At 74.9% G+C, this 82,369-nt stretch carries 70 protein-coding genes; 33 read left to right on the forward strand and 37 right to left on the reverse strand.

The window, feature by feature from the left end; genetic code table 11:
- Window positions 1-355: 355 nt before the first annotated feature.
- Window positions 356-1,822, forward strand: a complete 1,467-nt coding sequence (gene mftF, locus D459_RS0124455) for a mycofactocin biosynthesis glycosyltransferase MftF (protein WP_026120729.1) — start codon at window positions 356-358, stop codon at window positions 1,820-1,822.
- 142 nt (window positions 1,823-1,964) lie between these two features.
- On the opposite strand, the gene mgrA is transcribed toward mftF, so the two are convergent.
- Together mgrA and D459_RS0124465 are read right to left on the reverse strand one after the other, a co-directional pair.
- A complete protein-coding gene (gene mgrA / locus D459_RS0124460; RefSeq protein ID WP_017595635.1) occupies window positions 1,965-3,044 on the reverse strand; it encodes an L-glyceraldehyde 3-phosphate reductase in 1,080 nt (359 codons plus the stop codon).
- 230 nt (window positions 3,045-3,274) lie between these two features.
- Window positions 3,275-5,335 carry a PhoX family protein gene (locus tag D459_RS0124465; RefSeq protein ID WP_017595636.1) on the reverse strand — a complete coding sequence of 687 codons (2,061 nt, stop codon included), beginning with the start codon at window positions 5,333-5,335 and terminating at the stop codon, window positions 3,275-3,277.
- Between the two features lie 691 nt (window positions 5,336-6,026).
- Here D459_RS0124465 and D459_RS32670 point away from each other — a divergent pair.
- Window positions 6,027-6,482, forward strand: a complete 456-nt coding sequence (locus D459_RS32670; RefSeq protein WP_017595637.1) for an ATP-binding protein — start codon at window positions 6,027-6,029, stop codon at window positions 6,480-6,482.
- Window positions 6,483-6,667: 185 nt separating this feature from the next.
- Here D459_RS32670 and D459_RS36255 read toward each other — a convergent pair whose 3' ends face one another.
- The 3 genes from D459_RS36255 to cmtR all read right to left on the reverse strand — a co-directional run bounded on the left by D459_RS36255 (window position 6,668) and on the right by cmtR (window position 11,075).
- On the reverse strand, window positions 6,668-6,841 hold the full coding sequence (locus D459_RS36255) for a hypothetical protein (RefSeq protein ID WP_017595638.1): 174 nt from the start codon (window positions 6,839-6,841) through the stop codon (window positions 6,668-6,670).
- A 185-nt stretch (window positions 6,842-7,026) separates the two neighbouring features.
- Entirely contained in the window at window positions 7,027-10,263 is a 3,237-nt protein-coding gene (locus D459_RS0124480; RefSeq protein WP_017595639.1) for an efflux RND transporter permease subunit, read from the reverse strand.
- A 464-nt stretch (window positions 10,264-10,727) separates the two neighbouring features.
- Window positions 10,728-11,075, reverse strand: a complete 348-nt coding sequence (gene cmtR / locus D459_RS0124485) for a Cd(II)/Pb(II)-sensing metalloregulatory transcriptional regulator CmtR (protein WP_017595640.1) — start codon at window positions 11,073-11,075, stop codon at window positions 10,728-10,730.
- Window positions 11,076-11,181: 106 nt separating this feature from the next.
- On the opposite strand from cmtR, the gene D459_RS0124490 reads away from it, so the two are divergent.
- The 6 genes from D459_RS0124490 (at window position 11,182) to D459_RS0124515 (ending at window position 17,411) form a co-directional block, all read left to right on the forward strand.
- A complete protein-coding gene (locus tag D459_RS0124490) occupies window positions 11,182-12,099 on the forward strand; it encodes a cation diffusion facilitator family transporter (protein WP_017595641.1) in 918 nt (305 codons plus the stop codon).
- Window positions 12,100-12,436: 337 nt separating this feature from the next.
- Complete coding sequence (gene nhaA / locus D459_RS0124495) at window positions 12,437-13,693, forward strand: Na+/H+ antiporter NhaA (protein WP_017595642.1); 1,257 nt, start codon at window positions 12,437-12,439, stop codon at window positions 13,691-13,693.
- 147 nt (window positions 13,694-13,840) lie between these two features.
- Window positions 13,841-15,253: a TrkH family potassium uptake protein gene (locus tag D459_RS0124500; protein ID WP_017595643.1), complete on the forward strand. Its 1,413-nt coding sequence runs from the start codon at window positions 13,841-13,843 to the stop codon at window positions 15,251-15,253.
- Window positions 15,254-15,302: 49 nt separating this feature from the next.
- Window positions 15,303-15,971, forward strand: coding sequence for a potassium channel family protein (locus D459_RS0124505; RefSeq protein ID WP_017595644.1), 669 nt, complete (start codon window positions 15,303-15,305; stop codon window positions 15,969-15,971).
- Window positions 15,972-16,036: 65 nt separating this feature from the next.
- Window positions 16,037-16,954, forward strand: a complete 918-nt coding sequence (locus D459_RS0124510) for a metal ABC transporter substrate-binding protein (RefSeq protein ID WP_017595645.1) — start codon at window positions 16,037-16,039, stop codon at window positions 16,952-16,954.
- Window positions 16,955-17,177: 223 nt separating this feature from the next.
- The gene (locus D459_RS0124515; RefSeq protein WP_017595646.1) at window positions 17,178-17,411 is read left to right on the forward strand and encodes a DUF397 domain-containing protein; all 234 of its coding nucleotides are present in this window, start codon (window positions 17,178-17,180) and stop codon (window positions 17,409-17,411) included.
- Between the two features lie 159 nt (window positions 17,412-17,570).
- Here D459_RS0124515 and D459_RS0124520 read toward each other — a convergent pair whose 3' ends face one another.
- The 4 genes from D459_RS0124520 to D459_RS0124535 form a co-directional block, all read right to left on the reverse strand.
- Window positions 17,571-18,440, reverse strand: coding sequence for a helix-turn-helix domain-containing protein (locus D459_RS0124520; protein ID WP_017595647.1), 870 nt, complete (start codon window positions 18,438-18,440; stop codon window positions 17,571-17,573).
- A gap of 219 nt (window positions 18,441-18,659) precedes the next feature.
- Window positions 18,660-19,253: an ATP-binding protein gene (locus D459_RS0124525; protein ID WP_017595648.1), complete on the reverse strand. Its 594-nt coding sequence runs from the start codon at window positions 19,251-19,253 to the stop codon at window positions 18,660-18,662.
- Window positions 19,254-19,574: 321 nt separating this feature from the next.
- Complete coding sequence (locus D459_RS0124530; RefSeq protein ID WP_017595649.1) at window positions 19,575-20,336, reverse strand: glycerophosphodiester phosphodiesterase; 762 nt, start codon at window positions 20,334-20,336, stop codon at window positions 19,575-19,577.
- A gap of 328 nt (window positions 20,337-20,664) precedes the next feature.
- The gene (locus tag D459_RS0124535) at window positions 20,665-21,417 is read right to left on the reverse strand and encodes an amidohydrolase family protein (RefSeq protein ID WP_017595650.1); all 753 of its coding nucleotides are present in this window, start codon (window positions 21,415-21,417) and stop codon (window positions 20,665-20,667) included.
- A 305-nt stretch (window positions 21,418-21,722) separates the two neighbouring features.
- Between D459_RS0124535 and fabG the strand changes: the two genes are divergently transcribed.
- From fabG to D459_RS0124555, 4 genes are all read left to right on the forward strand, one after another.
- On the forward strand, window positions 21,723-22,484 hold the full coding sequence (gene fabG / locus D459_RS0124540; RefSeq protein ID WP_017595651.1) for a 3-oxoacyl-ACP reductase FabG: 762 nt from the start codon (window positions 21,723-21,725) through the stop codon (window positions 22,482-22,484).
- Between the two features lie 44 nt (window positions 22,485-22,528).
- On the forward strand, window positions 22,529-23,734 hold the full coding sequence (locus D459_RS0124545; RefSeq protein ID WP_017595652.1) for an acyl-CoA dehydrogenase family protein: 1,206 nt from the start codon (window positions 22,529-22,531) through the stop codon (window positions 23,732-23,734).
- Complete coding sequence (locus D459_RS0124550) at window positions 23,731-24,837, forward strand: acyl-CoA dehydrogenase family protein (RefSeq protein WP_017595653.1); 1,107 nt, start codon at window positions 23,731-23,733, stop codon at window positions 24,835-24,837. Before D459_RS0124545 ends, D459_RS0124550 begins: the two co-directional genes overlap by 4 nt.
- 103 nt (window positions 24,838-24,940) lie before the next feature.
- Window positions 24,941-25,762 (forward strand): SAM-dependent methyltransferase, encoded by an 822-nt coding sequence (locus tag D459_RS0124555; protein ID WP_017595654.1) that lies wholly within the window; start codon window positions 24,941-24,943, stop codon window positions 25,760-25,762.
- Window positions 25,763-25,819: 57 nt separating this feature from the next.
- Here D459_RS0124555 and D459_RS0124560 read toward each other — a convergent pair whose 3' ends face one another.
- From D459_RS0124560 to D459_RS0124585, 6 genes are all read right to left on the reverse strand, one after another.
- Window positions 25,820-26,842 carry a threonine aldolase family protein gene (locus D459_RS0124560; protein ID WP_017595655.1) on the reverse strand — a complete coding sequence of 341 codons (1,023 nt, stop codon included), beginning with the start codon at window positions 26,840-26,842 and terminating at the stop codon, window positions 25,820-25,822.
- A 221-nt stretch (window positions 26,843-27,063) separates the two neighbouring features.
- Window positions 27,064-27,663: a CbiQ family ECF transporter T component gene (locus tag D459_RS0124565; RefSeq protein WP_017595656.1), complete on the reverse strand. Its 600-nt coding sequence runs from the start codon at window positions 27,661-27,663 to the stop codon at window positions 27,064-27,066.
- Window positions 27,660-28,379: an energy-coupling factor ABC transporter ATP-binding protein gene (locus D459_RS0124570; RefSeq protein WP_017595657.1), complete on the reverse strand. Its 720-nt coding sequence runs from the start codon at window positions 28,377-28,379 to the stop codon at window positions 27,660-27,662. Before D459_RS0124570 ends, D459_RS0124565 begins: the two co-directional genes overlap by 4 nt.
- A gap of 88 nt (window positions 28,380-28,467) precedes the next feature.
- A complete protein-coding gene (locus tag D459_RS32675; protein WP_017595658.1) occupies window positions 28,468-29,139 on the reverse strand; it encodes a biotin transporter BioY in 672 nt (223 codons plus the stop codon).
- A 338-nt stretch (window positions 29,140-29,477) separates the two neighbouring features.
- Entirely contained in the window at window positions 29,478-30,530 is a 1,053-nt protein-coding gene (locus D459_RS0124580) for a lactonase family protein (protein WP_017595659.1), read from the reverse strand.
- Between the two features lie 72 nt (window positions 30,531-30,602).
- A complete protein-coding gene (locus D459_RS0124585; protein WP_026120731.1) occupies window positions 30,603-31,634 on the reverse strand; it encodes an Lrp/AsnC family transcriptional regulator in 1,032 nt (343 codons plus the stop codon).
- Between the two features lie 195 nt (window positions 31,635-31,829).
- Here D459_RS0124585 and D459_RS0124590 point away from each other — a divergent pair, with 195 nt between their 5' ends.
- Complete coding sequence (locus D459_RS0124590) at window positions 31,830-33,395, forward strand: AbgT family transporter (protein ID WP_017595661.1); 1,566 nt, start codon at window positions 31,830-31,832, stop codon at window positions 33,393-33,395.
- 86 nt (window positions 33,396-33,481) lie between these two features.
- Window positions 33,482-34,645, forward strand: a complete 1,164-nt coding sequence (locus tag D459_RS0124595; protein WP_017595662.1) for a M20 family metallopeptidase — start codon at window positions 33,482-33,484, stop codon at window positions 34,643-34,645.
- 279 nt (window positions 34,646-34,924) lie between these two features.
- On the opposite strand, the gene hrpA is transcribed toward D459_RS0124595, so the two are convergent.
- A complete protein-coding gene (gene hrpA / locus D459_RS0124600) occupies window positions 34,925-38,875 on the reverse strand; it encodes an ATP-dependent RNA helicase HrpA (protein WP_017595663.1) in 3,951 nt (1,316 codons plus the stop codon).
- A 69-nt stretch (window positions 38,876-38,944) separates the two neighbouring features.
- On the reverse strand, window positions 38,945-39,343 hold the full coding sequence (dhaM, locus tag D459_RS0124605) for a dihydroxyacetone kinase phosphoryl donor subunit DhaM (protein WP_017595664.1): 399 nt from the start codon (window positions 39,341-39,343) through the stop codon (window positions 38,945-38,947).
- 130 nt (window positions 39,344-39,473) lie between these two features.
- On the opposite strand from dhaM, the gene dhaK reads away from it, so the two are divergent.
- Together dhaK and dhaL are read left to right on the forward strand one after the other, a co-directional pair.
- Entirely contained in the window at window positions 39,474-40,472 is a 999-nt protein-coding gene (gene dhaK / locus D459_RS0124610; protein ID WP_017595665.1) for a dihydroxyacetone kinase subunit DhaK, read from the forward strand.
- A 45-nt stretch (window positions 40,473-40,517) separates the two neighbouring features.
- Window positions 40,518-41,150, forward strand: a complete 633-nt coding sequence (gene dhaL, locus D459_RS0124615) for a dihydroxyacetone kinase subunit DhaL (RefSeq protein ID WP_017595666.1) — start codon at window positions 40,518-40,520, stop codon at window positions 41,148-41,150.
- A gap of 315 nt (window positions 41,151-41,465) precedes the next feature.
- Here the strand turns inward: dhaL and D459_RS0124620 are convergent, their stop codons facing one another.
- Entirely contained in the window at window positions 41,466-42,332 is an 867-nt protein-coding gene (locus D459_RS0124620) for an arylamine N-acetyltransferase family protein (RefSeq protein ID WP_017595667.1), read from the reverse strand.
- A 106-nt stretch (window positions 42,333-42,438) separates the two neighbouring features.
- Between D459_RS0124620 and D459_RS0124625 the strand changes: the two genes are divergently transcribed.
- A complete protein-coding gene (locus D459_RS0124625; RefSeq protein ID WP_017595668.1) occupies window positions 42,439-42,882 on the forward strand; it encodes a MarR family winged helix-turn-helix transcriptional regulator in 444 nt (147 codons plus the stop codon).
- A gap of 16 nt (window positions 42,883-42,898) precedes the next feature.
- Here D459_RS0124625 and D459_RS0124630 read toward each other — a convergent pair whose 3' ends face one another.
- Window positions 42,899-44,104, reverse strand: a complete 1,206-nt coding sequence (locus D459_RS0124630) for a DUF418 domain-containing protein (RefSeq protein WP_017595669.1) — start codon at window positions 44,102-44,104, stop codon at window positions 42,899-42,901.
- 97 nt (window positions 44,105-44,201) lie between these two features.
- On the opposite strand from D459_RS0124630, the gene D459_RS0124635 reads away from it, so the two are divergent.
- A complete protein-coding gene (locus D459_RS0124635; RefSeq protein WP_017595670.1) occupies window positions 44,202-44,861 on the forward strand; it encodes a TetR/AcrR family transcriptional regulator in 660 nt (219 codons plus the stop codon).
- A 102-nt stretch (window positions 44,862-44,963) separates the two neighbouring features.
- Here D459_RS0124635 and D459_RS0124640 read toward each other — a convergent pair whose 3' ends face one another.
- Window positions 44,964-45,986 (reverse strand): NADP-dependent oxidoreductase, encoded by a 1,023-nt coding sequence (locus D459_RS0124640; RefSeq protein WP_017595671.1) that lies wholly within the window; start codon window positions 45,984-45,986, stop codon window positions 44,964-44,966.
- Window positions 45,987-46,140: 154 nt separating this feature from the next.
- A complete protein-coding gene (locus tag D459_RS0124645; RefSeq protein ID WP_020380324.1) occupies window positions 46,141-47,166 on the reverse strand; it encodes an LCP family protein in 1,026 nt (341 codons plus the stop codon).
- Window positions 47,167-47,483: 317 nt separating this feature from the next.
- On the opposite strand from D459_RS0124645, the gene D459_RS0124650 reads away from it, so the two are divergent.
- The 3 genes from D459_RS0124650 (at window position 47,484) to D459_RS0124660 (ending at window position 52,538) form a co-directional block, all read left to right on the forward strand.
- Window positions 47,484-49,046 carry an MFS transporter gene (locus tag D459_RS0124650; protein WP_017595673.1) on the forward strand — a complete coding sequence of 521 codons (1,563 nt, stop codon included), beginning with the start codon at window positions 47,484-47,486 and terminating at the stop codon, window positions 49,044-49,046.
- Window positions 49,047-49,119: 73 nt separating this feature from the next.
- On the forward strand, window positions 49,120-51,681 hold the full coding sequence (locus tag D459_RS0124655) for a PEP/pyruvate-binding domain-containing protein (protein ID WP_017595674.1): 2,562 nt from the start codon (window positions 49,120-49,122) through the stop codon (window positions 51,679-51,681).
- Window positions 51,682-51,851: 170 nt separating this feature from the next.
- Entirely contained in the window at window positions 51,852-52,538 is a 687-nt protein-coding gene (locus D459_RS0124660) for a TetR/AcrR family transcriptional regulator (RefSeq protein WP_017595675.1), read from the forward strand.
- A gap of 21 nt (window positions 52,539-52,559) precedes the next feature.
- Here the strand turns inward: D459_RS0124660 and D459_RS32680 are convergent, their stop codons facing one another.
- From D459_RS32680 to D459_RS0124680, 4 genes are all read right to left on the reverse strand, one after another.
- The gene (locus D459_RS32680) at window positions 52,560-53,414 is read right to left on the reverse strand and encodes a polyphosphate polymerase domain-containing protein (RefSeq protein ID WP_017595676.1); all 855 of its coding nucleotides are present in this window, start codon (window positions 53,412-53,414) and stop codon (window positions 52,560-52,562) included.
- A complete protein-coding gene (locus D459_RS0124670; protein ID WP_017595677.1) occupies window positions 53,411-54,019 on the reverse strand; it encodes a DUF4956 domain-containing protein in 609 nt (202 codons plus the stop codon). The genes D459_RS32680 and D459_RS0124670 overlap by 4 nt, the downstream gene beginning before the upstream one ends.
- Before the next feature lie 122 nt (window positions 54,020-54,141).
- Complete coding sequence (locus tag D459_RS0124675) at window positions 54,142-54,822, reverse strand: TetR/AcrR family transcriptional regulator (protein ID WP_017595678.1); 681 nt, start codon at window positions 54,820-54,822, stop codon at window positions 54,142-54,144.
- Between the two features lie 54 nt (window positions 54,823-54,876).
- Window positions 54,877-55,464, reverse strand: coding sequence for a TetR/AcrR family transcriptional regulator (locus D459_RS0124680; RefSeq protein ID WP_017595679.1), 588 nt, complete (start codon window positions 55,462-55,464; stop codon window positions 54,877-54,879).
- A gap of 86 nt (window positions 55,465-55,550) precedes the next feature.
- Between D459_RS0124680 and D459_RS0124685 the strand changes: the two genes are divergently transcribed.
- Window positions 55,551-56,024, forward strand: coding sequence for a VOC family protein (locus D459_RS0124685; RefSeq protein ID WP_017595680.1), 474 nt, complete (start codon window positions 55,551-55,553; stop codon window positions 56,022-56,024).
- A gap of 50 nt (window positions 56,025-56,074) precedes the next feature.
- On the opposite strand, the gene D459_RS0124690 is transcribed toward D459_RS0124685, so the two are convergent.
- Window positions 56,075-57,121 (reverse strand): 5'/3'-nucleotidase SurE, encoded by a 1,047-nt coding sequence (locus tag D459_RS0124690; protein ID WP_017595681.1) that lies wholly within the window; start codon window positions 57,119-57,121, stop codon window positions 56,075-56,077.
- Between the two features lie 265 nt (window positions 57,122-57,386).
- Between D459_RS0124690 and D459_RS0124695 the strand changes: the two genes are divergently transcribed.
- Entirely contained in the window at window positions 57,387-59,408 is a 2,022-nt protein-coding gene (locus D459_RS0124695; protein WP_017595682.1) for an NADPH-dependent 2,4-dienoyl-CoA reductase, read from the forward strand.
- 106 nt (window positions 59,409-59,514) lie between these two features.
- Window positions 59,515-60,102 carry a PadR family transcriptional regulator gene (locus D459_RS0124700; RefSeq protein WP_026120733.1) on the forward strand — a complete coding sequence of 196 codons (588 nt, stop codon included), beginning with the start codon at window positions 59,515-59,517 and terminating at the stop codon, window positions 60,100-60,102.
- A 16-nt stretch (window positions 60,103-60,118) separates the two neighbouring features.
- Here D459_RS0124700 and D459_RS0124705 read toward each other — a convergent pair whose 3' ends face one another.
- From D459_RS0124705 to D459_RS0124725, 5 genes are all read right to left on the reverse strand, one after another.
- Window positions 60,119-60,745, reverse strand: a complete 627-nt coding sequence (locus tag D459_RS0124705) for an SRPBCC family protein (RefSeq protein ID WP_017595684.1) — start codon at window positions 60,743-60,745, stop codon at window positions 60,119-60,121.
- The gene (locus D459_RS0124710; protein ID WP_017595685.1) at window positions 60,742-61,104 is read right to left on the reverse strand and encodes an ArsR/SmtB family transcription factor; all 363 of its coding nucleotides are present in this window, start codon (window positions 61,102-61,104) and stop codon (window positions 60,742-60,744) included. The genes D459_RS0124705 and D459_RS0124710 overlap by 4 nt, the downstream gene beginning before the upstream one ends.
- A gap of 211 nt (window positions 61,105-61,315) precedes the next feature.
- Window positions 61,316-62,140, reverse strand: coding sequence for an aldo/keto reductase (locus tag D459_RS0124715; protein WP_017595686.1), 825 nt, complete (start codon window positions 62,138-62,140; stop codon window positions 61,316-61,318).
- Between the two features lie 90 nt (window positions 62,141-62,230).
- Window positions 62,231-63,244 (reverse strand): NADP-dependent oxidoreductase, encoded by a 1,014-nt coding sequence (locus tag D459_RS0124720; RefSeq protein WP_017595687.1) that lies wholly within the window; start codon window positions 63,242-63,244, stop codon window positions 62,231-62,233.
- Between the two features lie 63 nt (window positions 63,245-63,307).
- A complete protein-coding gene (locus D459_RS0124725) occupies window positions 63,308-63,889 on the reverse strand; it encodes a TetR/AcrR family transcriptional regulator (RefSeq protein WP_017595688.1) in 582 nt (193 codons plus the stop codon).
- A gap of 256 nt (window positions 63,890-64,145) precedes the next feature.
- On the opposite strand from D459_RS0124725, the gene D459_RS0124730 reads away from it, so the two are divergent.
- The 4 genes from D459_RS0124730 to D459_RS0124745 all read left to right on the forward strand — a co-directional run bounded on the left by D459_RS0124730 (window position 64,146) and on the right by D459_RS0124745 (window position 67,036).
- Window positions 64,146-64,904, forward strand: coding sequence for an IclR family transcriptional regulator (locus D459_RS0124730; protein WP_017595689.1), 759 nt, complete (start codon window positions 64,146-64,148; stop codon window positions 64,902-64,904).
- Window positions 64,905-65,042: 138 nt separating this feature from the next.
- Window positions 65,043-65,369, forward strand: a complete 327-nt coding sequence (locus D459_RS0124735) for a putative quinol monooxygenase (protein ID WP_017595690.1) — start codon at window positions 65,043-65,045, stop codon at window positions 65,367-65,369.
- A gap of 274 nt (window positions 65,370-65,643) precedes the next feature.
- Entirely contained in the window at window positions 65,644-66,282 is a 639-nt protein-coding gene (locus D459_RS0124740) for a DUF998 domain-containing protein (RefSeq protein WP_017595691.1), read from the forward strand.
- Window positions 66,266-67,036 (forward strand): alpha/beta fold hydrolase, encoded by a 771-nt coding sequence (locus tag D459_RS0124745; protein WP_026120735.1) that lies wholly within the window; start codon window positions 66,266-66,268, stop codon window positions 67,034-67,036. Before D459_RS0124740 ends, D459_RS0124745 begins: the two co-directional genes overlap by 17 nt.
- 128 nt (window positions 67,037-67,164) lie before the next feature.
- On the opposite strand, the gene lysX is transcribed toward D459_RS0124745, so the two are convergent.
- Window positions 67,165-70,413: a bifunctional lysylphosphatidylglycerol synthetase/lysine--tRNA ligase LysX gene (lysX, locus tag D459_RS0124750; RefSeq protein WP_017595693.1), complete on the reverse strand. Its 3,249-nt coding sequence runs from the start codon at window positions 70,411-70,413 to the stop codon at window positions 67,165-67,167.
- A 620-nt stretch (window positions 70,414-71,033) separates the two neighbouring features.
- On the opposite strand from lysX, the gene D459_RS0124755 reads away from it, so the two are divergent.
- Window positions 71,034-71,798 carry a CPBP family intramembrane glutamic endopeptidase gene (locus D459_RS0124755; RefSeq protein WP_017595694.1) on the forward strand — a complete coding sequence of 255 codons (765 nt, stop codon included), beginning with the start codon at window positions 71,034-71,036 and terminating at the stop codon, window positions 71,796-71,798.
- 1,553 nt (window positions 71,799-73,351) lie between these two features.
- Here the strand turns inward: D459_RS0124755 and D459_RS0124760 are convergent.
- From D459_RS0124760 to D459_RS0124775, 4 genes are all read right to left on the reverse strand, one after another.
- On the reverse strand, window positions 73,352-73,999 hold the full coding sequence (locus D459_RS0124760) for a class I SAM-dependent DNA methyltransferase (RefSeq protein ID WP_017595695.1): 648 nt from the start codon (window positions 73,997-73,999) through the stop codon (window positions 73,352-73,354).
- Window positions 74,000-74,103: 104 nt separating this feature from the next.
- Window positions 74,104-74,865 (reverse strand): class I SAM-dependent methyltransferase, encoded by a 762-nt coding sequence (locus tag D459_RS0124765; RefSeq protein WP_017595696.1) that lies wholly within the window; start codon window positions 74,863-74,865, stop codon window positions 74,104-74,106.
- Between the two features lie 140 nt (window positions 74,866-75,005).
- Window positions 75,006-75,698, reverse strand: coding sequence for a response regulator (locus tag D459_RS0124770; protein ID WP_017595697.1), 693 nt, complete (start codon window positions 75,696-75,698; stop codon window positions 75,006-75,008).
- Window positions 75,695-77,395: an ATP-binding protein gene (locus D459_RS0124775; protein ID WP_017595698.1), complete on the reverse strand. Its 1,701-nt coding sequence runs from the start codon at window positions 77,393-77,395 to the stop codon at window positions 75,695-75,697. The genes D459_RS0124770 and D459_RS0124775 overlap by 4 nt, the downstream gene beginning before the upstream one ends.
- A gap of 183 nt (window positions 77,396-77,578) precedes the next feature.
- On the opposite strand from D459_RS0124775, the gene D459_RS0124780 reads away from it, so the two are divergent.
- Genes D459_RS0124780 through D459_RS0124790 form a run of 3 tightly spaced genes read left to right on the forward strand, consistent with a single transcriptional unit; the run spans window position 77,579 to window position 80,795 of the window.
- On the forward strand, window positions 77,579-78,568 hold the full coding sequence (locus D459_RS0124780) for a Bug family tripartite tricarboxylate transporter substrate binding protein (protein ID WP_017595699.1): 990 nt from the start codon (window positions 77,579-77,581) through the stop codon (window positions 78,566-78,568).
- Window positions 78,568-79,248: a tripartite tricarboxylate transporter TctB family protein gene (locus tag D459_RS0124785; RefSeq protein ID WP_017595700.1), complete on the forward strand. Its 681-nt coding sequence runs from the start codon at window positions 78,568-78,570 to the stop codon at window positions 79,246-79,248. Before D459_RS0124780 ends, D459_RS0124785 begins: the two co-directional genes overlap by 1 nt.
- On the forward strand, window positions 79,248-80,795 hold the full coding sequence (locus D459_RS0124790; RefSeq protein WP_017595701.1) for a tripartite tricarboxylate transporter permease: 1,548 nt from the start codon (window positions 79,248-79,250) through the stop codon (window positions 80,793-80,795). Before D459_RS0124785 ends, D459_RS0124790 begins: the two co-directional genes overlap by 1 nt.
- A gap of 129 nt (window positions 80,796-80,924) precedes the next feature.
- On the opposite strand, the gene D459_RS0124795 is transcribed toward D459_RS0124790, so the two are convergent.
- The gene (locus D459_RS0124795; protein ID WP_017595702.1) at window positions 80,925-81,359 is read right to left on the reverse strand and encodes a nuclear transport factor 2 family protein; all 435 of its coding nucleotides are present in this window, start codon (window positions 81,357-81,359) and stop codon (window positions 80,925-80,927) included.
- A 259-nt stretch (window positions 81,360-81,618) separates the two neighbouring features.
- Between D459_RS0124795 and D459_RS36260 the strand changes: the two genes are divergently transcribed.
- Entirely contained in the window at window positions 81,619-82,218 is a 600-nt protein-coding gene (locus D459_RS36260; protein WP_017595703.1) for a hypothetical protein, read from the forward strand.
- Window positions 82,219-82,369: the final 151 nt, after the last annotated feature.

Raw genomic sequence — 82,369 nt, forward strand, 5'->3', positions numbered from 1 at the left:
CCGCGCCCCGGCCCTACCGCTGCCGTCGCCGCCTGCTTGAACCTTCGCTCCGCGAGGCGCCGCACCCGACCGACCGGCCGGTGCCCCTCCCCGCCTTCGCCGCCCGCTTGAACCCCCGCCCCGTGAGACGCCGCGCCCGGGCAACCGCCTCCGCCCCGCCCCCACCTGCGCCGTCGCCGCCCGTCTGAACCGCCACCCCGCGAGGCGCCGCGCCCGGACGGCCACCTCCGCCCCGTCTCTGCCTCTGTCATTGCCGTGCTCTGGAGGCCGCCTCCTCTCAGGGCCTCGTGGGCCTCCCGTGGTCCTCCTTGATCGGGAAGGGTGGGCGCACAGAGCCGAGTGGGAGGAGCGCGCCGTGGTGCGGGGAGGACACGGCCGGGGCGGGCGAGTGGCGGCCGCGCCCGCCGGCGGGCCGCTGCCGGAGGGGATGCGGGTACTGCTGGACGCCGGGGTGCGGACCGCACTGGGCAGACGGATGCTGATCGGCGGGGCGCCGGTCCGGGTGGTGCGGCTCTCCGCCGCCGGGGTGCGGGCGGTCGGCCGGTGGCGGGCCGGTACGGCACCTGCCGGCGCGGCGGAGCGGGCGCTGGCCCGCCGGCTGGTCGACGGAGGGCTGGCGCACCCGGTCCCGGATCCCGCCGCGCCGCCGCCCGGAGAGGTCTGCGTCGTCGTCCCGGTCCGGGACCGGACCCGGGCGCTGGCCCTGCTGCTCGCCGCGGTCCGGGCCGACCTGCCCGGGGTCGGCGTGCTGGTCGTGGACGACGCCTCCGCCGACCGCGCGGGCACCGCCCGGGTCGCGGCCGAGCACGGCGCCCGGCTGGTCCGCCGGGAGGCCTGCGGCGGACCGGCGGCCGCGCGCAACACCGGGCTGGCCGCCTGCCGGAGCCCGTTCGTCGCCTTCCTCGACTCCGACTGCGTCCCGGAGCCCGGCTGGCTGGGGCGGCTGCTCGGACACTTCGCCGACCCCCGGGTCGGCGCGGCCGCCCCGCGGATCCTCCCCGCCCGGGACCGGTCCGGCGGCGTGCTCGCCCGGTTCGAGGCCGCACGGTCGCCGCTGGACATGGGCCCGTCCCCGGCCCGGGCCGCCCCCGGAGGCCCCGTCCCCTACGTACCGTCCGCCGCGCTCGCGGTGCGCCGGTCGGCCTGCCCGGGCGGCTTCGACCCGGGCATGCCGGTGGGCGAGGACGTGGACCTGGTGTGGCGGCTGGCCGACGCCGGGTGGGCGGTGCGCTACGACCCGGCCGCGGCGGTCCGGCACGCGCACCGGACCCGGCTCGGTCCGCTGCTCCGGCGCCGGTTCGACTACGGCACCTCGGCCGGGCCGCTCGCGCTGCGGCACGGCGCTCGGGTGGCGCCGGCGGTGGTGTCGCCGTGGAGCGGGGCGGCCGTCGCGCTGGCCGCGGCCGGGCGCCCGGCCGGCGCCGCCGCGCTGCTCGCCGCCGCGACCGCGCTGCTGGTTCATAAGACGGGACGGGCGGGCCCTGCGGTCCCGGCGGCCGAGGCGGCCCGCCTGGTCGGCCTGGGCACGCTCGGCGCGGCCCGGTGGCTGGCCGCGTCGGTGGCCCGGACGTGGTGGCCGGCCGCGGTCCCCGCCGCGCTGGCCTCCCGCCGGGCGGCGGTCCTGCTGGCGGTGGCGGCGCTCGCCCCGCCGCTGGCCGAGTGGGCCGACCGCCGCCCGGAGCTGGACCCGCTCACCTGGACCGCGCTCTGCCTGGCCGCCGACGGCGCGTACGCGGCCGGCGTCTGGACGGGCGCGTACACCTCGCGCACCCCGGTCCCGCTGCTGCCGGTACTCTCCTCCGCCCGCTCCCGAGTGCACTGACCCGGAGCGGGCGGCGCTCCGCCGACCGGGACCGGGCCGGCCCCGGGAGCGGACCGCCGAAGCACCCCGCCGCCGCAGCCCTGACGGCCCCCGGGCCGACGCCACCGGGCCGACACCGCCGGACCGGCCGCGCGGGTCCGGATCAGCCGTCGCTGGAGCGTTTCCAGATGTTGACGCCGAGTTCCTTGGCGTGTGCGTCGATCTCGGAGAGTTCGTCGGCGGTGAGCTCGGGGCCGCGTACCGCGCCGAGGCTGTCCTCCAGCTGGGCGACGCTGCTGGCACCGATGAGGACCGAGGTCACCCGGGGGTCGCGCAGCGCCCACTGCAGGGCCAGCTGGGCCAGGGTCTGGCCGCGGGCCGCCGCGATGTCGTTGAGCGACCGGATGACCGCCAGGCCCTCCTCGTCGAGCCAGTCCGGGTTGAGCGACTTGCCCAGGCTGGCCCGGGAGCCCTCCGGGACGCCGCCGAGGTACTTGCCGGTGAGCATGCCCTGGGCCAGCGGGGAGAAGGCGATGCAGCCCATTCCCTCCCGCTCCAGCGTGTCGAGCAGCCCGGTGTCCTCGATCCACCGGTTCACCATCGAGTAGGACGGCTGGTGGATCAGGAGCGGGGTGCCCAGGCCGCGCATGATCGCGGCGGCCTCGGCCGTGCGCTCCGGGGAGTAGGAGGAGATCCCCGCGTACAGCGCCTTGCCCGAGCGGACCGCGGCGTCCAGCGCGCCCATGGTCTCTTCCAGCGGGGTGTCCGGGTCGTAGCGGTGGCTGTAGAAGATGTCCACGTGGTCCAGGCCCATCCGGCCCAGCGACTGGTCCAGGCTGGCCAGGAGGTACTTGCGGGAGCCGCCGCCGCTGCCGTAGGGGCCCGGCCACATCTGGTACCCGGCCTTGGTCGAGATGATCAGCTCGTCCCGGTAGGCCCGGAAGTCCTCGCGCAGGATCCGGCCGAAGTTGAGCTCGGCCGAGCCGGGCGGCGGGCCGTAGTTGTTGGCCAGGTCGAAGTGGGTCACCCCGAGGTCGAAGGCGCGGCGCAGCACGGCGCGCTGGGTCGACAGGGCGCGGTCGTCGCCGAAGTTGTGCCACAGCCCGAGCGAGACCGCCGGGAGGTCCAGGCCGCTGCGCCCGGTGCGGCGGTAGGGCATCCGCCCGTCGTAGCGTTCGGGGTCGGCGCGGTGGACCCCGGCGCTCGGGACGTCCAGCCGCGGAATGTCGGATTCTCGCACCATGGGCCCCATCATCCCACTTCCGTCCCGGGGGCTCCGGGGCGGGCGGGGGGGACGACGGGGCCCGATGCGACGGGGCCCGGTGCGGTGCGGCGCGCCTCGGAGCGCACGCCCTCGGGCCCGGCGGGGCGGCGCCCCGCGGGGCGGCGCCCGACGGGCGCGGGAGTGCGGGCCCTCCCGCGCCGCGCGGGTCGGCTCCCGCGAGTCGGCTCACGCGGATCGGCTCCCGCAGGTCAGCTGCCGATGTGCCGGCCCTTCTCGTGCCAGATGGAGACGACCGAGGGCCGGGGGAACCCGCCCCGGTCCGGCCAGGTGCTGGTGGGCTCCTCCACCGAGCCGTCCTCGCCCGGGTGCTGCGGGGCGATGAAGAGCGTCCTGTTGTCCTCGGTGATGAACGGGCCGCAGCACTCGGCCTGCACCGGGACGGTGGCGAAGGTCTTCAGCTCGCCCTTGTACTTGCCGTGCATCGGCACCGCGTGCAGCCCGTCGTTGATCCCCAGCGCGCCGGGCTGGCCGTCGGTGGAGATCCACAGGTTGCCCTGCCGGTCGAAGGTGAGGTTGTCCGGCGCCGAGATCGGCGCGACCTTCGACTTGTCGTAGCCGGCGAAGTAGGTGCTCGGGTCGGAGGGGTCGCCGCAGACCACCGGGACGTCCCAGGTGAACTCGGTGGCGCCGGCGTCGTTGCCGGCCTCGGTGATCTCCAGGATGTGGCCGTACTTGTTGGGGCCGCGCGGGTTGGGCTCGTCGGCCTGGCCGGGCTCGCGGGCGCTGTTGTTGGTCAGCGCGCAGTACACCTTGCCGGTGACCGGGTTGGGCTCGAAGTCCTCGGGCCGGTCCATCTTGGTGGCGCCGGCCTTGTCCCCCGCGATGCGGGTGTGCACCAGGACCTCCGCGACGGTCATCCCGTCGACGTAGCTCTCCTCCTCGGTGCAGAGCGGGATCCACTCGCCGACCCCGTCGAAGGCGCCGTCGGAGGGGAGCTTCCCGGAGCCGTCGAACTCCTCGGCGGGGCTGTTGCCGGTCAGCCGGCCGACGTACAGCGTCCCCGAGTCGAGCAGGGTGTCGTTGTGCCGGCGGGAGCCCTTCCGGTACCGGTTCTTGCTGACGAACTTGTAGATGTAGTCGAAGCGCTCGTCGTCGCCCATGTAGACGGCGACCCTGCCGTCCTCGGTGAGCCGGGTGTTGGCGCCCTCGTGCTTGATCCGGCCGAGCATGGTGCGCTTGCGCGGCTTGTACTCGGGGTCGGTCGGGTCGATCTCGACCACCCAGCCGAACCGGTTCGCCTCGGTGGGGTGCTTGGACAGGTCGAAGCGCTCGTCGACCCGGTCGAAGCGGCGGTTGCCCTCGCGGGTGTCGCCCGAGACGGCGATGCCGTACCGCTTCAGCGCGGCCTTGGCCTCCTCCGGGGCGCCCTCGCCGCCGACGAAGTACTGGTTGAAGTTCTCCTCGCAGGTGAGGATGGTGCCCCAGGGGGTCATCCCGCCGGCGCAGTTGTTCAGCATGCCGAGCACCTCGGTGCCCTCCGGGTCGGCCTCGGTGCGCACCAGCGCGTCGCCCGCGGCCGGACCGGCGATCCGCATCGGGGTGGTGGCGGTGATCCGGCGGTTGAACCGGCGCTTCCCCTTGGACGGCCGCCAGCCGCCCTTGTGCTCCCGGACGATCTCCACGATCGAGCCGCCGTGCGCGGCCATCGAGACCTTGATCAGCTCCGGGTCGATGTCGGCGCCGTCGGTGTAGCCGGCGAACATCAGGTTCTCGTTGGTGTACTCGTGGTTGACCCAGAGCAGGCCGCGGTCCCGGGAGAGCTCGCGGAAGGCCACGTAGTCGCAGTTGTAGCCGAACTGCTTCTCCTGCGCCTCGGCGGTCTGGTTCTCGAAGTCGAACTCCGGGGCGCCGGGGAGCACCGGGTCGCCCCACCGGATGACGACGTTGTGCTCGTACCCCTTGGGCACCCTGACGTCGTCGGAGGTGCTCGGCGGCAGGCTGTCGAACTTCAGCCGCGGGTTGCCCTTCCCCTTGCCGCCCTTGGCCGGGGCCGCGGCGGCCGCGGCCGGGGCGCCGAGCGCGCCCAGCCCCAGGGCGGCGGCGCCGGCGCCGACCGCACCGGTGCGCAGCGCGGCCCGGCGGGAGACCATTCGGCTGAACACGTCGCCGAAGTAGGGGTTGTCACTGGTGTTGGGGGCGTCGTGGAAGCAGGCGTAGCCGCAGCGGAAGCGGCAGGTGGCCGCCGTTCTTCCTCCGCCGACGGGGCCGGCCAGTGGAAGGCTGCGGCGGTGGGGCGCGGATCCGGGCACCGATGTCCTCCTGTTTTGCGCGGGGATCGTCACCCGGGTCCGCCGCCGGAGCGGCCGCCCCGGGCCGTCACGACCATGGCGAACACGGCGCTCCCGAGAGTTAACCCGCGGTGAACGCGCCGCCAACTCCCTGGCACGCGTTTCCCCTGCGACCATCTTCTCGATCACACTGTCCGCACAGCGTAGTGGCGTTCCACCGCAAAGTAACGGATGTCCCCACTCGACACCAGGGGGGCGAGCGGCCCTTGTTCGGGGGCGGCGTCCGCCCCGGTGTACGGGCGGCGCCGCTCCCGACGATCGGACGGCGCCCCCTCCCGGCTTGGGAGGGCACCGCTCCCGGCCACCCCTCCCGGTGCGGCGGCGGCCCCGCCCCGCCGCACCTCCCCCGATGCGGAGAAACCGCACGTCGGCGCGGTTCCACCGCACCTACCCGACCCCGCCGGATTCACCGGAGGTCAGCGAGCGTATTCTGTCCGTGGATTCGCGTCTCTCACGATTCGGGACCGCCCTTCCCCACCGGCGGCCCGCACCGACAAGTCCACACCGTCCCCCATGATCGAGCGGTCCTCGGCCGATCCCCTCGCGCCGTGACCCGCGCCCGGCATCGGACGCCGCCCGGCGAGGAACCGCTCGCGCTGCGCCCCGTGTCCGGGCAACGATCCACCCGTCCACCGATCGTCCGGCGAAGACCATGACAGAGCACACCCTCCCGCCCGATGTCCTGGGGGCACCGACCAGACGGAGATTCCCCGGTCTCGCCCACCAGGTCAAGCACGCACGGCGATTCGTCGAGCGGCTGCTCGCCGCCTCGCCCGAACTGACCACGGCGACCCTGCTCACCAGCGAGCTCGCCACCAACGCCGTCACCCACAGCGCCTCCGGCTCGCCCGGCGGGAAGTTCGAGGTGACCGTCTACCGCGGGCCCGGCCGGGCCCGGGTGGAGGTGCGCGACCTCGGCGGCTCCGAGCAGCCCCGCGCCCAGCACAACGACCCCTGCGACATCACCGAACACGGGCGCGGCCTCGACCTGGTCGAGGCGCTCGCCTCGGCCTGGGGCTCCGACGACCGCTCCGACGGGCTCGGCCGCATGGTCTGGTTCGAGCTCGCCTGGGACCCGGCCGACGAGGGCCCGGAACCGCTCCCCTGAGGGGCGGCGCGCCCGCTCCCCTCCGCCCGCTCCCGCCTCTGTGTTGATCTTGGACTTATCGACCGGTCCCGGTCCGCGGACCTGTACAGGCGAGCGCTCCTCGACCGGTCGATAAGTCCAAGATCAACACGGGGGTACCGGGGCCGGGCAGGCCCCCTGCCTCCGGTACCGTCCTGCGGGGTCCGCTATTCGCCCTCCTTCACGCCGTCGGCGTCCTCGGCTCCGCCGCTCTCCGGTGCGGGCGCCGGCAGCCGGTACTTCTCGTACAGCAGGCGCGCGTAGTCCTTGGCCTCCTGCGACGGTTCCTCGCCGAGTTCCTCTCGGACCAGGTCGTCCAGGTCCCTCTCCTTGCCATCCATAAAGTGCAGCTTGCCTTCCGCGGCACCGGATCACAAATCGGCGCGGCGGGCATATCGCGTGCTCAGAGGTGCTTTCTGCGGTCATTGGCGGCGCTTCCCCAGCGCACAGCGGTGCCGCGCGGGAAAACCCGCGCGGCACCGGGTGGGAAGTGATCCCCGCCCCGTTCACCGGGGCGGGGGCGGACTCAGTCGACCTCGGCCGGCGACTCCTCGCGCTCCCCGCGCTCCTCGTCCTTGGCGTGCCTGCCGGCGTGCTCCCGGCGGGCGTCGGCCAGCGCGGCCTCCCGCTTGGCGGCGCGCCGCTTGGCGCGGCGCTCCTTGCGGCCCTCCGCCATGGTGTAGAGCACCGGCACCAGGATCAGCGTGAGCAGCGTCGAGGTGAACAGGCCGCCGATGACCACCAGCGCCAGCGGCTGCGAGACGAACGCCCCGCCGCCGGTGATGCCCAGCGCCATCGGGGTCAGCGCGCCCATGGTGGCCAGCGCGGTCATCAGGATCGGGCGCAGCCGGTGCCGCGAGCCCTCCACGACCGCCTCGCGCAGCTCCATCCCCTGCGCCCGGTACTGGTTGACCAGGTCGATCAGGACGATGGCGTTGGTGACCACGACGCCGATCAGCATCAGCAGGCCGATCATCGCCGGCAGGCCCAGCGGCTGGCCGGTGAGCATCAGCAGGCCGAGCGAGCCGGTGGCCGCGAACGGGATCGACACCAGCAGGATGAACGGCTGGATCAGGCTCTTGAAGGTGGCCACCATGATCAGGTAGACGATGACCACCGCGGCCAGCATGGCCAGCCCGAGCTGCCCGAAGGCCTCGGTCTGGTCGGCGCTGACGCCGCCGATCTCGGCGCTCGCGCCCTCCGGCAGGTCCAGCCGGTCCAGCGCCTGGGTGAGCTCCGCGCTGACCTTGCCGAGGTCGTCGGCGGTCGGCGAGGCGGACACGGTCGCGCTGGTCACGCCGCCGGTGCGGTGCAGCTCCGGCGCCTGCATGACCTCTTCGACGTCGGCCACCTCGGACAGCTCGACGGTGCCGCCGGCCGGCGCGGCGATCTCCAGGTCCTCCAGCTCGGCCACGGTCTCCGGGCGGTCCTCCACCCGGACCACCATGTCCCGCTGCCGGTTCTCGACGGTGGCGGTGCCGACCGTCGCGCCCTGGAAGGCGTCGCTGACCGCCTGGCCGATCTGCCCCTCGGTGAGGCCCTCCTCGGCGGCGGCCTCGCCGTCGACCCGCACCTCCAGCGCGGGCATCTCGGCGGCGATGCTGTTCTGCACGTCGGCGGCGCCGTCAATGCCGGCGACGGCCTCCTCGACCTGGCCGGCGGCCTCCTTGAGGGTCTCCGGGTCGTCCGCGGTGACCTCGACCTCCAGCCCGGCGGTGCCGCCGGCGTCGGCCAGCGCCACCTCGGAGTCGGTGTCGATCTCGGTGAAGGCCTGGCGCAGCTTCTCCTTGTAGACCTCCTGGTCGCCCTCGGGGTCGGTGGTGATGGTGTACTGCGTGGCGCCGGCGCCGCCGCCCATCATCGCCGCCATCGGGTCGCCCCCGCCGACCGAGGCCTGGTAGGACTCGACCCAGGAGAGGCCTTCCAGCTTCTTCTCGACCTTCGCCGCCTCGGCGTCGGCCTCCTCCACCGAGGTGCCGACCGGCAGCTCCTGGGTGGCCTGGTAGGTGTTCTGCCCCTGGTCGCCGAGGAAGTTGGTCTTCAGCAGCGGGCTGAACGCCATCCCGACGGTGCCGATGAGCAGCACCAGCGACGCGGCCAGGGTGAGGAAGCGGTGCCGGGTCGCCCAGCGGATCACCGGCATGTAGGCGCGGGCGAGCGGCGCGTTGAGCTCGCGCCGGTTCTCCTCGGCGCGGACCCGCTCGGCCTCCTCCGGCGGGACCGGGCTGGTCTTCATGAACCAGTAGGCCAGCACCGGGATGATGGTCAGCGAGACCAGCAGCGAGACGGCCAGCGCCAGGCTGACGGTGACCGCGAACGGCCGGAACAGCTCGCCGACCATGCCGCCGACGAAGCCGACCGGAAGGAAGACCGCGATGGTGGTCAGCGTGGAGGAGGTGATCGCGACGGAGACCTCCTTGACGCCGGTGAAGACCGCGGTGAACTTGTCCTCGCCGTAGCCGAGGTGCCGCTTGATGTTCTCCAGCACCACGATGGAGTCGTCGACCACCCGGCCGATGGAGACCGTGATCGCGCCCAGGGTCAGGATGTTCAGGCTGTAGTCGAACACCTGCATGCCGATCATGGTGATCAGCAGGGACACCGGGATGGAGACCGCGGAGACCAGGGTGGAGCGGACCGACAGCAGGAAGACCAGGATGACGGCGACCGCGGCGATCAGGCCGAGCCCGCCCTCCTCCAGCATCGCGACGATGGAGTCGTTGATGTAGGGCGCCTGGTCGAACACGACGGTGATGTCGCCGTCCTCGCCGAGCATCGGCTTGAGGTCGTCCAGCTTCTCCTGGACCTCCTCGGAGATCTCGACGGTGTTGCCCTCGGGCGTCTTGGTGATCATCACGCCGAGGCTGGGGTCGCCGTCGGTCCGGGTGATGGTGGTGCTCTCGTCCTGGACCAGCTCGACGTCGGCGACCTCGGAGAGCCGGACCGGCTCCGGTGCGGCCGGGGCCGCCCCCGGGAGGCCGGCCGCGCCCGCGGCGCCGCCCTGGGCGCCCGCGGCGCCGGCGGGCATCAGCCAGATGTCCTCGACGTCCTCCAGCGACTCCAGCTTGCCGCCGGTGGTCACGGTGAGGGTGCGGCCGTCCTCGGTGATGTCGCCGCCCGGCGACATCACGCCGCTGGACTGCAGCGCGGTGGTGAGGTCGGCGGAGGTCAGCCCGGCGTCGGCCAGCTCGTCCTCGTCCGGGGTGATGGTGACCTTGGAGTCCACCACGCCGGTGAGCAGCGCGGCGCGCACCCCGTCGATCGATTCCAGCTCCGGGATGACCTGCTCGCGCAGCGGTTCGGCGAGCGCCTGGGCGTCGCCGTCACCGGCGCCGGCGGCGAGCATCACCACCGGCATGTCGTCCATGCTGAACGACTGCACGGTGGGGTCGACGTCGTCGGGCAGCGCGGCCTGCGCCTGGTCGACCGCCTTCTGCACGTCGCGCACCACGTCGTCGGTGCTGTCGCCGTAGTCGAACTCGGCGACCACCTGGGCGCTGCCGGTGGAGGAGGTGGAGCTGTAGGAGGTGATGCCGGCGACGCCCTTGACCGCCTGCTCCAGCGGCTCGGTCACCTCATCCTCGATGACCTGCGGCGACGCCCCCTGGTACTGGGCGCCGACCATGACCATCGGCAGCTCCATCGAGGGCATCAGCTCGCGCTTGGCCGATCCGGCCGCGATCACGCCGAAGACCAGCGCCGACAGCGTGATGAGCAGGATGAGCGCGCGGTTGCCCAGGGAGATCTTGGCGAGCCGGTTCACCGCGCGCCTCCGCTCCGGGTCGCGCCCGGTGCCGGGCGGTGGCCTGGGTGGTCGCCAAGGGGATTCTTGGCAGATGTGGACATCAGGGGCGTACTCCTCGAAGGAATGGATCGCGCTGCGGTCGGCGCCGCCGCTGAGGGCGGCGCGAAGTCGGTCCCCCCGCGAGCAGAGACGGGGCGCGGGGTCGTTACCGGGCACGCAAAACACACGATACTTCGCGTCTCACCGCGAGGGCAGACGAGTAGGCCCGAATTCAGGGTGCTGTCAGGGGTCTGTCAGTGGAATGTCAGGGCGGCCGCTAGCGGCCGCCGCGGAACGCGGCGGAGCAGCGGTGCGTCCGGGGCGGTGCCCGCACGGGGCCGCCCAGGGCCGCTCGGCGGGGGGCGGCGCCGCGGCACGGCGCGGTCCGGTGCGGCGCGGTGCGCCGGTCCGCGCGGCCGGGCCCGCCGGGACCGGGGGTCCGGTCAGCCGGCCGCGACCGGGGTGCTCTCCCCCGGCGGCACGTGCTCCTGGGCGACCCCCCAGACCACGCCGAGCAGGTCCTCCAGCGCGTGCGCGAGGGAGGCGTCGACCAGCTCGTAGCTGACCTGGCGGCCCTGCTGGCGGCCGTTGACCAGGCCGCATTCGCGCAGGCAGGCAAGGTGATTCGAAACATTCTGCCGGGTAAGACCCAACTGGTCCGCCAGCTTGGCCGGGTGGCCCGGCCCGTCCAGCAGGGCCAGCAGCAGCCGGCACCGCGTGGGGTCGGCGAGCGCCCGCCCGAGGCGCTGGATGGCGGACAGGCGCTGCTCCGAGGTCAACATGATAACCATTGTACATTGTTTGCTTTATAGACAGTCTTCGCTGTATAAACAGTGACGACTGAACTGTTCTCGTGCCGTTCCGCGCCGGCCGACGTCGTTTCCTCGGGAGGATTCCATGGGAGTCGGACATGGCCACGGCCACCCGCCGGCCACGGCGGGCGCCGCCTACCGCGGCAGACTGGCCGTCGTCCTCGGCCTGATGCTGGCCGTGGCGGTCGTCCAGGTCACCGGTGCCGCGTTCTCCGGCAGCCTGGCCCTGCTCGCCGACGCCGGGCACACCGTCACCGACTCCGCGGGCGTGATGCTCGCGCTGTTCGCGGTCTGGATCGCCGGGCGGCCGCCGAACCCGAAGCGCACCTTCGGCCTGCAGCGCGCCGAGGTGCTGGCCGCCGCGGCCAACGCGCTCCTGCTCTTCCTGCTGTGCGCGTTCATCGCCTACGAGGCGATCGAGCGGCTCACCGAGCCGCGGCACGTGGCCGGCCCCTGGGTGGTCGCGGTCGCCGCCTTCGGCCTGGCCGCCAACATCGTCGCGCTGCTCATCCTCCGCTCCGGCCAGCAGGAGAGCATCAACGTGCGCGGCGCCTACCTGGAGGTCCTCGGCGACGCACTGGCCTCGGTCGGGGTGATCATCGGCGGCGCCGTCATCTGGCTCACCGGCTGGTCCCAGGTGGACACCGCGGTCTCGCTGATCATCCTGGCGATCATCGTCCCGCGCGCCTGGGGACTGCTCCGCGAAGCGGTGCACGTCCTGCTGGAGGCCACCCCGCGCGGGGTGGACCTGGACGAGGTGCGCACGCACATCCTGCGCGAACCCGGCGTCATCGACGTGCACGACCTGCACGCCTGGACCATCACCTCGGGCGTTCCGGTGCTCTCCGCGCACGTCGTCGTCGAGGAGGGGCACCTGGAGCACAGCGGCCGGATGCTCGACCGGCTGCACGCCTGCCTGGACGGCCACTTCGACGTGGAGCACTCCACCCTCCAGCTGGAGCCGGCCGGCCACGCCGAACACGAGGGCGCCCGGCACCACTGAGCCCCGCCCCGCATGGTGGCCTCGGCGCCGCGGCCCTGCCGGAGCGCTCCGGCAGGGCCGCGGCGCCACGGTCGCCGTGCGCGTGGGGGGCTCCCGCCGGCGCGGTGGAGGTCCGATGGTCCGACCCCACCGATCCGGGAGTATCCTCGGACCCGCTGAACAGCGGCTGAGCTCGCATCCCGCGGTCCCCGGACCGGGATCCGGCGGTTCCGGCCCCGGCCTCCGCCGGGCCCGCGGAGGACCGTGGGACCCTGGGTTCCGTCGGGCGCCGCGGCGTGCCCGGCCACCGGTGCCCCGGCACCGGAACCGCCACCGGACCGTGCAGGGGGAGCGCTCCATGACCATCGAACGCCGCGGCCTGAGAGGCCTCGCGGACTGGCTCCGCGAGGACGTCGTCGCAGGATTCCTGCTGATCGCCGGGGCCGCGGTCGCGCTGGTGTGGGCCAACTCCCCGGCCGGCGCCGGCTACGAGGCGCTGCGCGGGTTCACCTTCGGCCCGGCCGCCCTGCACCTGGAGCTGTCCGTGCAGGCCTGGGCCTCCGACGCGCTGCTGGCGGTGTTCTTCTTCGTCGTCGGCAACGAGCTCAAGCAGGAGTTCGTCCACGGCGAACTGCGCAACCCCCGGCGCGCGGTGCTGCCGATCGTCGCCGCGCTGGCCGGCATGGCGGTGCCCGCCGTCATCTACACCCTGGTGAACCTGCACCGCCCGGAGGCCCTGCACGGCTGGGGCATCCCGATGGCCACCGACATCGCCTTCGCCGTCGCCATCCTCGCGGTGATCGGCCGCTACCTCCCGCCCGCGCTGCGCACCTTCCTGCTCACCCTGGCCATCGTGGACGACCTGGGCGCGATCGTGGTCATCGCGGTCTTCTACACCGACCACGTGTCGTTCGCCCCGCTGCTCGGCGCGATCGCGCTGCTCGCCGTCTTCGGCTACCTGCAGCGCGGCCGCGGGCTCGCCGCCCGGTTGAACGCCTCCGCGCTGCCCAACTGGGCGGTCTACCTCCCGCTGGCCGCGGCGACCTGGACGCTGCTGCACGCCAGCGGGGTGCACGCCACCATCGCGGGCGTCGCGATGGGCCTGCTGATGCGGACCGTCCCGCTCGACGGCGAGACGCAGAGCCCGTCCCACGCGGTGGAGCACGCCATCCGCCCGTGGAGCAACGCCGTGGTGCTGCCGGTGTTCGCGCTGATGTCGGCCGGCGTGGTGTTCACCGGCTTCGACACCATCCTCTCCGACAGCGCGGCGGTCGGCGTCATCCTCGGCCTGGTCGTCGGCAAGCTGGTCGGCATCTTCGGCGGCTCCTGGCTCACCACCAAGCTGACCTCGGCGGAGCTGAGCCCCTCGCTGCACTGGATCGACATCGCCGGGATGGCGCTGCTGGCCGGGATCGGCTTCACCGTCTCGCTGCTGATCACCGAGCTCTCCTTCACCGACCTGCAGATGGTGGAGGACGCCAAGTCCGGGGTGATCATCGCCTCGCTGCTGGCGACCGCGCTCTCCGCGGTCGTGCTCGGCATCCGCAGCGCCCACTACCGCAAGCACGGCCTGCCCGTCCGCGAACCCGAGCCGGGGACCGGGACCCCGGACTGACCCGCCCCCGGGCCGACACGGCCGCCGGAGCCGTGGCGGCCCGGGCGGGCACGCGGTTTCATGGTGGCGCGGAACCGCTCTCGACGCCCCTCCGTCGAACGCGGGCGGACAGCGGGGCGAGGACCAGGACGGAACGACGACGCGGACATGCAACGACGAACATCCGCCCTGCGCGGACTCCTCACCCGAGGCTCCCGGCGCCTGCGCCGCCCCCCGCAGAGCGCGCCCTCGCGCGGCCTGTGGCGGCGGCCGGCCAGCGTCTTCCTGCTGCTGATCATCATCGTCGACCTGATCGGCGCCGGCCTGCTGACCCTGCCCGCCGCGCACGCCGAGGGGCACGGGCTCGGCTTCACCGACGCGCTGTTCACCTCGACCTCGGCGCTCATGGTCTGCGGGCTGGCCGTGATCGACCTGGGCGCCGACCTCTCCCTGTTCGGCCAGGTCGTGGTGCTGGTGCTGATCCAGGTCGGCGGCATCGGCATCATGGCGCTGGCCTCGCTGCTCGGCGTCGCGGTGCTGCACCGGTTCGGCCTGCGGATGCGGCTCACCCTGCAGACCGAGACCCGGATCATGCAGGTGGGCGACGTGCGCGGCCTGGTCCGCCGGATCATCCTGGTCAGCCTGGCCTGCGAGGCGGTCGTCGCCCTGCTGCTCGCCCCGCGGCTCTGGCTGGTGCACGGCGAGGAGCTCCCGGACGCGCTGTACCTCGCGGTGTTCCACGCGATCTCGGCGTTCAACAACGCCGGCCTGGCGCTCTACCCGGACAGCCTGGTCCGGTTCGCCGCCGACCCGGTGATGCTGCCCGCGGTCGCGATCGCCTCCGTCATCGGCGGCCTGGGCTTCCCCGTGCTGCTGGAGCTCCGCCGGCACCTGCACCACCACCGCCGGTGGAGCCTGCACGCCAAGCTGACCCTCGTCACCACCGCGCTGCTCTACTTCGGCGGGGCGGCGGCGGTGACCCTGCTGGAGTGGACCAACCCCGCGACCCTGGGCGGGATGCCCTGGTGGCAGCGGGTGCTGGACGGCTCCTTCCACGGCGTGATGCCGCGCAGCGGCGGGTTCAACGTGGTCGACGTGGGCGCGATGAACGAGGCGACGCTGCTCGTCATCATGATGCTGATGTTCGTCGGCGGCGGCAGCGCGGGGACCGCCGGCGGCATCAAGGTGGCCACCCTGGCCGTCATCTTCCTCGTCGTCTGGGCGGAGATCCGCGGCCACCCCAACGTGCACGTGTTCGGCCGGAAGCTCGCCCCGGAGGTGATCCGCCAGTCGCTGAGCCTGCTCTTCCTCTCCATGACCGTGGTGGTGGCCTCCACCGTGCTGCTGCTCAGCACCACCCCCTTCGACCTGGTCCCGGTCATGTTCGAGGTCATCTCGGCCAGCGGCGTGGTGGGGCTGTCCACCGGGATCACCGCCGACCTCCCGGCCTGGGCGCACGTCCTGCTGACCGTGCTGATGCTGGCCGGCCGGGTCGGCCCGGTCACCTTCGCCGCCGCGCTGGCCCTGCGGGAGCGGACCCGGCGCTACGACTTCCCGGTCTCCCGCCCCATCATCGGTTAGAACAGCGCTCCGCCACCGCGCGGAGCCCGAAACCATAAGGAGTCCTCCGGTGCCCCGCAGCAAAACCGACGACAAGCGGGTCCTGGTCATCGGCCTGGGCCGGTTCGGCAGCTCACTCGCCCTGGAGCTGGTCGCGCACGGCTGGGAGGTGCTGGGCATGGACTCCAGCCCGCGCCTGGTCCAGACCTTCGCCGACTCGCTCACCCACACCGTCGTCGCCGACGCCACCGACGAGGAGGCCCTGCGCCAGGTCGACGCGCAGGACTTCAACCGGGCGGTGGTCGCCATCGGCACCCACCTGGAGGAGAGCATCCTGGCCACCTCGCTCCTGGTGGACATGGGCGTCCCGCACATCTGGGCGAAGGCGATCAGCCGCCGGCACGGCCGCATTCTGCAGCAGGTCGGCGCGCACCACGTGGTCCTGCCCGAGCACGACATGGGCGAGCGGGTGGCGCACCTGCTCTCCGGGCGGATGCTGGACTACGTCGAGATCGAGGAGGGCTTCGCGCTGGGCAAGACCCGGGCGCCCAACTCGCTCATCGGCAAGCGCCTCGGCGACACCCGGGTGCGGGCCCGGTACGGCATCACCGTGGTCAGCATCAAGCGGCACGGCGAGGAGTTCACCTACGCCACCGAGGACACAGTTCCGCAGAAGGGCGACGTGATCGTGGTCGCCGGGCGGACCTCGCACGTGGAGCGGTTCGCCGAGGTGAGCTGAGCTCCGGGGAATGCGGACGAACCGCACAAATTGACAACCGTTTTCATTTTCCCGATGATGGGTGCATGAGAACTGGGAAGTCGGTCAAGATCGCCGCGGCCTGCACCGCGGGCCTGCTGCTCGCCGCCGGGTGCGGCTCCGGGGACGGGGGCTCGGGGCAGGGCGGGGGCGGTCCGGCGATCGTCACCGGGGTCTACCCCCTGCAGTGGCTCGCCGAGCAGGTCTCCGGCGACCCGGGCTCGGTGAGCAACCTGACCGAGCCGGGCGCCGAGCCGCACGACCTGGAGCTGACCGGCCGGCAGACCGGCGAGGTCGCCGACGCCGACGTCGTCTTCTACGTCTCCGGCCTGCAGCCGGCGGTGGACGACGCGGTCGGCCAGGTCGGCGCCGAGGGCGCCCTGGACGTGGCCGACCTGGTCGACCTCCGCCCCGCCGCCGAGGAGGAGGAGCACGACCACGGCGAGCTCGACCCGCACATGTGGCTGGACACCGGGCTGATGGCGGAGGCCGCCGACGGCCTGGCCGACCGGCTCGCCGAGGTCGACCCGGACGGCGCCGAGGAGTACCGGGCCAACGCCGAGCGGGTCCGCACCGAGCTGGAGGAGATCGGCGCCGAGTACGACGAGGGCCTCGCCCGGTGCGACAGCCGCACCCTGGTGGTCAACCACGCCGCGTTCGGCTACCTGGCCGCCGCCCACGACCTGGAGCAGCTCAGCGTCTCCGGCATCGACCCCGAGTCCGAGCCCTCCCCGGCCCGCATCGCCGAGGTCGCCGACCTGGTCGAGGAGCACGACGTCACGACCGTGTTCACCGAGACCCTGGTGAGCCCCGCGGTGGCCGAGACCATCGCCGACGAGGCCGGCGCGGAGACCGCGGTGCTCGATCCGCTGGAGGGGATCACCGACGAGTCCCCCGGCGACGACTACCCCTCCGTGATGCGCGGCAACCTGGAGTCGCTCCGCGGCGGCCTCGGCTGCTCCTGACCCCCGCCCCGCCGCACCGGCGACGGGCCCCGCCACCCCGGCGGGGCCCTTTTTCGTGCAATCCCGCTCCCGTTCCTGCACGCACTTACAAGCCGCCTACTTCTGGAGAAAGCACCCCTCGCGCCGGATGCACGTGCGCTATCCTGATCAAAGTACGGTGCTAATGCACGTGCATAAGCACGTGAGGTAGCCGCACCCACCGGAAGAAGGAGGATCGCACCAGATGAGCGCTTACAACGGCATCGCCGCGTCCGAGCTGCACAACGTCGCCTGGCAGAAGAGCCGGCGGAGCAATTCGCGCGGTTCCTGCGTGGAGATGGCCAAGCTCCCCGACGGCTCGATCGCGATGCGCAACTCCCGTTTCCCCACCGGCCCGGCCCTGGTCTACACCCAGGCCGAGATCGACGCCCTGATCCTGGGCGCCAAGGACGGCGACTTCGACAACCTGCTCAGCTGAGAACCGGCTCCACGGAATAGACCGCCGCCCCGACCGGGGCGCGGAGGGCGCGGATCGGCTCTGCCGGGGGGAACGGGCCCATTGGGGGGACACCGCCCCGCCCCGCTGCACACCGGGGCGGGGTGTTCTGCTTTCCGGGCCGGACCGGCTGCGGCCGGCTCAGAACTCGTCGACCATCTCCTTGAGGAGGTTCTTGGTCTCCCCCGGAGGCCGGGCGATGACGCTCAGCTTCTCCATCGCCATCGTGTAGGCGTCGACCTCCTGGCGCTTGTCCAGGCAGAGCGAGCCGGTGAGGTGCTCCAGGTAGATGATGTCGGACAGCTCGAAGTCCGGGTAGCGCAGGATGGTGAACGACCCGGCCTCGGCCGCGTGCGCACCGGCGCTGAACGGGACGATCTGCAGGGTGATGTTGGGGTGGTCGCAGAGCTCGACCAGGCGCTCCATCTGCCGGCGCATCAGCTCGGCCCCGCCCACCGGGCGCCGGACGGCGGCCTCGTCGAGGATCGCCCAAAGCTTCACCTCCGGGTCGTCGAGCCGCTCCTGGCGCTGCATGCGCACCCGGACCCGGTCCTCGGTGGCCTGGTCCCGCAGGCCGACGCCGCCGGTGATCACGGCCTCGGCGTACTCCTGGGTCTGCAGCAGCCCGTGGATGAACTGCGCCTCGTAGACCCGGATCCTGCTGGCCGCCTCCTCCAGGCCGACGTAGACCTGGAACCAGTTGGGCAGCGCCTCGCCGTACTGCTGCCACCAGCCGGGCCTGTTGGTGTCCCGGGCCATCTGCGCCAGCGTCCGGATGAGCTCCTTGTCCTCCACCTTGTAGAGCAGGAGCAGGTCCTCGACGTCGCGGGACTTGAAGCCGACCCGGCCCAGCTCCATCCGGCTGATCTTGGACTCCGAGCCGCGGATGTGGTGGCCCGCCTCGCCCCGGGAGACGCCCGCCTTCTCGCGGTACTTGCGCAGCTCCGAACCGAGCAGCATCCTGCGGACGGTGGGCCCGGCGCCCTTCTTGATACGAGCGATGCCGCTCATGACCGCTGCCTCCCCACCCTTCGTCGGACGCTCCGGCCGACCCCTCCGTCGCGGCCGCCACCGGTGCGGTGGAACTCAGTCCTGCACCCACCCACGATAGCGCCGCCGCGGACGGCCGTTCAGGCGGCACGTCCGCGAGCAGGGGGCCCACCCCACCGTCGGCCGGGGGCCGCCCGCTCCGCTCGGACGGGACCGGGAGGCCGGTCCGCCCGGCGGCGGTCAACCGAACAGAGCCCAGACGTACTTGCCGCACGGAGGCGTGAGCACCACCCCCCAGCTGCGGGAAAAGCAGTCCACGAGGTGCAGGCCGCGGCCGGTCTCCAGCATGAGGTCGGGCTCGCGGGGGGCCGGGACCCGCTCGCCGGGGTCGTGCACGGCGCAGACGACCTCGCCATCGCGACGAAGCAGGCGAACCCGGATAACGTTCCCATATCCGTAGGAGAGCACGTTCACCGCGGCCCCGGACGGCAGCCCGTGCCGCAGCGCATTGGTGACGAGCTCGGAGAGGACCAGTTCGACGCCGCCGGCGGCCTCGGACAGCCCCCAGTCGCCGAGGAGCTCCGAGCCGAGCCGGCGGGCCGCCGCAGGGGCGCCCTGGTCCGCGGGCAGCTCGAAGAGCACGTCCTCGATCCGGCGCACCGGTGCGCCGTCGACCGGGACCGGGGCGCGCAGCGCCGACGTCCACCAGGCCCCGCGCCCGCCCCCCGGGGTGCGGGCCGCGGGGAGTGGCAGGGCCTCCCCGTCGTCGCCCGCCGCCCGGGCCCCCGCCGCCGCCCGCCCGCTCGGCGCGCCTTCGAGTGACGGTCCGCTCACCGCGATCCCCTCGCAGTCGTGTCGTTTCACGGCCCCTCTGTCGGGAGCCTGCCGAACACGCTCGGCACCTGCCGTCGAGGTGCTCCGCGCACGACCCATATGCACGTGCATCTTCCTCATGCACGCATCCTAGGACAGAAGCCCGCGCCATTCAGGAGATTGGCGTAGTTGCTCACATGCATTCCCGCTCGATGCAGAGAAGCGCCGCCTGAAACCGGTTCCCACCGGGGAGAACGCCCCGGTGGTCGCGGTGTCGCGGCCGCCCCGCCGAAGGGCTCCGGCCGGACCGCGGCGCCGAGAGCACCGCCCGGGCCGGGCCGCTCAGGCGGCGAGGGCGCGGTACACCGCCACCCGGTCCGGGTAGTCGGTGATGATGCCGTCGACGCCGTCCCGGACCAGCCGCCTGATCGCGCTGGGGTGGTTGGCGGTCCAGCCGAACATCCGCATCCCCTGGTCGTGCACGCGGCGCACGTAGGCGGCGGTGACCCTGAGGTGGTGCGGGTGGAGCTGCTGCACGTAGCGCGCGACGCGGCGCAGCCCGTACCGGCTGTAGGGGCGCCCCAGCGCGGCGGTGCGCAGGCCGGGGACCTCCTCGGCGAGCACCCGCAGCACCGACCAGTCGAAGCTCTGCAGGATGAGCCGGCCGCTCCGGCCCGCGCCGAGCCAGTACCGGTCGTCCCGGACCGCGGCGGCCAGGCGGGCGCCGGCCTCCGGGTCGCGCCGCTCCGCCTTCAGCTCCACCAGGGCGCCGATGCCGGTGGCGCGCAGCACGGCGAGCGCCTCGCCCAGGGTGGGCACCCGCTCCCCGGCGTAGTCGGGGCCGAACCAGGAGCCGGCGTCGAGCCGGCGGATCTCCTCCAGGGTGAAGTCGCGGACCCGCCAGGGGCGCCGGGCGGGGAACCGCCGGACCGCGTCGGTGGTGCGGACCAGGGTCGGGTCGTGCATGACGACGAGTTCACCGTCGGAGGTGGAGCGCACGTCGATCTCGGCCATGTCCGCACCCCGGCCCCGGGCGAGCGCCAGGGCGGCGAGGGTGTTCTCCGGCGCGTGGCCCGAGGCCCCCCGGTGCGCGACGACGATCACCGGTCCCACCCCTTCGCGGTTCCGGGCCGGCCGCTCCGACCGGCCCCGAAAAAACTCGTAGCGTAACGATACACCGCATTTGGCCGGATTTTCGCTACTTTCCGTATTGGCCAGCGCTCCCCACCCTCCGGGTGGTGCCAGCCCTACACCGCCGGTGGCGCCCCCACCCCCGGCGCCGGGCGGCGCGGGAAGGGCGCCATCATATCGCTGCGCACGGTGATCGAAACAGTGCGGAGGGTCCCGGATCCGGCGGGCGGCCGACGCCGGAGCGGGGGCCGCCGGGCGGCCGCGGCGGCCCGGCGTCACGCTGAGCCACCGCGCCGGGCGGTCAGGAGCGCGGGGCGGGCACCCCGTAGAAGTCGAGCGCGTTCCGGGAGAGCGCCCGCTCGGCCCGCTCGGGGCCGAGGGCATCGGTCAGCAGCTCGATGTCGGAGGGGTCGAAGGGGCGCGGCGCCCGGGTCGAGGGCAGGTCGGTGCCGAACATGAGCGCCCCGGGGTTGACCTCCGCGATGGCGCGCAGCGCGCGGGCCGGGTCGACGTCGCCGCGGCCGAAGCCGGTCGCCTTGACCCGTGCCCCGGAGCCGACCAGGTCGAGCAGGGCGGGCAGCCCCTCCGCGGACAGGCCGAGGTGGTCGACCGAGATCCGGGGCAGCGGGGCGATCACCGGCGCCAGCTCGGGCAGCCGCCGGGAGTCGAGGTAGAACTCGGCCGGCCAGCCGAGCAGGTCGGCGGCGCGCAGGCCGAGCTGGACCTGGGCGTCGATGTCCTCGGCCATGCCCCGGAACAGGTTGAACCGGAGCGCCCGCACCCCCGCCGCGTGCAGGTCGCGCAGGGCGGAGTCGGAGGTGTCCGCGGGGAGCTGGGCCACCCCCACGAACGACGGGCCCAGGTCGCGCAGGGCGGCGAGCAGGTGCGCCTGCCCGTGGCCCTGGAAGGAGGCGGCGACCACGGCCCCTCCGGTGACGCCCAGCCCTGCGGTGCGGGCCCGGTAGTCCTCGACCGTGAACGGCTCGGGCCGGAAGTCCTGGCCGCCGTCCAGGGGGAAGCGGGGGTCGATGATGTGCAGGTGGGCGTCGAACAACGCCTTGGCCTTTCGCGAGCGCGGATGCGGGGCGGCCCCCGGGAGGGCCGGCCCGCGGGCTCGGCGCACCTCCGGCCGTCGGGACCGCCGCCTCCACCGTAGCGCCCGAGGGGGCGATGCACCGAACCCGGCGGCCTCCGCCCCGCCCGGCCGGCGCCGCCCTCCCCCGCCCGGGACGGGGTTCCCGGTTTTCCCGCCCCCGACATACCACCTGGTCGGTCACGGCGGTTAGGATCGCCCCGATGTGTCCTGGACCACTCGTCCGCCGCACGTCGCTCAGGAGCACCCACAGCAGGAGGTAACCCATGGCTGAGACCCCGCGCCGCGTCGCGATCGTGACCGGCGGCGCCCGCGGCATCGGCGCCGCCACCGCCCGCCGGCTCGCCGCCGAGGGCCGCGCGGTCGGCGTCGTCGACCTCGCCGAGGCCGACGCGCAGAAGACCGCGGACGCCATCACCGCCGAGGGCGGCGAGGCCGTCGGCATCGGCGCCGACGTCTCCGACGCCGACCAGGTCGCCGCGGCCGTCGCCGCCGTCGCCGAGCGGCTCGGCCCGCCGGTGATCCTGGTCAACAACGCCGGCGTGATCCGGGACAACCTCCTGTTCAAGATGACCGAGGAGGACTGGGACACGGTGATGAACGTGCACCTGCGCGGCTCCTTCCTGATGAGCCGGGCGGCCCAGGGGCACATGACCAAGGAGGGCTTCGGCCGCATCGTCAACCTGTCCAGCAGCTCCGCGCAGGGCAACCGCGGGCAGGCCAACTACTCCGCGGCCAAGGCCGGCCTGCAGGGCTTCACCAAGACCCTCGCCATCGAGCTGGGCAAGTTCGGGGTGACCGCCAACGCGGTGGCGCCCGGCTTCATCGAGACCGAGATGACCAAGTCCACCGCCGAGCGGGTCGGCATGGAGTTCGAGGCGTTCAAGAAGGCCGCCGCCGACTCCATCCCGGTGCGCCGCACCGGCCGCCCCGAGGACATCGCCAACACCATCGCCTTCCTCACCGGCGAGGACGCCGGCTTCGTCTCCGGCCAGGTCATCTACGTGGCCGGCGGCCCGCTGGACTAGCCCGTCCCCCGCCCACCCCGAATCCGCGGTCTCACGGAGGTTCCATGACAACGGTCACCGACGGGGCGGCGCTGGACGCCGCCGAACTGCGGCGGCGGGTCGCCGGCTTCGTCGCCGAGCACGACCCGGCCGCCACGCCGCAGCAGGAGTTCCTGGCCGCGCGCTTCGACGCCGGCCTGGCCTGGGTGCACTTCCCGGAGGGGGCGGGCGGGCTGGGCGCCCCGCGCTCCCTGCAGCCGGTGGTGGACGAGGAGTTCGAGCGGCTCGGCGCCGCCCCGACGGGGCGCGAGGGCCTCGTCATCGGGCTGGGCATGGCCGCGCCGACCATCCTCGCCTTCGGCACCCCCGAGCAGCGCGAGCGGTTCCTCAAACCGCTCTACACCGGGGAGGAGGTCTGGTGCCAGCTGTTCAGCGAGCCGGGCGCCGGCTCCGACCTGGCCGCCCTGGGAACCCGCGCGGTGCCCGACGGCGACTCCTGGGTGGTCAACGGGCAGAAGGTGTGGACCTCGCTGGCGCACGAGGCGCGCTGGGGCATCCTGGTCACCCGGACCGACCCGGACGTGCCCAAGCACAAGGGCATGACCTACTTCATCTGCGACATGCACGCCGAGGGCGTCGAGGTGCGCCCGCTCCGCCAGATCACCGGCGAGGCCGAGTTCAACGAGGTCTACCTGACCGACGTGCGCATCCCCGACGCGCACCGGCTGGGCGCCGCCGGCGAGGGGTGGAAGGTCGCGCAGACCACGCTGATGAACGAGCGGGTGGCGATCGGCGGGCACGCCGACCCGCGCGAGGGCGGGCTGATCGGCGTGGTCGCCGACATCTGGCGGGACCGGCCCGAGCTGCGCACCCCCGGTTCGCACGACGCGCTGCTGCGGCTCTGGGTGGAGGCCGAGGCGGCCCGGCTCACCAAGGAGCGGCTCCGCCAGCAGCTGGCGATCGGCCAGCCCGGCCCGGAGGGGTCCGCCGCCAAGTACGCCTTCTCCCGGCTCAACCAGGAGATCTCCGGTCTGGAGGTGGAGCTCCTGGGCCAGGAGGGGCTGACCTACGACGACTGGACCTTCCGCCGCCCCGAAGGGGTGAACTTCACCAAGCGCGGCGCGGGCTTCCACTACCTGCGCAGCAAGGGCAACTCCATCGAGGGCGGGACCACGGAGATCCTGCGCAACATCATCGCCGAGCGCATCCTCGGGCTGCCGGGCGAGATCCGGGTGGACAAGGACGTCGCGTGGAAGGACCTGCCGAAGTGAGCGAAGCGGACCTGCTCTACACCGAGATCGAAGAGGAGCTGCGGGCCAGCGTGCGGGCGCTGCTCGCGGACCGGTGCCCGGCGGAGTCGGTGCTCGCCCGGGTGGAGACCGACGAGGTGGCCGACCTGGAGCTGGCCAAGGAGCTCGCCGGGCTGGGCGCGACCGGCCTGCCGGTCCCCGAGGAGCTCGGCGGCGCCGGGGCGTCCTGGCGGGAGGCCTCGGTCGTCGCCGAGGAGCTGGGCCGGGCCGCCGCCCCGGTGCCGTTCCTGGGCGGGGCGGTGCTGTCCGCCGCGGCGCTGCTGGAGGCCGGCGGAGCGGGCGGGGAGGTGCTCTCCGGGATCGCCGACGGGACGTCCATCGCGGCGCTGGCGGTCCCGCTGGGCACCCCGCCCGGCGCCGGGTACCCGTCGGCGGTGCGGGCCGAGGGCGGCCTGCTCACCGGCGCGGTCCCCGGGGTGGTCGACGCGCTCGCCGCCGACGTGCTGCTGGTGCCGGCCGCCGGCCCGGACGGCCCCGCCCTGTACCGGGTGGAGGCCGCCGACGCCGCGCGGACGGCCGTGGTCAGCCTGGACCTCACCCGGCCGCTGGCCGACCTCGCGCTGGACGGCGCGCCGGGGACCCTGCTCGCCTCCGGTGCCGACGCGGAGCGCGCGCTGCGCACCGCGCTGTCCACCGGCGCCGCCCTGCTCGCCGCCGAGCAGCTCGGCGTCGCCGAGTGGGCGCTGTCCACCACCGTCGACTACCTCAAGACCCGCACCCAGTTCGGCCGGCCGGTGGGCTCCTTCCAGGCGCTCAAGCACCGCCTGGCCGACCTGTGGGTCTCCGTCTCCCAGGCGCGCGCCGTGGTCCGGGCCGCCGCCTCCACCGCCGGCACCGGGGGCGCCGAGGCCGAGCTGAACGCCTCCCTGGCCCAGGCCTTCGTGTCCGGTGTCGCGGTGAAGGCCGCCGAGGAGGCCGTCCAGCTGCACGGCGGCATCGGCTTCACCTGGGAGCACCCGGCCCACCTCTACCTGAAGCGGGCCAAGAGCGACGCCATCGCCCTGGGCACCGCCGACCGGCACCGCCTGGCCCTGGCCGCCCTGGTGGACCTGGCCCCGGCCTGACCGCTCCGGCCGCGGCCGGTACCGGACCGGCCGCGGCCGCGCCGTCGGCCCGGGGCGGGGCAATAGGCTGGCACGGACCCGGACGTCCGACGCAGGAGAACCCATGACCGACGAACCGGCGCGCCCCGGCGCCCCCGCCCCGGCCGGGATCGACACCTCCGTCTCCCATGTCGCCCGGATCTGGAACTACTGGCTCGGCGGCCGGGACAACTACCCGGTCGACCGGCAGGTCGGCGACGAGATCCTGCGGATCCTGCCCGAGGTCGCCGACCTGGCCCGCGCCTCGCGGGCGTTCCTGATCCGCGCCGTCACCCACCTGGCCCGGGAGGCGGGGGCCCGGCAGTTCCTGGACATCGGCACCGGGCTGCCCACCGCGAACAACACCCACGAGATCGCCCAGGCCGCGGCCCCCGAGTCGCGGATCGTCTACGTCGACAACGACCCGCTGGTGCTGGTGCACGCCAACGCGCTGCTCACCGGCACCGCCGAGGGCGCCACCGCCTACATCGACGCGGACCTGCGCGACCCCGCGGCGATCCTGGAGAAGGCCGCGGAGACCCTGGACATGTCCCGGCCGGTGGTGCTGCTGCTGATGGGCATCGTCGAGTTCATCACCGACGACGCCGAGGCGCAGGCGGTCGTCGAGCACCTCACCGGCGCGCTGCCCTCCGGGAGCCACGTGGTGTTCTACGACGGCACCGCGGTGGTCCACCCCGAGCGCTCCGCCGAGGTCGCCGCCGCCTGGAACGCCACCGGCAACGCCCCGCTGGTGCTGCGCTCCCCCGAGCGGATGGCCGGGTTCTTCACCGGCCTGGAGCTCCTGGAGCCCGGCCTGGTCCCGCTGAACCGCTGGCGGCCCGGCCCGGTCGAGGTCGGAGCCGACCGCGACGTGGACGCCTACTGCGCCGTCGCCCGCGTCCCCTAGGCCTCCGGCGGGGAAAGGTCCTCCGCGGCGTCGCGGCCACCGCCCGGGGGGCGGGCCTCAGCCGTGCAGGGCTGCGGAGGCCTTGGCGATGCGGCCGACCGCGTCGTCGATCGCGGATTCGGGGACGTCCAGGTGGACCACCAGGCGGACGGTGTCCGGGCCGATCGGGACGCTGCCCACGCCGGCCGCGGCGAACGCCTCGGCGTACCGGCCGGCCTGCCCCTCGGGGGTGGTGAGCAGCGCCATGTTGGTGTGCGCCTCCGCGCTCAGCCCGGGCAGGGCGCCGATGCCGGCGGCGAGCCGGGCGGCGCGGGCGTGGTCCTCGGCCAGCCGGTCCAGGTGGTGGTCGAGCGCGTACAGGGCGCCGGCCGCGACGATGCCGGCCTGGCGCATGCCGCCGCCGAGGAGCTTGCGCGCCCGGCGGGCCCGGCGGATCGTCTCCGCGTCGGCGGCCAGGGCCGCGCCGACCGGCGCGCCGAGCCCCTTGGAGAAGCAGACGGTCACCGTGTCGGCGCCCTCGGCCGCCGCGGCGAGCGGGACGCCCAGGGCGGCGGCGGCGTTCCACAGCCGGGAGCCGTCCAGGTGCACCCGGAGCCCGTGCTCGCGGGCGAACCGGACGGTGCGGCGCTGCCCCTCCAGCGGCATGACCCGGCCGGTGAACGTGTTCTCCAGGGTGATCAGCGCGGGGCGGGCCCGGTGCACGTCGTCGGTGCCGGCGATCCAGGCGTCCAGCACGTCCTGCGGCGGGACGCTCTCCGGCCCGCCGAAGGTGCGCGGCAGCACCCGGGCCAGCACCGAGGTCCCGCCCTGCTCGTTGGCGACCACGTGGGACAGCTCGTGCGTCCAGACCTCGTCGCCGCTGCGCGCCGAGAGGTACACCGCGATCTGGTTGGCCATGTGCGCCGACGGGGTGTAGAGCGCGGCCTCCGCGCCCAGCAGCCCGGCCGTGCGCTCCTCCAGCGCGCGGACGGTGGGGTCCTCGCCGAAGACGTCGTCGCCGACCTCGGCCTCGGCCATGGCGCGCCGCATCCCCGGGGTGGGCCGCGTCATGGTGTCCGAGCGAAGATCGATGTCGGGCATGGAGTGCTCCCGTCGTTCCGCGGCCCGGCGCCCGCGCCCGGGCGCCCCTCCTGAAGATGCGCCCCCACCCTATTGGCGGCGGGGGCCGGGCCCGCGAGGCGGGGCGGCCGGAACGGGCGCCGCGAACCGCCGCCCGCCCGCTCCCCCGATGATCTTGACGTTGCGGGGGTATCAGAGCGCTCTGATACCCCCGCAACGTCAAGATCATCGCCCTGGGGCGACTAGTCGATGCCGCGTGCGGTCATCGCCTCGCCCATCGCCTCGGCGGAGCGGATCATCCCGACGATGACCGGGACCACCAGCAGGTGCGGGCGCCCGCGCAGGCCGCGGGCGATGTAGGCCTCCTTGGAGGCGCGCCAGGAGTCGGCGACCAGCGGCACGGACCGCACGGTCAGCGCGAGCACCAGGGCGATCCGGCGGGGGTCGGCGCCCAGCCGGCCCAGCGGCCGGGCCAGCCGCTCGAACAGCGCGAGCATCTCGGCGACCCGGGTGGTGAAGGTGACCAGGCCGGCCAGCAGGACCGCGGAGGTCATCAGCAGGCAGACCCGGAGCGCCGCCCGGCCGTCCCCGGCCAGCAGCTGGAACAGCCCGATCAGGGCGAGGAAGGGGATCAGCGGGCGGAGCAGGCCCAGGGCGCGGCGCAGCCCCAGCCCGGTGAGCGGGTACAGGGCCAGGGCGGCCAGGGACGCGGCCAGTCCGGCCCAGGGGTCGCGGACCGCGACCACCGCGGTGACCAGCACGAGCAGGGCGAGCAGTTTCAGGCCGGCCGGCGCCCGGTGCAGCACCGATCCGCCGGGCGCGTACAGGCCCAGGACGTTCACCGCCCGGCCTCCCCGCCGGCCGCCGGCTCCCCGGCCTCTGCGGCGCGCCGCTCCATCAGGGCGATGTAGTGCGCGGCGGCGGGCTCCGGCGCGCCGTCGAAGACGATCCGGCCGCCGTCCATCACCAGCACCCGGTCGAAGCCGGCGAGCGTGTCCAGCTGGTGGGTGAGGAGCACGACCTGCTGCGGCAGGGCGCGCAGGGTGCGCTCGACGACCTTGGTGTTGTGCAGGTCGAGCAGGGTGGTGGGCTCGTCGCAGACCAGGATCTCCGGCTCGGTGACCAGGACCGAGGCCAGGGCGAGCATCTGCTTCTGCCCGCCGGACAGCAGGTGCGCGGGGTGGTCGCGGTGGTCGGCGAGGCCGTGCCGGCGGAGGATCTCCTCGACCCGCCGCTCGGCGTCGCCGCCCCGGGCGCCGCGGATTCCGAGGGCGACGTCCTCGGCCACGGTGGGCATCAGGATCTGCGTGGCGGCGTCGGAGAAGACGAAGCCGACGCGGCGCCGGATCTCCTTGGCGTGCCGGCGGGTGTCCAGGCCGTCGAGGAGCACGCTGCCCGAGTCGGGCACGACCAGGCCGTTGAGGGTGCGCGCGAGGGTGGACTTGCCGGAGCCGTTCGCGCCGATCAGGCCGATGCGGTGCTCGGCGAGGTCGAGCGTGACGTCGCGGAGGACGGTGCGCCCGTCGTAGGCGTGCGTGACGTTGCGCAGCTGGAGCATGGGGTCGGGGACTCCTGGGGTCGGGGCCGTCCGGGCGGCCGGTCCTGCGCCGCCCGGGCGGCGGTGCCGGGTGCGGTCCGGGGCCGCGTCAGTCGGTCCCGTTCCGGGTCCCGGCGCCGTTCTCCTCGTTCCGCCCGGTGCGCCCGGCGTCCTCGCCCGCGGCGGGCGCCGCCTCGACCCGGCGGCCGGCCGGCGGCACCGGGTAGGCGCGGTGCACGGCCGCGGCGATCGCGGCGGCCAGCGCCGCCTTCACCAGGTCGCCGGGGAGGAAGACGCCGACCCCGAGCATGGTGGCGACCAGGGCGTCGCCGGTGTAGACCGCGGTCCAGGGCACCCCGAACAGGTAGACCACGCCGATGCCGCCGATGACGTTGAAGCAGAACCCGCCCCAGAACCGGTACTTGGCCATGAACAGGGTGGAGAGCAGGCCGATGACCAGCGCGCCGGCGACCCAGCCGAGCATGTAGCCGCCGGTGGGGCCGACGAACGGCTCGACGCCGCCGCGCCCGCCGGGCAGCAGCGGCAGGCCGGCCAGGACCAGCGCGAGGAAGGTGAGCACCGACAGGGTTCCGCGCTTGGCGCCGAGGATCGCGGGGGCGAGCATGACGCCGAGCGTCTGCAGCGTGATCGGGACCGGGCCGACGGGGATGGCCAGCGGCATGCTGAGCACGGCCAGCAGCGCGGCGAACACCGCGACCAGGGCGAGGTCCCGAGCGGTCAGGCCGCGGTGGCGGGCGGGGGCGGGAGAGGTGTCGGGCATGGCTCTTCCTGTCGTCGTGGTCGTGCAGGTCAGAGAGGAGATGCCCACCCATTGTCCGCTATGCCCCGTTCCCCGGTCGGCTGTGGGGTGGCACAGCTTTTCGGCCCCGTTCTTTGTCCGCCGCGGCCTCCGGCGACACGCCCCGGCCGCCTCCCGCCGGAGGCCGGAACCGCTGCTGGGAGGAGCCCGCCCGGCCGGCGGCCGCCGAGACCACCGGGACGGCCGAACGGGCGTCCGCGCGGCGGCCCCTCCGCCGCGCCCCGGGCCGCCCCGTCCGCGGGGCATCGCCTGCGGGGCGTCCCTCTCGCGGAGAAGGGGAGGAGGGCGCGGCGGCGGCCTCAGTCGGCGGCGGGGAGTACGCAGGCGGGGTCGGGGACCTCCAGTTCGGAGACGGGTGCCCCGGGGACTCCGGTCACCGGGTCCAGGGGGAGGGAGGTGAGCGTGCCGGAGTTCTGGTTGGCCGCGATCAGGTGGCCGTCGGCCAGGGCGAAGTGGCGGGGCCAGGCGCCGCCGGTCGGGGCGTCGGCGAGGTGGTGCAGGGACGCGCCGCCGTCCCGCACCGCGAAGGCGGCGACGGCGTCCGGGCCGCGGAGCGAGACGTAGAGCCGGTCGCCCACCGGGGAGAGCGCGATCTCGCCCGGGTAGGCGGTGCCTGCCGCGCCGGAGGCCGGAACGGAGGCCACCGGCCGGGCCCGGGCGGTCCGCGGGTCCCAGCGCAGCACGTGCACCCGGGCGTCCAGCTCGCCCGCGACGTAGATGTGGCCGGAGGGGTGCACGGCCATGTGCCGGGGGCCGGTGCCCGCCGGCAGCCGGGCGGCGGTTCCGGCCGGGCCCACCGGGTCGGCGCGGTCCGGGTCGAAGGGGTGGCAGCGCAGCTCGTCGGTGCCGAGGTCGGCGATGAGCAGGTGGCGGCCGCCGGGGGCGAGCGCGGTGCTGTGCGCGTGCGGGCCGGCCTGGCGGTCGGCGACCGGGCCGGACCCGGTGTGGGCGATCCGGGCGACCGCCTCCCCCGGGGCGGGGCCGTCCAGCGCGTGCACGCTGACCGAGCCGTCGGCGTAGTTGGCGGCGACTGCGTGCCGGCCCGCCGGGTGCACCAGCACGTGGCAGGGCGAGCCGCCGCCGGTCCCGGCCTGCCACAGCGGCCCGGCCGGGCCGCCCGCGCCGAGGGCGAAGCAGGCGATCCCGCCGTCGGCCCGCTCGGCGACCGCGAGCAGCCGGTTCCCGTCGGGGTGGAGCGCCAGGAAGGACGGGCCGACCGCGCCGATCGCGGCCCCTCCCCCGGTGAGCTCCCCGGTCCGGGTGTCCAGCCGCGCGGTGTACACGCCCGCGCCTCCGCCCTCCGGCTCGGACCCGGGGGTGTAGGTGCCGATCCACAGCGGCCGTTCGCTCATCGCAGACTCCTCACCTGGGGGCTCCCGACCGCTGCCGGGAGGCGGAAGCGGCGGCGGCCATCGGGGTCCCTTCTACACCGACGGCCGGGTCTCCGGGAAGGGCGGGCGGGCCTCTCCCAGCCGTCCGTCGCGGCGGTCGATCCAGTACCGGCGCAGGACGTCCAGCAGCACCGAGGATCGCACGTCGGCCGCGCCGGGCATGCGGGCGAGGTCCTCGGTGAGGAATCGCCCCAGGTCGTTCTCGTCGCGGAAGACCCCGTGGTGGATGACCGAGGCGGCGCCCGCCACCACCGACACGTAGCGCGCCGAGGGGTGCGCGGCCAGCCGCTCCGCGGTCCCGGCGATGGCCCCGGGGGCGAGGGTGAGCGAGAGGACCGCTTCCAGGTGCATGCCGAGGACCACCGGCTCCACTTCCACCCGGGGCCGGACGACCCCGCGCTCCAGCAGCGTCTGCACCAGCCGGTAGGCGGTGGACTGGCTGGTGCCGAGCTCGCGGGCGACGTCCCCGGAGCCCGCCCGGGCGTCGGCGTAGAGCAGCCGGGCCGCCGCGGTCTCCTCCGCGGACAGCGGGGCGGCGCCCTCCTCGACGTCCCCGGCCCCGCCCTCGGGCACGTGCAGCCGGTAGGGCTCCAGCGGGGCGAGCCGCTCGGCCGGCAGCCGGTCCAGCCGCCAGGCGTCCGCCCGGGTGACCGGCCGGAGCACCAGGTCGGACTGGGTGGAGCGGACGCCCTCCACCGAGGGGACGGTGCGGGTCAGCAGCTCGGCGACGTCGGCGCGGCCCGCGGGGTGGACCACGCAGTACACGTCGGCGCGGCCGGTGGCCACCGCGACGAGCTGGGTCTCCGGCCGGGCGGCGAGGCGGCGCGCCACGTCCGGGGCGGCCCCGGGGACGGTGTGCAGCCAGATGTGGCTGGGGGTGGTGGCCCCGGACATCAGCGTCCAGTCGAGCTGCCCGATGACGCGGAGCAGGCCGTCGGCCTGGAGCCGGTTCAGCCGCCTGCCGACGGTGCTGGGCGAGGAGCCGAGCACCTCGGCGAGCGCGCTGCTGGGAGCCCGCGGCGCGTACTGCAGGGCCGCGACCAGGTCCAGATCGCGCTCGTCCAGTTGCTCTTCTCGCACAGTCGGATCATAGCCACTATCGAGCTCGGCGAATCTGACTCGATCATGCATTTTCGCGTTGATTCTTGACAAGAACCTCCACCTGGCAGGACTCTGAGCGGAAGCGCCCGGCCCCCGTCCTCCCCCGTCCGCCGGGCCGCCCCGTCCCCCTTCCCGTCCTCCCGACCGAGGAGTCCGCCGATGGCCTCAGCCGGTGTCCGCCCGCAGCGGCGGCCGATGGCCGCACTGATGCGCGCCCTGCAGTTCATCGAGCGCGTCGGCAACAGGCTGCCGCACCCGTTCTGGCTGTTCACGATCATGGCCGTGCTGACCGTGCTGCTCAGCGCCGCGCTGAACGCACTGGGCGCCTCCGCGGTATCGCCCGCCGACGGCGAGACGGTCGAGGTGCGCAGCCTGCTCAGCGCCGAGGGCGCGCAGATGATGATCGGCGACGCGGTCGACAACTTCGCCTCGTTCCCGCCGCTCGCGCTGATCGTGGTGGTGATGCTGGGCGTCGCGGTCGCCGAGCGGGCCGGGCTGCTCAACGCCCTGCTCCGGGGCAGCGTCACCCGCGTCCCCCCGCAGCTGCTCACCTTCGCCCTCGCGCTCGCCGGGATCAGCGGGAGCATCGCCTCCGACGCGGCCTACGTCGTGCTCATCCCGCTGGGCGCCATGGTGTTCAAGGCCGCGGGGCGCAGCCCGATCCTCGGCCTGGTGGTGGCGTTCGGGTCCATCTCGGCCGGCTACGACGCCTCGCTGCTGATCACCCCGGTCGACGCGCTCTTCGCCGGCCTGGTCACCAGCGCCGCCCAGGTCATCGACCCGCAGTACACCGTCACCCCGGTCGCCAACTGGTACTTCTCCGCGGTGAGCGCGATCCTGCTGGCGCTGGTCGTCACCGCGGTCGCCGAGCTGCTGCTGTCCCGGCGCGCCGCGGCCATGGAGGCCGGCGGCTCCGGCGGCGCGGCCGGGGAGGACGAGGAGGAGGGCGGCCTGGACGCCATGCGGCTCTCCGCCGGGGAGCGGCGCGGCCTGCTCCACTGCGGCATCGTGCTGGCCGTCGTGGTCGCGGCGTTCGCCGCGGCCCTCGCGCCGGCCGGCTCGCCGCTGCGCGGCCCGGAGGGCGGGGTGATGGACTCCCCCGTCATCACCGGGCTCGCCTTCCTCATCGGCATCATGTTCATGGTGCTGGGCGCGGTGTTCGGGCGCGCCGCCGGCACCCTGACCGAGGCCCGGGAGATCCCGGAGGCGATGGCGCAGGGCGTGCGCGACCTGGCGCCGGTCATGGTGCTGTTCTTCGCCGCCTCCCAGTTCCTCGCCTACTTCGCCTGGACCGGGCTGGGCGAGGTGATCGCGATCAGGGGCGCCTCGGTGCTGGGCGACGCCGGCGTGCCCGTCCCGGTGCTGATCCTGGGCATGCTGGTGATCTGCTGCCTGCTGAACCTGATGATCACCAGCGGTTCGGCGATGCTCACCCTGGTCGCGCCGATCTTCGTGCCGATGTTCATGCTGCTGTCGATCCCCCCGGAGACCACCATGGCCGTCTACCGGGTGGCCGACTCGACCACCAACGTGATCAGCCCGATGAGCCCCTACTTCGCGATGGCGCTCGGCTTCCTGCAGCGGTACCGGCGCGACGCCGGGATCGGCACGCTGCTGTCGATGACGCTGCCGCTGTCGGTGTGCATGCTGATCGGCTGGACGCTGCTGCTCCTGGGCTGGTGGGCGCTGGGCGTCCCGCTCGGCCCCGGGGCGCCGGTGCGCTGACCGCCCCCTCCCCTCCCCCGATTCCCCTCCCCCGACCGGCGGTGCAGCCGGAGAACGACGCAACCGGAGAACGAGAAGGTGACGACGTGACCGAAGCCGCGGCCGGCCTCGCGGACCTGGCCGGGATCGCCCGGCGCGACCTGCCCGAGGTCCTGGCGGACCTGCGCCGGCTGGTCGAGCACGAGACGCCCAGCAACGACAAGGAGCTGCTCGACGCCGGCTTGGACGACATCGAGGCGTGGCTGGAGGAGCGGCTGGGCCCGCCCTCCGCCCGGATCCGGCACGGCGGCGGCGCCCACGGCGACGTGCTGGAGCTCGACCACCCCGGGGAGGGCCCGGGGACCGTGCTGCTGCTGTGCCACTACGACACGGTGTGGCCGCGCGGGACCATCCGGGAGTGGCCGGTCACCGTGGACGGCGACCGGTTCAGCGGGCCCGGCTGCTTCGACATGAAGGCCGGCATCGTGCAGGGCGTGTGGGCGCTGCGGGCGCTGCGCGAGCTCGGCCTGCCCGCGCCCCCGGTGCGCATCCTGCTCAACGGCGACGAGGAGATCGGCAGCCCGGCCTCCCGCCCGCACATCGAGCGGGCCGGCGCCGCGGCCGACCTGACCCTGGTGCTGGAGCCCAGCCGGGCCGGGAAGGTGAAGACCGGCCGCAAGGGCATGGGGCTGTTCGACGTGGCCGCGACCGGGATCGAGTCGCACGCCGGGCTGGACCCGGAGGCGGGGGCGAGCGCGGTGCACGCGCTGGCCGGGCTGGTCCCGCAGATCACCGCGCTGGCCGCGCCGGAGCGCGGCACCACGGTGAACGTGGGCCTGTTCTCCGGCGGCACCGCGCGCAACGTGGTCGCCGGCCGCGCCTCCTGCGAGGTGGACGTGCGGATCCAGGACCCGGCGGAGCAGGACCGCGTCGACGCCGGCCTGGCCGCGCTCGCCCCGGCCGACGGCCGGGTGAAGATCGAGGTCACCGGCGAGTGGAACCGCCCGCCGATGAACCCCGGGCCCCGGACCGAGCGGGTGTTCGAGCTGGCCGCGGGCGTGGCCCGGGACCTCGGCGGCGAGCTGGGCCAGATCTCTGTGGGCGGCGCCAGCGACGGCAACCTGGTCGCGGCGCTGGGCAGGCCGGTCCTGGACGGCCTCGGCGCCGCCGGCTCCGGCCCGCACTCCCGCGACGAGCACGTCCTGATCAGCGCCACCCCGTACCAGGTGGCCCTGGTCGCGGGCCTGCTGACCCGGTTCGCCGGGTCCTGACCGGCCGCCCCGGCCCAGGGCGCGGAGTGCCGGCGACGGGGCCACCGCCGGCGCTCCGCACCCGGTTCGGCCGGGTGCGGCGCCCGGCCGGGGCGGGGCGGGCCTCGCCTCCGCGCTCGGGACCGCCACCGGGAAGGGCACCGGGTGCGGGGGCGCCCCGCCGCCCCCGCGCGGCGGTCCCCGGGGCGCGCCCCTGCTCCGGAGCGCCGCCGGGGCGCCCGGAGGCCGGACCGGCCGGGGCGGGCCCCGGCCTTCGCGGTCCCCGGCCGTCCGCCCCGGTCAGTCCTTGAGGGCCTGGATCGCCTTCTGGATGCGCTTCTCCGAGACCGGGTAGGCGGTGCCGAGCTGCTGGGCGAAGAGGCTCACCCGGAACTCCTCCAGCATCCAGCGGAGCTCGCGGGCGTCGGGGTCCTCGGCGCGGCCGGCGGGCAGGGAGCCGACGGCCCGCTGCACCGCCTGCCGCATCTGCTCGGCCTTGGCCATGCCGACCTGGTCCCGGCGCGGGTTCTCGGCGAGCTTGGACAGCCGGTACTCCACCGCGCGCAGGTAGCGGTGCAGGTGCGGCAGCCGGTCCAGGCCGGCGTCGGCGACGAAGCCCGGCCGGATCAGCCCGGCGACCTGGTTCTGCGCGTCGTTGAGCGAGGGCAGCACCGCCATGCTGGTGGTGCCCTTCATCTTCTTGGCCGTCTTGTGCGACTCGGCGAGGATCCGGGCCGTCCAGCGGACCACCTCGTCCAGGACGTCGCCCAGCTCGGCGCGGACGTACTCGCGCAGCGCCGCGAACGCGTCCGGGTCCCACACCCCGGGCCACTCCCCGCCCTCGGGGGTGTTCCGGGCGGCCCACCGCGCGGTCAGCGCGTCGACGGCGCAGTCCGCGCAGTCGTCGAAGAGCTTGTCCACGCCGCCGTGCGGGTTGTGCCCCAGGGCCAGCTTGGCCTGGTTGTCCAGCCCTCTGCGGATCACCGCGGCCGGTGAGGGGACGGTCAGCCGCAGCAGCCGGCGCAGTCCGCGCCGCATCGAGGCGCGCTGCTCGGCCTCGGTGTCGTAGATCCGGATCGCGACGCTGTCGCCCTCGTCCACCAGCGCCGGGTAGCCCTTGACGGTCGGCCCGGCGGACTTGCGCTCGAAGGTGCGCTGCAGCGGACCGAAGTCCCACTGCGTCAGGCCCTTCTTCTCGATGCCCTTGGCCTCGGCGGAGATGGCCTTCTGCAGCCGGGGTTTGAGTTCGCCGCGCAGCGCGGACAGGTCCTTGCCCTCGGCCAGCCGGCGGCCGGATTTGTCCACCGCCCGGTAGGTGATGCGCAGGTGGTCGGGGATCCGCTCGACGTCGAAGTCGTCCGGGGTGATCCGCTCGCCGCTCATCCGGCTCAGCTCGGCGGCCAGCACCTCGGTGAGCGGGGTGCCGTCGTCGGCGGGGAGCCGGCCGAGCACCTCGGCGGCGTGGTCGGGCACCGGGACGAAGTTGCGCCGCAGCGGCTTGGGCAGCGACCGGATCAGCGCGGTCACCAGGTCCTTGCGCAGGCCGGGGATCTGCCGGTCGAAGCCCTCGTCGCCGACCTGGTTGAGCACCTCCAGCGGGATGTGCACGGTCACCCCGTCGGCCTCGGTGCCCGGCTCGAACTGGTAGGTGAGCGGGAAGCTGAACTCGCCCTGCGACCAGGCGTCCGGGTAGTCCTCCTCGCTGACCTCCTCGGCGCCGTCGTTGATCAGCATGGACTTGGAGAAGTCCAGCAGGTCCGGGTCGGCGCGGCGGGCCTTCTTCCACCAGGCGTCGAAGTGCGCGGCCGACACCGCCTCGGCGCCGACCCGCTCGTCGTAGAAGGCGAACAGCGCCTCGTCGTCGACGAGGATGTCCCGGCGGCGGGCCCGGTGCTCCAGGTCCTCCACCTCCTCCAGCAGGCGCCGGTTGGAGTGGAAGAACTTGTGGTGGGTGTCCCAGTCGCCCTCGACCAGGGCGTGCCGGATGAACAGCTCCCGGGAGAGCGCCGGGTCGACCTTGGCGTAGCCGGTCTTGCGCTGGGCCACGATCGGCACCCCGTACAGGGTGACCCGCTCGTAGGCCATCACCGCGCCGCGCTTCTTCTCCCAGTGCGGTTCGCTGTAGGTCCGCTTGACCAGGTGGCCGGCGAGCTCCTCGGCCCACTCCGGCTCGATCCGGGCGCACATCCGCCCCCACAGCCGCGACGTCTCCACCAGCTCGGCGGCCATCACGTAGCGCGGCTGCTTCTTGAACAGCGCCGAACCGGGGAAGATCCCGAAGCGGGCGCCGCGGCCGCCCAGGTACTCGTGCTTCTCCGGGTCCTTCAGGCCGACGTGCGACAGCAGCCCGGACAGCAGCGCCGCGTGCACGTTCGCCGGGTCGGGGGCGGCGGTGTTCAGCGTGATGCCCATGCCCTTGGCCACCTGCTTGAGCTGGCCGTAGATGTCCTGCCACTCGCGCACCCGCAGGTAGTTGAGGAACTCGGTGCGGCACAGCTTGCGGAACTGGTTGCCGGAGAGCGCCTTCTGCTGCTCCTTCAGGTAGGACCAGAGGTTGAGGTAGGCGAGGAAGTCCGATTCCTTCTCGGCGAACCGGGCGTGCTTGGCCTGCGCGGCCTGCTGGGCGTCGGCCGGGCGCTCGCGCGGGTCCTGGATCGACAGCGCCGCGGCGATGATCATCACCTCGCGGACGCAGCCGCGCCGCTCGGCCTCCAGCACCATCCGGCCGAGCCGCGGGTCGACCGGGAGCTCGGCCAGCCGGCGCCCGGTCTCGGTGAGCCGCTTGCGCGGGTCGGCCTCATCCGGGTCGAGCGCGCCCAGCTCGTGCAGCAGGTGCACGCCGTCCTTGATCTGCCGGTGGTCGGGCCCCTCCACGAACGGGAAGGCGGCGACGTCGCCCAGGCCCAGCGAGGCCATCTGCAGGATGACCGAGGCCAGGTTGGTGCGGAGGATCTCGGGGTCGGTGAACTCCGGGCGGGAGAGGAAGTCCTCCTCGGAGTAGAGCCGGATGCAGATGCCCTCGGCGACCCGGCCGCAGCGGCCCTTGCGCTGGTTGGCCGAGGCCTGCGAGACCGCCTCGATGGGCAGCCGCTGCACCTTGGTGCGGTGGCTGTACCGGGAGATGCGGGCGGTGCCGGGGTCGATGACGTAGCGGATGCCGGGGACGGTCAGCGACGTCTCGGCGACGTTGGTGGCCAGCACGATGCGCCGGCCCCGGTGCGGCTGGAAGACCCGGTGCTGCTCGGCCGAGGAGAGCCGGGCGTACAGCGGCAGCACCTCGGTGTCGGGCAGCCGCATCTTGCCCAGCGCCTCGGCGGTGTCCCGGATCTCCCGCTCGCCGCTGAGGAAGACGAGGATGTCGCCGGGGCCCTCGCCGCGCAGCTCGTCCACCGCGTCGCAGACGGCCTGCACCTGGTCGCGCTGGTCGGCCCGGTCGTCGTCCGGGTCGCCGTCGCCCTCGATCGGGCGGTAGCGGACCTCCACCGGGTAGGTGCGGCCGGACACCTCCACGATGGGGGCGTCGCCGAAGTGCCGGGAGAACCGCTCGGGGTCGATGGTGGCCGAGGTGATGACGAGCTTGAGCTCGGGGCGCTTGGGCAGCAGCCGTTTGAGGTAGCCGAGCAGGAAGTCGATGTTGAGGCTGCGCTCGTGCGCCTCGTCGATGATGATCGTGTCGTAGTTGCGCAGCATCCGGTCGCGCTGGATCTCGGCCAGCAGGATGCCGTCGGTCATCACCTTGACCAGCGTCTCGTCGGAGGACTGGTCGGTGAACCGGACCTTGTAGCCGACCGTCTCGCCGATGCCGCCGCCCAGCTCCTCGGCGATCCGCTCGGCGACGGTGCGCGCGGCGATCCGGCGCGGCTGGGTGTGGCCGATGGTGCCGAGCACGCCCCGCCCCAGTTCGAGGCAGATCTTGGGCAGCTGGGTGGTCTTGCCGGACCCGGTCTCGCCGGCGACGATCACCACCTGGTTGTCCCGGATCGCCTCGGCGATGTCGTCCTTGCGCCCGCTGACCGGCAGCTCGGGCGGGTAGGACGGCTCGGGGAGCGCGGCCCTGCGCTGCTCCACCCGCAGTTCGGCGAGGTCGATGTCGGAGGAGATCCGGGCGGCGGTCTTCGCCCGCTTGCCGGCGTCGCGGATCTTCTGCAGTCCGTCGATACGGCGGCGCATCCGGTGGCGGTCGGCGATGGTGAGGTCGGCGAGCCGGCCGCGGAGGTCGGAGAGCGAGATGTCCGAGGGCGAGGTCAACATATCGGACCCTAGGATATGGGCCCCTGGCAAGGGGTTTTTCCGGTTCGGCCCGGCGCCGCCGGTACGGGCTCAGGCCTGGAACTTCGGCACGGTGTAGGCCTCGCGCGCGGCCGAGACCACCGCCTCCAGCGCGGCACCGGTCGCGGCCAGCACCCCGGCGGCCACCGCGCCCTCGACGAACGGCGCGTCGACCAGGACCGCCCCCTCCCCCGGCTCGTCCTCCAGCACCAGCCGGGCGGTGAGCACCGCGCTGCCGATGTCGGGGATCACCACCACCCCGGCCCCCCGGTCGGCGCGGGCGACCGCCTCGGCGACCAGGTCCGGGGAGGTGCCGAGGCCGCCGTCGGGGCCGCCGCCGGCGACGACCACCGATCCGGGCCTGGCCCCGAGCTGCTCCAGCAGCTCGGCCACGCCCTCGGCGAGTTTGGCGCTGTGCGAGACGAGAACGATACCGACGGTGGCGTCCATGGAGGCTTACGCTAGCCGACAGAGCGCGCCGGCGTCAGCGGCGCGTCCCCGGCGTTTCGCCCGGGGCCGCCGCGCCGGTGCAGCGCGACCCGAACCACCGCCGACCCGCGGACGACCAGGGAGACCCAGCGTGAAGAAGTTCCTCAACACCCCGGACGGATACCTCTCCGATGCGCTGGCGGGCTTCGCGGCCGCCCATCCCGACCTGCGGGTGGACATCGAGACCTCAGTCGTGTCGCGCGCCGGGGGGCCGGTGCGGGGCAAGGTGGGGCTGGTCTCCGGCGGCGGCTCCGGGCACGAGCCGCTGCACGCCGGGTTCGTCGGCGACGGCATGCTGGACGCCGCCTGCCCGGGCGAAGTGTTCACCTCCCCGACACCGGACCGCTTCCTCGGCGGGCTGGAGGCCGCCGACGGCGGCGAGGGCGTCGTGCTGGTGGTCAAGAACTACACCGGCGACGTGATGAACGCGCAGATGGCCGCCGAAATGGCCGAGGACGGCGGGCTGCGCGTGCGGCAGGTGCTGGTGGACGACGACGTCGCGGTGGAGGACTCCACGTTCACCGCGGGGCGGCGCGGCACCGGCGCCACGGTGCTGGTGGAGAAGATCGCCGGGGCGGCGGCGGTGCGCGGCGACGACCTGGACGCGGTGGCCGAGATCGGCCGGCGGGTCAACGCCGCGTCCCGCTCGTTCGCGGTCGCCCTCACCTCCGGGACCGTGCCGTCGGCCGGGCGCCCCGGGTTCGACCTGCCGGAGGACGAGATCGAGGTGGGCGTGGGCATCCACGGCGAGCCCGGCCGCCGCCGGGAGAAGCTCCGCCCGGCCCGGGAGCTGGTGGGCGAGATGCTCGGCGCGATCCTGGGCGACCGCCCGCTGTCCGCCGGGAGCGAGACGATCGTCCTGGTCAACGGCCTGGGCGGGACCCCGCTGAGCGAGCTCTACCTGGTCTTCGGCGAAGTGGCGAAGGAGTTCGGCAAGCGGGACCTGGCCGTCGCGCGCAGCCTGGTCGGCGACTACGTCACCAGCCTGGACATGGCGGGCTGCTCGATCACGGTCTGCGAGGCCGAGCCGGACCTCCTGGAGCTGTGGGACGCCCCGGTGAACACCCCGGCCCTGCGCTGGGGCGTCTAGCAGGACCGCGGCAGAACGGCAGGACCAGAGGAGGAGCAGCAGGACATGGACGCTTTCACCGCCGGGCAGGCCACCGCCTGGATCGGCACCGCCGCGAAGGCGGTCGCGGAGGACAAGGAACGCCTCACCGAGCTGGACGCCGCGATCGGCGACGGCGACCACGGCGCCAACATGGACCGGGGCCTGGGCGCCGCGCGCGAGGCCCTCGCCGCGCTGGACGCCGCCGGGCCCGGCGAGGTCCTGACCAAGACCGGGATGACGCTGATCTCCAAGGTGGGCGGGGCCTCCGGGCCGCTGTACGGCTCCTTCTTCCGGACCACCGGGAAGAACCTGGAGGGCGCCGAACCCGGCCTGGCCGAGCTGGCCGCCGCCCTCCGCGCCGGCCTGGAGGCGGTACAGCGGATGGGCGCCGCCCAGCCCGGCGACAAGACGATGGTCGACGCGCTCTCCCCCGCCGTCGCCGCCCTGGAGCAGGCCGCGGAGAAGGGCGCGGCGCTCGCCGAGGCCGCCCGGGACGCCGCCGACGCGGCCTACGACGGGGCCCAGGCGACCATCCCCCTGCAGGCCCGCAAGGGCAGGGCCTCCTACCTGGGCGAACGCAGCATCGGCCACGAGGACCCGGGGGCGGCCTCCGCAGTGCTCATCTTCCGCTCCTTCGCGGAGGCCACCGCGACCTGATCAGGAGCCCCGCCCGAACCGGCGCCAGGCGAAGTTGCGCGAACCGGCCTCCCCGCCAGAAAGAACCCCAGGTCAGAGAGAGTGCTCCCCGCGCGTGCGGGGATGGTCCCGGGGCGGCGTCCACCTGCGCCCACGGGTTGTCGTGCTCCCCGCGCGTGCGGGGATGGTCCCCCGAAGAGTACGTTTCCGGGATCCTGGAGAAGGTGCTCCCCGCGCGTGCGGGGATGGTCCCGAGGGCGAGGCCCGCACCCACCTGGCCGTGCTGTGCTCCCCGCGCGTGCGGGGGTGACCTCTCGGTCGGTCCGCCGTGTCCGGTCAGTCCTCTTCGGTGAAACCCGCCGCAGCCTTCGCGACCGCTTCGGCGTCGTCTCGGGTGAGGGTGATGCCGAAGACGTCGCGGATCGCCTCGGGGACCTCCTCCGGGGCGAGGTCGCGGCGGTCGACGGTGCCGTCGGGGTGCTCCTCGGTGAGGGCGGTGTCCGTCAGGCGGCGGCGGACCGACGCCTCGGTGTGCTGGACCATCAGCCGGCCGGTGAACGGGGAGCGGGGCGAGGTGGACAGGTAGTGGCTGAGGATCGCGTAGTCGCCGCGGTAGCGCGGGTCCTCGGTGAAGCCGTAGAGCTCGTCCCAGGTGTCGCCGGTGCGGGAGGACAGGGCCCAGACGCCGTCGCCCTCGTCGGTGAGGCGGTAGGTCCACTCGTCCTGGGCGGCCTCGGTCTCCGGGGCGCGCAGCGGGACCGGGTAGAGCGGGCCGCCGCCTCCGAAGCCGGTGTCGGCGAGCACGGCGCCCGAGGGCGTCTCGACGGTGAGCGCCATGTGGGTGGCGGGGCGCAGGCCGCCGCCGACCCGGACCCGGGCGGCGTGCCCGGTCGCCTGCAGGCCGATCCGCTCCAGCGCCGCGGCGAGCAGCAGGCCGTGCTCGTAGCAGTAGCCGCCGCGTCCGCGGCGGACCATCTTGTCCTGGAGCGCTTCGACGTCCAGCGGGATCTCCCGGCCCAGCAGCACGTCGATGTTCTCGAACGGGATCGCGGCGCTGTGCGCGCGGTGCACCGCCGTCAGGGTCTCCGCGTCGGGCGCCACCGGGCCGCGGTGGCCGATCCGCTCCAGGTAGGCGTCGAGGTCCAGGGCGTCGCCGCCCCAGCCCCGGGCGGGGTCGGCGGCGCTGCGGGCTCGCGAGGGCATGGCACTGCTCCTACCATTAGCCGGACAACGATCTGCACGGAAACATTAGTCGGCTAACGAAAAAGCCGTCAACCGGACGTTGCGAACAGACCGATGAGGAGGGCGGATGCAGGACCGGCTACGCGCCTGGGAGGACGACTTCGTCCCGTCGTTCTGGTCCGCGAAGAACGCGATGCTGCAGGCCGCCGGGGTCGCGTTCGAGCGGCACGGCGTGCGGGAGGGGCAGCAGTTCGTGCTGATGTGCCTGTGGCGGGAGGACGGCCTCTCCCCCGGCGAGATCGCCCGCCGGCTCTCCCTGGCCACCCCCACCGTCACCCGGACGGTCACCCGGATGGAGACGTCCGGCCTGGTCGAGCGGCACCCGCACCCCACCGACGCCCGCCTGGTCAGCGTCCGGCTCACCGAGCGCGGCCAAGGCCTGCGCGCCGCCCTGGACGCCGAGATGAACGCCCTCTCCGAGCGGGCGCTGCGCGGGTTCGGCGAAGAGGAGCGGCGCGCCTTCACCCGGATGCTCGACGCCCTCACCGCCAACCTGCGCGCGGAGCGGTGAGGGCGCCGGGCCCCGGTCAGCCGGCCCGGGCCCCCTCGGCGGGGGCGGGCGCCGGGCGCCCGTAGGTCATCCGGCGGAGGAACCACTCGGCGGGCCCCTGCTTGAAGCCGGCCCTGCGCATCAGGTCGGACAGGACCACCGTGGCCAGCCAGACCGCCACGCCCAGGCCGACCGCCTGCGCGTCGGTGAGCGACCCGGCGACGCCCAGCATGTACGGCGGGATCAGCACCGCCCAGGCCACCGACTGGAGCAGGTAGGAGGTCATCGACCGCTGCCCGGTGGCGGCGAGCGCGGTGACCACCGGGCCGCGCCGGTCGCCCAGCCGGATCGCGATGAGCGCGATGAGCGCCGCGTATCCGAATCCGCCCGCGTACCCGGCCAGCAGGTGCACCCAGAAGATCCCGGACGCGGCCATCGGAGCGACGGACCAGACCTCGATGTTCACCAGCGCCTGCGGGAGGCCGCCGAGCACCGCCGCGCCGATCCCGAAGAGCGCGGTCCTGCGCAACAGGGCGCGGTGCCGCTCGGGCTCCTCCAGCAGGCGGCGGCGGGCGGCCCAGACGCCCACCATGAACGGGAAGACCGAGATGGAGATCATCAGCGGCCAGAAGAACGGGAGCGTCAGCAGGCGCATCGCCATGTCGCTCAGCGGGGTCGCCTCGCCGGCCTGGGCCTCGCCCTGCGCGGCGCCGAACGCCGCGTTCTCGACCAGGGCGTAGAGCAGGCTGCCGGCGGCCATCCAGGCGAAGGCGTGGGCGAGCAGCCGCTTGTCGGTGAAGCGCAGGACCCCGGCGAACAGCAGCGCGATGAGCCCGTAGACGGAGATGACGTCGCCGAAGAAGAGCAGCGCGGTGTGGGCGACGCCGATCGCCACCAGCCAGCGCCCGCGCCGCCGCAGCAGCCGGCGGACCCACGGCCACTCCCGCCCCTCCGCGGTGCGGCGGAGGTGGATCTGGGCGAGGCCGTAGCCGAAGAGCGCGGCGAACATCGGGTAGCCGCGGTTCTCCGCGAACAGCGCCATGAAGGCGGTGGTCGCGACGTCCAGCGGACCGTCCAGGGCGTACCCCTCGCCGGTCATGGCCAGGCGGAACATGTGCGCGTGCACGGTGGCGATGACCAGCAGCATGAAGCCGCGGGCCAGGTCGGGGGCGAGCGAGCGGCGCGCCGCGGGCAGTGCGGCGGGCCCGGGCGGCGCGGCGCGGGCCGCGGTTTCGTCGGTCATGGATCCGTCCTCGAAGGAGAGCGAGAATTAGATACGATGCCGTATCCAATACGGAGACTATAAGATACGGGACCGTATCTAAGGAAGCGAGATCCGTGTGACCGACCGGAAGCGGACGGCGGAGGGGGACCGCGGGGGCGCCGAGGGGGCCGGGCCGCGCGCCAAGCGGCGGCGCGGGGAGGAGCTGATCGCCGCGATCCACCGGGCCGCGATGGAGGAGACCGCCGAGCACGGCATGGGGCGGCTGACCATGGAGGGGATCGCGCGCCGGGCCGGCACCGCGAAGACCTCGCTCTACCGGCGCTGGTCCTCCCCGGAGGACATCGTGCTCGAGGCGCTGTACCGGGTCTATCCGATGGAGGAGCCCTCCCCCGGCGCCGACGACCTGCGCGGCGACCTGATCGCCTCGCTCACCCTGATGCGCGACGCGCTGATGGACTCGCTGCACGGCAAGGTGATGGGCGCCCTGCTGGACGAGTCGACCCGCCGCCCCGAGCTGCACGAGCGCCTGTACCGGGAGGTGTTCGACGCGCGCGGCGGCCGGTTCACCCGCACGGTCCTGCTGCACTACGCCGAGCACGGCCGGATCGACCCGGCCCGGCTCACCCCGGTGGTCTTCGACATCGGCGAGGCGCTGCTGCTCAAGTACGGCGTGGACAGCTTCGGCATCCCCGATGACGACTACATCGCCGCCATCGTGGACCAGGCGATCCTGCCGGCGGTGGGGCACGCCCCCGAGGGGCCCCCGGCCGGCTGAGCGGGCGGGGCACGCCTCCGCGCACGCGCGCGGGGGCGGCCCGGCCCTCCGGCCGCGACCGCCCCCGCCTGCGCCCCGGGCCGCCTCCCCGGGCGGCCGCGTTCAGACGCGGACCAGCATCTTCCCGGTGTTGGCGCCGTCCATCATGCCGAGGAAGGCCTCCAGGGTGTTCTCCACTCCGTCCACCACGGTCTCGTCGTAGACCAGCCGCCCGTCGGCCAGCCAGGCGCCGGCCTCCTGGGCGAAGTCGCGCATCCGGTGGGTGTGGAAGCCGACGGTGAACCCGCGCAGGGTGAGGCCCTTCTTGATCACCTCGAAGAGGTTGCGCGGCGCGGGCTGCGGGTGCTCGCTGTTGTAGCCGGAGATCATCCCGCAGATCGCGGCGCGGCCGTCCCGGTTGAACGAGGCCAGCGCCGCCTCCAGGTGCTCGCCGCCCACGTTGTCGAAGTAGACGTCGATGCCGTCCGGGGCGGCCTTCGCCAGCTGCCCGGCCACGTCGCCCTGCTTGTAGTCGAAGGCCGCGTCGTAGCCGTATTTGGCCGTGAGCAGGTCGACCTTGGCCGGGCCGCCGGCCGAGCCGATGACCCGGGCGGCGCCCTTCAGCCGGGCGATCTGGCCGACCACTCCGCCCACCGCGCCGGCGGCGCCGGAGACGAAGACGGTGTCGCCCTCCTTGAACCCGGCGATGTCGAGCAGCCCGACGTAGGCGGTCAGCCCGGTCATGCCCAGGACGTGCAGGTAGGCCGATTCCGGGACGCCGGGGGCCTGCGGGGCCCGGCGGAACGCCGAGGCCGGCGCCTGGGCCAGGTCCCGCCAGGCGAGGTTGTGCAGCACCGTGTCGCCCACGGCCAGCTCGTCCGAGCGGGAGGCGACCACCTCGCCGATCGCGCCGCCCTCCATCGCGCGGTAGAGCTCGAAGGGCGGGATGTAGGACTCGGCGTCGTCCATCCGGCCCCGCATGTAGGGGTCGACGGACAGGTAGTGGTTGCGCACCCGGACCTCGCCCTCTTCGAGCGGGCGCAGGTCGCGCTCGACGAAGCGGAAGTCCTCGGGGGCGGGCCGGCCGACCGGGCGGGAGATGAGCTGCCACTCGCGTGCGGTCGCGATGTCGTTCTGCGCGGTCATGCGTCTTCCTTCTCTCGGCGTCCCCGCGGCGGGCCGGGCCCGCCGCCCTCACCTGGAACAGGAACCGACCGAGTGGTCTGCAGCTTCCCGAACGCGGCTCGGAGTGATCCATCCGATACCCGGCACCGAGCCGAACCGGGGGCTCCACCGCAGGTCAGCCGCCCGCCGGGGAGCCGGTCTCGATCCGCTCCGCCTCGTGCTCCAGGTCGTGCTCGGCCATGTAGCCGGCCAGGCCGCCCTCGCGGATCCGCTCGAAGACCCCGCCGGCGACCTCCTCGTCCAGGTAGACGACGTTCCGCTCGCCCTCCCAGCCGGTCGCCTCCACCGGCAGGCTCATGAACGCGGTGTTCTCGGCACCGATGCCGACCAGCCGGAGCACCAGCGCGCGCATCATGCCCATGGTGGTGTCCTCGTCGACCGCGACCGCCCCGCTGGCCGCCAGCAGGAACGCGTCCAGCCGGCGCGGGTCGCCGCGGACCTCCTCGCCCGCGACCTTCTCCGCCATGGCGCGCAGGAAGACCTGCTGGCGCTTGATCCGGCCGGTGTCGCTGCCGTCCAGCCCCTTGCGCTCGCGCACGAACCGCAGCGCCTCCGCGCCGTCCATGTGGTTCTCGCCGGCCTCCCAGTACCAGCCGTTGGTGGGGTCGTAGACCTCGTGCGGCAGGTCGATGGCCACGCCGCCGAGCGCGTCGGTCATCTCCTCGAAGCCGGCGAAGTCGACGGCGGCGAAGTGGTCCACCCGGACCCCGCTCAGCTCCTCCACCGCCTCGGTGAGCAGCCGCGGGCCGCCCGCCCCCAGCGCCTCGGCGATCTTGTCCCGGCCGCGGCCGGGGATCTCCACCCAGGAGTCGCGGGGGATCGCGACGACGTAGGCGCGGTCCTCCTCCTCGGGAACGTGCAGCAGCATGATGACGTCGGCGTGCGCCCCGTCCGACCGCCACCGGCCCGGGGCGCTCTCGCCGCGCATGTCGGAGCCGATGAGCAGCCAGTTCTCCCCGGGGTCGTCGCCGGGCCGGCCCTGCTCCTCGGGGACCGCCCCGCCGAGGCGCTCGATGTTGCGGTCGTAGGTGTCCAGCCTCCAGGCCACCCCGACGAGGAGGAGGACGACGACCAGCGCGCAGCATCCGAGGATCCTCAGCGCGAGGTTCTCCCGCCGCCGCCTGCGTTCCGATCGAGCCATACCCGGTCCCCGCTCGGCCTGCCGTCCCTGCCCGACTCCCTACCCCGGAAGCGGGCTCCCGCACATCGGGCCGGCGCCGCGCGCCCGGCGGGTCCGCTTCCGCGCGGGCCGAACGGGTGCGGGAGCCGCTCCGGCGGCTCGGCGCCGCAGGGCGCGGCGGCGCTCCGGGGACGGCGGCGCTCCGGGGACGGCGGCGCTCCGGGGACGGCGGCAAAAACCCCTTTAAGGAACGTTGCGTTCCCTCTTTGCCGGCCGTACATTGGGAACGCACCGTTTCTTAATGCGGGGTTCGCCCGCCTGCCGACCGGAGGCCGCCGATGACGGGAAGCCGGGTTCCGCGCCGCGGCGCCGAGGGCGCCGGCGGGGGCGTGCGCGTCGGGCGCGCGCTGCCCGGCCTGCTCATCGCGATGCTGCTCGGCGCCCTGGACCAGACCGCCATGGCGCCGGCGCTGCCCGCCGTCGCCGGCGACCTCGGCGGGCTCGACCTGATGCCCGCGGTGATCACCGCCTACCTGGTCGCCGCCACCGCGGTGATGCCGCTCTACGGCAGGCTGGGCGACCGCTACGGCCGGGTCCCGCTGCTGCACGCGGCGATCGCCCTGTTCACCCTGGGCGCCCTGGTCTGCCTGGCCGCCCCGTCGATGGGCTGGCTGATCGCCGGCCGGGTGGTGCAGGGCATGGGCGGCGGCGGGCTGATGATCGGCGCCCAGGCCGCCCTCGGCGAGATCGTCAGCCCCCGCGAGCGCGGCCGGTACCTGGGCGCGATCGGCGCCGCCTACGCGGTCGCCGCGGTCGGCGGCCCGCTGCTCGGCGGCCTGATCGTGGACGCGCTCTCCTGGCGGTGGATCTTCGTGCTCTACCCGCCGCTGGGCGTGCTGGCCGCGGTGCTGGTCGCGGCCACGCTGCGGCTGCCCCGCCCCGCCCCCGCCGCCGGGCGGCCGCCGGTGGACGCCGCCGGCGCGCTGGCCCTGGCCTCGGCGGTGGTCGGGCTGGCGCTGCTGGGCGGCGCCCCCGGCTGGGGCCGGGACCTGCCCGGCTGGTTCGTCCCCGCCGCGGCGACGCTGCTCGTGCTCGGCGCCGCGGGCTGGGCCGCGGCCTCCCGGGCCGCCGCCGACCCGGTGCTGCCGCCCCGGCTGTTCCGCGACCGCGCCATCGCCGCCTCCGCCGCGATGTCCTTCCTGATCGGCTTCACCCTGTTCGGCACGGTCGGCTTCACCCCCGCGTTCCTGCAGATCGCGCTGGAGATGCCGGCGGCGGCCGCGGGGACGCTGCTCACCTCGCTGATGGCGGGGGTGCTGGTGACCACCGTGGTTTCCGGGCGGCTCATCACCCGCACCGGGCGGTACCGCGGCTACCCGGTGGCCGGGACCGCCCTCGCCACCGCCGCGCTCCTGCTGCTGTCCCGGCTGGACGCCGGCTCCTCCCCGGTGGCGGCCGCGGCGCTGCTCGCCCTGCTCGGGCTGGGCATCGGCCTGGTCATGCAGGTGGCGGTGCTGGTCGCGCAGAACTCCGCGGACCACGCCGACCTGGGCAGCGCCACCGCTGCGGTCACCTTCCTGCGCCAGGTCGGCGCCTCCGCCGGGGTCGCGGTCTTCGGCGCCCTGCTCAACCTGCGCTTCGCCGCGCTCCTGCCGGATCCGGTGGCCGAGCGGGCGGGCGGTGCCGCCGGGCTCTCCCCGGAGTCGCTGGCCGAACTGGCCCCGGACGACCGCGCCGCCGTCGCCGCGGCCTTCGGCGACGCCTTTCCACCGCTGTTCGCCTGGGCCGCCCCGCTGATGGCCGCGGCGCTGCTGTGCTCCCTCGCCATCCCCGCGCGCCCGCTCCGCGACACCGCCCACGCCGGCGCGGCCCCGCCCGAGGCCCCCGGGGAGCCCCGATGACACCGCCGAACGCCCTGCGAGCCCCGGCCGAACCCGGCCCCTCCCGGGCCCTGAGAGAAGGTACGGAGAGACCATGACCGACGTCCGCAACGGCTCCGACCCCACCACCGCCGGCCCGGTGCCCGTCGCCCCGCTGGCCGAGTTCTGCCTGAGCGACCTGGAGGCGGTCGGCGGGAAGGCCGCCAACCTGGGCGAGCTGATCCGCGGCGGGTTCCCCGTCCCCGGCGGGTTCGCCGTCACCACCGCCGCCTACGCCCGCGTCGCCGCGCACAACGGCGTCGACGCGCTGGTCCGGGAGCGGCTGGGCGACCTCGCCGACGAGGACGCCGCGGCGTCCGCCGCCGCCGCGATCCGGGCCCGGTTCGAGGGCGCGGAGATCCCCGCCGACCTGCACGACGACGTGGCCTCGGCCTATGCGGCGCTGGGCGGCGGCCCGGTGGCGGTGCGCTCCAGCGCCACCGCCGAGGACCTGCCCGGCGCCGCGTTCGCCGGCCAGCAGGACACCTACCTCAACGTCATCGGCGCGCACGACCTGCTGGACGCGGTGCGCCGGTGCTGGGGGTCGCTCTGGACCGACCGGGCCGTCGCCTACCGGCGGCGGATCGGCATCGACCCCGCCGAGGTGCGGATCGCCGTCGTGGTGCAGGAGATGGCGCCCGCCGAGTGGGCCGGGGTGCTGTTCACCGCCGATCCGGTCAGCGGCGACCGGGAGCGGATCGTGGTCGACGCCGGGCGCGGGCTCGGCGAGTCGGTCGTCTCCGGCCTGGTCACCCCGGAGCACTACGTGCTGGACCGGCGCGGTTCGGTGCTGGAGCACCGGGCCGGGCGCGGCGAGGTGGTGGTGCGCGCCGCCGAGGGCGGCGGCGTCCGGCACGAGCGGGGCGGCCCCTCCGCCGGGGGCCTGCCCGGCCCGGCCCTGGCCGAGCTGGCCCGGCAGGGCTCCCGGGTCGCCGAGCACTACGGCCGGCCGATGGACGTCGAGTGGGCCCTGGCCGGCGGCCGGGTCCTGCTGCTCCAGGCCCGGCCGATGACCGCGGTCCCGCCCGAGCCGATCCGGCTCGACCCCTTCCAGCGCAGGATCGCCCCGACGCTGCTGGACATGTTCCAGACCCGCCCCTACCCGCTCGACGTCACCACCTGGACCGCCGGGATGATCGGCCTGGTCGAAGGGATGGCGTACGGCCTGGCCGGGATGCGGACACCGCCGATCTCGGCGATCCTCCCCGAGGAGGACGGGGTGGTCACCCGGTTCGTCCCGCCCTCGCCGCGCCCCACCCCGGCCACCCTGGTCCGCCCGTTCCAGCTGCTCGCCCGGAACGCCCGGTTCGACGCGGCGCGGTGGACCGGCGACCCGCGGTTCGCCTCCTTCGAGCGGGACCTGGCCGCGCTCGCCGCCCGCTCCCCCGCCGAACTGGACTGGCCCGAGCTGCGCACGCTGCCCGGCCGGGTGCTGGCGCTGCTCCCCCGCCTCACCGGCCTGCGGGTGGACTACCTGCCCTGCTGGTTCCTGCCGATGCTGCGGCTGCGGCTCACCCTGGGGCTGCTGGGCCTGGGGGCGACCACCCCCGAGCTGCTGTACGGGGCGCGCACCCGCACCGAGGACGCCAACCTCGCGCTGGAGGCGCTGGCCGAGCGGGTCCGCGAGGACCCCGCGCTCGCCGCCGCCTTCGACGGGCGCACCCCGGAGGAGCTGGCCGCCTCGCTCGGCGACGACCCGGCGTTCACCGGCTTCGCCGCGGAGTTCGCCACCTTCCTCGACGAGTACGGGCACCGCGAGACCACCAGCCCGATCTACGTCTCCTCCCCGACCTGGAGAGACGCCCCGGCGACCGTGCTCGGGGCGGTGAAGCTGCTGGCCTCGCGGCCGCCCGGGCGCGACACCGGCCGCGCGGACGCGGCCCTGGACCGGGTGCTGGCCCACCCGCTGATGCGGCTTCCCGGCGCGCGGCGGAGCATGCGCCGCCTGGTCGGGCGGGTCCGCACCGGGGTGGCGCTGCGCGAGGACACCCACTTCCACTTCACCCGGCTCATCCCGGTGCTGCGCGCCGCGCTGCTGGAGACCGGCCGCCGGCTCACCGGCGAGGGGGTGCTCCGCTCCCCCGGCGAGGTGTTCCACCTGCGGCGCGAGGAGCTGGAGGGGATCGGCTCCCTGCCCGGCATGCCCGCGGAGCAGGCCGCCCGGCTGCGCGCCGAGGTGCTCCGCCGGGCGGCCCGGCGCGAGGAGCTGGCCGGGGTGCCGATGCTGGACCTGCACGCCGCCGGGCTCGCCCGGGAGCGGGAGGGCGACGCCCTCGCGGCCGGCACCCCGGCCGGCGGCGGCACCGCCGCCGGCCCCGCCCGGGTGATCCTCACCCCGGACGACTTCGGCCGGATGCGCAGCGGCGACGTGCTGGTCTGCCCCTACACCAACCCGTCGTGGACCCCGCTGTTCCAGCGCGCCGCGGCCGTGGTGGTGGACTCCGGGGGCATCGGCTCGCACGCCGCCATCGTCGCCCGGGAGTACGGCATCCCCGCCGTGATGGGGACCGGGGACGGCACCCGGGCGGTGCCCGACGGCGCCCGGATCACCGTCGACGGCACCGCCGGCCTGGTGTTCCCCGCCCCGGAGGAAGAGGGAGGTGGACGGGCCGGTTGACCTTTCCCCGCCCCGGCCCCGGCGGGACGGCGGGGCCGGGGGCGGGCCCGCAGCGGGCCGGGCGGCCGCACCCGCCCGCCGAGCACCGGGTCGGCCCGGGCGGCTCCGTAGAATCCGGGGTGCCCGCCCCGCCGGGCGGGCGCCGAGCAGTGAGAGGTGGAAGACGCACCGTGGCCGACGACGCCCCGACGATCGAGAACGGCGCCCCGCCCGCGGAGCGGCCGGGCGCTCCCGGCGGACCGGGCGCCCCCGGCAGGCGGTCGCGCCGCCGCGGCGAGGCGCTCAACACCGCCATCTTCGAAGCGGTCCTGGCGGAGCTGGCCGAGACCGGCTACGCCCGGATGACCATGGAGCGGGTCGCGGAGCGCGCCAAGGCCGGCAAGGCCTCGCTCTACCGGCGCTGGCCCAACCGGGCCCGGCTGGTCATGGACGCCCTCTACCACCTGATGCCCTCGCCGGAGCGGCCGGCCGACACCGGGTCGTTCCGGGGCGATCTGCTGGCGCTGCTCCGCTCCACCGCGCGGCTGCTCGACGGCCCCGCCGGCGAGGCGATGCGCGGCCTGCTCTCCGAGGCGCTCGTCTCGCCCGAGCAGGGGACGGACATCCGCGCGCTCTCCCGCGGGGCCGGTGTGGCGACCATGCGCACCCTGGCCGAGCGCGCCGCGGCGCGCGGCGAGATCGACCCCGCCGCGATCACCGAGCGCCGCCTGGAGGCCGGCCAGGCGATGATGCGCCACCACTTCCTCTTCCACGGCCCGCCGATCTCCGACCCGATGATCACCGGGATCGTGGACGAGGTGGTGCTCCCGCTGTTCGCCTCCCCGCCGCCGGCGGGCGGCGGGGACCCGGCCGGCTGAGAGGCCGCCGTGCCACGGGCCTCACGCCGGGAGCGCGGTGCGCTCCGCCGGCGGCGGGGCGGGCTCCCGGGCGGAGGCGGGCCGGCGCAGCGGGCGGATCGGGCGGGGGGCGCCCTCGGGACCGAACAGGTCGGTGAGGGTGCGCCGCCACGGGTTGCCCCGGATCCCCGGGTACAGGCACATCACCGCCAGGCAGTACTTGCTGATCGGGCGGGGGCGGACGCCCAGCGAGCGGAGCAACCGGTCGGCCGGGGTGTCGCCGCCCGGCGACTTCGATTCGGCCAGGACCCAGCCGGGCGGGACCCGCACCGTGTCGGAGCCGACCCGGAAGACCAGGCCGTCGTCGAGGGTGAGCCTGGCCCCGCCGGAGCGGTGCACCAGGGTGCGCCTGCGGTACCGGGTCTCGGCGGCGGGCCGCAGGCCGCGGGGCGGTTCGATGCCGTACCCCTGGTGCAGCGCGGCGGCGAGGAAGTCCCGCGCCCCGGGGGTGAGCTCATCCGGCCGGTCCACCGGGTGGGCGGTGCGCTCCTTGACCGTGGCGCTGCGCGCGCCCTCCATCTTCACCTCGAAGGACGCGGTGCCGCTGTCCAGGTAGGCGCGGGTGCGGACCTTGAACCGCCGGCGGCGCCCCTGCGCGTGCTGCCGGTAGCAGAGCAGGTCGGGGGTGTCGAAGTAGACGGAGGAGTAGGCGAAGCCGCGGCGGCCGCCGATCTCCAGCTCGGCCCATTCCCCGCCGCCCGCCAGGCCGCGCTCGAACTCGGCGAAGGCCCGGCGCGGCACCAGGTACTTGCGGTCGACCCGGGTCTGCAGCCCGGCCGTGCGCAGCACCTCCTCCAGCGCGATCGGGGCGAAGCCGGGGCCGCCCGGGCCGCTCACCGCCGGCCGCCGAGGACCGTGCCGAACCGGGCGTACGGGCGGAGCGGCAGGGCCTCGGCGGTGCCGCGGAACCGCACGTCCACCGTCATGGTCTCGCGGACGTAGTCCACCTCGTCGACGATCATCTGGAGCACTCTGCGGCCCAGTCTGCGCTCCAGGTCGGCGCGGAGCGCCGCGTCGTCGCGGTGGACGGTGTCCAGCACCATGGTGCGGCGCTCCGCCCGCCCGGCCACCCGGGGGTGGTCGGCCAGGTACATCGCCGCGAGCAGCACCGCGCTGATCAGCGCCGCGGTCAGCGGCCGCGTCGCACCGATCCCGTTGACCAGGCCGAGCGCCAGGGCGATGAAGTAGTAGCCCACCTCGCGCTGGGTGATCTCCCCCGACCGCAGCCGGATGATGGACAGCACGCCGAACAGGCCGAAGCCGACCGCCAGCTCCACCCGGTGGTTCATCAGCAGCACGCAGACCGCGAAGACGCCGGCGTTCAGCGCGGTGTAGGCGAACAGCAGGTCGGTCCGGCGGTGCCTGCGGTAGTAGAGGGGGTGGACCAGCACGGCGATCGCGGCCAGGTCGACGGCGAGCGCGAGCAGCACGGACGGGGACACGGTTCCTCCTCGGTCGGGGCCTCCCGGGGCAGCGGTTCCCGGTCTGGCTCCGATCCTGCGGGGCGTGCATGAGCCCGCCGTGAGGCGTCGATGAGAGCCTTCTCATCCGCGGCGGGGCGGGTTCAGCCCGCGGCGCCGCCCAGGTAGGCGCGGAGCAGGTCCTTGCACTCGGCGACCAGCTCCGGGGCGCCCTCGGGGTCGGCCCGGAAGGCCAGGGCCAGGACCGCGTCGGCGGCCTCCACCGCGACCAGTACCCGCCGATCGGTGGCGGGGTCGCGCTCCTCGCCGAGGACCGCGGTGCCCACCTCCAGCAGCCGCTCGGCGACCAGGGCGTTGCCGCCCGGCCGGGGCAGCGGCCGGCAGGAGGCGTCCTCCTCCGGTTCGGGCGGGTCGAAGTCGAGCACGCCGAACCCGGGGACGGTGCGCCGCATCCGGACGTACTCGTCGACCGCGAGCACCGCCACCTCGGTCCAGTCGGCGGCGCCGGCGGCGCGCAGGCTCTCCTGCAGCCGGTCGCCGTAGAGCTCCAGGTTCCGTGCGGCCAGCGCCCGGACCAGCCCGTTCTTGTCGGTGAAGAACTGGTAGAGGGTGCCGATCGGCAGGTCGGCGCGGCGCGCCGCCTCGGTGGTGGTGAGCCGGAAGTAGCCGACCTCGTCCAGCAGTTCCGCGCAGGCGTGCAGCAGCCGCTCCACCCGCTCCAGGCTGCGCCGCTGGGCCGGCCGGCGGCGCAGCGCGGAGGCGGTCCAGCGCGGCGCGGAGGCCCTCGCGGGTGCGGGCTTCTCGGTCAGGTCGGAACCGGTCATCCCTCCATTGTGCTGCATCGGCATCGGACCCGCTCCGGGCCTGGCGGCCGGGGCTCACCCCCGGGTGCGCAGCCCTTCCAGCAGCCCGGTGAGCTCCCGCACGGCGTCCTCCTCGTCGGTGGGCCCGGTGGAGCGGGCGAGCCACAGGGCGGCCTCGTTCATCGCCCCGGACAGCAGGTGCGCCAGGGGCTCGACCGGGCGGGGGGCGATGGCGCCGGCCTCGACCAGCTCGGTCAGGGCGTCGGCGAGGTGCCGGGCCGAGGCCGCCTCGTCCATGGCCCGCCACTCCTCCCAGCCGAGGACGGCGGGGGCGTCGATCAGCATGATGCGCCGGATGCCCGGGTCGGCGCCGGCGGCCAGGAAGGCCCTGCACCCGGCGGACAGCCGGTCCCAGGGGTCCTGCAGCGCGTCGGCGGCCCGCTCGACCCGGTCCGCGACCTCCCCTTGGACCTGGCGCAGCACTTCGCGGAAGAGCCCCTCCTTGCTGCCGAAGTGGTGGTAGAGCGCGCCCTTGGTGACGCCGGCCGCGCGCACCAGCCCGGCGAGGCCGACGCCGGCGTAGCCGTGCTCGGCGAAGAGCCGCCGCGCCTCGGCCACCAGGGCCTTCCGGGTCGCCTCGCCCTGCTCCGCCTTGCTCGCCACCGCGGCTCCCTCCGCTCGGACACCTCTACCGGACACCTTTGACGTACCGGCGGTATGGATCTAGATTAGCGATACATACCGTCGGTATGCATCGCCGCGGCCGCTCCCGGCCCGGCACCCCGCCGCTCCAGGAAGGCACCACCGTGAACGTGACCGGCTTCTACACCGTCATCGGCACCGAGCGCATCGCGGAGTCCCGGGACTTCTACACCCGCCTCTTCGGGTTCGAGCCCGTCTTCGAGGCCGACTGGTACGTGAGCCTGCGCCTGGCCTCCGCGCCGCACTTCGAGCTCGCCCTGCTCGACCCCTCGCACCCGACCGTCCCCGCCTCGCACCGGGGCCGGGCCGCGCAGGGGCTGCTGCTCAACTTCGAGGTCGACGACGTCGACGCGGAGTACCGGCGCCTGGTGGAGGAGGGCGGCCTGGCGGCGCTGCTGCCGCTGCGCAGCGAGGAGTTCGGCCAGCGCCACTTCATCGTGTCCGACCCGAACGGGGTGCTGATCGACGTCATCACGCCCATCCCGTTCGGCGAGGAGTTCGCCGGGAACGCGGTGGCCTGACCGCCCCGCGGGCCCGGCCCGGCGGGCGCGCGGGGCGGCGGTACCGGGGCCTACCCGTCCAGCGACTCGACCAGTTCGCGCAGGTCCTCCACGTCGTCCTCGTCCTCCTCCTCGTCGGGGGCGAAGGTGCGGTCGGCGCTGAGCACTCCTACGGAGACCGCGCCCGCCTCCAGGACGGCCGCGGAGTCGGCGTTCTCCTTGGACTCCGGGACGCAGGCCGGGTCCCCGGGGGCGCACGGCCGGGGAGCGCGCAGGTAGGCCCCGTCCTCCTCGGTGTAGTCGACCGCGAGCACCGAGGCGGTGCCCTGCTCGGTCCAGCGCACCTCGGCGGCGGGCCCGCCGCCCGGGGTGTGCGGGTGGTTGACGTTGACCGCGTAGGCGTCGGTCAGCAGGCCGGCGGCGGCCATCCGGGCGATCAGGTCGGCGCCGAACTCCGCCGCGGCATCGTAGGTGCCGGGGTGGACCGCCATGTCCTCGCCGAGCGAGGCGCTGAGCGCGACCGCGGGGACGCCCGCGGCCTGCGCCGCGGAGGCGGCCCCGACGGTGCCCGAGGCCGAGACCAGCGCGGCCACGTTGGGGCCGGAGTTGATCCCGGTGACCACCAGGTCCGGCGGGCCGTCCCAGCCGGCGACCGCGCCGAGCCCGTGGGCCAGGGCGAAGGAGACCGCGTCCACCGGGGTGGCGCTGGGCGAGTCCGGCCCGCACGGGCCGTCCGCCAGGCACACCCCGTGGACCGCGCCGCCGCTCGGCGCGCCCGCGCAGTCGCCGGCGTAGCCGTCCGGGACGCTCGGCGGCGCGCCGAGGCCCAGCGGCCCCTCGGTGGTGACGCCGCCGCTCTTCCCGCTCTGCTGCCCCCAGGGGGCGAAGACCACCACGTCGGCGCCTGCCGCGCAGAGCTCGGAGCGGATCGCGTACAGGCCGAGGCCGTCCGCGCCGTCCTCCTCTGCAGCCTGCACGGAGTCGTCGTTGGCGAGGAGGATGCGCATGCCCTCCAGGGGCGCCGGGTCGGGTTCGTCGTCGGCCCTGGCATTGCCGGAGCAGGCCGAGGCCAGGAGGAGGAGGGCCGCGAGCGCGGCCGAGGACTTGATCGTGCGCATGGGGGGGGATCCGATCCGTCGATGGGGTGGGGGCCGCCGATCGGCGGTGCGGCGCCGTCGCCGCACCTGGTTTCGCATCCGCCCTGTACAGGGGTGGTTATTCGTTTAAGCTAGAGCGCCTCCCCGGGCCTGTCAACGGGCGCAGTGCCGCCGATCCGCCCCCGCCGCCCCCCGGCGATGAAATTTGACGTATATTCAAAAAACTGATTAGCAGTATCGTCACTCATCCGCGCGCGGCGGAACGCCGAACCGAGGAGACGCCGTCATGACCGACTACCCCCACCTCTTCTCCCCCCTCTCCCTGGGGCCGTTCACCCTGCCCAACCGGGTGATCATGGGCTCCATGCACGTCGGCCTCGAAGAGGCCCCCGGCGGCTTCGAGCGGATGGCCGCGTTCTACGCCGAGCGCGCCCGGGGCGGCGTGGGCCTCATCGTGACCGGGGGCATCGCGCCCAACTCCGAGGGGCGCCCCTGGCACCAGGGGGCCGCGATGACCACCGAGGCCGAGGCCGAGCAGCACGCCCCGGTCACCGAGGCGGTGCACCGCGAAGGCGGCCGGATCGCCATGCAGCTGCTGCACTTCGGCCGGTACGCCTACCACGAGGACCTGGTCGCCCCCAGCGCGCTGCAGGCCCCGATCAGCCCGCACGTGCCGCGCGCGCTGGCCGACGAGGAGGTGGAGCGCACCGTGGAGGACTTCGTGCGCGCCGCCGAGCTGGCCAAGGCGGCGGGATACGACGGCGTCGAGGTGATGGGCTCCGAGGGGTACCTGATCAACGAGTTCGTCTCGGCCGCCACCAACCGCCGCGAGGACCGCTGGGGCGGCTCCTACGCCAACCGGATCCGGTTCCCGGTGGAGATCGTGCGCCGGATCCGCGAGCGCACCGGCCCCGGCTTCGCGGTGATCTACCGGCTGTCCATGCTCGACCTGGTCCCGGGCGGCTCCACCCTGCCCGAGGTGCTCCGGCTGGCCAAGGAGATCGAGGCCGCCGGGGCGGACGTCATCAACACCGGCATCGGCTGGCACGAGGCGCGGATCCCCACCATCGCCGCGTCGGTGCCGCGCGGGGCGTTCAGCTGGGTGACCCGCGAGGTGATGGGCTCCGTCGGGGTCCCGCTGGTGACCAGCAACCGGATCAACACCCCGGAGACCGCCGAGCGGATCCTCGCCGCCGGCGACGCCGACCTGGTCTCGCTCGCCCGCCCGCTCCTCGCCGACCCCGAGTTCGTCGCCAAGGCGCGGCGCGGCCGGCCGCGCTCCATCAACACCTGCATCGGCTGCAACCAGGCCTGCCTGGACCACACCTTCAGCCTGAAGATCACCTCCTGCCTGGTGAACCCGCGCGCCTGCCACGAGACCGAGCTGGTGCTCGACCCGGCCCCGCGCGCCAAGCGGATCGGCGTGGTCGGCGCCGGCCCGGCCGGGCTCGCGGTCTCCACCGCCGCCGCGGAGCGCGGCCACCGGGTGGTGCTCTACGACGCCGCGGACCGGATCGGCGGCCAGCTGGACGTCGCCCGGCGCATCCCGGGCAAGGAGGAGTTCGCCGAGACGCTGCGCTACTTCGGCGAGCGCCTGGAGGAGCTGGGGGTGGAGGTGCGGCTGGGCGCCCCGGCCACCGCCGAGGGGCTGGCCGCCGAGGGCTTCGACGAGATCGTGGTCGCCACCGGCGTCACCCCGCGGGTGCCCGACATCGACGGCGTGGACCACGGGAAGGTGCTGGGCTACCTGGACGTGCTGCGCGGCACCGCCGAGGCGGGCGAGCGGGTCGCGGTGCTGGGCGCCGGCGGCATCGGGTTCGACGTGGCCGAGTTCCTCACCGACGACGGCGACGGGGCCGCGCTCGACCCCGCGGCCTACTTCGAGCGGTGGGGCGTGGACCCCGGCTACGAGCACCCCGGCGCGCTGCGCGAGCCGCGCCGCCCCCGCCCGCCGCGCCGGGTCCACCTGCTGCAGCGGAAGACCTCCAAGCCCGGCAAGGACCTGGGGAAGACGACCGGCTGGATCCACCGGACCGAGCTGCGCAACCGCGGCGTGCGGATGGTGCCGGGCGTCGCCTACCGGCGGATCGACGACGAGGGCCTGCACATCACCGTGGACGGCCGGGACGAGGTGCTCGACGTCGACACCGTGGTGCTGTGCACCGGGCAGGAGCCCGACCGCGGCCTCCACGCCGAGCTGCGCGCGGCCGGCCTGGAGCCGCACCTGATCGGCGGCGCCGACGTCGCCGCCGAGCTGGACGCCAAGCGCGCCATCGACCAGGGCACCCGGCTGGCCGCCCGGCTGTGAGCCCGGCCCGCCTCCCGCCCCGGCCAGGGCGGGAGGCGGGACCTCTCAGGTCAGCGAGTTGAATAGTCCACCCGTCCATTGATCAACCCGCTGATACCGTTGCCGCATGGCACTGCGAAACGCCGTCATGGCCGCCCTGCTCGAAGGCGAGGCGTCCGGATACGACCTGGCCAAGCGGTTCGACACGGCGACCGCCGACTTCTGGACCTCCACCCCGCAGCAGCTCTACCGGGAGCTGGAGCGGATGGAGTCGGAGGGCCTGATCCGGGCGCGCGTGGTCGAGCAGGAGCGGCGGCCCAACAAGCGGATGTTCTCGCTGACCCCCGCCGGCCGGGAGGCGCTGCAGGAGTTCACCGCCCGCCCCGCCAAGCCCACCGCGATCCGGGACGAGCTGCTGGTCAAGGTGCAGGCGGTGGACTCCGGCGACGAGGCCGCGGTGCGCACCTCGATCATGGAGCGGATGGAGCGGGCCCGCGCCAAGCTGGCCCGCTACGAGCGCTTCCGCGACCGGCTGCTGGCCGGCCGTACCGAGGAGGAGTACCTCCGCGAGACCGGCCACGTCGGCCCGTTCCTCACCCTGATGCGCGGCCGCCTCTTCGAGGAGGAGAACCTGCGCTGGGGCGGGATCTGCCTGGAGATCCTGGACCGCCGCGCCGCCGAGCGCGACGGCACCGCGGCGGGCCCGCGCGGCTGACGCCCCGGCCGCCGCGCTACTCCTCGGGGCCGCCGGTGTAGAAGGCCCCGGTGCGCGCGGCCCGGGTGCGCGCCCGGTCGGCGTCGGTGCCGGCGGCGATGTCGGCCCGCCCCCAGCAGGCACTGGCCTCGGCCAGGAACGCGATGCCCTCGGGGCCGGCCGCCCACTCCTCCCCACCGCCGGCCCGGTCGCCCGCGAGGTGGGCGGCCAGGCCCAGCAGGCTCAGGTCCCAGCCGACGCCGGCCGCACCGGGGCCGTACCGGTCCCAGTGCTCGTCCTCGGACACGATGTGGGCGATCCGGAGGCGGGTGCCGCCCGACGGGTCCGGGGCCAGCTCCACCTCGATCCGGCTGACCTCGCCCTGGACCTCCCAGGTCGCGGAGAAGCCGCGCGGCGGGTCGCAGGTCTCGATGGAGCCCTCGGTGCCGTCCTCCAGCCGGTAGCGGCCGCCCTGCCGCAGGTCGCCGGTGACCGGCAGGAACCACCGGGCCAGGCGCCCGGGTGCGGTGCAGGCCTCCCAGAGGTCCTCCGCTCCGGTGGGGTAGGTCTGGGCGATGGACACCACCCGCCCCTGTCCGCCGTCCAGCGGGCGGGTGCCGACCTCGCGCTGGACGGCGCTGATCTGCCGGTCGCTCTCGATCACGGCCGCTCCTCTTCCTCGTCCTCGTCGCGGTCCGGACCCCCCGTACGCCTGCCCCGTGCGACCTCGGTGGCCAGCGCGTCCAGCCGGGGCTCCCAGAACCGCCGGAACCGCCCCAGCCAGGCGTCGGCCTCGCGGAGCGGCTCCGCGCCGACCGCGTACAGCCGGCGCGCCCCCTCCGGGCGGACCGTGGCCATGCCGCTGTCCCGCAGCACCTTCAGATGCTGGGAGACCGCGGGCTGGGAGAGGCCGAACTCCCGGCCGATGGCGGCCGAGAGCTCACCTGAACTGCGCTCGCCGTCGGCCATCAGCTCCAGCAGGCGGCGCCGGACCGGATCACCGAGGACGTCGAAGGCTTCCACCCGCCCATGCTTACATTCCCCACTTATATAAGTCAAGACTAATATCTACTGGTGGAGAGGGCCGAAGCAGAGCCGGTGCGGGGCGAGGGCCGAGCCGCGGGCCGCGCGGCCGGCCCTCGGGGCGGAACGGGAAGGGCGCCGCGGCGGGACGGTTCCGCCGCGGCGCCGGAGGGCCGCCTCCCCGGGGGCCCGGGGGAGGCGGGCCGGACCCTCAGCGGGAGTTCATCAGGTCCGGGTCCGGGCCCAGCCGGGCGCCGCTGTCCAGGGCCGCGATGCGCTCCATGTCCTCGGCGTCCAGGGCGAACCCGAAGACGTCGAGGTTCTCCGCGATCCGCGCGGGGGTCACCGACTTCGGGATGGCGACGTTGCCCAGCTGCAGGTGCCAGCGGAGCACCACCTGCGCCGCGGTGCGGCCGTGCTTCGCGGCGATCCCGGCCAGAACCGGCTCGTCCAGCAGGCCCTTGCCCTGGCCCAGCGGGCTCCAGGCCTCGGTGGCGATGCCGTGCTCGGCGTTGAGCGCGCGCATCTTCTCCTGGGCCAGGCGCGGGTGCAGCTCGATCTGGTTGACGGCCGGGACCGTGTCGGCCGAGGCCAGCAGGCGCCCCAGGGTCGCCTCGGTGAAGTTGGAGACGCCGATGGCCTTCGCCCGGCCCTCGGCGTGGATGCGCTCCAGCGCCTTCCAGGTCTCCACGTAGGCGTCCTGCTCGGGCACCGGCCAGTGGATCAGGTACAGGTCCACATACTCCAGGCCGAGCCGCTCCAGGCTGGCGTCGAACGCGCGCAGCGCCCGGTCGCGGCCGTGGTCGTCGTTCCACACCTTGGTGGTGACGAACAGCTCCTCGCGGGCGATGCCGGACTCGCGCAGCGCGCGGCCGGTGCCCGCCTCGTTCCGGTACACCTTGGCGGTGTCGATGCTGCGGTAGCCGACCCGCAGCGCCTCGGCGACCGCGCTCTGCGCCTCGTCGTCGGGCACCTGCCAGACGCCGAAGCCCAGCTGGGGCATTTCGACGCCGTTGTTCAGCGTCACGGAATCCATGGTCGGGGATCTTCCTCTCGTTCTTCTTCGCATTCCCCGCGGCGGCGGGGCCGCGCCGCCGGGCGGCGCGGCCCCGCGCGGCCCGCGGGGTCAGCCCTGGCCCAGGCGGACCAGCATCTTCCCGGTGTTGGCGCCGTTGAACAGGCCGATGAAGGCACCGACCGCGTTCTCGACCCCGTCCACCACCGTCTCCCGGCCGGGCAGGGAGCCGTCGGCCAGCCAGCCGGCCGCGAGCCGGGCGTACTCGCCGGCCAGGTGGCCGTGGTCGGTGACGATGAAGCCGCGCAGGCTGAGCCGCTTGCTGATGGCCAGCCCCAGGTTGTCCGGCCCGGGCACCGGGGCGGTGGCGTTGTACATCGAGATCGCCCCGCACATGGCGACCCGGCCGCCCTGGTTCAGCGCGAACAGCGCGGCCCGCAGGTGGTCGCCGCCGACGTTGTCGAAGTAGACGTCGACGCCGTCCGGCGCGGCCTCCTTCAGTGCCGGGCCCAGGTCGCCCTTCCGGTAGTCGATCGCGGCGTCGTAGCCGAACTCCTCCACCACCCGGCGGGCCTTCTCCGGGCCGCCGGCCGAGCCGACCACCCGGGCCGCGCCCAGGTGGCGGGCGATCCGCGCGGCGGCCGTGCCCACCGCGCCCGCGGCGCCGGAGACGAACACGGTGTCGCCCTCGCGCACCGGGGCGATCTCCTTGAGGCCGGCGTAGGCGGTCAGCCCGGTCATGCCCAGCGGGCCGAGGTAGGCCTGGGCGGGCGCGATCCCGGTGTCGACCGGCTCGGCCGAGGCGGCGTCCAGCAGCGCGTACTCCCGCCACCCCAGGTAGTGCCGGACGGTGGCGCCCTCCGGCAGCTCCGGGGCCCCGGAGGCGACCACCGTGCCGACCGCCGCGCCGTCCATCGGCGCGCCCAGCTCGAACGGCGGGGTGTAGGAGCGCACGTCGTTCATCCGGCCCCGCATGTAGGGGTCGACGGAGAACCAGTCGTTGCGGACCAGCACCTGGCCCGGCCCCGGGTCCGGGACCTCCGCCTCGACCAGCGCGAAGTTCGCCGGGACGGGTTCCCCGGAGGGGCGGGCCGCCAGGTGCACCTCACGGCTCTTCACGGGCATGGTCGTCTCCCTCGATGTCCTGGACCGCCGTCCGGCGGCCGTCCGATACTGCCCGGCAGGTGTTCAGCGGGCCCGCAGCAGGCCCGCGGTGATCGCGTCCGCGGCGGGGCCGAGCAGCCGCGCCGCGTTCTCCTCGCCCTCCAGGCCGACCACCACCGCGATGCAGATGTCCGCCGCGTCCTCGGGGGCGACGGCGGCCGTCCCGGCCTCGGCGAACAGCCCGGTGAGCAGGGCGCGCACCTCGGCGCAGAACTCGCCGCAGATGTCGCCGAAGAGCCGCGCCTTGGCGTCCAGCAGCTCCGCGGTGTGCGGGGAGTCCCCGTGCAGCCGCAGGACCAGGCCGAGCTTGGCGCCGAGCACGCCGCGCACCCGCTCCTCGACGGGACCCTCCGCCTCGGCCGCGGCGCGGGCCCGGGCCAGCGCCTCCTCGTGGAACCCGCGGGCGAGCCTGCGGAAGGCGTCGTCCTTGCTGCGCACGTACTGGTAGAGGGCGGAGCGGGAGATCCCCACCGCCCCGGCGATGTCGTCCATGGTGGTCCGCCGGACCCCGTAGCGGACCAGGCAGTCGTAGGTGCCGTCGAGGATCTGGCCGAGGCGGCCGCCGTCCGCCGCCCCGCTCGGCCCGGTGGCCGGAGCGTCCGCCATCACCTTCTCCTCTCCCCGCCCGGATCCGACGATCTGACATTCTGCACTCAGATCGTCAGTGCGTCGCGCCTCAACGACCCTAAGCGCCCCCGGCCCCGCAGGCCAATAGAAGACCCGATGCCTCCCATCGGGACGCCGATCCCGGCGGCCCGCCGCCGGAGGACCGCGGCCGACCGGGCGGAGCGCTCTTCTAACCTGGGAGCACCGCGGCGGGACGGCCGCGGCGGACCCGATGCGCAGAAGGCGGTGAGCCCCCGTGCCCTCCCCCGCCCTCCCCTCCGCCGGGGACGGCCCGCGCTCGGTCGACCGGGCGCTGGACCTGCTCGACGCGGTGGCCGAGGCGACCGGACCGGTCTCGGCCAAGGCCCTGGCCCGGCGGCTGGGCTGCTCGCTGTCGACCGTCTACAACCTGCTCGGGCCGCTCACCGACCGCGGGCACGTGCTGCGCACCCCGCACGGGTACGCGCTCGGCCACCGCGTCCCCGACCTGCACCGCGCCTACGGGCGGCAGCTGGACGTCGCCCCGGGCCTGCGCGAGGCGCTGGCCGAGGTGCGCAGGGCCACCGGGGCGGAGGCCTACTTCACCGCTTACCGGGGCGGGGAGATCTCCGTGGTGGACAGCACCGTCCCGGTGACCGACGAGGCCGCCCCCTTCGCCGTCGGCCGGGAGCGGCGGGCGCACGCGACCGCGCACGGCAAGGTGCTGCTGTCCGCCCTGCCCGCCCCGGCGCGCCGGCGCTATCTGGAGCGGCACGGCATGCCCCGGCTGACCGAGCGGACCATCACCGCCCCGGACGCCTTCGAGGCCGAGCTGGCCGGGGTGCGCCGCACCGGGCTGGCCGTCTCCGTGGGCGAGGCCGAGCGCGGCTTCTCCTGCGCGGCGGTGCCGCTGGCCGGGGCGCTGCCCGGCGAGGCGCGGGCGCTGTCGGTGTCGCTGCCCGCCGAGGACTACCCGCGGCTGCGCGACCGCATCGCCGCGGTGCTCGTCCGGGCCGCCGACCGGCTCTCCCGCTGACCCTCCTCGCCGTTTTCCGGCATCGTCGGAAACCCCGCGCCGGGGGTTTCCGCCGCGGGCCCGGCGCCGGGCACCATGGGCCCCGGAGGGCGGAGCCGCGCCCCCGCTTCCGAGCAGAGCCGATGCGAAAGGCCCGCAATGATCTTCATCGCCGTCAAGTTCCCGGTCCGCCCCGAGCGCAGCGCGGAGTGGACGGACCTGGTCGCGGAGTTCACCGCGGCCACCCGCGCCGAGCCGGGCAACGTCTTCTTCGAGTGGTCGAAGAGCGTGGAGGAGCCGGACACCTTCGTGCTGCTGGAGGCGTTCGCCGACGCCGAGGCCGGCAAGGCGCACGTGGAGTCGGAGCACTTCGCCGCGGCGATGGCGTGGATGCCGCGGGTCATCTCCGCCACCCCGCGGATCATCAACGTCGACGCGCCGGTCGACGGCTGGGGCCCGATGGGCGAGCTCTCCCCGGCCGAATGACCCCGTGACCGCCCCGGTCCCGGAGCGCCGGTGCCGGGGCGGCGCCCCCGGGCACGGTGGTCCCGCCGCCGCCCCGGCTCCGCCGGGAGCGGTCCCGGGCCCGTCGCGCCCACCGCGGGCGGAGACCCGTCCCGGGCCCCTCCGACGTGCCGCCGTGCCGGGGGCGGGGCGCCCTGGGACGATGGCCCGCGGAGAATGCCCCGAAAGGGGCGGGGACGATCCGGGGCGCCCGTCCGTTCTCCGCTCGGGGCCGGGGCGACCGGGAGGGGGGACGATGCGGCGCAGGACGGTGTTCGCGGCGGCGGCGCTGTCGGCCGGGGTGCTCTACTCCTCGTTCTGGCTGGAGGGCCTGCTCCCCACCGGGGTCGACCCGGTCGCCGGGTACGCCAGCGAGCTCTTCGCCCGGGACCGGCCGCTCCGTCCGCTGTTCGCCTCGACCGAGGTGCTGGCCGGGCTGTCCGCCCTGGTCGCGGGGGCGGTGGCGGCGTCCGCGCCGGGGCGCCGCCCGCGGACGGCGCTCGCCGTGCTGTGCTGGGCGGGCCTGCTGCTGTTCGGCGCGATGACCGTGGCCGACGCACTGGTGTTCCCGATGGACTGCGCGCCCACCGCCGACCCCGCCTGCGCCCGCGCCGAGGCCGAGGGGCGGCTCTCCGCGTCGCACACCATGCACGAGGCGGCCAGCTCGGCCGCGGTCCTCGGCGGGCTGGCGGCGATGGCCGGCTCCGTCGGCGCGGTCCGCGCCGGGCTGGGTCCGGGGCTCCTGCTCCTGGCCGCCGTGCAGGCGGCCGCGACCGCGCTGCTGCTCTGGCTGATCGCCTCGGGCGGCGACGTCGGCATCGTGCAGCGGATCCAGATCTCGCTGTTCAGCGTCTGGCTGATCGTGCTGGGGGTGGCTCATGACCCTGACGAGTGACACCGTGGTCTGCGCCTCCGGGCTGGGCGGCGCCGCGTTCGACTGGGAGGGGGTGCGGCGCCTGCTGCGGGACCGGTACCGGGTGGTCCGGTTCGACCGCCGGAACCTCCGGCCCACGCTGCGCTCGGAGGCGGCGCGGCTGGCCGGGCTCGCCGAGGCGGCGGGCGGGCCGGTGGTGGTGGCCGCGCACTCGGTGGCCGCGCTGCACGCCGAGGCGTTCGCCCGGCTCCGCCCGGAGCTGGTCTGCGGCCTGGTGCTGGTCGACCCGAGCTGCGAGCTGCACCCCCCGTCCCCTTCCGCGCTGCGCTCGCTGGCCTGGCGGGTCGGCGGGGGCCTGGTCTCGCCGTTCGCCCGCGCCGCCGGCCCGGCGCTGCGCCGCGCGGTGGTGCGCCGCCAGACCGTCTCCCGCCGCGACCCGGCGCCCCGGGACGCGGTGCGCGCGCACTACGGCGACGGGCGGACCCTCCGCGCCGCCGCGGCCGAGCTGGCCTGCTACGACGCCATGGTCGCCGACCTGCACGCGCTGCGCCGGGAGAGGCCGTTCCCCCCGGTCGGCCTGGTAGTGCTGACCGCCCCGGACGGCCCGGCCTGGCGCGGCTGCCACGAGGGGCTGGCCGCGCTGAGCCCGCGCGGCCACCGGATCGACGTGCCGCGCGCCGCCCACCTGCTCCACCTGGAGTTCCCCGAGGTCGTCGCGGAGGCCGCGGACGACCTCGCCCAGGGCGGCCGCCGCACCGGCCTCGGCGGCCGCTGACCCGGGGCGGGCGCGCCCCGGACCGGTCGGCGGGCGCCGCCCCGCCCCGGCCCGGGAGACCGGGCACGGGCGGACGACCGGCCCCCGCTCTCCGGCGGAGGGGCCGCCGCCGGGCGGCCCGGTGGACGTCAGCGCCCCGGGCGGACCGGGGGGAAGGCGATGGTGTCCCGGATGGGGCGGCCGGTGAGGGTGATGAGCAGCCGGTCGATGCCCATGCCGAGGCCGCCCGCCGGAGGCATGCCGTACTCCATCGCGGCGAGGAAGTCCTCGTCCAGGTGCATCGCCTCGGGGTCGCCGCCGGCCGCCAGCAGGGACTGGGCGGTGAGCCGGGCGCGCTGCTCGACCGGGTCGTTCAGCTCCGAGTAGCCGGTGCCCAGCTCCAGGCCCATCGCGATCAGGTCCCACTTCTCGGCGAGCAGCGGGTCCCGGCGGTGCCCGCGGGCCAGCGGGGAGGTCTCGGCCGGGTAGTCCCGGACGAACGTGGGCGCCGCCAGGTGCTCCTCCACCAGCGCCTCGAACGCCTCCTGCACCAGCCGACCCTGCCCCCACTCCGGGTCGGCCGGGACGCCCGCGGCCTCGGCCAGCCGGCGCACCTCGCGCAGCGGGGTCGCGGTCGTGACCTCCTCGCCCAGCGCCTCCGAGACCGCCCCGTAGACGGTGGTCTCGCGCCACGGCTCGGCCAGGTCGAACTCGGTGCCGCCGCGCGCCACCACGGTGGTGCCGAGCGCCGCGCGGGCGGCGGCGACCACCAGGTCCCGGATGAGCCGGGCGACGGTGTCGTAGTCGCCGTAGGGCTGGTAGGCCTCCAGCATGGTGAACTCGGGGTTGTGCCGCGGGGACAGCCCCTCGTTGCGGAAGTTGCGGTTCAGCTCGAAGATCCGTCCGGCGCCGCCGACCAGCAGCCGCTTCAGGTACAGCTCGGGGGCGATGCGCAGGTACATCGAGCTGTTCAGCGCGTTCATCCGGGTGGTGAACGGCCGGGCCGCCGCGCCGCCGTGCACCGGCTGCAGCATCGGCGTCTCCACCTCCAGGAAGCCGCGGGAGCGCAGCTCGTCGCGGACCGCGGCCACCGCGTCGCCGCGCACCCGCAGCATCCGGCGGGCCTCGTCGTTGACGATCAGGTCGACGTGGCGGCGGCGGGCCCGCGCCTCGGCGTCCAGGCGGCGGGGCAGCGGCCGCAGGCACTTGGCGGTCATCGCCCACCGCTCGGCGTGCACGGTCAGCTCCCCGGTGCGAGTGGTGACCACCTCGCCGGTGACGCCGACCTGGTCGCCCAGGTCCACCAGGCCGCCCCAGCGGCCGAAGTCCGCGGTGGCGTCGGCGCTGAGCATCACCTGGACGTCGCCGGTCTCGTCGCGCAGCACCGCGAAGCCGATCCGGCCGTGGTCGCGCTCGCGCACCACCCGGCCGGCGACGGTCACCCGGCGGCCGGTGCGCTCGTCGGCCGGCAGGCCGGCGAACTCCTCGGCGAGCGCCGCGGCGGTGCCGGTGGGTTCGAACCCCACCGGGTAGGGGTCGACGCCCTCCGCGCGGAGCCGGTCCAGCTTGGCGTGGCGGACCCGCTCCTGCTCGGTGAGCCTGCGCCGCGGGTAGCGGGCGGCCTCGGCCTCCTCCTCGATGGCGCGGATCCGCTCCAGCAGGTCCTGGGAGACCGCGAGGGAGCCGGGGCCGTGCCTGCGCGGCTCGGGCAGGAACCCTTCGGCGCGGCCGGCCGCGATGGCCACCGAGCCGATGTCGCCGCTGCGCCGGAAGCAGACGTAGCGCGGCACCCACTCCGGGTGGTACTTGGCGTTTGCCTGGTAGAGCGTCTCCAGCTGCCAGAACCGGGAGGCCAGCATGAGCACCCGGTGGACGGCGCGGAGCACCGGTCCGGCGCCGATCCGGGCGCCGCGCTCGAACACCCCGCGCAGCATCGCGAAGTTGAGCGAGACCCGGCGCACGCCGAGCCCGCCGCCCTGCTCGGCCAGGGCGGCGACCATGAACTCGTTGACGCCGTTCTCCGCGTCCGGGTCGCGGCGCATCAGGTCCAGGGAGAGGCCGGTGCGCCCCCAGGGGACGAAGCCGAGCATCCCGCGCAGGCGGCCCTCGCCGTCGAGCGCCTCCACCACCGTGTAATCGCCGTCCCGGGGGTCGCCGAGCCGGCCCAGCGCCATGGAGAAGCCGCGCTCGGCCTCCCCGCCCCGCCACCGGTCGGCCGCGACGATGAGGTCGGCGGCCTCGTCGGCGGGGATCCGCCGGGCGCGGCGCACCCGGGCGGTGTACCCGGCCCGCTCCACCCGGCGCACCGCCTGGCGGACCGGGCGCATCGCCCTTCCGTCCAGGCCGAACTCGGCCAGGTCGAGGACGGCCTCGTCGCCGAGCTCCAAGGCGTCCAGGCCCTGGCCGGCGTAGGCCGCGGCGGCCCGCTCCCCGGCGCCGAGCACACCGGGGGTCCAGGCGTGCGCCCGGCACTCCTCCAGCCAGCGGCGGATCGCCTCCGGCCAGGCCTCCGGGTCGCCCAGCGGGTCGCCGGAGGCCAGGCAGACCGGGCCGACCGCGCGGTAGGCGACCGCGGCGCGCCCGCTCGGCGCGAACACGACGTCCTTGTCGTCGCGGAGCGCGAAGTAGCCGAGCGAGTCCTGGTCGCCGTACTCGGCGAGCAGCCGGCGCGCGCCCAGCTCCTCCTCGGGGCTGAGCACCGCGCGGGCGCGGGAGGGGCGGAACATCACCCAGACGGTGGCCAGCAGCAGGCCGCTGCCGAGGACGCCGAGCAGCAGGTCGACCCAGCCGGGCACCAGGATGCCGAGGAACTCGCCGGTGACCCGGGGGCCGAACACCGTCTGCAGCACCGCGTAGGCGACGTCGGCGGTCACCGGGCCGTCGGGGTCGCCGTCGTTCTGCGCGACCACGGTGGTGCCGAGCACCACGACGACCGCGAGCAGCACGCCGAAGACGGCCGCGGCGACCTTGCGCCGGGCCGGGTCGGGCCGGGCGGCGAACTCCCGCCGGGCCGCGACCAGCCAGACGACCTGCGCGAGCACCAGCACGGAGGGGACGGCGAGCAGCGCCGCGGCGTCCAGCACCGGGATCTGCCGCCGCTCGTCGGGCGCCAGCGCCAGGTAGCCGACGAGGAAGAGCGCGGTGCGGGCCAGCACCACCCCCAGCACCGCCAGCTGGATCCGCCAGGCCGACCGCTTGCCCCGGCGCAGTCCGACGGAGAGCAGCAGCATCAGCGCGGCGAACGGCAGGCTCGGCCACCAGCCGAGCGCGTAGACGACGCCGATCCGGTCCACCCGCAGGATCCAGTCGTCCACCGCCGCCGACAGCCAGGTGAGCAGCGACAGTGCCGCCACCACCCGCGCGTACCAGCAGAAGAAGGCCGGCGCGGCCTTGACCATGCGTTCCTTCACGCCCCGCTCCCCCGATTCCCTCGGTCGCACCAGATCGAAAACTCCGCCCGCCCGCCGGCCGCCGGGTGCTCGAAGCCGGATGCTCGAAGCCGGGTGCTCGAAAGGGGGCACCGCGGCTCCGGCCGCGCATCCGCCGCCGGGGGGAGCAGGGCGGTTCGCGGGCCGTCGCGGGGAGGGGCGCTCGCGCATCATAGGTGCTCAGAGCCGTTCGGCGACTCGGCCGAAGGAACGAAACGAGTGGCCGGGGGATACGACCTTCCGCCGTATCTCCCGGTCCCGCGGCCCTCCTCTCGGACGAGGCGGCGCCCCGGCGGACCGCCGCGCATCCGGCCGGAAGCATGCCGCCTCCCCGTTCCCCTCGCCTCGGAGCCCCGCCCACCCTCGCACTTCTCCGGATCGTAATGCGGCCGTCGCTTTCCGCGACATCGGTGTGCGCGCGCCGCTCCGAGCCCCGACGGGCGGCGCCGGGCCGGGCATCGCGCTTCTCACAGGCGCTCAAGCCGCGGGGGCGGGCGCTGCTCCGGCAGAGTCGTATGGAGCGGCCGGGCCCTCCGGCGCCGCCGCTCTCCTACCCCCATCCCTGTCCCCGTCTCAGGAAGAACACCGCCGTGCCCGCTCCCGCCGCTCCGCTGCTCGACACCCGCGTGCGGTTCCGCGACGCCGCCGCCCTGGCCGGGCTGACCCTCGCCTCGGGCGCGGTGGTGCTCGGGGCCGGGCTGCTGTCCGCGACGACCTTCGCCCGCGACTGGCCCGCCCCGGAGCGGCTCGCGCTGGCGGTCGGCCCGCTGGCCGTGCTCACCCCCTGCCTCGCACCGGCCCTCGGCGCCGCGCTGCTGATGCGCCGCGGCCCCCGCCTGGGCCTGCGCGATCTGGGCCTGACCCGGCCGAACAGGTTCCCCGTCGGGCTGCTGCTGTGGGTGCCGCTGGCGGTGCTGAGCGCGATGCTGTCGACCGGCGCCGCCCTCGGCCTGGCCGCGCTGCTCAGGAGCGGGGGGCTCCTCGGGGGCGAGGGCGGAGGCTCGGGCGGCGGCTCCTCCTCGTCTGCGTCGGGGCTGGTGGCGGACCTGCCGCTCGGCCCCGCCCTGGCCATCGCCCTGGGCACGGTGCTGCTCTTCCCCCTGTTGGAGGAGGTGCTGTTCCGCGGCATGCTGCACGGCGCCCTCTCCCGCAGCCTGGCGCCGTGGGCCGCCGCAGTGGTCTCGGCACTGGTGTTCTCCGCGGCGCACGTGACCCCGCTGCTCATGCCCTACACCCTGGTGCTGGGGCTGTGGCTGGCCTGGCTGCACCGCCGCTACGAGTCGATCCTCCCCGGCCTGGTGCTGCACTGCTGCAACAACGCCCTGGTCGCCGCCATCGCACTCGCAGGCCTGTAGCCCGGCCCCGGCCCGTCACCGGAGAGGGAGAGAGAGGAGAGAGGACGGGCCTGCGGGCGGGGAGGGCGGAGCCGGGTGCACCTGCCAGGCGCGGCGCCTCGCGGAGCGGGGGTTAAAGCCGGCAGCGAAGGCGGGGGTGGGGACCTGCCAGTCGGTCGGGCGCGGCACCCCACAGAGCGAAGGCCAAGACGAGCGGCGACGGCAGCGGTTGGGGCGGGGCGGGGGTGGTCGCCCGAGCGCGGCACCCCACGGGACGAGGGATCAAACGGGCAGCGAAGGCGGCAGCGGGGACCGGCCGGTCGGTCGGGCGCGGCGCCCCACGGAGCGAAGGCCAAGACGGGCAGCGAGGGCGGAAGGGGCACCGGCCGGTCGGTTTGGTGCGGCACCTCACGGGGCGAAGGTTCAAACCGGCGGCGACGGCGCAGGCAGGGACGGGGCGCGGGTGTCGGCCGGGCGCGGCGCCTCACGGGGCGGGGGTTCAAGCGGGCGGCGAAGGCGGGAGCGGGTCGGGCGCCGCGTTCACCGGCCCGGCCCGGTCGAGCCTCCCGGCGGGAGGAGGCGGCGCCCCGGCGAAGGGGGCGGGCCGCCCGCCCGCGTCGCCGGGGGTGGTCATATCCCCTATGCCGGGTTTGCGGCAGGGAACGGGCGGAGGCGGGAGCGCCCTGCGCACCGCGAGAGCACCCCGATTACATCTACCAGCGAGTAGTAAGCCCCGAGACCCCCGCCGACCCCTCGCCGATTACCCAGAGTGGCCAATCGGAGGGACGAATACGACATCTCGTTCCCCCGCCACCCCTTCCCGGGTTCCGGCCCCCTGCCTTGCGGCCTTCCGGGCGCCTCAAACCCCCGAACACCGGCCCGATCAGGGCGAATCAGGCCCTCAGAGGCCCGATCCGACCCAGGGTGCGCGCCCGGGAATCACCGGAGTGCTCTCGCGGTGCGCAGGGCGCCCCACCCAACCATCACCCTGCGTATTCACCCAGGTCAGGAAGGGGGAGCGGTTTCAGAGGCGGCCGGCCCCGACGCCCGGGGCGACGCGGGCACGGCGATCCCGCCCCGCGAGAGGCCGCACCCGGGCGACCACCCCCGCCACGCCCCCACCTGCGCCGTCACCGCCGGCTTGAACCCCGGCCCCGTGGGGCGCCGCACCCGACCGACCGGCCGGTCCCCCTCCCGCCTTCGCTGCCCGCTTGAGCCTCCGCTCCGTGAGGCGCCGCGCCCGACCGACCGGCCGGTCCCCACCGCCGCCTTCGCTGCCTGCTTGAACTTGCACTTCGCGGGGCGCCGCGCTCGGGCGACCGCCCCCGCCACGCCCCCACCTGCGCCGTCGCCGCCGGTTTGAACCTCGACTCTGTGGGGCGCCGCGCCCGGGTGAGGCGCTCGCCCCGCCCCCACCGCTGCCGTCGCCGCCGGCCTGAACCTTCGCCTCGCGAGACGCCGCGCCCGACCGACCGACCGGCCGGTCCTCTTCCCGCCCTCGCTGCCGGCCTGAACCGCCGCGCCCGGGTGGCCACCTCCGCCCTGCTCCCGCCGCCGCCTCGCCGCCGATCACCTCATCCTTCGTCCGCCGCCGCCTTGCGGGCGATCAGGAAGGCCTGCGGGGCGGTCTCGTCGGACAGGCGCGCGCGGTCCATCCGGGCCTCGATCGCGAAGCCGGCCTGCTCGGCGAGGGCGGCCAGGCGGTCGGGCATCCAGCGGTGGAAGTCCAGTTCGACCCGGTGGCCGAAGGCCTCGGTGAAGCTCAGCGGCTCCTCGCCGACCTGAAAGCCGAGCAGCAGGCGGCCCCCGGGGGCCAGCGCCCGGTGGAACCCGGCGAGCGCGCCGGGCACGTCCTCCGGCAGGAGGTGGATGAGGGAGTACCAGGCCACCACGGCTCCGAAGCCGCCCTCCGGGGCGTCGAGGGCGGTCATCGAGCCCTCCTCGAAGCGCACCCCCGGGTGGAGGCGGCGGGCCACCGCGAGCATGCCCGGCGACAGGTCGACGCCGTGCACGTCCAGACCGAGCGAGGCCAGGTGCGCGGTCACCCGGCCGGGGCCGCAGCCGACGTCGACCACCGGGCCGCGCACCAGTTCGGCGAAGCCGGCGAGTACCGCCCGGTCCAGCGGCTTGCCGGACAGCTGGTCCGCGAAGTGCTCGTCGTAGTCGGCGGCGATGGCGTCGTAGGAGGCCCGGGTGGCCTCCTGGTAAGCGGGTCGGGTCATGGCCGGGCAGACTACCGGTTCCGCCGGGCCGGTGCCGCCCGGGGCGGCGGGCCCGGTTTTTCGGTCCTGTTCGGTTCCGGCTGCCTGCGCCGGTCGGAGCGGATTCAGGCGGGTTTGCGCGCCTCGATGAGGAAGCGGGTGGTGGTGGCCGTGAACGGGCCCTCCGCCTCGATCAGGGCGTGCAGGTCGCGCAGGCGCTCCCGGTGCTCGTCCACGGTGAAGCCGGGGACCATCCACACCACCTTGCGGAGGAAGTAGACGACCGCGCCGATGTCGCGGAACTCGGTGTGCAGCTCGGCGGTGCGCAGGTCGACCACCTCCAGCCCGGCCGCCTCGGCGGCGCGGCGGGCGTCGTCGGGGTGGCGGGCGCGCCGGACCTCCTCCGGCTGCGGGCCGAGAAAGAACTCCACCAGCTCGAAGACACTGGCCGGCCCGACCTGCTGGGAGAGGTAGCGGCCGCCGGGGCGCAGCACCCGGGCGATCTCGGCCCAGTGCACGGCCACCGGATGGCGGCTGACCACCAGGTCGAACGCCTCGGCGGCGAAGGGCAGCGGCGGCCGGTCGGCGTCGGCCACCACCACCGCGCCCAGCGGGTGCAGCAGCCGGGTCGCCTTGTCGACGTTGGGCGGCCAGCCCTCGGTGGCGACCATGGCCGGCGGCAGCCGCTCGGCGCCGGCCAGCACCTCTCCCCCGCCGGTCTGCACGTCCAGCGCGGCCCCGGCCCCGGCCAGCCGCTCGCTCATCAGCCGCTGGTACCCCCAGGGCGGCCGCTCCTCCACCGCCCTGCCGTCCAGCCAGGAGAAGTCCCAGCCCTCGACCGGGACCGCCGCGGCCTCCGCCACCAGTTCGTCGAACGTTCGCGCCATACCCGGAGCCTCCCATTCCGGCGGCCGCCCGGACCAGCGGTTTTCCTCCGTGTCCCGGCCTGCACTCCGGCCCGTGTCCCAGCCCTTGTCCCGGCCCGCGCCCCGCCCCGCGCCCCGGGGTTCCCGCGCCGCGCCGGCGGTCAGCGGGCCCAGCGGTAGCGGTGCTCGGGCCGGCCGGCCGAGCCGTAGCGCAGCCGCAGCTCGGCGCGGCCGTCGGCGCACAGGTGCTCCAGGTAGCGGCGGGCGGTGACCCGGGAGACGCCGGTGCGCCGGCCCACCTCGGCGGCGGACAGCTCGCCCTCGGCCTCGCGCAGGGTGCGGGCGACCAGCTCGCTGGTGGCCGCGGTGAGGCCCTTGGGCAGCGAATGCGCGGAGGCCGGGCGGAGCAGGCCGAACAGCCGGTCCACCTCGCTCTGGGTGGCCTCGCCGGTGCCGGAGAGCCGGCGGCGGGCCACCGCGTACCGCTCCAGCTGGTCCCGGAGGGCACTGAGCGGGAACGGTTTGAGCAGGTAGTGCACGGCGCCGCCGTGCAGCGCGGCGCGCACCTGCTCGATGTCGCGGACGGCGGTGATCACCAGGAAGTCCACCGGGTTGCGGTCCCGCCCGCCGTCCCGGTCGGCCGCGCGCAGCTCGCGCATGACCGAGATGCCGGGGGCGTCGGGCAGGTACAGGTCGAGCAGGACCAGGTCGGGGCGGAGCCGGTGCACCTCGGCGAGCGCGGACGCCGCGGTGTGCGCCTCGCCGACCACCTCGAATCCGGGCACCGAGGCCACCAGCTCCCTGTGGGTCTGCGCGACGCGCACGTCGTCGTCGACCACCAGGACCCGGGTCATCTTCCGTTCCCTCCGCTCGCCTCGCCGGCCGGCCCGCCCGCGGCCGCGCGCTCTCCGGGCCGCGGTCCGCCGTCCGCCGGAAGGTAGGCCGTGAACACGGCGCCCTCGTCGGCGTCCTCGCCGGGCGGCTGCACCCGGACGCTGCCGCCGCGACTCTCGCAGACCTGCCTGACCAGTGCCAACCCCAGCCCCCGCTCTCCGTCCCGGGAGGCCTTGGTGGTGAAGCCGTATTCGAAGATCTCCTCGGCGAGCTCGGCCGCCACGCCGCGGCCGGAGTCGGTGACCCGCACCTCCACCAGGTCGTGCGGGAGCCCGTCGCCGTGCCGGGGGTGCACCCGCACCAGCAGCTCCGCCCAGCCGCCGGGCCCGGCCGCGGCCACCGAGTCCAGGGCGTTGTCCACCAGGTTGCCCAGGACCAGCACGATGTCGGAGCGGAGCGCGGCGCCCATCCGCTCGGGCACCAGGGTCATCGGCGAGATGTACAGCTCCGCGCCGCGCTCGGCCGCCTGGGCCGACTTGGCCAGGGTGATCGCGGCGACCGCCGGGTCGGCGATCCGCGCGGAGACGTCGCCGCTGGTGCGGGCGTGCGCGATGGAGACGTCCTCCAGGTAGGCCCTGGCCTCCTCGTGCGCGCCGAGCTCCAGCATCCCGGCCAGGGTGTGCAGCCGGTTGGCGAACTCGTGGGTCTGCGCGCGCAGCCCCTTGGTGGCGGTGCGCACCCCGTCCAGTTCGCCGGTGAGCCGGTCCAGCTCGGTGCGGTCGCGCAGGGTCACCACGGCGCCCGCGTCCCCGCCGCGGATCCGCACCGGCATCCGGTTGCACACCAGGATCCGCGCCCCGGAGAGCACGATCCGGTCCTCTCCGGCGTCGGCCCCGGAGACCACGTCGAGCACCCGGCCGGGCAGGCCCAGCTCGTCCAGCCGGGCGCCCTCGCAGTCCTCGGGCAGGCCGAGCATCTTCCGGGCGGGGCGGTTGACCAGCACCACCCGGCCGGCGGCGTCCACCGCGAGGACCCCCTCGCGGACCGCGTGCAGCAGCGCCTCGCGCCCCTCCAGCAGGGTGGTGATCTCGGCCGGCTCCAGGCCGTGGGTCTTGGCGCGCAGCCGGCGGGAGAGCGCCCACGCGCCGCCCGCGCCGAGCAGCAGCGCGCCGCCGGTGGTGCCCAGGATCAGCGGGAACGCGGCGGCCGCCTCGGTCTCCATGTCGGAGACGAGGATGCCGACCGAGACGTAGCCGAGGACGTCGCCCTCCCCGGAGCGGACCGGGACCTTGGCGCGCACGGTGCGGCCCTGGGTGCCGGTCTGCACCCCGGTCCACTCCTCGCCGCGCGCGGCGGGCCCGGGCGGGGTGGACACCCGCAGTCCGATCAGCCTCGGGTCGACGTGGGAGTAGCGGATCCCCTCCGGGTCGGCCACCACGATGTACTCGGCGCCGGTGGCCTCGGTGACCCGGATCGCGATCGGGTTGATCACGGCGGCCGGGTCGGCCTCCCCGAAGCCGTCGACGATCTGCGGCATGTGCGCGACCGAGCGGGCGATGGCCAGCACCCGCTCGGTGTACTGCTGCTCCATCTCCCGGTCGTGGTGGACGAACCAGAGCGTGCCGGTGACCGCCAGTGCCAGGGTGAGCAGCAGCGCATAGCCGATGAACAGGTATCCGGTGAGCGACAGCCGGACGCGCGGGCTCGGCGGTGCCATAAGGGGAACTCCACGTGCGATTGCGCGGCCGGCGGCTCCTCGCCCGCGCGACCAATACGACCAGTATGACGCCAGTGTTAACAAATCCTTCACTTGCCTGTGTCCCCCCTCACACTGTCATGTGTCCCGCGTTGCCCGCCCCTGTGACCGGCGCCGGGACCGATACACGGAGGAAGGATGCCGATGAGGATGCCCAGTGCCCTGGCCCGCGTCGCGGGCGGGGCCGCCGCAGCGGCGCTCGTCGCCCTGGCGCTGGTCGACGTCTCGCGCGGCGCCGAGAGCGGCGACGGCGCGGCGGAGAAGATGCTGCTCGTGGCCCCGGCCGCGCCCGGCGGCGGTTGGGACCTGCTCGCCCGGGAGATGCAGAACGGTTTGCGCGAGGAGGAGCTGCGCTTCAACGTCGAGGTGCAGAACGCCGAGGGCGCGGGCGGCACCATCGGGCTGACCCAGACGGTCAACCGGGCCGGGCAGGCGAACATGCTGACCATGACCGGGATGGGCATGGTCGGCGCGGTGGAGACCACCGGGTCGCAGCACACCATGGAGGACGCCACCCCCATCGCGCAGCTCGCCTCGGAGTACCTGGTGGTGGTCGTCCCCGGGGACTCGCCCTACTCCGACATCAACGAGCTGGCCGAGGCGTGGAAGGCCGACCCGGGCGGGATCCCGGTGGCCGGCGGCTCCATGGGCGGGGTGGACCAGATCTTCGCCGCCCAGGTCGCCCGGAGCATGGACATCCCGCCGGAGGACATCAACTACCTGCCCTACTCGGGCGGCGGCGAGGTGCTCACCTCGCTGCTCTCCGGCACCTCCGACATCGGCTTCACCACGCTGAGCGACTTCGCCGACCAGATCGAGAGCGGCAAGGTCAAGGCCCTGGCCATCTCCTCGCCGGAGCGGCTGGAGGGCGTGGACGTGCCCACCCTGACCGAGTCCGGCTACGAGCTGGAGATGTCCAACTGGCGCGGGGTGATCGCCCCGCCCGGCCTCACCGAAGCGGAGACGGCGAAGCTCGAAGAGCTCGTCGCCGAGCTGCGCGATTCCCCCTCCTGGGCCGACACCCTGGAGCGCAACCGCTGGACCGACACCTATCAGTCGCGTGAGGAGTTCGAGGAGTTCCTCGACGAGGAGGTCGCCATGACCCAGGAGACCGTGAAGGAGCTGGGGCTGTGATGTCCGAGCGCACCGCCGAGAGCGCGGAGGCCGCCTCCGGTACCGGCGCGGAGGACGCCGCCGCGGGGGCCGGCGTCCCGGCGCCGGCCGCGGCCCCCGAGGACTCCGCCGGTTCCCCCGACGCCGCGCAGGCCGCCGGCCCCGCCGAGGAGGCCGCTGAGGAGACCGCCGAGGAGGCCGCCGCCCCGGACCCGGAGACCACCCCCTGGACCGGCCGGTCCGCCTGGGTGTTCCCCGGGGTGACCGCCGCGTTCGGCCTGCTGGCGCTCTCCGGTCTGGCCACCATCGAGCCGCCGCCGCACGCCACGCCGCCCGGCCCGACCGTGTTCCCCGCGGTCGTCGGGGTGCTGCTGCTGGTGCTGTCGGCCTGCATGGCGGTGGTCAACGTGCGGGTGGCCCGGCGCGGCCCGTCCGCCGCGCCCCCGATGCCGCCGGTGGCCTGGCGGCCGGTGCTGATCGTGCTGGGCGCGCTGGCGGTGGCCGCCGCGCTGCTGCAGGCGCTGGGCTGGCTGCTGACCGGGGCCCTGCTGTTCTGGGCGGTCGCCTACGCGTTCGGCGCCCGCGACCACCTGCGTGACGCCGTGGTGGCGCTGGCGATGTCCGCGGCCGTCCAGGTCGGTTTCTCGCTCGGGCTGGGGCTGCCCCTGCCCGGTGGCGTTCTGGAGTTGATGTTCCCGTGATGGAGTCGTTCTCCCTGCTCCTCGGGGGGTTCGCGGATGCGCTGAGCCCGGTGAACCTGATGTGGGCGTTCCTCGGGGTGCTGCTGGGCACCGCGGTGGGCGTGCTGCCCGGCATGGGCTCGGCGATGGCGGTGGCGCTGCTGCTGCCGGTGACCTTCCGGATGGACGCGACCTCGGCGTTCATCCTGTTCGCCGGGGTGTACTACGGCGGGATGTTCGGCGGGGCGACCACGTCGATCCTGCTGAACACCCCGGGCCAGGCGTCCTCGATCGCCACCACCTACGAGGGCCACAAGATGGCGCTGGGCGGCCGGGCCGCCCAGGCGCTGGGGACCGCGGTGATCGGCTCGTTCATCGCGAGCATGGTCGGCACCCTGGTCGTGGCGCTGTTCTCGCCGACGATGGTGGCGCTGGCGCTGCAGTTCGGCCCGGGCGAGTACTTCGCGCTGACCGTGTTCTCCTTCGTGGCGATCGCCGCGGTGGTCTCCGGTTCGGCGCTGCGCGGCATGGCCGCCCTGCTGATCGGCCTGGTCATCGGGATGGCCGGGATCGACGGGCAGAGCGGCGCGGCCCGGTTCGACTTCGGCCTGCCGGTGATGCTGGACGGCATCGACGTCATCGTGGTGACGGTGGGCCTGCTGGCGCTGGCCGAGGTGCTGTACGTGGCGAGCCGGGGGGACAACGCCCCGGACCTGAAGGCGATCAAGACCGGGACGCCGTGGCTGAAGAAGCGGGACCTGCGGCGCTCGGCCGGCCCGTGGGCCCGCGGCACCGCGCTGGGCTCGCTGTTCGGCCCGATCCCGGGCAGCGGCGCGGAGATCCCGACGTTCCTCTCGCTGGGGCTGGAGCGGAAGCTGGCGGCCCGCCGGGAGCGGCGCGGCGGTGAGAAGAGCGAGTTCGGCAAGGGCGCCATCGAGGGCGTGGCCGGGCCGGAGGCGGCCAACAACAGCAGCGCCTCCGGGTCGCTGGTGCCGCTGCTCGGGCTGGGCCTGCCGACCTCGGCGACGGCCGCGATCATGCTGGCGGCGTTCCAGCAGTACGGGCTGCAGCCGGGCCCGGTGCTCTTCGAGCGCAACGCGGACCTGGTGTGGACGCTGCTGGCCAGCCTGTTCGTCGGCAGCGTGCTGCTGCTGGTACTGAACCTGCCGTTCGCGCCGCTCTGGGCCAAGCTGCTGAAGCTGCCCAAGCCGTACCTGTACGCCGGCATCACGGTCTGCTCGGTGCTGGCGGTGTACGCGATCAACTCCTCGGTCGCGCACCTGGTGATGGCGATCGGGATCGCGGTGCTCGGGTTCGGGATGCGGCACTTCGGCGTCCCGGTCGCCCCGGCGCTGATCGGCGTGGTGCTGGGCCCGATCGCCGAGACCGAGCTGCGCCGCGCCCTGGCGGCGTCCTCCGGCGACCCGTCGATCCTGGTCGGAAGCGGCATCTCGATCGGCCTGTACGCGCTGGTGCTGGCCGCGGCGGTGTTCTCGGCGGTCTCCGCCGTGCGCCGCGCCCGCGCCCGCAAGGCCGAGACCGAGACCGAGAAGACCCCAGTGGCCTGACCCGTTCCCAGGCCCTTCCCCGGGCCGCACCACCGCCCCTCCCCTCCCTGCGGTGGTGCGGCCCCTTTTGCGTCCTCGCTCCTCCCCTCCCTGCGGGGTGGTCCGGCCCTTCCGCGTCTCGGCGGGGCGTCAGCCGCCCTGCGCGCCGCCGGCGCCGGGGAGGCCGCCGGGCAGGCCCTCGCGGAGGCCGTCCGCGACGAACGTCGCCTGGGCCGCGATGATCCTCCAGCCCGCCCGGCCGCGGATCCAGGTCCGGGTGTAGCGCATCCGGGCGGCCAGGGGCCGGCCGTCGACGGTCCCTTCCAGCGTGCCGAGGAACCAGGTGACGCCGGTGTGCGCGGTGGCCAGCACCTGGAGCTCCTCCTCTTCGACGCGGCTCAGCACCTGCCGCCCGGACCGGTGCGCGTGCAGGTCGTCCTGTTTCGAGTGGAGGGTTCCGTCCGGTCCGGTGAACCGCCCGGCATCGTCGATCAGCTCGTCCAGGACTTCGATGTCGGAGTCGAGCTGGGCGGCCTGGAGGCGCCGTTCCGCCGCGCGGAGGCTTTCGGTGCGGTCGTCGTGCATGCCTCCAGCATGGCGGCCGGGGGGCCGGCGGCGTGCGCATTCTTCTCACCGGCGAATCCGGGTCCGGCCCGCCGCTCCGCCGCGCCGAGCGGCCGCCTCCGCGCGAACGCCCCGCCCCTTCTCCCCCAGTAGCCGCACGGCTCACCGTCACCGCAGGTCAGAGGCCGTATCCGGCCAGGCGGACCGGCCAACCCGGACGCCCCGCCCGCTGTCCTAACGGCAACGGGCGGGCGGAGACCGCCCGGGAGGGAGGGGCCCCATGATCGGGACGGCGGGCGGCATCGCCCTGGCGGACGGCGCACCGGAGGCGACCGGGGCAGAGGCGGCCGGGACGGACGGCGGGCCGGGGCCCGGCGGCCGGGGCCGGGGCCTGCTCTCCCCCGGTCGGCTCTGGGCGGCCAGGGCGCTGCTCGTGGCGGCGGCCGCGGTGGGGTGGGCGGCGGCCGGGGACGCCGCCCCCTCGGAGGAGCGGATCGCGGTGAAGGTCACCGCGCGGACCAATGGGGCCACCGGCACGGTGATCGAGGGCTACCGCGCCGAGGACGGCGGGATCACCCTCGTCTACGCGGCCCGCGGCTGCACTGCCATCGGCCCGGTCCGGGCAGCGGAGGACTCCTCGACCGTCCAGGTCTCGGCCACCGAGGTCTACACCGAGGCCCAGCTGGCCGACTGCACGGGAGCAGCGGGGGGCTCGGGAGGAGCGGAAGGCGCGGGAGGCGCCGCCCCTGCGTCCGGCGGTACGGCGGGGCGGGCCGGCGGGCACGCCGAACTGGAGAGCCCGCTCGGCTCCCGTGATGTCGTCGACGCGGCCGGCCGCCCGGTCCCCGAGTGCACCTCGCTGACCTGCGCCGCCGACTGAAAGACATCCGGCCGAGCGCGGCGCCCCACGGGGCGGGGGTTCAAGCGGGCGGCGACGGCGGGGAGGGGCACCGGCCGGTCGGTCGGGCGCGGCGCCTCGCGGAGCGAAGGTTCAAGCAGGCGGCGACGGCAGCGGTAGGGCCGGGGCGCGG

Origin of the sequence: Nocardiopsis potens DSM 45234, assembly GCF_000341105.1 — a bacterium.
Lineage (GTDB): Bacteria > Actinomycetota > Actinomycetes > Streptosporangiales > Streptosporangiaceae > Nocardiopsis_A > Nocardiopsis_A potens.

What these genes read in the sequence shown, in the direction of transcription:
- mgrA (WP_017595635.1), bottom strand. Translation starts at nt 3,044, where the DNA reads ATGGTGCGAGAATCCGACATTCCGCGGCTGGACGTCCCGAGCGCCGGG.
- D459_RS32670 (WP_017595637.1), top strand. Translation starts at nt 6,027, where the DNA reads ATGACAGAGCACACCCTCCCGCCCGATGTCCTGGGGGCACCGACCAGA.
- D459_RS36255 (WP_017595638.1), bottom strand. Translation starts at nt 6,841, where the DNA reads ATGGATGGCAAGGAGAGGGACCTGGACGACCTGGTCCGAGAGGAACTC.
- cmtR (WP_017595640.1), bottom strand. Translation starts at nt 11,075, where the DNA reads ATGGTTATCATGTTGACCTCGGAGCAGCGCCTGTCCGCCATCCAGCGC.
- D459_RS0124490 (WP_017595641.1), top strand. Translation starts at nt 11,182, where the DNA reads ATGGGAGTCGGACATGGCCACGGCCACCCGCCGGCCACGGCGGGCGCC.
- nhaA (WP_017595642.1), top strand. Translation starts at nt 12,437, where the DNA reads ATGACCATCGAACGCCGCGGCCTGAGAGGCCTCGCGGACTGGCTCCGC.
- D459_RS0124500 (WP_017595643.1), top strand. Translation starts at nt 13,841, where the DNA reads ATGCAACGACGAACATCCGCCCTGCGCGGACTCCTCACCCGAGGCTCC.
- D459_RS0124510 (WP_017595645.1), top strand. Translation starts at nt 16,037, where the DNA reads ATGAGAACTGGGAAGTCGGTCAAGATCGCCGCGGCCTGCACCGCGGGC.
- D459_RS0124515 (WP_017595646.1), top strand. Translation starts at nt 17,178, where the DNA reads ATGAGCGCTTACAACGGCATCGCCGCGTCCGAGCTGCACAACGTCGCC.
- D459_RS0124520 (WP_017595647.1), bottom strand. Translation starts at nt 18,440, where the DNA reads ATGAGCGGCATCGCTCGTATCAAGAAGGGCGCCGGGCCCACCGTCCGC.
- fabG (WP_017595651.1), top strand. Translation starts at nt 21,723, where the DNA reads ATGGCTGAGACCCCGCGCCGCGTCGCGATCGTGACCGGCGGCGCCCGC.
- D459_RS0124545 (WP_017595652.1), top strand. Translation starts at nt 22,529, where the DNA reads ATGACAACGGTCACCGACGGGGCGGCGCTGGACGCCGCCGAACTGCGG.
- D459_RS0124555 (WP_017595654.1), top strand. Translation starts at nt 24,941, where the DNA reads ATGACCGACGAACCGGCGCGCCCCGGCGCCCCCGCCCCGGCCGGGATC.
- D459_RS0124560 (WP_017595655.1), bottom strand. Translation starts at nt 26,842, where the DNA reads ATGCCCGACATCGATCTTCGCTCGGACACCATGACGCGGCCCACCCCG.
- D459_RS0124570 (WP_017595657.1), bottom strand. Translation starts at nt 28,379, where the DNA reads ATGCTCCAGCTGCGCAACGTCACGCACGCCTACGACGGGCGCACCGTC.
- D459_RS32675 (WP_017595658.1), bottom strand. Translation starts at nt 29,139, where the DNA reads ATGCCCGACACCTCTCCCGCCCCCGCCCGCCACCGCGGCCTGACCGCT.
- D459_RS0124580 (WP_017595659.1), bottom strand. Translation starts at nt 30,530, where the DNA reads ATGAGCGAACGGCCGCTGTGGATCGGCACCTACACCCCCGGGTCCGAG.
- D459_RS0124590 (WP_017595661.1), top strand. Translation starts at nt 31,830, where the DNA reads ATGGCCTCAGCCGGTGTCCGCCCGCAGCGGCGGCCGATGGCCGCACTG.
- hrpA (WP_017595663.1), bottom strand. Translation starts at nt 38,875, where the DNA reads ATGTTGACCTCGCCCTCGGACATCTCGCTCTCCGACCTCCGCGGCCGG.
- dhaM (WP_017595664.1), bottom strand. Translation starts at nt 39,343, where the DNA reads ATGGACGCCACCGTCGGTATCGTTCTCGTCTCGCACAGCGCCAAACTC.
- dhaL (WP_017595666.1), top strand. Translation starts at nt 40,518, where the DNA reads ATGGACGCTTTCACCGCCGGGCAGGCCACCGCCTGGATCGGCACCGCC.
- D459_RS0124620 (WP_017595667.1), bottom strand. Translation starts at nt 42,332, where the DNA reads ATGCCCTCGCGAGCCCGCAGCGCCGCCGACCCCGCCCGGGGCTGGGGC.
- D459_RS0124625 (WP_017595668.1), top strand. Translation starts at nt 42,439, where the DNA reads ATGCAGGACCGGCTACGCGCCTGGGAGGACGACTTCGTCCCGTCGTTC.
- D459_RS0124630 (WP_017595669.1), bottom strand. Translation starts at nt 44,104, where the DNA reads ATGACCGACGAAACCGCGGCCCGCGCCGCGCCGCCCGGGCCCGCCGCA.
- D459_RS0124640 (WP_017595671.1), bottom strand. Translation starts at nt 45,986, where the DNA reads ATGACCGCGCAGAACGACATCGCGACCGCACGCGAGTGGCAGCTCATC.
- D459_RS0124645 (WP_020380324.1), bottom strand. Translation starts at nt 47,166, where the DNA reads ATGGCTCGATCGGAACGCAGGCGGCGGCGGGAGAACCTCGCGCTGAGG.
- D459_RS0124650 (WP_017595673.1), top strand. Translation starts at nt 47,484, where the DNA reads ATGACGGGAAGCCGGGTTCCGCGCCGCGGCGCCGAGGGCGCCGGCGGG.
- D459_RS0124655 (WP_017595674.1), top strand. Translation starts at nt 49,120, where the DNA reads ATGACCGACGTCCGCAACGGCTCCGACCCCACCACCGCCGGCCCGGTG.
- D459_RS0124675 (WP_017595678.1), bottom strand. Translation starts at nt 54,822, where the DNA reads ATGACCGGTTCCGACCTGACCGAGAAGCCCGCACCCGCGAGGGCCTCC.
- D459_RS0124685 (WP_017595680.1), top strand. Translation starts at nt 55,551, where the DNA reads ATGCATCGCCGCGGCCGCTCCCGGCCCGGCACCCCGCCGCTCCAGGAA.
- D459_RS0124690 (WP_017595681.1), bottom strand. Translation starts at nt 57,121, where the DNA reads ATGCGCACGATCAAGTCCTCGGCCGCGCTCGCGGCCCTCCTCCTCCTG.
- D459_RS0124695 (WP_017595682.1), top strand. Translation starts at nt 57,387, where the DNA reads ATGACCGACTACCCCCACCTCTTCTCCCCCCTCTCCCTGGGGCCGTTC.
- D459_RS0124700 (WP_026120733.1), top strand. Translation starts at nt 59,515, where the DNA reads ATGGCACTGCGAAACGCCGTCATGGCCGCCCTGCTCGAAGGCGAGGCG.
- D459_RS0124715 (WP_017595686.1), bottom strand. Translation starts at nt 62,140, where the DNA reads ATGGATTCCGTGACGCTGAACAACGGCGTCGAAATGCCCCAGCTGGGC.
- D459_RS0124720 (WP_017595687.1), bottom strand. Translation starts at nt 63,244, where the DNA reads ATGCCCGTGAAGAGCCGTGAGGTGCACCTGGCGGCCCGCCCCTCCGGG.
- D459_RS0124725 (WP_017595688.1), bottom strand. Translation starts at nt 63,889, where the DNA reads ATGGCGGACGCTCCGGCCACCGGGCCGAGCGGGGCGGCGGACGGCGGC.
- D459_RS0124735 (WP_017595690.1), top strand. Translation starts at nt 65,043, where the DNA reads ATGATCTTCATCGCCGTCAAGTTCCCGGTCCGCCCCGAGCGCAGCGCG.
- D459_RS0124740 (WP_017595691.1), top strand. Translation starts at nt 65,644, where the DNA reads ATGCGGCGCAGGACGGTGTTCGCGGCGGCGGCGCTGTCGGCCGGGGTG.
- D459_RS0124745 (WP_026120735.1), top strand. Translation starts at nt 66,266, where the DNA reads ATGACCCTGACGAGTGACACCGTGGTCTGCGCCTCCGGGCTGGGCGGC.
- lysX (WP_017595693.1), bottom strand. Translation starts at nt 70,413, where the DNA reads ATGGTCAAGGCCGCGCCGGCCTTCTTCTGCTGGTACGCGCGGGTGGTG.
- D459_RS0124760 (WP_017595695.1), bottom strand. Translation starts at nt 73,999, where the DNA reads ATGACCCGACCCGCTTACCAGGAGGCCACCCGGGCCTCCTACGACGCC.
- D459_RS0124765 (WP_017595696.1), bottom strand. Translation starts at nt 74,865, where the DNA reads ATGGCGCGAACGTTCGACGAACTGGTGGCGGAGGCCGCGGCGGTCCCG.
- D459_RS0124770 (WP_017595697.1), bottom strand. Translation starts at nt 75,698, where the DNA reads ATGACCCGGGTCCTGGTGGTCGACGACGACGTGCGCGTCGCGCAGACC.
- D459_RS0124775 (WP_017595698.1), bottom strand. Translation starts at nt 77,395, where the DNA reads ATGGCACCGCCGAGCCCGCGCGTCCGGCTGTCGCTCACCGGATACCTG.
- D459_RS0124780 (WP_017595699.1), top strand. Translation starts at nt 77,579, where the DNA reads ATGAGGATGCCCAGTGCCCTGGCCCGCGTCGCGGGCGGGGCCGCCGCA.
- D459_RS0124785 (WP_017595700.1), top strand. Translation starts at nt 78,568, where the DNA reads ATGTCCGAGCGCACCGCCGAGAGCGCGGAGGCCGCCTCCGGTACCGGC.
- D459_RS0124790 (WP_017595701.1), top strand. Translation starts at nt 79,248, where the DNA reads ATGGAGTCGTTCTCCCTGCTCCTCGGGGGGTTCGCGGATGCGCTGAGC.
- D459_RS0124795 (WP_017595702.1), bottom strand. Translation starts at nt 81,359, where the DNA reads ATGCACGACGACCGCACCGAAAGCCTCCGCGCGGCGGAACGGCGCCTC.
- D459_RS36260 (WP_017595703.1), top strand. Translation starts at nt 81,619, where the DNA reads ATGATCGGGACGGCGGGCGGCATCGCCCTGGCGGACGGCGCACCGGAG.